Annotated in this window: 106 protein-coding genes, 1 tRNA gene, 2 pseudogenes and 1 riboswitch (1 of these 110 running past the window's edge); of the genes and pseudogenes, 47 read left to right on the top strand and 62 right to left on the bottom strand. The window is 70.4% G+C overall.

Going from position 1 to position 112,283, the window contains the following annotated elements:
* The 7 genes and pseudogenes from rho to AC07DA_RS05625 all read right to left on the bottom strand — a co-directional run.
* Positions 1 to 324, bottom strand: the 5' end (the start) of a protein-coding gene (gene rho / locus AC07DA_RS05655) for a transcription termination factor Rho (protein ID WP_479124916.1). The gene continues 1,710 nt to the left of window position 1, outside the view; 324 of the gene's 2,034 nt are visible here — the first part of the coding sequence; its start codon is at positions 322 to 324; the stop codon falls past the left edge of the window.
* Between the two features lie 402 nt (positions 325 to 726).
* A complete protein-coding gene (gene thrB, locus AC07DA_RS05650; protein ID WP_479124914.1) occupies positions 727 to 1,656 on the bottom strand; it encodes a homoserine kinase in 930 nt (309 codons plus the stop codon).
* A 359-nt stretch (positions 1,657 to 2,015) separates the two neighbouring features.
* Entirely contained in the window at positions 2,016 to 3,074 is a 1,059-nt protein-coding gene (thrC, locus tag AC07DA_RS05645; protein ID WP_479124912.1) for a threonine synthase, read from the bottom strand.
* A gap of 6 nt (positions 3,075 to 3,080) precedes the next feature.
* Complete coding sequence (locus AC07DA_RS05640; RefSeq protein WP_479124911.1) at positions 3,081 to 4,373, bottom strand: homoserine dehydrogenase; 1,293 nt, start codon at positions 4,371 to 4,373, stop codon at positions 3,081 to 3,083.
* 147 nt (positions 4,374 to 4,520) lie between these two features.
* Positions 4,521 to 5,912 carry a diaminopimelate decarboxylase gene (gene lysA / locus AC07DA_RS05635; protein ID WP_479124909.1) on the bottom strand — a complete coding sequence of 464 codons (1,392 nt, stop codon included), beginning with the start codon at positions 5,910 to 5,912 and terminating at the stop codon, positions 4,521 to 4,523.
* Positions 5,913 to 5,935: 23 nt separating this feature from the next.
* Entirely contained in the window at positions 5,936 to 7,246 is a 1,311-nt protein-coding gene (gene nrtL, locus AC07DA_RS05630; RefSeq protein ID WP_479124907.1) for an ArgS-related anticodon-binding protein NrtL, read from the bottom strand.
* A gap of 413 nt (positions 7,247 to 7,659) precedes the next feature.
* Positions 7,660 to 8,157, bottom strand: a pseudogene (locus AC07DA_RS05625) (response regulator); the annotation flags it as partial.
* A 115-nt stretch (positions 8,158 to 8,272) separates the two neighbouring features.
* Between AC07DA_RS05625 and AC07DA_RS05620 the strand changes: the two are divergent.
* Positions 8,273 to 8,344, top strand: a tRNA-Arg gene (locus AC07DA_RS05620).
* Between the two features lie 232 nt (positions 8,345 to 8,576).
* On the opposite strand, the gene AC07DA_RS05615 is transcribed toward AC07DA_RS05620, so the two are convergent.
* The 10 genes from AC07DA_RS05615 to AC07DA_RS05570 form a co-directional block, all read right to left on the bottom strand.
* Positions 8,577 to 9,983, bottom strand: coding sequence for a tyrosine-type recombinase/integrase (locus tag AC07DA_RS05615; RefSeq protein ID WP_479124905.1), 1,407 nt, complete (start codon positions 9,981 to 9,983; stop codon positions 8,577 to 8,579).
* The gene (locus tag AC07DA_RS05610) at positions 9,980 to 10,174 is read right to left on the bottom strand and encodes a helix-turn-helix transcriptional regulator (protein ID WP_479124903.1); all 195 of its coding nucleotides are present in this window, start codon (positions 10,172 to 10,174) and stop codon (positions 9,980 to 9,982) included. The genes AC07DA_RS05615 and AC07DA_RS05610 overlap by 4 nt, the downstream gene beginning before the upstream one ends.
* Positions 10,150 to 11,451: a replication initiator gene (locus AC07DA_RS05605; RefSeq protein WP_479125420.1), complete on the bottom strand. Its 1,302-nt coding sequence runs from the start codon at positions 11,449 to 11,451 to the stop codon at positions 10,150 to 10,152. The genes AC07DA_RS05610 and AC07DA_RS05605 overlap by 25 nt, the downstream gene beginning before the upstream one ends.
* 159 nt (positions 11,452 to 11,610) lie before the next feature.
* Complete coding sequence (locus AC07DA_RS05600; RefSeq protein ID WP_479124901.1) at positions 11,611 to 11,856, bottom strand: SpdD protein; 246 nt, start codon at positions 11,854 to 11,856, stop codon at positions 11,611 to 11,613.
* 25 nt (positions 11,857 to 11,881) lie between these two features.
* On the bottom strand, positions 11,882 to 12,076 hold the full coding sequence (locus AC07DA_RS05595; RefSeq protein WP_479124899.1) for a hypothetical protein: 195 nt from the start codon (positions 12,074 to 12,076) through the stop codon (positions 11,882 to 11,884).
* 14 nt (positions 12,077 to 12,090) lie between these two features.
* Positions 12,091 to 12,282, bottom strand: coding sequence for a mobile element transfer protein (locus tag AC07DA_RS05590; protein ID WP_479124897.1), 192 nt, complete (start codon positions 12,280 to 12,282; stop codon positions 12,091 to 12,093).
* 10 nt (positions 12,283 to 12,292) lie between these two features.
* Positions 12,293 to 12,961, bottom strand: coding sequence for a DUF2637 domain-containing protein (locus AC07DA_RS05585; RefSeq protein ID WP_479124895.1), 669 nt, complete (start codon positions 12,959 to 12,961; stop codon positions 12,293 to 12,295).
* 84 nt (positions 12,962 to 13,045) lie between these two features.
* The gene (locus AC07DA_RS05580) at positions 13,046 to 14,422 is read right to left on the bottom strand and encodes an FtsK/SpoIIIE domain-containing protein (protein ID WP_479124893.1); all 1,377 of its coding nucleotides are present in this window, start codon (positions 14,420 to 14,422) and stop codon (positions 13,046 to 13,048) included.
* Positions 14,422 to 14,778, bottom strand: coding sequence for an SCO3933 family regulatory protein (locus AC07DA_RS05575; protein WP_030851889.1), 357 nt, complete (start codon positions 14,776 to 14,778; stop codon positions 14,422 to 14,424). Before AC07DA_RS05575 ends, AC07DA_RS05580 begins: the two co-directional genes overlap by 1 nt.
* Before the next feature lie 166 nt (positions 14,779 to 14,944).
* Positions 14,945 to 15,733 carry a GntR family transcriptional regulator gene (locus AC07DA_RS05570; RefSeq protein WP_479124891.1) on the bottom strand — a complete coding sequence of 263 codons (789 nt, stop codon included), beginning with the start codon at positions 15,731 to 15,733 and terminating at the stop codon, positions 14,945 to 14,947.
* Positions 15,734 to 15,840: 107 nt separating this feature from the next.
* On the opposite strand from AC07DA_RS05570, the gene AC07DA_RS05565 reads away from it, so the two are divergent.
* The 3 genes from AC07DA_RS05565 to AC07DA_RS05555 are packed head-to-tail and all read left to right on the top strand — an operon-like array spanning position 15,841 to position 17,100.
* The gene (locus AC07DA_RS05565) at positions 15,841 to 16,248 is read left to right on the top strand and encodes an NUDIX hydrolase (protein WP_030851880.1); all 408 of its coding nucleotides are present in this window, start codon (positions 15,841 to 15,843) and stop codon (positions 16,246 to 16,248) included.
* Positions 16,249 to 16,294: 46 nt separating this feature from the next.
* On the top strand, positions 16,295 to 16,720 hold the full coding sequence (locus tag AC07DA_RS05560) for an ATP-binding protein (protein ID WP_479125418.1): 426 nt from the start codon (positions 16,295 to 16,297) through the stop codon (positions 16,718 to 16,720).
* The gene (locus tag AC07DA_RS05555) at positions 16,720 to 17,100 is read left to right on the top strand and encodes a hypothetical protein (RefSeq protein ID WP_479124889.1); all 381 of its coding nucleotides are present in this window, start codon (positions 16,720 to 16,722) and stop codon (positions 17,098 to 17,100) included. Before AC07DA_RS05560 ends, AC07DA_RS05555 begins: the two co-directional genes overlap by 1 nt.
* Positions 17,101 to 17,465: 365 nt before the next feature.
* Here AC07DA_RS05555 and AC07DA_RS05550 read toward each other — a convergent pair whose 3' ends face one another.
* The 3 genes from AC07DA_RS05550 to AC07DA_RS05540 are packed head-to-tail and all read right to left on the bottom strand — an operon-like array spanning position 17,466 to position 21,141.
* Complete coding sequence (locus tag AC07DA_RS05550; RefSeq protein ID WP_479124888.1) at positions 17,466 to 18,539, bottom strand: hypothetical protein; 1,074 nt, start codon at positions 18,537 to 18,539, stop codon at positions 17,466 to 17,468.
* A gap of 14 nt (positions 18,540 to 18,553) precedes the next feature.
* Entirely contained in the window at positions 18,554 to 19,153 is a 600-nt protein-coding gene (locus tag AC07DA_RS05545; RefSeq protein ID WP_479124886.1) for a hypothetical protein, read from the bottom strand.
* Entirely contained in the window at positions 19,150 to 21,141 is a 1,992-nt protein-coding gene (locus tag AC07DA_RS05540) for an AAA family ATPase (RefSeq protein WP_479124884.1), read from the bottom strand. The genes AC07DA_RS05545 and AC07DA_RS05540 overlap by 4 nt, the downstream gene beginning before the upstream one ends.
* A 244-nt stretch (positions 21,142 to 21,385) precedes the next feature.
* On the opposite strand from AC07DA_RS05540, the gene AC07DA_RS05535 reads away from it, so the two are divergent.
* A complete protein-coding gene (locus AC07DA_RS05535) occupies positions 21,386 to 22,717 on the top strand; it encodes a hypothetical protein (protein ID WP_479124882.1) in 1,332 nt (443 codons plus the stop codon).
* A 178-nt stretch (positions 22,718 to 22,895) separates the two neighbouring features.
* On the opposite strand, the gene AC07DA_RS05530 is transcribed toward AC07DA_RS05535, so the two are convergent.
* The 4 genes from AC07DA_RS05530 to AC07DA_RS05515 all read right to left on the bottom strand — a co-directional run bounded on the left by AC07DA_RS05530 (position 22,896) and on the right by AC07DA_RS05515 (position 28,632).
* Positions 22,896 to 24,890, bottom strand: a complete 1,995-nt coding sequence (locus AC07DA_RS05530; RefSeq protein WP_479124880.1) for a hypothetical protein — start codon at positions 24,888 to 24,890, stop codon at positions 22,896 to 22,898.
* A 1,019-nt stretch (positions 24,891 to 25,909) separates the two neighbouring features.
* Positions 25,910 to 27,145, bottom strand: a complete 1,236-nt coding sequence (locus AC07DA_RS05525) for a DNA methyltransferase (RefSeq protein WP_479124878.1) — start codon at positions 27,143 to 27,145, stop codon at positions 25,910 to 25,912.
* Positions 27,146 to 27,156: 11 nt separating this feature from the next.
* A complete protein-coding gene (locus tag AC07DA_RS05520; protein WP_479124876.1) occupies positions 27,157 to 28,182 on the bottom strand; it encodes a Bpu10I family restriction endonuclease in 1,026 nt (341 codons plus the stop codon).
* A gap of 96 nt (positions 28,183 to 28,278) precedes the next feature.
* The gene (locus AC07DA_RS05515) at positions 28,279 to 28,632 is read right to left on the bottom strand and encodes a DUF6083 domain-containing protein (RefSeq protein WP_479124875.1); all 354 of its coding nucleotides are present in this window, start codon (positions 28,630 to 28,632) and stop codon (positions 28,279 to 28,281) included.
* Positions 28,633 to 29,223: 591 nt separating this feature from the next.
* On the opposite strand from AC07DA_RS05515, the gene AC07DA_RS05510 reads away from it, so the two are divergent.
* Positions 29,224 to 29,706, top strand: coding sequence for an Asp23/Gls24 family envelope stress response protein (locus AC07DA_RS05510; protein ID WP_479124873.1), 483 nt, complete (start codon positions 29,224 to 29,226; stop codon positions 29,704 to 29,706).
* Positions 29,707 to 29,718: 12 nt separating this feature from the next.
* Here the strand turns inward: AC07DA_RS05510 and AC07DA_RS05505 are convergent, their stop codons facing one another.
* The gene (locus AC07DA_RS05505; protein ID WP_479124871.1) at positions 29,719 to 30,606 is read right to left on the bottom strand and encodes an MBL fold metallo-hydrolase; all 888 of its coding nucleotides are present in this window, start codon (positions 30,604 to 30,606) and stop codon (positions 29,719 to 29,721) included.
* An 88-nt stretch (positions 30,607 to 30,694) separates the two neighbouring features.
* Positions 30,695 to 31,714, bottom strand: a complete 1,020-nt coding sequence (gene ku, locus AC07DA_RS05500) for a non-homologous end joining protein Ku (RefSeq protein WP_479124869.1) — start codon at positions 31,712 to 31,714, stop codon at positions 30,695 to 30,697.
* 63 nt (positions 31,715 to 31,777) lie between these two features.
* Here ku and ligD point away from each other — a divergent pair, with 63 nt between their 5' ends.
* Positions 31,778 to 32,659 carry a non-homologous end-joining DNA ligase gene (gene ligD, locus AC07DA_RS05495; protein ID WP_479124867.1) on the top strand — a complete coding sequence of 294 codons (882 nt, stop codon included), beginning with the start codon at positions 31,778 to 31,780 and terminating at the stop codon, positions 32,657 to 32,659.
* Between the two features lie 46 nt (positions 32,660 to 32,705).
* Here ligD and AC07DA_RS05490 read toward each other — a convergent pair whose 3' ends face one another.
* Entirely contained in the window at positions 32,706 to 33,509 is an 804-nt protein-coding gene (locus tag AC07DA_RS05490; protein ID WP_479124865.1) for a nuclease-related domain-containing protein, read from the bottom strand.
* Positions 33,510 to 33,668: 159 nt separating this feature from the next.
* Between AC07DA_RS05490 and AC07DA_RS05485 the strand changes: the two genes are divergently transcribed.
* The 6 genes from AC07DA_RS05485 to AC07DA_RS05460 all read left to right on the top strand — a co-directional run bounded on the left by AC07DA_RS05485 (position 33,669) and on the right by AC07DA_RS05460 (position 40,431).
* A complete protein-coding gene (locus tag AC07DA_RS05485) occupies positions 33,669 to 34,172 on the top strand; it encodes a protein-tyrosine phosphatase family protein (protein ID WP_479124863.1) in 504 nt (167 codons plus the stop codon).
* A gap of 535 nt (positions 34,173 to 34,707) precedes the next feature.
* Positions 34,708 to 35,451: a hypothetical protein gene (locus tag AC07DA_RS05480; RefSeq protein WP_479124861.1), complete on the top strand. Its 744-nt coding sequence runs from the start codon at positions 34,708 to 34,710 to the stop codon at positions 35,449 to 35,451.
* Positions 35,448 to 37,019 carry an ATP-binding protein gene (locus AC07DA_RS05475; RefSeq protein ID WP_479124859.1) on the top strand — a complete coding sequence of 524 codons (1,572 nt, stop codon included), beginning with the start codon at positions 35,448 to 35,450 and terminating at the stop codon, positions 37,017 to 37,019. Before AC07DA_RS05480 ends, AC07DA_RS05475 begins: the two co-directional genes overlap by 4 nt.
* Positions 37,020 to 37,131: 112 nt before the next feature.
* A complete protein-coding gene (locus tag AC07DA_RS05470; RefSeq protein WP_479124857.1) occupies positions 37,132 to 37,539 on the top strand; it encodes an SH3 domain-containing protein in 408 nt (135 codons plus the stop codon).
* A 52-nt stretch (positions 37,540 to 37,591) separates the two neighbouring features.
* Entirely contained in the window at positions 37,592 to 38,956 is a 1,365-nt protein-coding gene (locus tag AC07DA_RS05465) for an FtsW/RodA/SpoVE family cell cycle protein (RefSeq protein WP_479124855.1), read from the top strand.
* Positions 38,953 to 40,431: a penicillin-binding transpeptidase domain-containing protein gene (locus AC07DA_RS05460; RefSeq protein ID WP_479124853.1), complete on the top strand. Its 1,479-nt coding sequence runs from the start codon at positions 38,953 to 38,955 to the stop codon at positions 40,429 to 40,431. Before AC07DA_RS05465 ends, AC07DA_RS05460 begins: the two co-directional genes overlap by 4 nt.
* A 13-nt stretch (positions 40,432 to 40,444) precedes the next feature.
* Here AC07DA_RS05460 and AC07DA_RS05455 read toward each other — a convergent pair whose 3' ends face one another.
* Positions 40,445 to 41,557, bottom strand: a complete 1,113-nt coding sequence (locus AC07DA_RS05455; RefSeq protein WP_479124852.1) for a ferritin-like domain-containing protein — start codon at positions 41,555 to 41,557, stop codon at positions 40,445 to 40,447.
* 123 nt (positions 41,558 to 41,680) lie between these two features.
* On the opposite strand from AC07DA_RS05455, the gene AC07DA_RS05450 reads away from it, so the two are divergent.
* Complete coding sequence (locus AC07DA_RS05450; protein ID WP_479124850.1) at positions 41,681 to 42,619, top strand: AurF N-oxygenase family protein; 939 nt, start codon at positions 41,681 to 41,683, stop codon at positions 42,617 to 42,619.
* 24 nt (positions 42,620 to 42,643) lie between these two features.
* Here AC07DA_RS05450 and AC07DA_RS05445 read toward each other — a convergent pair whose 3' ends face one another.
* On the bottom strand, positions 42,644 to 43,231 hold the full coding sequence (locus AC07DA_RS05445) for a hypothetical protein (RefSeq protein ID WP_479124848.1): 588 nt from the start codon (positions 43,229 to 43,231) through the stop codon (positions 42,644 to 42,646).
* A gap of 511 nt (positions 43,232 to 43,742) precedes the next feature.
* Here AC07DA_RS05445 and AC07DA_RS05440 point away from each other — a divergent pair.
* From AC07DA_RS05440 to AC07DA_RS05430, 3 genes are all read left to right on the top strand, one after another.
* Complete coding sequence (locus AC07DA_RS05440; protein WP_479124846.1) at positions 43,743 to 44,399, top strand: TetR/AcrR family transcriptional regulator; 657 nt, start codon at positions 43,743 to 43,745, stop codon at positions 44,397 to 44,399.
* Positions 44,400 to 44,409: 10 nt separating this feature from the next.
* Positions 44,410 to 44,724 (top strand): hypothetical protein, encoded by a 315-nt coding sequence (locus tag AC07DA_RS05435; protein WP_479124844.1) that lies wholly within the window; start codon positions 44,410 to 44,412, stop codon positions 44,722 to 44,724.
* 106 nt (positions 44,725 to 44,830) lie between these two features.
* Complete coding sequence (locus AC07DA_RS05430; RefSeq protein ID WP_479124842.1) at positions 44,831 to 45,994, top strand: C40 family peptidase; 1,164 nt, start codon at positions 44,831 to 44,833, stop codon at positions 45,992 to 45,994.
* Here AC07DA_RS05430 and AC07DA_RS05425 read toward each other — a convergent pair.
* The 5 genes from AC07DA_RS05425 to AC07DA_RS05405 are packed head-to-tail and all read right to left on the bottom strand — an operon-like array spanning position 45,991 to position 51,632.
* A complete protein-coding gene (locus AC07DA_RS05425; protein WP_479124840.1) occupies positions 45,991 to 47,253 on the bottom strand; it encodes a styrene monooxygenase/indole monooxygenase family protein in 1,263 nt (420 codons plus the stop codon). The two genes, AC07DA_RS05430 and AC07DA_RS05425, sit on opposite strands and share 4 nt — an antisense overlap.
* 12 nt (positions 47,254 to 47,265) lie before the next feature.
* Positions 47,266 to 47,913 (bottom strand): GTP-binding protein, encoded by a 648-nt coding sequence (locus AC07DA_RS05420; protein ID WP_479124838.1) that lies wholly within the window; start codon positions 47,911 to 47,913, stop codon positions 47,266 to 47,268.
* Positions 47,894 to 48,316 carry a DUF742 domain-containing protein gene (locus AC07DA_RS05415; protein WP_479124836.1) on the bottom strand — a complete coding sequence of 141 codons (423 nt, stop codon included), beginning with the start codon at positions 48,314 to 48,316 and terminating at the stop codon, positions 47,894 to 47,896. The genes AC07DA_RS05420 and AC07DA_RS05415 overlap by 20 nt, the downstream gene beginning before the upstream one ends.
* Positions 48,313 to 48,837, bottom strand: coding sequence for a roadblock/LC7 domain-containing protein (locus tag AC07DA_RS05410; RefSeq protein WP_479124834.1), 525 nt, complete (start codon positions 48,835 to 48,837; stop codon positions 48,313 to 48,315). Before AC07DA_RS05410 ends, AC07DA_RS05415 begins: the two co-directional genes overlap by 4 nt.
* A complete protein-coding gene (locus AC07DA_RS05405) occupies positions 48,834 to 51,632 on the bottom strand; it encodes a sensor histidine kinase (RefSeq protein WP_479124832.1) in 2,799 nt (932 codons plus the stop codon). The genes AC07DA_RS05410 and AC07DA_RS05405 overlap by 4 nt, the downstream gene beginning before the upstream one ends.
* A 368-nt stretch (positions 51,633 to 52,000) precedes the next feature.
* Between AC07DA_RS05405 and AC07DA_RS05400 the strand changes: the two genes are divergently transcribed.
* Positions 52,001 to 52,786: a protein phosphatase 2C domain-containing protein gene (locus tag AC07DA_RS05400; RefSeq protein WP_479124830.1), complete on the top strand. Its 786-nt coding sequence runs from the start codon at positions 52,001 to 52,003 to the stop codon at positions 52,784 to 52,786.
* Between the two features lie 8 nt (positions 52,787 to 52,794).
* On the opposite strand, the gene AC07DA_RS05395 is transcribed toward AC07DA_RS05400, so the two are convergent.
* Positions 52,795 to 53,337, bottom strand: coding sequence for a MarR family winged helix-turn-helix transcriptional regulator (locus AC07DA_RS05395; RefSeq protein WP_479124828.1), 543 nt, complete (start codon positions 53,335 to 53,337; stop codon positions 52,795 to 52,797).
* A gap of 180 nt (positions 53,338 to 53,517) precedes the next feature.
* A complete protein-coding gene (gene lon / locus AC07DA_RS05390) occupies positions 53,518 to 55,953 on the bottom strand; it encodes an endopeptidase La (protein ID WP_479124826.1) in 2,436 nt (811 codons plus the stop codon).
* Positions 55,954 to 56,138: 185 nt separating this feature from the next.
* On the opposite strand from lon, the gene AC07DA_RS05385 reads away from it, so the two are divergent.
* The 6 genes from AC07DA_RS05385 (at position 56,139) to AC07DA_RS05360 (ending at position 64,261) form a co-directional block, all read left to right on the top strand.
* Entirely contained in the window at positions 56,139 to 56,798 is a 660-nt protein-coding gene (locus AC07DA_RS05385; protein WP_479124824.1) for a GNAT family N-acetyltransferase, read from the top strand.
* A 376-nt stretch (positions 56,799 to 57,174) separates the two neighbouring features.
* Positions 57,175 to 57,852, top strand: a complete 678-nt coding sequence (locus tag AC07DA_RS05380) for a spermidine synthase family protein (RefSeq protein WP_479124822.1) — start codon at positions 57,175 to 57,177, stop codon at positions 57,850 to 57,852.
* 135 nt (positions 57,853 to 57,987) lie between these two features.
* Positions 57,988 to 58,728 (top strand): response regulator transcription factor, encoded by a 741-nt coding sequence (locus AC07DA_RS05375; protein ID WP_309097915.1) that lies wholly within the window; start codon positions 57,988 to 57,990, stop codon positions 58,726 to 58,728.
* Positions 58,725 to 59,837 (top strand): HAMP domain-containing sensor histidine kinase, encoded by a 1,113-nt coding sequence (locus AC07DA_RS05370; RefSeq protein WP_479124820.1) that lies wholly within the window; start codon positions 58,725 to 58,727, stop codon positions 59,835 to 59,837. Before AC07DA_RS05375 ends, AC07DA_RS05370 begins: the two co-directional genes overlap by 4 nt.
* 281 nt (positions 59,838 to 60,118) lie before the next feature.
* Positions 60,119 to 64,009, top strand: coding sequence for a multifunctional oxoglutarate decarboxylase/oxoglutarate dehydrogenase thiamine pyrophosphate-binding subunit/dihydrolipoyllysine-residue succinyltransferase subunit (locus AC07DA_RS05365; protein ID WP_479124818.1), 3,891 nt, complete (start codon positions 60,119 to 60,121; stop codon positions 64,007 to 64,009).
* A 72-nt stretch (positions 64,010 to 64,081) separates the two neighbouring features.
* Positions 64,082 to 64,261 carry a DUF6104 family protein gene (locus AC07DA_RS05360; protein WP_003992906.1) on the top strand — a complete coding sequence of 60 codons (180 nt, stop codon included), beginning with the start codon at positions 64,082 to 64,084 and terminating at the stop codon, positions 64,259 to 64,261.
* A gap of 270 nt (positions 64,262 to 64,531) precedes the next feature.
* On the opposite strand, the gene AC07DA_RS05355 is transcribed toward AC07DA_RS05360, so the two are convergent.
* Positions 64,532 to 65,368: a hypothetical protein gene (locus tag AC07DA_RS05355; RefSeq protein ID WP_479124816.1), complete on the bottom strand. Its 837-nt coding sequence runs from the start codon at positions 65,366 to 65,368 to the stop codon at positions 64,532 to 64,534.
* 146 nt (positions 65,369 to 65,514) lie between these two features.
* Here AC07DA_RS05355 and AC07DA_RS05350 point away from each other — a divergent pair, with 146 nt between their 5' ends.
* Together AC07DA_RS05350 and AC07DA_RS05345 are read left to right on the top strand one after the other, a co-directional pair.
* Positions 65,515 to 66,486, top strand: coding sequence for a DUF4097 family beta strand repeat-containing protein (locus AC07DA_RS05350; protein ID WP_479124814.1), 972 nt, complete (start codon positions 65,515 to 65,517; stop codon positions 66,484 to 66,486).
* Position 66,487: 1 nt separating this feature from the next.
* Positions 66,488 to 67,549 (top strand): PadR family transcriptional regulator, encoded by a 1,062-nt coding sequence (locus tag AC07DA_RS05345; protein ID WP_479124812.1) that lies wholly within the window; start codon positions 66,488 to 66,490, stop codon positions 67,547 to 67,549.
* 10 nt (positions 67,550 to 67,559) lie between these two features.
* Here the strand turns inward: AC07DA_RS05345 and AC07DA_RS05340 are convergent, their stop codons facing one another.
* The 4 genes from AC07DA_RS05340 to AC07DA_RS05325 all read right to left on the bottom strand — a co-directional run bounded on the left by AC07DA_RS05340 (position 67,560) and on the right by AC07DA_RS05325 (position 71,015).
* The gene (locus tag AC07DA_RS05340; RefSeq protein WP_479124810.1) at positions 67,560 to 68,126 is read right to left on the bottom strand and encodes a Clp protease N-terminal domain-containing protein; all 567 of its coding nucleotides are present in this window, start codon (positions 68,124 to 68,126) and stop codon (positions 67,560 to 67,562) included.
* A complete protein-coding gene (locus AC07DA_RS05335) occupies positions 68,126 to 68,335 on the bottom strand; it encodes an HTH domain-containing protein (RefSeq protein WP_003992902.1) in 210 nt (69 codons plus the stop codon). Before AC07DA_RS05335 ends, AC07DA_RS05340 begins: the two co-directional genes overlap by 1 nt.
* 105 nt (positions 68,336 to 68,440) lie before the next feature.
* Positions 68,441 to 69,406: a zinc-binding dehydrogenase gene (locus AC07DA_RS05330; RefSeq protein ID WP_479124808.1), complete on the bottom strand. Its 966-nt coding sequence runs from the start codon at positions 69,404 to 69,406 to the stop codon at positions 68,441 to 68,443.
* A gap of 376 nt (positions 69,407 to 69,782) precedes the next feature.
* A complete protein-coding gene (locus AC07DA_RS05325) occupies positions 69,783 to 71,015 on the bottom strand; it encodes an NAD(P)-dependent malic enzyme (RefSeq protein ID WP_479124806.1) in 1,233 nt (410 codons plus the stop codon).
* A gap of 626 nt (positions 71,016 to 71,641) precedes the next feature.
* Here AC07DA_RS05325 and AC07DA_RS05320 point away from each other — a divergent pair.
* From AC07DA_RS05320 to AC07DA_RS05310, 3 genes are read left to right on the top strand one after another with little or no spacing between them, the layout of a single operon-like run.
* Positions 71,642 to 72,598: an ABC transporter substrate-binding protein gene (locus tag AC07DA_RS05320; RefSeq protein ID WP_479124804.1), complete on the top strand. Its 957-nt coding sequence runs from the start codon at positions 71,642 to 71,644 to the stop codon at positions 72,596 to 72,598.
* A 32-nt stretch (positions 72,599 to 72,630) separates the two neighbouring features.
* Positions 72,631 to 73,572 carry an amino acid ABC transporter permease gene (locus AC07DA_RS05315; RefSeq protein ID WP_479124802.1) on the top strand — a complete coding sequence of 314 codons (942 nt, stop codon included), beginning with the start codon at positions 72,631 to 72,633 and terminating at the stop codon, positions 73,570 to 73,572.
* Positions 73,569 to 74,330, top strand: a complete 762-nt coding sequence (locus AC07DA_RS05310; protein ID WP_479124800.1) for an amino acid ABC transporter ATP-binding protein — start codon at positions 73,569 to 73,571, stop codon at positions 74,328 to 74,330. The genes AC07DA_RS05315 and AC07DA_RS05310 overlap by 4 nt, the downstream gene beginning before the upstream one ends.
* A 65-nt stretch (positions 74,331 to 74,395) precedes the next feature.
* Here the strand turns inward: AC07DA_RS05310 and AC07DA_RS05305 are convergent, their stop codons facing one another.
* Positions 74,396 to 75,166 carry a class I SAM-dependent methyltransferase gene (locus tag AC07DA_RS05305; RefSeq protein WP_479124798.1) on the bottom strand — a complete coding sequence of 257 codons (771 nt, stop codon included), beginning with the start codon at positions 75,164 to 75,166 and terminating at the stop codon, positions 74,396 to 74,398.
* Between the two features lie 89 nt (positions 75,167 to 75,255).
* Between AC07DA_RS05305 and AC07DA_RS05300 the strand changes: the two genes are divergently transcribed.
* Positions 75,256 to 75,912: a CGNR zinc finger domain-containing protein gene (locus AC07DA_RS05300; RefSeq protein ID WP_479124796.1), complete on the top strand. Its 657-nt coding sequence runs from the start codon at positions 75,256 to 75,258 to the stop codon at positions 75,910 to 75,912.
* Positions 75,913 to 75,977: 65 nt separating this feature from the next.
* On the opposite strand, the pseudogene AC07DA_RS05295 reads toward AC07DA_RS05300, so the two are convergent.
* Positions 75,978 to 76,151, bottom strand: a pseudogene (locus tag AC07DA_RS05295) (S24 family peptidase); the annotation flags it as partial.
* Between the two features lie 224 nt (positions 76,152 to 76,375).
* On the opposite strand from AC07DA_RS05295, the gene sodN reads away from it, so the two are divergent.
* On the top strand, positions 76,376 to 76,771 hold the full coding sequence (sodN, locus tag AC07DA_RS05290) for a superoxide dismutase, Ni (RefSeq protein ID WP_004983535.1): 396 nt from the start codon (positions 76,376 to 76,378) through the stop codon (positions 76,769 to 76,771).
* A gap of 108 nt (positions 76,772 to 76,879) precedes the next feature.
* On the opposite strand, the gene AC07DA_RS05285 is transcribed toward sodN, so the two are convergent.
* On the bottom strand, positions 76,880 to 78,034 hold the full coding sequence (locus tag AC07DA_RS05285) for an inorganic phosphate transporter (protein ID WP_479124794.1): 1,155 nt from the start codon (positions 78,032 to 78,034) through the stop codon (positions 76,880 to 76,882).
* 104 nt (positions 78,035 to 78,138) lie between these two features.
* On the opposite strand from AC07DA_RS05285, the gene AC07DA_RS05280 reads away from it, so the two are divergent.
* On the top strand, positions 78,139 to 78,873 hold the full coding sequence (locus AC07DA_RS05280) for a VOC family protein (protein WP_479124792.1): 735 nt from the start codon (positions 78,139 to 78,141) through the stop codon (positions 78,871 to 78,873).
* Here the strand turns inward: AC07DA_RS05280 and AC07DA_RS05275 are convergent.
* The 6 genes from AC07DA_RS05275 to AC07DA_RS05250 all read right to left on the bottom strand — a co-directional run bounded on the left by AC07DA_RS05275 (position 78,870) and on the right by AC07DA_RS05250 (position 84,278).
* Complete coding sequence (locus AC07DA_RS05275; protein WP_479124790.1) at positions 78,870 to 79,109, bottom strand: hypothetical protein; 240 nt, start codon at positions 79,107 to 79,109, stop codon at positions 78,870 to 78,872. The two genes, AC07DA_RS05280 and AC07DA_RS05275, sit on opposite strands and share 4 nt — an antisense overlap.
* Positions 79,110 to 79,288: 179 nt before the next feature.
* A complete protein-coding gene (locus tag AC07DA_RS05270; RefSeq protein ID WP_479124788.1) occupies positions 79,289 to 79,522 on the bottom strand; it encodes a hypothetical protein in 234 nt (77 codons plus the stop codon).
* A gap of 26 nt (positions 79,523 to 79,548) precedes the next feature.
* The gene (locus AC07DA_RS05265) at positions 79,549 to 80,133 is read right to left on the bottom strand and encodes a dihydrofolate reductase family protein (protein WP_479124786.1); all 585 of its coding nucleotides are present in this window, start codon (positions 80,131 to 80,133) and stop codon (positions 79,549 to 79,551) included.
* Positions 80,134 to 80,434: 301 nt separating this feature from the next.
* A complete protein-coding gene (locus tag AC07DA_RS05260) occupies positions 80,435 to 81,064 on the bottom strand; it encodes a GNAT family N-acetyltransferase (RefSeq protein ID WP_479124784.1) in 630 nt (209 codons plus the stop codon).
* 526 nt (positions 81,065 to 81,590) lie between these two features.
* Complete coding sequence (locus AC07DA_RS05255; RefSeq protein ID WP_479124783.1) at positions 81,591 to 82,760, bottom strand: family 2 encapsulin nanocompartment cargo protein polyprenyl transferase; 1,170 nt, start codon at positions 82,758 to 82,760, stop codon at positions 81,591 to 81,593.
* Positions 82,761 to 82,871: 111 nt separating this feature from the next.
* On the bottom strand, positions 82,872 to 84,278 hold the full coding sequence (locus AC07DA_RS05250) for a family 2B encapsulin nanocompartment shell protein (RefSeq protein ID WP_479124781.1): 1,407 nt from the start codon (positions 84,276 to 84,278) through the stop codon (positions 82,872 to 82,874).
* A gap of 290 nt (positions 84,279 to 84,568) precedes the next feature.
* On the opposite strand from AC07DA_RS05250, the gene AC07DA_RS05245 reads away from it, so the two are divergent.
* Together AC07DA_RS05245 and AC07DA_RS05240 are read left to right on the top strand one after the other, a co-directional pair.
* Positions 84,569 to 85,060: a DUF6010 family protein gene (locus AC07DA_RS05245; RefSeq protein ID WP_479124779.1), complete on the top strand. Its 492-nt coding sequence runs from the start codon at positions 84,569 to 84,571 to the stop codon at positions 85,058 to 85,060.
* A gap of 10 nt (positions 85,061 to 85,070) precedes the next feature.
* Complete coding sequence (locus tag AC07DA_RS05240; RefSeq protein ID WP_479124777.1) at positions 85,071 to 85,979, top strand: 1-aminocyclopropane-1-carboxylate deaminase/D-cysteine desulfhydrase; 909 nt, start codon at positions 85,071 to 85,073, stop codon at positions 85,977 to 85,979.
* A gap of 648 nt (positions 85,980 to 86,627) precedes the next feature.
* Here AC07DA_RS05240 and AC07DA_RS05235 read toward each other — a convergent pair.
* Complete coding sequence (locus AC07DA_RS05235) at positions 86,628 to 88,232, bottom strand: Na+/H+ antiporter (protein WP_479124775.1); 1,605 nt, start codon at positions 88,230 to 88,232, stop codon at positions 86,628 to 86,630.
* Between the two features lie 62 nt (positions 88,233 to 88,294).
* Between AC07DA_RS05235 and AC07DA_RS05230 the strand changes: the two genes are divergently transcribed.
* The 3 genes from AC07DA_RS05230 (at position 88,295) to AC07DA_RS05220 (ending at position 90,397) form a co-directional block, all read left to right on the top strand.
* Positions 88,295 to 88,555 (top strand): UBP-type zinc finger domain-containing protein, encoded by a 261-nt coding sequence (locus AC07DA_RS05230; RefSeq protein ID WP_479124773.1) that lies wholly within the window; start codon positions 88,295 to 88,297, stop codon positions 88,553 to 88,555.
* A gap of 274 nt (positions 88,556 to 88,829) precedes the next feature.
* Positions 88,830 to 89,243, top strand: coding sequence for an ATP-binding protein (locus AC07DA_RS05225; RefSeq protein WP_003992877.1), 414 nt, complete (start codon positions 88,830 to 88,832; stop codon positions 89,241 to 89,243).
* A gap of 17 nt (positions 89,244 to 89,260) precedes the next feature.
* The gene (locus AC07DA_RS05220) at positions 89,261 to 90,397 is read left to right on the top strand and encodes an RNA polymerase sigma factor SigF (RefSeq protein ID WP_479124771.1); all 1,137 of its coding nucleotides are present in this window, start codon (positions 89,261 to 89,263) and stop codon (positions 90,395 to 90,397) included.
* Between the two features lie 20 nt (positions 90,398 to 90,417).
* Here the strand turns inward: AC07DA_RS05220 and AC07DA_RS05215 are convergent, their stop codons facing one another.
* Positions 90,418 to 90,867, bottom strand: coding sequence for a hypothetical protein (locus AC07DA_RS05215; RefSeq protein ID WP_479124769.1), 450 nt, complete (start codon positions 90,865 to 90,867; stop codon positions 90,418 to 90,420).
* A 115-nt stretch (positions 90,868 to 90,982) separates the two neighbouring features.
* Here AC07DA_RS05215 and AC07DA_RS05210 point away from each other — a divergent pair, with 115 nt between their 5' ends.
* Both AC07DA_RS05210 and AC07DA_RS05205 read left to right on the top strand, forming a co-directional pair.
* Positions 90,983 to 91,951: a diacylglycerol/lipid kinase family protein gene (locus AC07DA_RS05210; RefSeq protein WP_479124767.1), complete on the top strand. Its 969-nt coding sequence runs from the start codon at positions 90,983 to 90,985 to the stop codon at positions 91,949 to 91,951.
* A gap of 319 nt (positions 91,952 to 92,270) precedes the next feature.
* Positions 92,271 to 92,528 (top strand): WhiB family transcriptional regulator, encoded by a 258-nt coding sequence (locus AC07DA_RS05205; RefSeq protein WP_003992873.1) that lies wholly within the window; start codon positions 92,271 to 92,273, stop codon positions 92,526 to 92,528.
* Between the two features lie 319 nt (positions 92,529 to 92,847).
* On the opposite strand, the gene AC07DA_RS05200 is transcribed toward AC07DA_RS05205, so the two are convergent.
* Positions 92,848 to 94,314: a sensor histidine kinase gene (locus AC07DA_RS05200; protein ID WP_479125416.1), complete on the bottom strand. Its 1,467-nt coding sequence runs from the start codon at positions 94,312 to 94,314 to the stop codon at positions 92,848 to 92,850.
* A 369-nt stretch (positions 94,315 to 94,683) separates the two neighbouring features.
* Entirely contained in the window at positions 94,684 to 95,334 is a 651-nt protein-coding gene (locus tag AC07DA_RS05195; RefSeq protein ID WP_479124766.1) for a TetR/AcrR family transcriptional regulator, read from the bottom strand.
* A 97-nt stretch (positions 95,335 to 95,431) separates the two neighbouring features.
* Here AC07DA_RS05195 and AC07DA_RS05190 point away from each other — a divergent pair, with 97 nt between their 5' ends.
* The gene (locus AC07DA_RS05190) at positions 95,432 to 96,184 is read left to right on the top strand and encodes an SDR family oxidoreductase (protein ID WP_479124764.1); all 753 of its coding nucleotides are present in this window, start codon (positions 95,432 to 95,434) and stop codon (positions 96,182 to 96,184) included.
* 160 nt (positions 96,185 to 96,344) lie between these two features.
* On the opposite strand, the gene AC07DA_RS05185 is transcribed toward AC07DA_RS05190, so the two are convergent.
* Positions 96,345 to 97,418 carry an SIS domain-containing protein gene (locus AC07DA_RS05185; RefSeq protein ID WP_479124762.1) on the bottom strand — a complete coding sequence of 358 codons (1,074 nt, stop codon included), beginning with the start codon at positions 97,416 to 97,418 and terminating at the stop codon, positions 96,345 to 96,347.
* 245 nt (positions 97,419 to 97,663) lie between these two features.
* Between AC07DA_RS05185 and nagB the strand changes: the two genes are divergently transcribed.
* Positions 97,664 to 98,449 (top strand): glucosamine-6-phosphate deaminase, encoded by a 786-nt coding sequence (gene nagB, locus AC07DA_RS05180; RefSeq protein ID WP_479124760.1) that lies wholly within the window; start codon positions 97,664 to 97,666, stop codon positions 98,447 to 98,449.
* A gap of 29 nt (positions 98,450 to 98,478) precedes the next feature.
* Here the strand turns inward: nagB and AC07DA_RS05175 are convergent, their stop codons facing one another.
* The 6 genes from AC07DA_RS05175 to AC07DA_RS05150 form a co-directional block, all read right to left on the bottom strand.
* Complete coding sequence (locus tag AC07DA_RS05175; protein WP_479124758.1) at positions 98,479 to 99,039, bottom strand: hypothetical protein; 561 nt, start codon at positions 99,037 to 99,039, stop codon at positions 98,479 to 98,481.
* On the bottom strand, positions 99,036 to 99,284 hold the full coding sequence (locus AC07DA_RS05170; RefSeq protein WP_479124757.1) for a helix-turn-helix transcriptional regulator: 249 nt from the start codon (positions 99,282 to 99,284) through the stop codon (positions 99,036 to 99,038). Before AC07DA_RS05170 ends, AC07DA_RS05175 begins: the two co-directional genes overlap by 4 nt.
* A 57-nt stretch (positions 99,285 to 99,341) precedes the next feature.
* Entirely contained in the window at positions 99,342 to 100,880 is a 1,539-nt protein-coding gene (locus tag AC07DA_RS05165; protein ID WP_479124755.1) for a glycoside hydrolase family 3 protein, read from the bottom strand.
* A 9-nt stretch (positions 100,881 to 100,889) separates the two neighbouring features.
* Positions 100,890 to 101,738, bottom strand: a complete 849-nt coding sequence (locus AC07DA_RS05160; RefSeq protein ID WP_479124753.1) for a carbohydrate ABC transporter permease — start codon at positions 101,736 to 101,738, stop codon at positions 100,890 to 100,892.
* Positions 101,735 to 102,724, bottom strand: a complete 990-nt coding sequence (locus tag AC07DA_RS05155; protein ID WP_479124751.1) for a carbohydrate ABC transporter permease — start codon at positions 102,722 to 102,724, stop codon at positions 101,735 to 101,737. Before AC07DA_RS05155 ends, AC07DA_RS05160 begins: the two co-directional genes overlap by 4 nt.
* A gap of 70 nt (positions 102,725 to 102,794) precedes the next feature.
* A complete protein-coding gene (locus AC07DA_RS05150) occupies positions 102,795 to 104,078 on the bottom strand; it encodes an extracellular solute-binding protein (RefSeq protein ID WP_479124749.1) in 1,284 nt (427 codons plus the stop codon).
* Positions 104,079 to 104,391: 313 nt separating this feature from the next.
* On the opposite strand from AC07DA_RS05150, the gene AC07DA_RS05145 reads away from it, so the two are divergent.
* The 5 genes from AC07DA_RS05145 to AC07DA_RS05125 all read left to right on the top strand — a co-directional run bounded on the left by AC07DA_RS05145 (position 104,392) and on the right by AC07DA_RS05125 (position 110,983).
* Positions 104,392 to 105,156, top strand: coding sequence for a GntR family transcriptional regulator (locus AC07DA_RS05145; protein WP_479124747.1), 765 nt, complete (start codon positions 104,392 to 104,394; stop codon positions 105,154 to 105,156).
* Positions 105,157 to 105,286: 130 nt separating this feature from the next.
* Entirely contained in the window at positions 105,287 to 105,547 is a 261-nt protein-coding gene (locus AC07DA_RS05140) for a DUF3311 domain-containing protein (protein ID WP_479124745.1), read from the top strand.
* The gene (mctP, locus tag AC07DA_RS05135; protein WP_479124743.1) at positions 105,544 to 107,172 is read left to right on the top strand and encodes a monocarboxylate uptake permease MctP; all 1,629 of its coding nucleotides are present in this window, start codon (positions 105,544 to 105,546) and stop codon (positions 107,170 to 107,172) included. The genes AC07DA_RS05140 and mctP overlap by 4 nt, the downstream gene beginning before the upstream one ends.
* Before the next feature lie 187 nt (positions 107,173 to 107,359).
* Positions 107,360 to 107,487, top strand: a riboswitch (cobalamin riboswitch).
* Positions 107,488 to 107,609: 122 nt separating this feature from the next.
* The gene (locus AC07DA_RS05130) at positions 107,610 to 109,973 is read left to right on the top strand and encodes a ribonucleoside-diphosphate reductase subunit alpha (RefSeq protein WP_479124741.1); all 2,364 of its coding nucleotides are present in this window, start codon (positions 107,610 to 107,612) and stop codon (positions 109,971 to 109,973) included.
* Positions 109,973 to 110,983: a ribonucleotide-diphosphate reductase subunit beta gene (locus tag AC07DA_RS05125; protein ID WP_479124740.1), complete on the top strand. Its 1,011-nt coding sequence runs from the start codon at positions 109,973 to 109,975 to the stop codon at positions 110,981 to 110,983. The genes AC07DA_RS05130 and AC07DA_RS05125 overlap by 1 nt, the downstream gene beginning before the upstream one ends.
* Here AC07DA_RS05125 and AC07DA_RS05120 read toward each other — a convergent pair.
* Positions 110,896 to 111,138 (bottom strand): hypothetical protein, encoded by a 243-nt coding sequence (locus AC07DA_RS05120; RefSeq protein WP_479124739.1) that lies wholly within the window; start codon positions 111,136 to 111,138, stop codon positions 110,896 to 110,898. The genes AC07DA_RS05125 and AC07DA_RS05120 overlap by 88 nt on opposite strands.
* A 93-nt stretch (positions 111,139 to 111,231) precedes the next feature.
* Between AC07DA_RS05120 and AC07DA_RS05115 the strand changes: the two genes are divergently transcribed.
* Positions 111,232 to 112,194, top strand: a complete 963-nt coding sequence (locus tag AC07DA_RS05115) for a GlxA family transcriptional regulator (protein WP_479124737.1) — start codon at positions 111,232 to 111,234, stop codon at positions 112,192 to 112,194.
* Positions 112,195 to 112,283 lie beyond the last annotated feature (89 nt).

Genomic DNA, 112,283 nt, shown 5'->3' with positions numbered 1-112,283 from the left:
GTTGTCGCCCGTTCGGGCCCGCGAGGTGGCGCGGCGCTTGGGCTTGGTCTCGGCGGGGGCGTCGGCCTTCGCGGCCGGAGCGGCGCCGCCGGACGCCTGCGCCTCCTTGATGACCTCGATCAGCTGGCTCTTGCGCATCCGCGCGGTGCCCCTGATGCCGAGGCCGGATGCGACCTGCTGCAGCTCGGCCAGCACCATGCCCTCGAGGCCGGTACCGCGGCGCCGCCGGGAGCCGGCACCGGTGGCAGGCGCGGAGGCGTCCGTGGCGGGCGCGGCAGCGGTCTCCTCGACACGTGCGCCCATCAGATCGGTGGTGTCGCTCACGAAGGGTCCTTCCCTGGAGCGGACGTCGGCCTGTCTGGCTCGGCGACCGGTTGTGCTGTCCGGCTTCGGTCCGTGTGGTGTGAACCGTGCCGGGGCGGTGGTCCGCCTAAGCGGCGGAGGAATCTGGTGATGGCGCTTCCTTGAACCGTGGCACCCAGTGTCAGTGTCACGCGGCGTGGTCGCACCGGTTCCGGAGCGTGCCCTGCGCCCCGCTCAGTGTCCTCGTACGACGTACGGTCCGGCGTACGGAACACAGTGCGGCTTGGGGGGCTCCCGGAAGAATGTCTGTCCCGGACGGGGACACGAGGCACCTCGCCATGGTGGGGTCGGGTGCAGACTTGAGGTTAACACTACCGGATCCAACAAACATTCCCCCTCTCGAAATCCGGCAATCGCGCGCTTTCAGATGTCACCGGCGGTCGCGAGCGGCAGCACGCTCGCGCCGTGCGCGTCGAGGCTCAGCCGGTTGGCGGCCCAGTCCGCGCCCGCCAGGGCCTCGACCTTGTCGGCGCTGTCCGCGTCGGCCAGCGCCATGACCGTGGGTCCGGCGCCGGAGATGACCGCGGGGATGCCGTCGCCCCGCAGCCGCTCCACCAGTGCCGCGCTCTCCGGCATGGCGGGGGCGCGGTACTCCTGGTGCAGCCGGTCCTCGGTGGCGGGCAGCAGCAGCTCGGGGCGCCGCGTCAGGGCCTCGACGAGCAGGGCGGCCCGGCCCGCGTTGGCGGCGGCGTCGACGTGCGGGACGGTACGCGGGAGCAGGCCGCGCGCCGTCTCCGTCAATACCGGCTTTCCGGGCACGAAAACCACCGGAACGATGGAATCGGCGGGGTCCATCCTGATCGCGCGGGCGGCACCGCCCTCCATCCAGGACAGCGTGAAACCGCCCAGCAGACACGCGGCGACGTTGTCCGGGTGGCCCTCGATCTCCGTGGCGAGCTCCAGCAGGGCCGTGTCGTCGAGCTTGGCCTCGGCACCTATGGTCACGGCCCGGGCGGCGACGATCCCGGCGCAGATGGCGGCCGAGGAGGAGCCCAGGCCCCGGCCGTGCGGGATGCGGTTGGCGCAGACGATCTCCAGACCGCGGGGCTGCCCGCCCAGCAGGTCGAAGGCGGTGCGCAGGGACCGCACGAGGAGGTGTTGCTCGTCGCGCGGGAGCGTCTCGCTGCCCTCACCCGCGATGTCGATGTGCAGCCCGGAGTCGGCCACCCGGACGACCACGTCGTCGTACAAGCCCAGCGCGAGGCCGAGGGCGTCGAAGCCCGGGCCGAGGTTGGCGCTGGTGGCGGGGACGCGCACCCGGACGGCGGCGGCGCGGAACGCTGGACCGGCCATCGCTCGATGACTCTCCTTGAGCTGCGTGATTGTCGAATGACGTTCGATGGACATTCGATGACGTACGAGAACCCGGGGGGCCGCCGCCGGCCGGTGGGCCGGCCGCTGCCCCGGCCGCGGAGACGGCGCGGCACCGCGCTCCTGCGGAGGCATATGCGGCGGGCGGGTTCAGTACAGCCTATCGAAGGAAGGTTCTGTGGCGACATAGGGCGCACAGGAGGCGCACGATGCGTGTCGTAAGCCCCCTGTGCACCCCCCGTAGGGAATCTCCCCGGACCGACGCCGTCTTACGCCGGAACGTGTCGGGCGTGGCACCGGCGCTCGGCGCGTCGGCGCACGTCAGGTCCGTTCGAGCGCCCTCAGACGAGACCCAGGCGCTCCGCCGCGGCCGCCGCGTCGACGGGGACGGTGACCGGCTGCGGGGCGCCGGCGACGGCCCAGTCGGGGTCCTTCAGCCCGTTGCCGGTGACGGTGCAGACGATGCGCTGCCCCGGGTCGACCTTGCCCTGCTCGGCGGCCTTCAGCAGACCCGCGACGGAGGCGGCGGACGCCGGTTCGACGAAGACGCCCTCCTGCGAGGCCAACAGCCGGTAGGCGCGCAGGATCTCACGGTCCGTCACCTCGTCGATGGCACCGCCCGACTCGTCCCGCGCGGCGAGCGCGTACTGCCACGAGGCCGGGTTGCCGATGCGGATCGCGGTGGCGATGGTCGAGGGGTCCTTGACGACCTCGCCGCGCACGAGGGGGGCGGAACCGGAGGCCTGGAATCCCCACATGCGCGGGGTCCTGGTGGCGACGCCGTCGGCGGCGTACTCCTTGTAGCCCTTCCAGTACGCCGTGATGTTGCCCGCGTTGCCCACCGGCAGGACGTGGATGTCGGGCGCGTCGCCGAGCATGTCCACGATCTCGAAGGCGGCCGTCTTCTGGCCCTCGATACGCACCGGATTGACGGAATTGACCAGTGACACGGGGTAGTTGTCGCTGAGACCGCGCGCGAGCGTGAGGCAGTCGTCGAAGTTGCCGTCGACCTGGAGGATCTTCGCGCCGTGGACGAGGGCCTGGCCCATCTTGCCCAGCGCGATCTTCCCCTGCGGCACGAGCACGGCGCAGACCATCCCGGCCCGCACGGCGTACGCGGCGGCGGAGGCCGAGGTGTTGCCGGTGGAGGCGCAGATGACGGCCTGCGCGCCCTCCTCCTTGGCCCGCGTGATGGCCATCGTCATGCCGCGGTCCTTGAAGGAACCGGTGGGGTTCGCGCCCTCCACCTTGAGGTGGACCTCGCAGCCCGTGCGCTCGGAGAGCACCTGCGCGGGCACGAGGGGCGTGCCGCCCTCGCGGAGCGTCACGACCGGCGTGGTGTCGGATACCGGCAGCCGGTCCCGGTACTCCTCGATGATTCCGCGCCACTGGTGGGTCATTGCTGGTTACTCTCCTTCAACCCGCATGATGCTGGCGACACCACGCACGGTGTCGAGCTTGCGCAACGCCTCGACGGTCCCGGTGAGGGCGGCGTCGGACGCGCGGTGCGTGACGACGACGAGGGACGCCTCGCCGTCCTTCCCCTGCTGGCGAACCGTATCGATCGAGACGCCGTGCTCGGCGAAGACGGTCGCGACCTGGGCGAGAACACCCGGTTTGTCGGCCACGTCGAGGCTGATGTGGTAGCGCGTGACGACCTCGCCCATCGGGGAGACGGGGAGGGCGGCGTACGCGGACTCCCCCGGTCCGGTCGCGCCGCCGAGGCGGTTGCGGCAGACGGCGACGAGGTCGCCGAGCACGGCGGAGGCCGTCGGGGAGCCGCCCGCTCCGGGGCCGTAGAACATGAGCTGCCCGGCGGCGTCGGACTCGACGAACACGGCGTTGTAGGCGCCGCGCACGGAGGCCAGCGGGTGGCTCAGCGGGATCATGGCGGGATGCACGCGCGCGGTCACGGAGCCGCCGTCCGCGGCCCGCTCGCAGATGGCGAGCAGCTTGATGGTGCAGCCCATCTCCTTCGCGGACGCGAAGTCGGCGGCGGTCACCTCGGTCATGCCCTCGCGGTAGACATCGTCCAGGCGCACCCGCGTATGGAAGGCGATGCCGGCGAGGATGGCGGCCTTGGCGGCGGCGTCGAAGCCCTCGACGTCGGCCGTCGGGTCGGCCTCGGCGTACCCGAGGGCGGTCGCCTCGTCGAGGGCCTCCTGGTACCCGGCGCCCGTCGTGTCCATCTTGTCGAGGATGAAGTTGGTCGTCCCATTGACGATGCCCATCACCCGGTTGATCTTGTCGCCGGCGAGGGACTCGCGCAGCGGCCGGATCAGCGGGATGGCACCGGCGACGGCGGCCTCATAGTAGAGGTCCTTGCCGTGCTCCCCGGCAGCGGCGTGCAGCGCGGCGCCGTCCTGGGCGAGCAGCGCCTTGTTGGCGGAGACGACGGACGCACCGTGCTCGAAGGCGGTGGTGATGAGGGAGCGGGCCGGCTCGATGCCGCCGATCACCTCCACCACCACGTCGATGTCACCCCGTTTGACCAGGGCGGTGGCGTCCGTGGTGATCAGCGCGGGGTCGATGCCCTCGCGCACGCGGTCGGGCCGGCGGACGGCGACACCGGCCAGCTCCACCGGGGCCCCGATCCGGGCCGTGAGGTCGTCGGCGTGCGTCGTCATGATGCGCGCCACCTCTGAGCCGACCACTCCACAGCCCAGCAGCGCCACCTTCAGCGGACGCGTACGCATCATCCGACCTCGTTTCCTCATTACCGTCTGCGGTGCAACCAGTCTCACCCACCGAACGGGACTTTCTGCCCCTGGTCCGGATCGTGAGACGTCTATTTCATTTGTACGGGGTGGAGGACAGGAGATCTTCCACCCCTTGCTGGACAGGACTCAGCCGACGTCCAGGCGCAGCAGGTCCTCCTCCGTCTCGCGGCGGACGATCACCCGGGCCTCGCCGTCGCGCACGGCGACGACCGGCGGCCGCAGCACGTGGTTGTAGTTGCTGGCCATGGACCGGCAGTAGGCGCCGGTGGCCGGGACGGCGACCAGGTCGCCCGGCGCCAGGTCGGCCGGCAGGAACGCGTCCTTGACCACGATGTCCCCGCTCTCGCAGTGCTTGCCGACGACCCGGGCGAGCATCGGCTCGGCGTCGGAGGTGCGGGAGACCAGGGCGACGCTGTACTCGGCGTCGTACAGCGCGGTGCGGATGTTGTCCGACATGCCGCCGTCCACGGAGACGTAGGTGCGCAGCCCGTCGAGCGGCTTGATCGTGCCGACCTCGTAGAGCGTGAACGCGGTCGGCCCGACGATGGCCCGCCCCGGCTCCACGGAGATGCGCGGAGTCCGCAGCTTCGCGGCCTCGCACTCCCGGGTGACGATCTCGGTGAGCGCCTTGGCGATCTCGTGCGGCTCGCGCGGGTCGTCGCCGCTCGTGTAGGCGATGCCCAGCCCGCCGCCGAGATCGATCTCGGGCAGCTCGACGCCGTGCTCGTCGCGGATGTCCTTCAGCAGCCCGACGACCCGGTGGGCGGCCACCTCGAACCCGGACATGTCGAAGATCTGCGAGCCGATGTGGCTGTGGATGCCGACCAGCTCCAGACCGTCGAGCTGCAGCGCCCGCCGTACGGCCTCGGCGGCCTGACCGCCGGCCAGCGGAATGCCGAACTTCTGGTCCTCGTGGGCCGTGGCGATGAACTCGTGGGTGTGCGCCTCGACGCCCACGGTGATCCGGATGAGCACCTTCTGCCGCTTGCCGAGCCCCTGCGCGATGTGCGCGACGCGGACGATCTCCTGGAAGGAGTCGAGCACGATGTGGCCCACGCCGGCCTCGACGGCCCGGGTGATCTCACCGACGGACTTGTTGTTGCCGTGGAAGGCGATGCGCTCGGCGGGCATGCCGGCCGACAGCGCGGTGGCCAGCTCGCCCCCGGAGCAGACGTCGACGTTCAGCCCCTCCTCGTGCAGCCAGCGCACCACGGCCCGGGACAGGAACGCCTTGCCGGCGTAGAACACGTCGGCGCCGGCCCCGAAGGCGGTGCGCCACGCCCGGGCCCGGGCCCGGAAGTCGGCCTCGTCGAGGACGTAGGCGGGGGTGCCGAACTCCTCGGCGAGCCGCGTGACGGGAATCCCGCCGACGGTGACGACACCGTCCTCGTCGCGCGTGACGGTCTCGGCCCACACCTTGGCATCGAGCGCGTTCAGGTCGGCGGGCGGGGCGGAGTAGTGGCCCTCGGGAAGGACATCGGCGTGACGGGGCCCGGCGGGGTGTGCGGAACGACTCATGGTTTCGTGTGCCTCTTCTTGGCTCAGAGGTGTTCGGGTGCGTCGATGCCGAGCAGGGACAGGCCGCCGGCCAGCACCGTCCCGGCGGCTTCGGCGAGAGCGAGCCGGGCACGGTGGGCGGCCGTGGGTTTCTCCTCCCCGAGCGGCAGCACGACGGGCAGCACGGACAGCGTGGCGTCGGCGACGGCGACGAGGTGCCGGGCCAGGCGGTCCGGGCTGTGCTGCGCCGCGGTGGCGGCCAGGACCCGGGGGTGGTCACCGAGCAGGGCGAGAAGCGCAGTGGCGTCCGCCTCACGCACGGGGCCGGGCTCGGGACGGTGGCCCGCGTCGGCGGCCTTGGGCGGGAGGGCGACGGGGCCGGACTCCGGACGGTGATCCGCGCTGGCGGCCTTGGGCGGGAGGGCGACGGGGCCGGACTCCGGACGGTGGCCCGCGCCGACGGCCTTGGGCGGGAGGGCGACGGGCCCGGGCTCCGGACGGAAGCCGAGGTCGGCGGCGTTGCGCAGGAGGGCCCGGGTGCGGGCGTGGGCGTACCGGACGCGGAAGAGGGGGTTGGTCTCCCGCTGCACCAGATGATCGCGGGTGATCCGGGGCCGGTCGTGCGCGGCCGGGTACAGCAGCGCCCAGCGGGCGGCGTCCCGGCCGAGGGGCAGGGGGTCGGTGGGGGCGGGAACGGGGCGGAGGGCCACGTCGACGTCGATGTCGCCGAGGTCTCGGGGCCTTGGCGCGTCGTGAGGGTCGTGGGTGTCGTGGGGGGTGTGGCTGGTGTGGCTGGTGTGGTGAGTGCGACGCCCGATGTCGGGGGTCTCGTCGACGGTGTGGCCGGTGTCGACGCCGAGGGCGGTCGTCCATTCCAGCGCGGGCCGCCCGTCGTACTGGACGCGGACGACGTCGCCCTGGCTGCGTCGCACGCGGGCGACGACGTCCGCGACCACGACGGCACGGACCTCGGCCGGGCAGCGGAGGCGGACGAGCGTCCCGCTGGACCCCACGCCGTGGCCGTACCGCCGCCCGCGGCTCAGGACCTCCCCGACGAGGCCGGCGGAGGCGGTGTCCTCCAGGCTGAGGTTGAGGAAGCCGGGTCCGGTGACGACGACGTCGGTGACGCCGTGCGCGCCGAGCAGGCGCGCGCGGAGGATCTCGGCGACGCGCCGCGAGGGCTGTTCCGCCGCGCGGGCGAGCTGGAGGGCGATGTTGGTGGCGTAGTCGCCGCACCCTCCGGGCCCCGGCGGGGTGACCACCGCCCGCTCCGGAACGGTCACGCTCAGCTCCCCCTCGTCGACAGCACGACGCACGGCGTGCAGCACGGTGCGGGAGAGCTCGACGGGGGTCACGGGCACCAGCGTATGGGAGGAGGGGGGTGGGTAGGCGAGCCGGTTCGCCGGACGGTCCGGGATGTGGACGTGGAGTCGGCTCGTCCGGTGCGGAGGCTGTGGGTCTGTCGGGTGCGGGGAGTGCGCCCGTTGGGTGCCGGGGGAGGCTGCCGGCCCATCTGGTGCTGCGGTCTGCGTACGACTGCGATCCCGTACGAACGGGTCTACGGTACGGCCGGCTGATCGACGGCAGGGGCCGGGGCAGTGTCGGCCCCGAGGGTGTCGTGGCCGAGAGTGTCGTGGCCGAGGCCGCCGCCTTGGCCGGGGCTGCCCTGGCCGAGCGCGTCAGGGTCGAGGACGCCGGAATCGAGGTCGTCATGGCCGTGGCTGGCGGGAGCGAGGATGTCGCTGCCGAGGTCGCCGGGGCCGATCCCCTCACCGGCGTCGGCGACGGGACCGTCGCCACCCTGCCGCGCACCCCCGCGCGCCTGCGTCCGCGCCCGCGCCCGCGCCCGCTCGATCAACTGCCGCACCATGGCGACCAGTTCTGCCGGTTCGAAAGGCTTGGCGAGGAAGGCGTCGACACCGACGTCCAGCCCGGCCTCGACCTCGTACTGGGTGCAGGCACTGACGATCGCGAGGGGTACGTCCCGGGTCCGCGGATCGGCCCGCAGCCGGGAGGCCGTCCTGAGCCCGTCCAACCGCGGCATGGCCACGTCGAGGGTCACGGCATCGGGCCGCACCTGATGCACGACATCAAGACACTCGGCACCATCGGCCGCGGTCACGACCTCCAGCCCTTCCAGCTCGAGGTTGACCCTGATCAGCTGCCGGATGACCTTGTTGTCGTCCACAACAAGCACCCGGCCCCACGCGCCTGGCACAACTCGAGAGTAGGTCGCACCCGGCCGCCGCGTCCGGGTTTTCCCCACTTCCACCCCGCACGAGGGACCCGCACCCCGCCCCCCGGCAGCGGAAACCCGTTCATGACCACCCCGAGGGAGCTGGTAGTGTTCTACCCGTCGCCGCGAGCAACGCGAGCGACACGCCCCCGTAGCTCAGGGGATAGAGCAACGGCCTCCGGAGCCGTGTGCGCAGGTTCGAATCCTGCCGGGGGCACCTTGCATGAGGTGCCCAAAGACCCCGCCATCAGCGCTTTTGCTGGGACGGGGTCTTCGCGTATGTGCAGGCGTGTGCGGCTCGGGGCGGCTGTATGTCGGGCGCCGTGGACTATGCGTGGACTGGCCGCAGGGCAGGAATCCGCAGGTCAGGCCCGGAAAACGCTGAGGCCCCCGGACCGTAGTCCAGGGGCCATCATGCCGCAGGTGCGCGTGTCGGAAGGGTGTCGGGATCAGGTCTCGTCGCCGGGCTCGTCCTCCTGACCGTCGTCCTCACCGAGCAGTTCGGCGATCCGGCGGTTGGCGACGTCCTGGCGGCCGTCCAGGCACTTCGCGTACCGGCTCAGCAGCACTTCGACGCTGTTGCCTGCACGCTCCGCAACCTCGGTGGGGTCGACGCCGGCATTGAGCCAGGAGGAGAGCGCGGCGTGCCTCAGGTCGTGCGGTCGAGCGGCCAACGGCGAGGCCACCTGTTCCGGCGTGAGCGCCAGGTGCCGAGCCTCGTCCCAGACGCGCCAGTACGTGGTGGAGGCGACCACTCCCCCACGTTCGTTGGCGAACAACCGCCCATCCTTGGCAGTGCCGAACTCCTCGATGTGGGCCAGGAGCATGCGGACGAGGCGAGGCGGGATGGGGACGATGCGGGTTTCGTTCGCGGGGCGATTCTTGAGGCCGCGGTTGTCGTGAACCTCCCCGGTCCCGGTCCAGCGCTTCCCCACGGTCGGGCGGGTCTTCTCCAGGATCAGTGAACCCCACCCGGTCTCCGGCAGCGTGCAGTCCGGACGTCGCAGCGCCACAGCTTCCGCCGGCCGAAGCCCACCGAAGTACATGCAGGCGAAGAGCGCGACCATGCGCCGCCCACGGGCTCTGCGGTAGCCGCCGACGTAAGAGACTGCGGCCAGGAGTTCGCGTGCCTGCCGAGGGTTCACTACGACCCGGCGGTCCACTTCCTTGGTCACCTTCGGCGGCTTCCACTTCACGAGCGTGACCGGGTTCTCCGGGAGCTCCCCCAGTTCGACCGCGTAGGCCAGGGCGTTGAAGAGGACCGCGCGCTTGCGCCGTACCGTCTCGGCGGCGGCTGGAGCGTCCGAAAGCCTGAGCTTGAGCGAGTCGAGGACACGGCGGATATCTGCCGGATTCTTGAGCGTCGCCAGTGGCAGCGAGGCCTTGGCCACCCAGCGAAGAGCGTTCGCGATATCGACCGGCGGATCTTCCTCGCCCGAGGCTTGGACTACGAAAGCCCAGCCCCGCAGCGCACGGCGCAATACATCGTCAGCTGGACGCCCAGGCCGATCACCCAGCAGCTGAGTCGTGACGAGCGTCATCGTCTCGTTCAGGCTGTCGCGGGAGTTCGGAGCCGCGTGCGGCCACTTCATGGCGACGTACGCCCGCGCGAAGTCGTACCAGGTGCGAGACGCCTTGGCGGGTGCCATGGAGTCCGGCAGACCGGTTTCCGTGTCGAATGCCTCGCCCTTCTGCGCAGCCCGAAGAAGCTTGGCCCGGAAGTTGTCGGCGAGTGCCTTCGTCCGGAAGGTCTCGGAGAATGGCGGGGCATCGCCGACCTTCCATCGCACGTCGTACGACGGCGTCTTGTACGGCCGCTTGCGGATGCCCCACACCCTCACGTCATGCGACTTCACGCCGCCTCCGCGAGCCCGTGGAGCCACGCGTCGAAGTCACTGCGCCAAAAGCGGAGCTCACCGTTCGGAAGCTTGATCGCTTCCGGAGCCTGCCCCAGCTCGCGCCAGCGGTAGAAGGTTCGGCGGGACACTCCGCCGAGCTCGGCGAGGATCTGCGGGACAGTCATCAGTTCGTCCCGACTGCGGTCCATGTCGGTTCTCCTTCCGTTCCGGGGGCGGGTTCGAGAGATGCGGCAAGCCAGGCTTCGGCGTCGGAGAGGCCAGTACCGGCGAAGACCCAGTGCGCGAGGACGTACGTCGTTTCAGGCCCGCTGTCGGGGGTGTCGGCAGCGGCTTGTGCTCGGCGCCATTCGGCGCGGGCGTCACGGAGGGCGCCGAGGGTCGTGGAGTAGCGGCGGGACTTGGTGGAGAAGTGGCCGCGGAATCCGAGCATGTGGGCCCAGGCGCGCAAGCGGAGGTGTTCGAGGTCCTTGCGGGCGCCGAGGAACCAGGCGGTGCGGATCAGGCGGCGTGCGTGGTCGCTGATGTCGAGCTGCGCGAGTTCGGCGGCGAACTTGAGCGGCCGGTCGAGAGCTCCTGTCGCGGTTTCGGCGCCCTTGGTGGCGTACTTGGCGATGTAGGCGGCGACGGCCCGTTCCGTGAGCTCCTGGCCGTCGTTGAAGTCGGCCGAGCGGATGGTGCGGACGTCGAGTTGGCGGCCGAAGGTGAAGGTGTGGGTGCGGCCGTCGATCGTCGGTCCGTCCACGCGGACCTTGGCGGTGGCAGCGCGGATGGCGTCCGTGAGCAGTTCAGCGGTTGCCCATGCCGGGGGCGGGGTGTCGCCGCCGCTGGGGCCGTCGATGCGGATGACGGCGTGGAAGTGGACCGCGCCGCGCTTCTGGTACTCGGCGACCTTGGCGAAGCTCACCCGGGCGTGCTCGCGAAAGCGCCGCTGGGAGAGGCCGGCGCGCTTGGCCACCTCCCGGCGCAGGTAGGTCGAGAAGCGCCGCCAGAGGGGACCGGCGTGAGCGTTCCAGAGCACGGCGGCTTCGTAGTCGTAGGTGTCCGGGTCGAGCGCGGTGCCGAGTACGTCGTCGTCCTGGTCGTGGTGGGTGCCGCAGCGGCAGGGGCGCCCGCTGGAAGGGCGGTTGTGGACCGGACCGAAGCTCGGCGCGGTGAAGGTGGCGAACACGCGCGGGTGCGTAGCGACGTGCTCGGGGGTGCCCTTACCGCCGCGCAGGCCGGAGGTGATCAGGTGGAAGGTGTCGCGACGGTAGACCTCGGCGCAGGCCGCGCAGCGGGTCGTGCGGCGGTTGTTGCAGCGGACGAGGAGCTGTCCAGCCGGGAGGCTGGACGAGTCGAGGCGGTGGAGAACGTTGCCGATCTCGCCGGTCGTGGTGTCGACGTCGTACTCGATGCGGTGGCCGTCGAGGCGGATCGGGTGAGTGCAGCCGCCGAGTCCGGAGAGTTGGCGGAGGATACCCGGCAGCGTGCCCTGCGCGGCCAGGTTCGCGAGTTCCGGGAGTGGGGCCGGAGTGGTGCGGGTGAAGATGGCGATTCCCCTTCTGACTGGCTCGGTCGGGAGGAAAGGCCCCCCGGGGCGGCGAAATGCTTGGTCGTGTGCCGCCGCCCCGGAGGCCAGCGCGGTTCAGCGGCGGTGGTGGTCGCGGAGCATGGAGCGCAGGACGACGGCGGCCACGGCAACGGAGATGGCCGTGACGGCGACGGCCGCCAAGAGCGCGGTGAGGACGACCCCGCCGACGACCAGGGCCACGACGGTCTTCTGATCGATGGAGACCGACGGGAGCGAACGCCGGACGGGTGACGCCTCGGTCGGGGTGTGGGTGTGCGCGGGCGGCGGGGTCGGGCTGTCGGGGTACTTCGGGAGGAACATGGGCCAGGTCTCCTTATCTACTCGTCTAGGCGTGTGAGCCATTTATGACGGTCACGCCGGAGCGGGTGCCGGACTCGATGGCGGGTGCGAGGAAGGTGCAGGAGAGCCAGAAGCCGAACAGGGCGATCAGGACGACGATCCAGACGCGGACGCCGAGGAACCTCACTGCTCCCCAAGCGAAGAAGCCGAGGACGACGACAAGCGGCAGGCTGACGGTCACGGGCGAGGGTCCTTTCAGCGCACAGGGCAGCGGTGGGTGCGGGCGGCGAGCTCAGCGGCCGGGCGGCCGTCGTAGTCGGTGGAGAAGCCGCAGCAAGGCGCGGTGCAGGCGGCGGTGTGCTTCTCCTGGCCCCGGCCGTCGTAGTACGTGCCGACCCGGACGGGGCCGATGCGGACGACGTTGCGGAAGCGGCGGTTGGCGGTCACGAGGTCTCCTTCAGAGGTGGGTGGCGATGGCTTCGGCCATGGGTGCGGGGACGCCGAGGCGGGCTCGGAGGGTCGGGGTGTCGATGGGTGTTCCGGTGCGGGTGTGGTGTTCGGCAGCGACCTTGCGGGCGTGGGCGACCAAGGCGGCCGGGACAGGCAAGGCGGGACGCTCGGGCGGCTCCTGCTCGTCGGCCGGGTGGGGCGGGGCTTGTTCGGCGGCCGGGTGTGCAAGCGACTCGGGACGTGGTTCTGGTGCCTCCGCGCGGTCGTGGACCGCGTTGTCCTTGTCAGGGTCGGCGGCCTGGTCGAGGGTTGTCGGCGCGGAGTGCGCGAGGAGCGTGCCGCCGAGGAAGGCGACCGCGGGCCAGCCCGCGACGAGGATGCGCAGCCAGGCCGGTACGTGGTTCATGTCGAGGAGGCCGGCGGTTGCGACGTTGGCTCCGAGGGAGGCGGTGAGCGCGATGACAAACCAGCACCACCCGGCCGCTTTGGCTTCCCCGGACCGCAGTCGGCGCCAGGCGGCGACGAGCAACAGGTCGACGCTGATCGGGTAGGCCCACGCTTTCCATCCGTCCTGCCCGGCCGCCGAGGCGATGTCGTGCAGGTGGGCGAAGGACAGCGCGGCAGCGATGACGGCTTGGATGAGCACCGCGTCAACGCGGGCCAGTTGGGCGCGCATGATGCGGCTCCTTCCGGATTCAGGCATGGGAGGGGTAGGGACTTGGCGTGAGGCGGTCACGCCGGCCGGGGTTGGTTGAGGAGGTCAGCCGGTGGCTGGGCGTGGCTCGACGACCGGGGCCGGAGATGCGACCGGCCGTACGGCCACCTCTGGCAGGAAGGGCTTGAGCGCGGGTACGTCCGGCACCATGTGTGCGGACTCTCGGCAGGCCGCCGCCGCATCGCTGAGGGACAGGTACGGCGTGCGGATGCGGGACCAGCCGCCGGAGGTGTCACCCGCGACGGCCAGGCCGGGGCATTCAGGTGCGATGGCACAGGCGGCCGTGACCGCTTCGGGTGCGATGTCGCCGAGGGCCATCTTGGCGGAGGCTTCGTCGTTCACGCGGTGGCAGACGCGGCCGGTCAACTGGGCCCGCAGCATGGTGGCGCCCTTGCCCAGCTCGGCGCCGAAGCGCTGCCCGCAGACCTCCAGGTAGATGCCGGCCGCGCGGCCGAGTTGGGCGAGCCGGATGAGTTGGGTGACCATCTCGTCTCGGCGTTCCTCGTCCTTCCTGGTGGCGACGAGGAAGAGTTCGGCCACCTCGTCCACGAACAGCACGAGGGGGACGGGGCGTTCGGACTCGGGCAGTCCCCAGATGTCGGAGGTGATCTCTTCGGCCGGGATGTCCGGGGCGATGCCTTGCCTGGCCTTGATCAGGTCGTATCGGTCCTCCATTTCCTTCACGAGCACGGGCAGCAGCTCGGCGGCCTGTTCCGGTTCGGTCGCCAGTGCGGAGAGGCGGGAGGCGAACGGCGCCAGCTCTACTCCGCGCTTGCAGTCGATGCCGACGAGGGCGACCGGCTGAGGGGCGAGTCCGGCGATCAGGTGCCGCAGGTACATGGACTTGCCTGAGAGCGTGGCGCCGAGGGTGAGTTGGTGGGGCACGGTCCGGTAGTCGCGTATGAACGGCATGGCGTCCTCCCGCAGGGCCACCGGCACCTGAAGGAACCCGGCGTCCACCTTGCGCGGCATCCGCACCTGCCGCAGCACATCGAAGCCGACCAGCCGCAGCTCAACCACGCCAGGCTTGACCGTGGTCACGTACACGGCGTGAACGCCCCAGGCGTGCCGCAGCCGTTCCGCCGAGGCGGCGACGTCGGCTGGTTCCTGCCCCGGAGCGAGGCGGAGCCGGATCCGCAGCCCGGTCGAGGTGGGGCGGATGATGCCGCGACGCGGCGGTACGGGGCGGACCTCTCGGCGGGTGGTGGCCTTGACCGCCAGCATCCGCAGCCGGGAGGGAGCCACGGTGAGGCCGCAGGCTTCCATGACCGAGCCGTAGGAGCTGAGGAGCCGGGCCGTGGATATCGGGAGGCCGACCGTGGACCAGTACACCCCGGGATGCTTGGCCCGGGCGTAGGCGGCCCCGCCGCCGAGTGCGGCGACAGGACCACCCACCTCCAGGAGTGTCGTCAGATCGGTCATCAGGCAGCGGCTCCGGTGGCCGCCGGGAACGCGGCCGGAGTCACGGCGGCGGCGCGGTAGGCGATGCCGTGGCGCTGCTGGCCGTTGAAGACGCTCTCCCACGGCCGGGCCACCAGACCCGGCAGCGAGACCGGAGCCCCGAGCGTCAGCCCCTCGGATACCCCGCTCTCCGGAACGGTGACCTTGATCAGCGACGACTCGCCGTCCTCCAGGTAGACGACGCCGATCGTCATCAGCGCCTCCCCGCTGGTGGCGTCCTTGGCGATCTCGCCCGTCTGCCGGTCGCGGACCTTGGGCTCGGGCGCCTCGGTCAGCAGGATCGTTGCGGCGGAGGTCTCTACACGGATGGTGCGCAAGACTTCTTCCCATCTACTCGTCTATACAAGATGCGGCGTTCGAACCCGATCTCTCGGGAACGGCAACCACCTTGCCACACAACTTACCCACTCGTCTATACGAGTAAGCCTGTTGCGGTGTACGAGTTCGGAGAAGCCTCCCCGCGCACCACCACCGGTCAGGCGCTCACGTCGCCGGGAGCTTGTACGACAGGACGTACGCGTCCGCAGCCATGACCGTGTCGCAGACCTCCACGGCCCGTCCCTCCTGGTCGAACGCGGTACGGATCAGGTGGATGACCGGCACGCCGGAGGCCAGCCGCAGCGTGCGCACCTCGTCGGGCGAGGGCATCCGGGCACGGATCTCTTCCTCGAAGTGGTCGAGGCGGTGCCCCAGCTCCTCAAGCCGGGCGTAGATGCCACCGGGGCCAGGGTTGGGCTCGGCGATCGGCGTTCCCCGCGCGATGTCGAGCGGCAGGTACGAGGTAGCGAACTCCACCGGCCGCCCGTCCAGCAGATACCGGCGACGCCGGGCCAGCACCCGTCGCACGGACCCGAGCCTGGTGGAGACGTCCTGGCTGGCCTTCTCCTCCTTGACCTCCAGGCTGTCCACCTGCGGGTGACTGCCGGCGGCGTCGGCCTCGACGATGAACGCGGACTTCCCCTGCTCGCGGTGGCGCCGGGCGAACCGGTCGGAGGCGAGCCGCCTGACAGGCGGGCGTGGTCGCACGAAGACGCCCTTGCCGTGCTCGGCGTGCACCAGGCCCTCGCCCTGGAGGATGGAGAAGGAGTTTCGAACCGTCATGCGGGAAACCCCGTAATGCTCGACGAGTTCGGCCTCGGAGGGCAGCTTTTCGCCCTCCTTGAATCGCCCACGGTCGATGGCCTCGCGCAGCTGGTCGGCGATCTGACGGAAGACCGCACGATCGCTCGTGGGGTCGAGATCGCCGAGGAGGCCGGAGGAAAGAGAGGGCACGTGTACTCCTTTAGGTATCTAGACGAGTGGGCGAGCTTTGTTGCTACGGTGGAGAGCCTAGCCATCCGAGAGGGCAGAGGAACGTGAGCACCGACCGTCCGCACTCCGTGAGCGTCGCCGGAGTCATCGTCGACGACCAGGACCGCGCCCTCTTGATCAAACGCCGCGACAACGGCCACTGGGAACCCCCGGGTGGAGTCCTCGAACGCGAGGAAACCATCCCCGAGGCCCTCCAGCGCGAAGTTCTCGAAGAGACCGGCATCAAGATCGCGCTTCCCGCGACCCTGACCGGGATCTACAAGAACATGAAGGGCTTGATCGTCTCCATGGTCTTCCGCTGTGAGGCCGCCGACGGCACGCCCACCACCGGGGACGAGACCCGCGCACTGCGCTGGGCCACCCGCGAAGAGGTCATCGAACTCGCCGACGAGGCATACGCGATCCGCGTCCTGGACGCACTCGACGCGGTATCTCCGCCGGCCATCCGCGCCCACGACGGCGTGAAACTCGTCTAGCCCGAACCCGCTGCACATGGCGGCCTACCAGCACGAAGGAACTTGTATGCACGAGTATACGAGCACCACCCGGGTCTGGGGACTCACTTGCCCAGGTTTTCCGGAAGAGGTCAGCCGGGCTCGCCGCTGGACGCGGGACATCCTGCGCGGATCTCCCCTTGCCGACGACGCCGAACTGATCGTGAGCGAGCTGAGCGCGAACGCGATCCTCCACACTGCGAGCGGCGAGCTCGGCAGCTTCCACCTGGCCCTCGCGGTCTCCCCCAAGGTGGTCGCCCTGTCGGTCACCGACGAGGGAGGGACCGGCACCGCCCCGAAAGTCGAGCAGCCGAGCGAGGACGCGGTACACGGCCGCGGCTTGGGCATGGTCAGCGTCATCGCACACCGGGTCGTCGTACACGGCAGCCACAGCGGCTACACCGTCACCGCCGAACTCTTCACGGACACCCAGCCGGGAGGACACCCGTGCTGATGGACAAGCCCCAGAGGGGCTTCTGGTGCGAGTGCTGGACGCAAGACCTCACCGACGAGACGGGATTGCCGGCACTCCGGGCATCCTTCGACGCATACTCGGCACCGCAGGCAGACAGGTGGGTAGCGGTCGCCCTACGCACCATCTCACCAGCACTCGACCCGGACGCCTCCGACGAGGCCTGGGAATGGCTCTACGACGGCCGCATCGACACGCGACGAGCCCTCTTACGCATGGAACCCTGCACGGTCTCTCTGACACACTCCAACACCCGCATCACATGGACAATCCGACCAGTGGTCTTCCTACCGATGGCTCACCGCCAAGGCGCCGAACTCCCATCCTGCGCATACGACTTCACGCCCCACGCCACAGACTGAGTTACAACTTTCTCTACTGGTTCAAGTCGGCTCGCTCCGCTCGCCGCGCGCGGCCCGGCCCCCGGCCGGGCCTGCGCTCCTGCCTCCGTCCCGCTCCAGCCCGGCCGGCGCCCGGGCCGCGCGCCCAGCAATCAGCCGCTTCGCGTCATATGGGGTACGTCGTGGCTAGGGCCGGTCGGCTCCACGGCTTTAGCCACCTCCCCGGTCCGGGCCCCGCGTCGAGCAAGACCAGGGGGCCACTCGCGCACATTGCGGGCAGGTCCAAAGCCTGCCCGAGTTGCCGGCCAGCGTACGGCCCCCTGATCATGCCCGACCCCAGACCAGGCAGGCCACCGGCCAAACCCGCTCCACCGACCTCGACGACGTCAGGCACGACTAGGGCTGCTTGCGCGACCAATCCTAGGTTCACAGAAGCACTGAATCGGATCCGCGATATCACTTCGCCCAGCGAGACTAGGGTCGAACTGAATGATCTTATCTCGGAATGCCCAAGCGTCTTCTTCCGCAAGAGTGATCGTGTCGTTCTTCACTCGGGCCCGACGTCCATCGAAAATGAAGAGATATCCACGACGATCATACGTGGCCGCCCGCTCCCTTGTCCTGTCAAGATACTCGGCCAACTGACGCAACCCGTCATGCGCCCGCTTTTCCGCGTGACTGCTCGTTATTCTCGGATTGTCGCCGAGAACACCGCTGTGTCCGAGCCATTTGATCTCGATCATGGCAATACGATTCGAGTTTGCCCACTTCACTTCGATGTCTACCGGATTTCGATCATCGACGTTGCTCTCTGGCCTGATGTCAGGATTACCATCTCGCAGAGTGCTAGCCAGGTACTGGACCAAGGAGTCTCGCATTTCCGACTCAGGGCCAGCCTTCCAAACGATCCTGTCTTCGTCGCGCCACAACGAGGCGAGGATGCGGCACTGGCTTGACCTAGCGAGACGCACCGCGTAGTGCTCTAGGCACTCAGCGAGTTCACGGAACTTAGATATGCCGAAGATTTTCGTGAACGCCACTGAAGCCGGCACCTCCCCCAGGCAGCCATTCACCCAGAATTCTTCGCCTTTGCCGGGCTCGTAGTGGTACAGAACCGTTTCACGCGCGAGCTCTTCAGGCTCGTACTTCTCCTTCCACACCCAGAAGACATCGTCGTCGCAAACCTCGACCGTGAGCAGGCCGTCGTTATGCATCGGAAGACGACTAACGTCTGCCACCTTGTACGCACGACTGTAATCCAGAGAGGATGAACGACGATTAGTTCTATAGAAGACCGTTAGAGCCGAGTTGATCGACTCGTAGTCGACTGCTCGATGGATTTCCTTTAGCTTGGGCAAGAACTCACGCAGGATGTCGGGCCCATTTCCACCCAAGGTTTTCGACGCTACAGCGATGTAATGCCCCCGAGCCATTTCGGCAAGGCGCTCCAGCTGAGACACAGTCCCCCCTCCACTCACTTTCCCGAGTTGGCCGTCTGCTCCAGCAGGAAACTTAGCCAGACTACGGCGGGAACCATATAGTCCGGGATATCGTTGCCCAACGAAGTCTTGAGGACAGCAAACTGCGCATAGACTTGGGCCAGATTGGCATCCTCTAGCAGTTCCTGAGGAACCTCGAGTTTCTGAGCCCGCGCGAGATGTGGTTCGAGGGCGACTCCCTCCTCCACAGAGGAGACAGGCATCGCTGCAGATGCTCCTGTTGATCCGCGAAGATACGGTACGCGGTCACTAAAGCGTCCGAGCTGCACCCACAGGTCGAGTTCACGTTTGCCTGCCTCGGTGATAACTAGTTTATCCCCATCGGAAGCAAGCAGGTGCCTGGTCTTTAGGAACTCAACAGCGTTGTAGAGCTCGACACTGAAAGGTGACGACGTCGGCGTTGAGAAAAATGTGTAACCCCAACTCGCGACCGGCTTACGATCATATAGACCCAGCAGGCAGGCAAGATAGATGAAGATCTGAACTGAGCTGAGTGAAATCTCCTTGGCTTCATCAGAGACTTCGGATACAACGAAGAGCGCATCAAATGACGCCTCGGGCGATGCCTGACTCAAAACATTCTCCCATCCAAGCTTGCCTGGATCGCAGCATACGATTCGTCGAACAACTCTTCCGAATCGGCTTGCACCTCAGATAGAACAGCCCAATTAGTCATACGCTCCACATGCATCAAATCACGCCCACAGACGTGCGCAAGCTCCAGAACAAGGCGGTTTGAGTTCAAGTTCGCAGTCATGATTAGGCGGTTACCTCGACGCACGAATTCCCCGAACATCTCGCCGGCGCGACTCTCGTAGGCGATATCGAGTGACCCCTCCGGAGTATCAATGAATAGTCCTGCCGAAGCACCTCCGAGCATGTGCTCGGTGAGTGCCATCCTGAGTGCGATATCGATGAAGTATCGCTGACTCTCAGACAACTGATTCTGCTCACGTCGAGGTTGACGGTCAATGGTCACAACCAGCTCTGGGCCCCTGGCTCGTTGATCCAGCCGACAGTGAAGGTCCATTCCCAAGAAAGCTCGAGCGAGACTTTGAAAGCGGGGTACGAACTCTAGCTCAGCTTCAGCATACTTTTCCGCAAGCTCCCGTTTGACTGGAGCTAGAAGAGCTTGATATTCATCTCGCTTCTGCCGATACCTATCCCTTCTATCTTGAGCAGCAGCAAATTCTGCTTGCAGTTGCTTTATGACGTCAGACACTCCAGAGTGGGCGGATTTGTTGCGCACCCAATCAGAGTTTTCTCGCTCAAATTCTTCAATAGCTCGTGCCGTACGGCGGAATTCCTCCTGCGCGGCCTGCCGTTGCTGCTCAGCTCGGTCAGCGTCTTCTTGCGCTGCTTTCAGTCGAGCAGCGCTCTGCTGCAACTTCGCATCCAGTTCACGCAGGAGCTCGAAATCTTCTCCTACATCTGTCGAGCCAGCATCACTGTGACACAAAGGGCATTTACTCTCAGCGATTAGCTGCTCAATTTCACTGATTGAATCCACCGAGGAGGTGCCACAAATGCCACAGGCTCGGTCATGAACAAGCTTGAGAATCAAGGGGTGCTCGATGGGTCCACTCTTGGGACTCAATCGGCTAGTGAATGCCCGGTCATATTCCGTCGTGAGGGAATGATGGTCAGCGGCTGCGATGCCTACTTGCAGACGCGCGTCCTTCTCCTGCGCCAGCCTTTGATCAACAATGGCAGCACAATTATCCCGCTGGTCTAGCAAATTCCGGTGTTTATCTTCCAGCTCCTCATTGAGCTCGAATGACCCGCCACTTCGCTCCAAGAGGTCTCGGATTTGAGCACGAGCCGAGGTAGCTTGATACTGAGCGTTCCTAGCTTGGGACTCGAGCCGGTCCGCCTTCCTTTGCCAGTCGCCCGCCGCGTCTGCCCTAGCCGAATCGAGGCCGAAAACGAGGAACAGGGCAAATCTAGCCACCTCCGGGTCCCAGAAGAGTAGGTGCCGACGTTCGTCGAAGGTGACCAGAAAATGTTGGACATAGATTAGCTGGTCAAAACTCGCCAAGCCGGAATGTTGAACGCTGATCGCTTCATATTCCTCTGTGATCTCCTTACCTAGCGTCGGATCCCCCAGCTCGCCGGATCGTTCGATATCGACCCCTGGCCCCGTCACCCGCAGGTAACGCAGCTCACCCCCGTCAAAGAAGCCGCGTGTGACCTCATAGTCGTATTCCCCGATCGAGAATTCGATGGAAACTTCGGCAATGTCCCTGTCGTCCGTCTTCACCCGACCGGTGAAGTAATCCGGTGCATACGCACGAGCACTCTTGCTGTACTCGGAGAGCGACAAGACTTTGACTTCAGGAGGAGCCACCGCACCAGTGAGGGAATAGTTCAGGATGGCCAGGAAAGTGGATTTACCAAGGCCATTAGCGCCCGATAGGCAGAAAACGTTTTTGTCGAAGTCGACGACGTTCTCACTCCGATTGCGGTACAGCGAGAAGTGGGAAATGCGCAAGCGCCGTACCTGCGGAAGGCGGATCCTGTCAGCTTGCTCCCCCATGCCTGCCCCTTCCTGATGCACCGTCATGCTCTGGACTCTAGTGGCTAGTACGTGCCTGCACCAGGTACTCTCGTGTCTGCATGCCTCGTTGGGCTCCGGGCCAGGGGACTCAACCAGAGTCATCTCTCCGACGATGCGTCGTTCTCAAGTCAGACACGATCGATCGTGGTATCGTGCGCCGGTTGCGCGGCCTGCCCTTGCATAGCGACTGTGGACCTGTCGCACGTCCTACCTGCGAACCCGGGCCGCTTAGGATTTGCGAGGAGTATCTATGGCCCAGGCCGGCGCGCAGGCGCTGACCACTCATTATCGCAGCCTGCAGAAGAGCTGGAAGGTCTCGCACAATGAGGCTTACCGGCGGCTAGTTGTGCCAAACGGCAACTCCTCGCAGCCGTTTCATCGGTGGTTCCACCTGAAGGAAGCCTACTCGTCGCAACTGCTGCCTCAACTCATCTCAGACAGCGGCCACATGCCACAGCAACGTCTGCGGGTACGCGATCCCTACAGTGGTAGTGGTACTACCTTGCTCAGCGCCCTAGAGGCGGGTTCAGAGCGCGATCTTTCAACCATCGTCCATGGCACAGAGCGGAACCCATTCATCTGGGAACTTGCCCATTCGAAGGTTGCGGGAAGGATTGCCGGCCGCGACGCAGCAAAGGACTTCGAGGTAGCCCTAGACTCTGTTGAGGCGCTTTACCGTTCTCCTAGTAGGCCGATCGGATCAGTTCCCGACCAGGCAACTCTGCGTAACGAACAGTACTTCGCACGTGACAACGTTGAAAAGTTGTGCTCTATTCGGCATGCAATTGACATGTGTGCTGAGGGGCTGTCCCGTTCTCTGCTGAGGGTAAGTCTAGCGGCTGCTGTGGAGAGTTGCGGACGCCTGCGTCGGGACGGCAGAGCACTTCGCTTCACTCCAGGTAGGCAACCGAAAGACGCATGGACCGCTTTTTGCGAACGCGCCGCCATCGTGTTGCAGGACCTTGAGGTTACCGAACCTCTAGATGCGTCGGGGACTGTTCGACTTGGCGATGGGAGGCAGTGCAGCGAAGCGTCGAGTGATTTCGATTGGATCGTCTTTTCGCCGCCGTATCCAAACAACATCGACTACACCGAAGTTTACAAAACTGAAGCTTGGGTCCTCGGCTGCTATGAAACAGCAGAAGAAATGCGCACGCAGCGGCAACTCACAGTTCGCAGTCACCCAAGCATTCGATTCGAGCGCGACTATTCCTACCTTGCAGGCGACAAATCCGATGACGTGACTCGCATCATTGAACCAGTCATCTCGGCCGTCCCCAAGGGGAAGTACTACAGCGGTCGCGTAGAAGTTATACGCGGATATGTTGATGACATGCTTCTAACTCTGCAGTCCTGCCGACGTGAGATTGCTCCGAATGGTCGTCTCGCTTTCATTGTTGGAAATTCAGCGCATGCATCTGGCGACAGCGCCTTCATCATCGCCGCAGACGTCCTCATGGGAGCTTTGGCCGAGCTAGCTGGCTGGCGCGTTACTGAGGTGAAGATCGCGCGCGAACTAATTCGCAGGAACGCGGACAGTGAGTTCCTGCGCGAAAGCGTCGTCATGCTAGAGCCGGTATAACGCTGTGCTGGGTGCTGTCACCGTGGACCGTCTATGGACGAGGGATCGGTAGTCGGCCCCCTGCCGAGCTGTGACTTGTCCTAACACCTATGAACGGAGCACTACTGTCGGGCGACTACCGTGGGGTGCCAGAGGTGTCCCCACGGGAGGATCCAGGGCAGGGTGCCTGGCCCGTGGCTCACCAGGGCGCGGCGGGAGCTCCCTCCGCAGTAAGCCCGAATCGCTGGATCGCCTCCGCCTCAGTCCGCCGGCCGGTTCGCTTCATGAGGTCGATGAGCCCACCGAGTGCATGAGGGTGACCGGCATCCACAGCGCGTCGGACCAAGCGCTCAAGACTCATCGGGTCGTCCGCCGCCCGCATCGTCAAAAGGTTGTCCAAGAGGTATGGCAGGTTGAAGCTGTGGACGGCGAGATCGTCCGCCTTCTCATGGGCACCGGTGTGTTCCAGGAGCCGTAGCATTTCTTCGGATCCCTCAGGCTCGCCCTGGCGGATGCCTTGGCGGGCAAGTTCAAGGGCATGGTCATGGGCCCCATCCGCTTCGAAGTGACGGATCTCCTCTTGCAATCGCGTCAAAGGAGGAGGCTCTGCCTTGGTGGACATGTACTCAGCCCAGGCGAATCCCGTGGTCAATAGTTCCCGGAAGATGTTAAGTTCGCGAACAACTTCGGGGTCACCGCTTCGCTGAGCAGTAGCTGTTGCTTTCTCCTTGTGACCCAGCATCTCCCGGAGGTCGACGAGGCGCTGCCAAGCCTCCCGATGGCCGGCCTCGGCGGCTTTTTCATACAGCGTGGCCGCGTGACGGTAGCGCCCGCGGAGTTCGGCCTCCCGCGCGAGGGCAACCTGGTCTGCGGGGGCGCGGGCATACGTGGTCACCGCATCCCAGAAGCCGGTGGGGGGAAGGTCACGGTCTGGCACGTATAGCGCCAGGTGTTGAAGCACGTGGGCCAGGCGGTAGATCGGTGTGGCTGCGTCGCTGAGCTGCTTCCGATAGGGAGCGACTGGACCTGGCACGCCACGGCAAGGTTCCCCGGTATAGGCGAGAGCCGACGCAAACCAGTCCTCGGGAAGCATCGCCTTCTGGTCGTCTCCGAGGTAGCTGCAGGCCGCCGCCTCTAACAAGGAACACGGAAGATCCTGCCCATGCCCATAGCGGTAGAGGTCGAACGCCGCTGCGATGACTGCTCGGGCTCCTTCAGGAGCTTGATCACAGCGCTGGATCAGGAACGGGATACCGCTGACCACCTGCATGACCCGCCCGCCTTGAGCATGCTTGTGGGCAAACCGGAGGCGGCGGTCTGTCTTAGCTGCCACCTGCACTGCCCGAAGCTGCGTTGCGGTGAACACTGGCGGCACAGCAATCTGGCTGGCCGCGTTGTCCGCAAGTAGTTCCGCCACCTGAGGATGCGGGATGAGGTCGCTGGTGGGCGCTGCACTGGTGAGCCTGTATGCGTAGGCACTCCACAACGTTCCCAGCATTAGGAAGGGACCTGGCTGGCGCAACAGACGGCGTAGCCGCGCGGCAGCGTGTTCGCTCGGTTTCCCGTCTCGCGAATCGAGGAAGAGGTGGGCATCGTTCAACCAGATCACGGTGTGCGGCTGAATCGTGTCGAGGCCATCAATGAGCTCGGTGGTGTCGATGGGGTGCCACAGCCGCCACCTCGCAGGCAGTGACTGAACAGACTCCCATAGAGCTCTCGTCTTGCCAGTGGAGACTTCGCCAACCAGTACAGCTAGGCGGTTTCTTCCACCCTCTGCTTCAGCAACGACGGCTCGCAGATCCTGGTCGTGCTCTCGGGACACGTAAGACGTCAGGTGTACTTGGCCGTCGTTGCCCGGAACGGACGAAAGCGAGACGGGTCTACGTACACCGAGTTTGAAAGGATCGACCTGGTCTATCGGTAGACCGAGGATTGCCGAACTTGATCGACCCTTCGAAGGTTGAGCATTTTCCAAGAGGTTGAGCCAGTACCGCACATCGCAATCCCGGTTGGCCCACTCACTCAGCACCTTGACCACCTCTACGACCTGGTCACTGCTGGCAGGACTAGGCGGAGTGCCCATCAACCATCTGCCGATGGCCTGGTCGTGGATTTCGGTACCGAGAGCCTTGCTGGCCCTCTGGGCGAGGTATCGGGCGGAGCTCCTCCTCCTTCGGCGCTTCTGCTCACTCACAGCATGATCGTGAAGGGCCCGGAACTGGAGGTGAAACTGGTCGCTGATCGCTGTCACGGGTTCCTCGCGTGGTGCCCGGCATGCCCTGTTGCCCGCCCCGGGCACAACGGGCAGGCCTGTGAGCAGGAGCGTAGTGAGAATCCGCCCTCCGCGCCCTGTACTTCAGACATCGCGGCCGCAGCGGGCGGAAAGTCGTCCTCGGCGCCGGCCGCGGTGGTCGGAGCCTTTGACCGAGGGGACTCGTGATGGACGACAAGATCAAGAGGGTTTGGCTCCGCAAGCTGGTGCGTCTCGTCGGTGTTGGCCTTCTGCGGGGTCTGTTCGCAGCGATTGGGGCAGCTCTTGTGCGCTGGCTTTGCAGCCTCCTCTGATGTCCTGGCGCTGGTATCACGCTGAGGGGTCAACTGACTGACTCAGTTGCTCGTGGACTATTCGTGGACGAGCAGCAGTTAGCGAAACCTGTCCGAGCCTGTGAGCTGCTAGCACACGCGAGACGCATGGGGCCTCCGGAGCCGTGTGCGCAGGTTCGAATCCTGCCGGGGGCACCCTGCATGAGGTGTCCAAAGACCCCGTCACCAGCGGAGACGCTGAGTGCGGGGTCTTCGCGTATGTGCGGGTGGGTGCCGCTGTGAGCGGCTGTATGCCGGCGTAGGTCCACGTCGTGCGGTCTCTTGCCGCCTTCGGAGCACTCGGCGTAGCGGTCCAGCAGCGCTTTCACGCTGGTACCCGCGCGCCCGGGACCTCCGTCGGGTCTGCCCTCGCCGTTGAGCCAAGTCGGCAGTGCTGAATCCCGGAGGCCGGCTGAGTACCGGAAGGCATATGGGCGAACTGGGAGCCGTGAGGCGGCGACTGCGGTCGGCGGAAGCGCGGTGCACGGGCCTCTTGCCGGACTCGGTAGTACGTCGAGGTGTCGACAGCGCTCCCGCGCTCGTTGGTGAGCACTCGCCCGTTCTCTGCCGTGCCGAAGGTGCCGAGGTGCTGCCGGTGCTCCTTGAACGCCTCCGTCGCTGCCGCCGGCATCAGAGCTTCATCAAACTCAGTTCCGGCGACGCTTCCACTTTCCTTACGCTCTCGACGGCACTGTGCAGGTCTTCCCGCACCTCATCCGTCGATTGCTCCAGCGCCTCCACCAGGACATGGCGTGCCACCTGACGAGAGAGTTCATCCAGCTTCGCTCCGCAAGGAACGGCCGATGTTTTACTCACCTCGAAGGACAGGATGTCCTCGTAGATTACAGCGCCGAACCTATTGGTGAACTTTCTTTCCTGCCACCGCGCGAACCGCAGGTTGGGAAGACCTTCGGCCAGAGCGGCTACGATTTCCGAGTTGGAGAACGCGACGCCGCGTACCTTCGACTCCCGGCCGACGACCAGGACAACACTTCCCGCTTCGAAAACCAGCCGCTCCATCTCGCAGAGCGCCTGGATCATGTCGACGCAATACTGGATGACTGTCAGAAACCGGTTCTGGCGATTCTTCCGGTTGGATCCGATTTCCGTTCTGGCGGCAGGCAGGACATTCCAGCCGATTTTTTCCACAGCAGGACGGTAGTTCTGGTGGTAATTGAATACGTTGATGTAGGGCGGGGAGGTGACCACGAGGCCCGCACACCCGTCATCGAGGGGAACCCGGCGGGCGTCACCAGCGATCACCCGGGAGGGGACCGCGGCGGAAGGGAAGTCCATGACCAGGTCCCGCACCTGGTTCCAGGACTTCTTGACCTTCCTTGCATCTGCCTCCTTCTTGTCCCCCATGCTCAGCAGGAGGGTAGTGGAGAAGACGCGCTCGATATTCTTGTCGACAGCACCTCGATGCCCGTCAAGCAGGTATTCGATGACATCTTCGATGTCTTCCGCGGTACCGAAAAGCGTGGCCTGCCCTGTATCGGCGACTCTGTCCAAGTAGGACGACGCTTCGTTCAAGATCCGTAGCCGGTGGTCACGGGGCAGGGACGCGAGTTCCAGGATTCCGGACAGTTCCAACGCCGCCGGATTGATTTCGACACCGGCCGACGGAATGCCCTTGCGAATGCATTCCAGGACCGTCGTACCACTGCCCAGGAACGGATCGACCACGATGCCGGAGCCCGGGTAGTAGACGTCGAGGAGCTTGCTCACCAGGCCAGGGGTGAACTGACCGCGCCACGGGAGCGCACTGCGCCGTTCCCGCACGAGTACGTCAAGATCGGTCTGCCCGATGAAGCTGCGGTCGAATTCACGCTTCCGAACCGCTCTGAAGATCTCCTCGACGTCCACTTTCCTACTTCCTAGAAATATCCCTTGGTGACGACATCTTCTTCGTTCGGATCTTTGGCCTCGAACAGGGATCTCAGATGGTCGACGAATCGCTGCACGACATCATACCTGATCGGATTGGTATCGATGTAATCGACATACTCCGATCTCAGTCTCTTCCTGTTTGCGGCCGACGAATACTCCTTCCTCTTATGGGAACCCAGCCTCTTCCCCCGCAGGATCAGCACTTCGTCGATGTCTGTACCAGCAGTACTGATAGGCGTCATGTCAAGGTACTCGCAGATCAAGTAGTAACGAGCTGCCGGAACTGCCACCTTGAGGTCGTGAGAGGTCGCACTCGCCTCCTGGAACATCGTTTTATCCAGATTTGTTTTACATTCGGCGGCTACATAGGCCAGCCATACGTCCATGCTGGAGGTGGCCCCGGCCGGAAAGTCCGGCTTGAACGACGCCTTCAAATAAGCACGCCTGCTCAGCGTGAAATCCTGGTCCTTCCTCCTGACCTTCATGGAGATGCCACTGTCCGGCGCGGTGAGGGAACCGGAGAAGTAGGCGGCGGCAAAGGCTCCGGCTGGTCCGGCGTACAGGTCCTGCTCAGCCAGGACAGGGATGACCCGCGGATCGATCAACCACGGCAAGAACTCCTCAATGATTGAGTTGTCGATTTTCAGTTGCCCTCGTTGCCTGAACAGAAAATCTCTTCCACTGTCCCAGATCAGATCGAGCTCTACGCTCTTCTTGTAGTCGTTGGTCAGGTCGACCAGTTGCCGCACGAGGTCATCGCCGGTGGCGTCGATACTCGCCATGTCATGAATCCAGGACTTGTACCGCTCTATCGATCCCTCGACCGCAGCCCTGTCGTCCTCGGGAAGCTTCGAGTTCCTGAGCAGCTCGACCAGCTTTGACTTGTGCGGTGCCGGGCGCACCCGCACCGGTGCCTCCGCACTCGCGTCGGCCAACGGCTCCGCCTCAACTGGCTTTGCTGGTGCCGCTTCTGACGGTTCGATGGACGCAAAGAGGGCTTCATCGCTGCTCATGCACGGAGCCTAGCGGCAGCCGCGGGAGGTCCGGAGCCGCTCGCTACGGTCGAGTAGCTGCAAAGGCCGGACCCCAAGGACACCCTCAGTCCGCCGTCAACCGGTGTCCGGCCATGGCTCTGGGCGCGGGAGCGGGTCAGGAGCTTCCCGGCGTTCCGACTGCCGGGCGTTCTCGTCGCGCAGGGCCGTCAGCCAGGGCCACAGATCCGGCAGGGGCGACGCGGGGCAGGCGAGGCGGTGTTCGATGCGGCATCGCTGGAACTGGTCCGGCGGGCACACCCCGTACAGCGCCACCCGCCCGTCGGACAGTTCGATCCAGCGGTGGTCCGCCGGCACCGTATGGGCCAGCGGGTTCATGTCCGGTTCCAGCAGCACCCAGTCGTGGTCGAGCGTGGCCACCCGGTCCTGCGGCAGCCCGCAGTGCGGGCAGCGGGGCCGATCACCGTCCAAGCGTCGCGGTCGTTCCCCGACCCAGACCTCCATACGACGAGCGTCGCCAGCCCGTCGGCTCAGGCGTAGAGCGTCAACCGGACGGAACACACGGGGCGGGTGAGTGGCAGCGGGGCGGATCGCGGTGCGACTGGTGCGCTCGGCAACGAGCGGCCGACAAGGCGTGGCTGGGAGACTGCGGCAGGCCGGGCCCGGGACACGACATGTTCTACAGGGCCCGACTTCTACAGGGCCGACGTCTTCAGGGCCCGACGCCTTCAGCGCCCTACGGGTGGCGGGGGTCGTCGTCGATGGCCGTCTGCCGGTGCCTCCGGAGGTGGCGGTGGGCCGCCGTCGCCAGGAGTGCTGCGCCCGCGGTGCCGACGACCAGGGCTCCCCACTCGGGCACGTGCGCCGCGCGGAGCAGGCCCGCTCGCGGGGTACCACTCCCCCGAGTCGGCGCGGCCGTCCTCCAGCGCCACGTGGACCGGCTGCTGCGCTGAGCCGGGCCGGTCGCTTCGCCACTTTCGCCCCCTACGCACCCTTGTTCTACGGTGGAGAGAGCGAGAGAACGACGCTGCTCACCCCCTCACCCCCATCGAGGTGACGGTCATGACGGAGACCACTCAGCGCACGCAGCAGGACGGGGCCACGGCATCGCAGGGGCAGAGAGGTGCTCCGGAGACCCGGGGCAGTACCGCGATCGCCGACACGGTCGTCGCGAAGATCGCCGGAATGGCCGCCCGGGAGGTTCCGGAGGTGCACCACCTGGGTGGCGGCATGACCCGGGCCATCGGCGCCGTGCGCCAGCGCGTGCCGGGCACCGGCTCCGGCAGTGGTGTCACGCAGGGCGTGAAGGTGGAGGTCGGCGAGCGCCAGGCCGCCGTCGATCTGGATGTGGTCGTCGAGTACGGCGCGGCCATCGCCGACACCGCCGCCGACATCCGGAGCAATGTCGTGAACGCGGTGGAGCGGATGACCGGTCTGGAGGTCGTGGAGGTGAACATCGCCGTCGACGACGTCCATCTGCCGGACGAGCAGGACGACGAGGCCGAGGACTCCGGGGCCGGGCAGGAAGGGCGGCGCGTGGCCTGAGCGGGCTGTCGCTCAGGACACCGTCGGTACCGCGCCGGGTGTGGCGGTGATGCGTGCGCGTCGGCCGTGAGCACAGTGGACGACGCGGTCGCCGAGGCCGAGTCTGCCGGCCTCGGCCAGGAACGCGGACAGTGGTGAGCGCATCACCGTGTAGTCGCCGTAGTGCACCGGCAGGACGAGGCGGGGGCGCAGGCGGCGGGCGAGTTCGGCGCCCTGCGCGCCGTCCATGGTGACGACGAAGCCGCCGGGGAGCGTGGTGCCGCCCAGGTGGAGGACGGCCAGGTCGGCGGAGGGGAAGTGCCGGGTGATCTCGTCGAGGCCGTCGTGCAGCAGGGTGTCGCCCGAGAGGTAGAGGCGCAGGCGTGGCGGGCCGCCGGTGGGGCCGAACTCCAGCATGCTGCCCATGACCGGGGGCAGCAGCCTACGCAGCGCCGCGTGGCCGGCGTGGCGGCCCGGCAGGGCGGTGACGGTGACCTGGGCTCCGTCGCGTTCAAGCGTGAGGGACGTCCAGGTGCGCAGGCCGGCCGTGCGGGGGAAGCGGTGCAGGACCCGCAGGCGGCGGGCCGCGTGCGGGGTGGTCAGGATCGGCACCGTGTGGTCCAGGTGCCGGCGGGCCCGGCGGTCCCAGTGGTCGCCGTGCAGGTGCGACAGGACGATGCCGTCGAGTCGGGGCAGTTCGTGCACGTCGAGGGCCGGTTCCGTGAGGCGGCGGCTCAGCAGGCCGTAGCCGAGGTAGGCGTACTGCCCCCGGTGCAGGAAGTTCGGGTCGGTGAGCAGGGTGAGCGGGCCGTAGGACAGCAGCACCGTCGCGTTGCCGATGAAGTGGACGTCGAGGGTGTCGCCGCCGGTGGTCCCGCCGAGGGCCGTTCCGTCGCCGGGGCGTTCGGTGGGCTGTGGCATCTCGGTCTCCCGTCTCCCCCGGGGCGGAGTACCCGTGCGGGAGCCGGCCAGTCCGGAGGAACCCCCCGCGCGCTCGGACCGCCGCCCGTCAGGCCGAGCGCTTGCGGGGCGTCGCCTTCTTCGCCGGTGTCTTCTTCGCGGTGTTCTTGGCCGCCGTCTTCTTCGCGCCCTGGGCGGACTTGGCCGTCGACTTCTTCGACGAGGCGGCCGTCTTCTTGGCGGCCGTCTTCTTCGCCGTGGACGTCGACTTCTTGCCGCCCGTCTCCTTGGGGGCCGCGCGGGACGTCTTGCGCGGCAGCGACTTGACCTCGGCCTGGTCCCCGGCGCTCTCGCCCCGGGACTCGCGGGCCGCGCGGACGCTGTTCTCCAGGGCCGCCATGAGGTCCAGCACCTTGCCGCCGGCCGCGGGCTCGGGCGCCTGCGGCGGGGCCTCACCGGCGACCTTCGCGGCGATGACCTCCTCGACGGCCTCGCGGTACTCGTCGTGCAGGTCCTCCAGGTCGACCTCGCCCAGGGTGTCCATCAGCGCGTCGGCGAGGTCCAGTTCCTTGTCGCGGACCGTGACGTTCGTGTCGGGGGCGACGCCCTCGGGGGCGCGGACCTCGTCCGGCCAGAGCAGGCCGTGCATGGCGATCGCGTCGCCGACCACCCGGAGCATGCCCAGCCGTTCCCGGCCGCGCAGGGCGAACTTGGCGATCGCCACCTTGTTGCTGCGCTTGAGCGCCTCGCGCAGCAGGGTGTACGGCTTCGCGGCCGGTGCTCCGCTCGCCTGGAGGTAGTACGCGGCGTCCATCTGGAGGGGGTCGATCCGGTCGGCCGGCACGAAGGCGACGATCTCGATCGTCTTGGCCGTCGGGATCGGCAGGCTGGACAGGTCCTCCTCGGTGATCGGAATGATCGTGCCGTCCGCGTCCTCGTAGCCCTTGCCGATCTCTCCCTGGGTGACCTCGCGGTCCTCCAGTTCGCAGAACTTGCGGTACCGGATGCGGCCGCCGTCCTCGGTGTGGATCTGGCGGAAGGAGATCGAGTGGCTCTCGGTGGCGTTCACCAGCTTGATCGGAATGCTGACCAGGCCGAACGAGATGGCGCCGTTCCATATGGATCTCACGTGCAGCACCCTTCCGGTCACGCTCGGGAGTGTTCGTCACGGTTTGCGTGGGATTCTTATCGTATGGCGCCTATCACAGTGGTGGAGGGGCGACGGCTCGCGCTCAGCAATCTGGAGAAGGTGCTGTATCCCGCCAGTGGCTTCACCAAGGGCGAGGTGCTGCACTACTACGCGACCGTCGCCGAGGTCCTGCTGCCGCACCTGCGGGACCGGGCGGTGTCCTTCCTGCGGTATCCGGACGGGCCGGACGGGCAGGTGTTCTTCACGAAGAACGTGCCGCCGGGTACGCCCGAGTGGGTCGTGACCGCCGAGGTGCCGCGGGTGGAGGGGCCCTCACGGATGGTGCTGGTGCAGGACCTGCCGAGCCTGATGTGGGCGGCCAACCTGGTCGCCGAGTTCCACACCCACCAGTGGCTGGTCGGCACACCGGAGGAGGCCGACCGGATCGTCTTCGACCTGGACCCGGGGGCGCCGGCGAGCATCGTGCAGTGCTGCGAGGTCGCCCTGTGGCTGCGGGAGCGACTGGCACGCGACGGCATCGAGACCTACGGCAAGACCTCCGGCTCGAAGGGGCTGCACCTGCTCGCCGCCGTGCGCGGGGCCTCCTCCGAGCGGGTGTCCGAGTACGCCAAACAGCTGGCCGTGGAGGCCGAGAAGGCCATGCCGCGGCTGGCGCTGCACCGGATGACCAGGAGCCTGCGCCCCGGGAAGGTGTTCGTCGACTGGAGCCAGAACGCCGCCCGCAAGACCACGGCGACGCCGTACACCCTGCGGGCCCGGGCCGAGCCGACCGTCTCCGCGCCGGTCACCTGGGAGGAGATCGAGGAGTGCCGGACGCCCGGCACGCTGGACTTCCACGCGCGCGACATCGCGCCGCGGCTGCAGGACTTCGGCGACCTGCTGGCACCGCTGCTCGACGGGGAGCGGGCCGGGGAGCTGCCGTAGCCGGTCCTGGGGCGGGCGGGGCGTGCGGGGGGGGGCGGGGAGCCCGTCAGACCCTTTCCCACGTGTTCCGGTCACGGGCCATCGCGTGCAGTGCCTCCACGTCCGCCGGTTTCAGGACGCCGCCCTGGTGGGACAGGGCGTCCAGCTGCGTGCCGGTCAGGACGCGGACCTCGCGGGGGGCCGCGGGGACGGTCACGGCCGCCGGGTCGACCAGGACGAGGACCGGGCGGACCTCGGCCGTCAGCGCGTAGGAGGCCCGGTCGGCGGCGGCGCGGACGCCGCGCAGCAGGGGGTGGGGGTCGCGGCGGCCCACGGCGACCAGGGGGTCGGCGACGGTCACGCGGTGCCTGCGGGCGTGCAGCGTGTGCAGGGCGAACAGGCCGCCGGGGCCGATCAGCAGGTGGTGGATGCGGTCGCCGCCGGGCAGGGGCACCGAGTGCAGGGCGTGCCAGCCCGCGCCGTCCAGCCGGTCCAGGGCCTCCCCGACCGTCTGCTCGGCCTCCAGGGCCCGCCGCCGCGGATCGGGCCGCAGCCTGCGGGCCGGGCCGGGGTCGCGGTCGAGGGCGACGAGGAGGGCCTCGCCGGGGCGGTTGGGGGCCAGGTCGTCGTCGGGGTGGAGGGTGAGGCGGGCCAGCTCGGCCGGGGTGGGCACGGGGGGCGGTCCGACCGTGACCGGGCCGGTGATGAAGGGGCCGAGGGCCCGCATGACGTCGTCCTCGCGGTCCGCGCCGAGCAGGTTGACCCGGGCCGCCTCACGGTCGTACCAGGCGATGTTCCTGCCGTCCGGGAGGCAGACGTAGAGCCGCTCGCGGCCGTGCCGCCAGGTCGGTACGACACGCAGTCCGTCCATGCAGCATCACCCCCGACCATGGGAACAGGCGGGGTGCTGCCGGTGCAAGAACCCGGATACCGTGGGGAGGAGTTGGGCCCTGCCGAACCGCCGCCGCGGGACACCGTGCCTGGTCGGCGCCGCGCGGGGCCCTCGGGCGGTGAGGGTGGGGAGGCAGCGTTGCGTACCCGCAGCAAACCCGATGTGCCGGCTCCGCAGAGCCCGTGGAACGAGGTCGTCCCCGGGCTGTGGATGGGTGGTCACGAGTACACGGGGTCCCTAAGCCACACGGAGTTCGCCGTCGTACGGGACGAGTTCGACCTCGTGCAGACACTGCTGCGGCTGCCCGGGCACGGGCCGGATCCGGGCGTTCCGCACCAGGTGTGGCCGATCCCCGACGGACCGCTGGACGGCACGCAGCTGGCCGGGGTGATCCGGCTCGCGGAGGCCGCGTGCGAGGCGCTGGACGAGGGCCGTACGGTCCTGGTCCGCTGCTTCCACGGCTACAACCGCTCCGGCCTGGTCGTCGCGCACGCGCTGATGCGCCGGGGCAGCTCGGCCGAGGCGGCCATCCGGCTCATCCGGGACCGCCGCTCGCCGTGGGCGCTCCACAACGACCTGTTCGTCGAGTACCTGCGGGCCGGGCTGGTCACGGCCCGGCTGCTGGAGGAGCTGACCGAGTAGCACGGCACACGGGTCCCTCGCGCGCAAATGGGACTTCCCCGCGAATAAGGTGTACGCGGCCGACGGTCGTGTCCGCGCCACGTGAGGAACCGTGAACCGTAGGAGTGCAGTGCCCCGCAGCCGCCGAAGCCGCCCCGGAAGCCGCTTCGGCCCGTGGGTGCGGGGATCCAGCGTGGCCGGAGGCGGGCTCGGTGCGCACGAGTCCGGTGGCGCCTGGCGGGAGGGCGGCGCCCGCCCGGACCGGGGCGGGACCCACCCGGGCGCGTACGGACCGGGCCGGGGCGGAGGCGACTTCCTCCCGGGCGGAGACGGGCCGGGGTGGGGCGGAGTCGACTGCGTCCCGGGCGGAGACGGGCCGGGGTGGGGCGGAGTCGACTGCGTCCCGGGCGGAGACGGGCCGGGGTGGGGCGGAGACGGACCAGGCCCGGGCGAAGACGGACCAGGCCCGGGGGCGCGCGGAGCAGGTTGGGGTCGAGGGGAGAGCGGCCCGGGTGGTGGCTGGGCCGGCACGCGTGGACGCCGGGTCGGGCGGGGCGTGCTGCGGGCCCTCGTCGGCCTGCTGGTGCTGGCCGTCGCCGTGGGCTGCGGGGACGCCGGGGAGCTGGAGGGCGCGGGGGCGACCCCGACGGCGGTCGGCCCGGTGCGGCTCTGGCCGGAGCTGACCCCGGCGTCCAGCCCGGCCTTCGAGATCGGCGAGGTGAACACGGAAGCGGTCAAGGGCGTCCACGTCCCCGCCGACGGCGACATCCGCCGGGTGGACCCGGTCGGGATCGTCCGGGCCGAGATCGAAGCGGATCCCGGCGACTACGCCGGCGACGAGTCGCCCTACCGCGACACCAACCATCGGATGGCCGACTGCGCGAACGGCCCGGGGCGCGGGAAGTGCCCTGTCCTGCGGCCGTACTACCGGGACCTGACCGGCGACGGGCGGGACGACCTGACGCTGGGCTTCCGGCTGCTGCCCGGCAAGACGACGGCCGTGCGCGTCTACACCGTCGACAAGCACCGGCTCATGCAGGTGATGGCGTGGGAGGACGCGCTCAGCGGTGTCGAGCTGGCCGGGCGTTCCCTGGTCATCCGGTCGCCGTCCGAGGTGGCGGGGTACGAGTACCGCCTGCAGTGGACCTGGGACCGGGACCAGCGGGCCATGCTCCTCACCCACGACGAGATGCTGCGCACCGGCCCGCGCGGACCCTCCCGGCACCCGTCCGCCGCACCGTCCGCCACGTCCTCCGGCCGGCCGGGCCCGTCGGTCTCACCCTCCGCGAGCGGCGGATGAGAACCCTGCTGCCCCGGTGGTCCGGGACGCTCGCCGTGAAGGCCGCCGTCTTCATCACGGTGATGTGCTGCGCGCTGGCCGCGCTGCTCGGGGTCCTGGTCCACGTGCAGGTGACGAAGCAGACCGTCGACGAGGCCCGCGGCCAGGCGCTGCAGCGGCTGGCCCAGGCGACCGAGCGGTACGAGGCCGGGGACACTCTGCGCCGGGGCGCCGGGGTGGATCCGCCGGGGCTGCCCGGGTCGCTGCGGGAGCTGGCGGTCTCCGGGGACCGCGGCACGATGGTCGCCGACCTGGAGGGGCGCCCCGTGATGTGGGCGGCGGGGCCCGTGGACGGGGGCCGGGCCCTGGCGGTGGCGGTGGACTACTCGCAGCAGGCGCGCACCATCGACGGTCTGGACCGGGCGATCCTGTGGTCGTCGGGACTGGCGATCGGAGCGACGCTGCTGGTCGGCTCGTTCGCGGTGACGCGGGTGACGCGGCGGCTGCACACCACGGCGCTGGTGGCCCGGCGGATCAGCGCGGGCGACCTGGACGCGCGGGTGAACGACCCCCGCACCCGTCCCCGCACCGGACCCCGCAACAGCCCCCTCACCAGGCTGGGAATCCCGGCCCGCCCGAAGGATCCGACTCGGTCGCGGGAGCCGCGACAACCGCAGGAGCCGACACCACCGCAGAAGCCGACCGGACCCCGACGTCCGACTGCCCCCCAGGATCCGGACCGCTCACAGGCCCCGGACCGCTCACAAGCCCTGGACCGCTCAGAGGCCCCGGACCGCTCACAAGCCCAGGACCCCTCACAGGGTCCAGCCCGCTCGCGACATCCAGCCCGCTCCAAGAAGCGGGACCGCCGCAGGGATTCCGCGCGGAGGAAGGACGCGGCTCGCTCCAAGGTGTGGGCGCGCCCGCAGGACGAGGTGGCCGCGGTCGCCGCCGCGCTGGACTCCATGGCCGCGTCGCTGCAGGGCAAGCTGCTCGCCGAGCAGCGGTTCACCGCGGACGTCGCGCACGAGTTGCGCACCCCGCTGACGGGGCTGCACGCGGCGGCCGAGCTCCTGCCTCCGGGCCGGCCGACGGAGCTGGTGCGCGACCGGGTGGCGGCGCTGCGCACGCTCACCGAGGACCTGCTGGAGATCTCGCGGCTGGACACCGGGCGGGAGCGGCTGGAGCTGGACACCGAGCAGCTGGGGCCGCTGGCCGAGCGGGTGGTGCGCGCCTCGGGGAGCGGTACGCGGGTCGTCGTCGTGCGGGACGTGGCCGTGGAGACGGACCGGCGGCGGCTGGAGCGGGTGCTGGGCAACCTGGTGGCGAACGCGCACAAGCACGGGCGGGGGCCGGTGGTGCTGACGGTGGACGGCCCGGTGATCACCGTGCGGGACCACGGGGACGGCTTCCCGGAGTACCTGGTGGCGCACGGGCCGCAGCGGTTCCGCACGGAGGGGGGCGCCCGGGGGCACGGGCTCGGGCTGACCATCGCGCTGGGGCAGGCGGAGGTGCTGGGGGCGCGGCTGGAGTTCGCGAACGCGCCGGACGGCGGGGCGGTGGCGACGCTCGAACTGCCGGCGGACTGAGCGCCCGGGCCGGTCCTCCTATGGCCCACTGTGAGGGGCGTGCCGGTCGGGTCGCTCCTAATGTGGCGAATAGTCAGCTTCGGCACTTTCGCCCCCACATGGAGGTAACCCCATGTCCCTGCGCTCCCGCCTCTGCATAGTCACCGCCGTCGGCTTCCTCGCCGCCGCGGCCGCCGTCACGCCCGCCGCCGCCGCGCACGACGACTGGGACCCGTCCGGCGGCAACGGCCACCACCAGTACGACCCGGCCGGCGGCAACGGCGACCACCACGGCCACCACGGCAAGCACCTCTACAAGGGCGTCGTCACGGCGAACAGACTGGCGCTGCGCAGCGCCCCGAACCGCGGTTCGCAGATCATCCGGTACGCCCACAAGGGCGAGGTCGTCAAGATCTTCTGCAAGACCGGCGGCCAGTCCGTCAAGGGCAATCCGCTCTGGTACCTGCTCGCGGACGGCACGTGGGCCTGGGGCGCGGCCCGCCACATCGACAACATCGGCCCCGCTCCACGCTGGTGCTGACACTCCGTCACTCAAAGGCACACAAGACGCACTGTTTGGGTAGGTTCCGGACATGAGCAAGGCCGGAATCACCGTGGCGACGGCGGACCCGCCCGCGCCCGCCGTCCGCCGCCTCCCCCGGCGCCGGGGCGTCGAACTCGCCCTCCTCGTCCTGGCCGTACTGCTGTCCGTGTACGGCTACTGCGCCGTGGGCCTCGCCCGGCAGGGGGCGCTTCCGCCCGGTGCCGCCGGCTACGGCGCCGGGCTCGGCGTGCTCGCGCTGCTGGCCCACCTGGCCGTCCGCCTGCGCGCCCCCTACGCCGATCCCCTGCTGCTGCCCATCGGCGTGCTGCTCAACGGCCTGGGCCTGGTGCTCATCTACCGGCTCGACCTGGAGACCCCGGGCGACCGGGCGGCACCGGCCCAGCTGGTGTGGTCGACGCTGGGAGTGGCCCTGTTCATCCTGGTCGTCCTGCTGCTGCGCGACCACCGGGTCCTGCAGCGCTACACCTACGTCAGCGTCGTCGCCGCGCTGGTGCTGCTGACCCTGCCGATCCTGTTCCCGGCGGTGAACGGGGCCCGGATCTGGATCCGGGTCGCCGGGTTCTCCATCCAGCCGGGTGAGTTCGCGAAGGTGCTGCTGGCGGTGTTCTTCGCCGCGTACCTGGCCGCGAACCGCAACGCCCTGGCCTGCGCCGGCCGCCGTGTCTGGCGGCTCCAGCTGCCCACCGGCCGGGTCCTCGGCCCGGTCGTGGCCGTCTGGCTGGTGAGCGTGGGCGTGCTGATCCTGGAACGCGACCTGGGCACCTCGCTGCTCTTCTTCGGCCTGTTCCTGGTCCTCCTGTACGTGGCCACCGGCCGCACCGGCTGGATCGCCGTGGGGCTGCTGCTGGCGGCGCTGGGCGCGGTCGCGGTCGGGCGGCTGGAGCCGCACGTGCACGGCAGGATCGAGACGTGGCTGCACCCGTTCGCGTCGATCGAGGCGGGCCAGGGCGCGAACCAGCTCGCGCAGTCGCTGTTCGCCTTCGCCGAGGGCGGTCTGCTGGGCACGGGTCTCGGCCTCGGCCACTCCGTCCTCATCGGCTTCGCGGTGAAGTCGGACTTCATCCTGGCCACGGCGGGCGAGGAACTGGGCCTGGCCGGTCTGTCCGCGGTCATCCTCCTCTACGGCCTGCTGGTGGAGCGCGGCTACCGGGTGGGACTCGCCCTGCGCGAGCCCTTCGGCCGACTGCTCGCGGTCGGACTGGCCTCGCTCGTGGCGCTGCAGGTGTTCGTGATCGCGGGCGGCGTGACGGGGCTGATCCCGCTGACCGGCATGGCGATGCCGTTCCTGGCCCAGGGCGGCTCGTCGGTGGTCACCAACTGGGCGATCGTGGCACTGCTGGTCCGGGTGAGCGACTCGGCCCGGCGGCAGTACGACGGGCAGGACCCGCGGTGAGCCGGCACATCCGGCACGCCGGCTTCTTCTGCGCCCTGCTGCTGGTGGCCCTGCTGGTGAACGCCGCCCGGGTGCAGGTCGTCCAGGCCCCGGAGTACGACCGCAACCCGGCCAACCGGCGTCCGGACATCAGCCGTTGGGAACGGCCCCGCGGCGACATCCTGGTCGGCGGCCGGCCCGTCACCGGCTCGAAGGACACCCGCGAGCACCTGCGCTACGAACGCACCTACGCCGACGGCCCGTTGTACGCCCCGGTCACCGGCTTCGCCTCCCAGCTCTACGGCACGACTCTGCTGGAGGACGCCGAGGACGGGGTGCTGTCCGGCTCGGACCCGATGCTCGCGCCGTTCCCGCTGTGGAACGACTTCACCCGGGCGCGCAGCTCCGGCGGTCACGTCGAGACGACCCTCGACCCGGCCGCGCAACGGGCGGCGTTCAAGGGGCTCGCGGGTCTCAAGGGCGCGGTCGCGGCCGTGGAACCGGCGACCGGCCGGATCCTGGCCCTGGTCTCCGCGCCCTCCTACGACCCCCAGCCGCTGTCCGGGAACGGCTCGGCGGCGGCCCGGGCCTGGGCACGGCTCACCGCGGACGAGGACCGCCCGATGCTCAACCGGGCGGTGCGGCAGACGTACCCGCCGGGCTCCACGTTCAAGGTCGTCACCGCGGCCGCCGCGCTGGACGCCGGTGTGGTCACGGACCTGGACGCGCGGACCGACTCCCCCGACCCGTACACCCTGCCCGGGACGCGGACCCGGCTGAGGAACGCGTCCCGGGGCTGCGCGGACGCCTCGGTGCGCACGGCGTTCAGGCTCTCCTGCAACACGGTGTTCGCCAAGCTCGGCGTGGAGGTGGGCGTGCGGGACATGACGGCCACCGCCCACGCCTTCGGCTTCGGCAACGCCGAGCTGGCGGTCCCCTTCCCGGTGGCCCGATCCACCTTCGACGCCACGCTCGACCGGGCACAGCTGGCCCTGTCGTCGATCGGGCAGTACAACACCCGCGCCACGCCCCTGCAGATGGCGATGGTCGCGGCGGCCGTGGCCAACGGCGGGCAGGTGCGCGATCCCTATCTGGTGGAGCGCACGACCCGGCCGGGCGGGAGCGTCCTCGCCACCGCCGGCTCCCGCGGGGTGCGCCAGGCGATGTACCCCTCGACCGCGGTGCGGCTGCGCGCCCTGATGCGGGAGGTCGTGGAGGAGGGCACCGGCCGCCGGGCCGCGATCCGCGGGGCGAAGGTCGGGGGCAAGACGGGCACCGCCCAGCACGGCCTCGCCAACTCGGGGATGCCGTACGCCTGGTTCATCTCCTGGGCGCAAGGGCCCCGCGACCTGACGCCGAGCGTGGCGGTCGCGGTCGTCGTGGAGGACGCGGAGGAGGAGCGCCGGGAGATCAGCGGCGGCGGCGACGCGGCGCCGATCGCGCGGGCGGTGATGGAGGCGGTGCTGAAGTCCCGCGACCGCGCGCCCGGTTCCTGACCCGGCGCGCTGCTCAGCCGTCGCCCTCCCGCCCGGCGTCGATGGCCTCCCGCACCTCCGCCACCCGTTCCCGCTCCTCCGCCGCGAACCGCTCGGCGTCCAGCTTCTCGGCGATCTCCTCGTCCTGGGACATGAGCAGTTCCAGATCGCAGTCGCCCATCTCCAGCACGCCCATGTCGACGTAGGCGCGCTGCAGGCGCGGGCCCCACAGGCCGATGTCCTTGACGCACGGCACGATGCGGCTGAACAGGAGCTTGCGGAAGAGGGCGAGGAACTCGGACTGCTCGCTGCACGCCTCCGCCTCGGCCTTCGGGACGCCGAAGTTCTCCAGCACCTCCACACCCCGCAGCCGGTCGCGCATCAGGTAGCAGCCCTCGACCACGAACTCCTCGCGCTCCCGCAGCTCGGCGTCCGTGAGCTGCCGGTAGTAGTCGCGCAGCGCCATCCGCCCGAAGGCCACGTGCCGGGCCTCGTCCTGCATGACGTAGGCGAGGATCTGCTTCGGCAGGGGCTTGTTCGTGGTGTCCCTGATCATGCCGAACGCGGCCAGCGCCAGGCCCTCGATCAGCACCTGCATCCCCAGGTAGGGCATGTCCCAGCGGGAGTCGCGCAGGGTGTCGCCCAGCAGGGACTGGAGGCTGTCGTTGATCGGGTACAGCATGCCGATCTTCTCGTGCAGGAAACGGCCGTAGACCTCGGCGTGCCGGGCCTCGTCCATGGTCTGGGTCGCCGAGTAGAACTTCGCGTCCAGGTCGGGGGCGGACTCCACGATGCGGGCGGCGCAGATCATCGCGCCCTGCTCGCCGTGCAGGAACTGGCTGAACTGCCAGGAGGCGTAGTGCCGGCGCAGTTCCCCCTTGTCCTTCTCCGTCAGCTTGGCCCAGTGGCGGGTGCCGTACAGGGACATGGCCTCGTCCGGGGTGCCCAGCGGGTCGTACGGATCGACCTCCAGCTCCCAGTCGATCCGCTTCTGCCCGTCCCACTGCTTGTCCTTGCCCTTCTGGTAGAGGGCCAGGAGGCGGTCGCGGCCGTCGTCGTACTCCCAGGTGAAGCGGGCCGCGCCGGTCGCCGGGACCTGCCAGGCGGGCCCTTCCGATTCCATGGCGTACTGGTCGAAGCTCGGCATGTCCCGCAGGCTCACACGAAGTAGACGCCGGGTCAACAAGTCGCGCACGAGGGATTGACGGCTTTGCTGACAGGCAGTCTCATAAATGGGGACGGTGACGCGTGCACAACGAGGTGGGCAGCGATGACGACCCTGACGGAAGCCGACGCGCTCGACGGCCTGCGCGACGCCCTGGGCCTGCTGAAGGACCGGGAGCAGGTGGCCCAGCGGCTGCTCGACTCCTCCGCCAAGCACTCCTTCGACCCGGACAAGGAGCTGGACTGGGACGCGCCCTTCGAGGAGGGCAAGTGGTTCTGGCCCCCGGAGCTCGTGTCGCTCTACGACACCCCGCTGTGGAAGCGGATGAGCGAGGAGCAGCGCGTCCTGCTCTCCCAGCACGAGGCGGCCGCCCTCGCCTCCCTCGGCATCTGGTTCGAGATCATCCTCATGCAGCTCCTGGTCCGCCATATCTACGACAAGGCGGCCACCAGCGCGCACGTCCGCTACGCCCTCACCGAGATCGAGGACGAGTGCCGCCACTCCAAGATGTTCGCCCGGCTGATCTCCCACGGCGGCACGCCCTGGTACCCGGTCAGCCGCGTCCACCAGCAGCTGGGCCGCCTGTTCAAGACCATCTCCACCACGCCGGGTTCCTTCACGGCCACCCTGCTGGGTGAGGAGGTCCTCGACTGGATGCAGCGCCTGACGTTCCCGGACGAGCGGGTCCAGCCGCTGATCCGCGGCGTGACCCGCATCCACGTGGTGGAGGAGGCCCGCCACGTCCGCTACGCCCGCGAGGAACTGCGCCGCCAGATGGTGACGGCCCCCAAGTGGTCCCAGGAGTTCACCCGCATCACCTCCGGCGAGTTCGCCCGGGTCTTCTCGGTGGCGTTCGTGAACCCGGAGGTCTACACGAACGTCGGCCTCGACAAACGGGAGGCCCTCGCCCAGGTCAAGACCAGCGGCCACCGCCGCGAGGTCATGCAGACCGGCTCCAAGAGGCTCACGGACTTCCTCGACGACATCGGGGTGCTGCGGGGCGTGGGCCGCCGGCTGTGGAAGTCCTCGGGCCTGCTGGCGTGAGAGCCCGGGCGGGGCGCCCGGCCGTCACCGCTGCCCGCCCTCGTCCTCCTCGGGTGCGGGACGGTCGTCGACCCGGATGACCACGGGGTCGGCGGCGCAACCGCTGCGCGGATCCTCGGCGATCCTCCGGACGATGCCGCCGATGCGCTCGTGCAGGTGGTGGGCGATGGCCTGCGTACCGAGCCCGGCCGCCGGGTCGCGCCGGACGAGGTCGAGGCTGGTGAGCACGGCGACGAGACTGGGTCCGGACAGGTGGGCGACGACCATCCCGCACGTCTCGGCGACGACGCCGGGGACGTGGAAGTGGGGATCCGCCCCCGCGTGCTTGACGAGGAACTCCCAGGTGTCGCGGTGGGCGTGCAGCGCAGCGGCGGAGATCCCGGCGGCGGCCCGCAGGGTGACGACCGCCGCCGGCTCCCCGTCGGGCGCCGTCTCCGCCCCGGCGCCCGGGCCGGTCGCCGGGGCGGAGACGGCGAGCAGCCGGTCGTCGAGCCTGGCGATGGCGTCCTTGATGGCCACGAGCTCTTGGCCGATGGCCGCAACGGAGCTGCTGACGTCGTCGTGCCGGATCCGGTCGACGGCGCGCTGCTGGTCCGTGAGCCGCTGTTTCACCGCGGCCAGATCGGCTGTGAACGACCCCAGTTGCTCGCTGATCCGACGGAGTGACTGCCTGTCATCCCGGCCGAACGGCACGTTTCCCCCCTCATGGTCATGACCGACCCTGAAAGGGTGAAGCCGGGGCAACTCGTCCGGCAAGGCCGCGATTCGGCCACCTCGTACACTCCCCCCACCACACCGGCCGTCGCCGAGAGGATCGTCGGCCACTCCTGCGCCGCGGGTCCGCCCGGTCACATCCGACGACTTCACCCCCGTGGACGCGAAGCGGGCCGCACCCGCAGCGGTTGGCCGGTCAACGGGCAGTCGGCCGGCACCCGACCCCATCGCGCCGTTCCGAGGACGGACACCCCCGGCGCGACCCCGCCCCGCCCCCACCGTCAGGCGAAACGCGCACCCCACCCGCCCGCACAGGCCGCCGCAGGCACCCGGCCCCACCACCGGGGACCACCGCACGCCCCCACCCACCGCTACGCAGCGCCCCGACCGCCCGATTACGCTGCGGAGCATGACACCAGCCGCCGCCCCCACCCCCGCCTACCGGCGACTCAGCGTCGAGGAGCGCCGCAGCCAGCTGCTCACCGCCGCGCTGGGCCTGTTCGCCCACCGCGCGCCGGAGGAGGTCTCCCTCGACGACGTCGCCGAGGCGGCCGGCGTGTCCCGGCCCCTGGTGTACCGGTACTTCCCCGGCGGCAAGCAGCAGCTCTACGAGGCCGCCCTGCGCTCGGCCGCCGACGAGCTCCAGCACTGCTTCGACGAACCCCGCGAGGGCCCCCTCCTGCCCCGCCTGTCCCGCGCCCTGGACCGCTACCTCGCCTTCGTCGACGAGCACGACGCCGGCTTCAGCGCCCTCCTCCAGGGCGGCAGCGTCGTCGAGACCTCACGCACCACCGCCATCGTGGACGGCGTCCGCCGCGTCGCGGCCGAGCACATCCTCAGCCACCTGGGCGTCACCGGCCCGGGCCCCCGCCTGCGCATGACCATCCGCATGTGGATCACCGCCGTCGAGGCGTCGTCGCTGATCTGGCTCGACGAGGACAAGGAGCCCCCCGCCGAGGAGCTCCGCGACTGGCTCGTGGAGCAGTTCGTCGCCATGCTGACGGTGACCGCGCGCCGCGACCCGCAGACGGACGCCCTGGTCCTGGCCCTCGCCGAGGATGTCTGACACTGATCCCGTGAAGAGCGAAGACACCCCCTTCGAGGGCGGCCCCATGGACGGCAGGGTCCTGCCCGTCCTGCTCGGCATCACCGGCCACCCGCCCAGGACCTACCGCATCCCCGTCCCCGACCCGCACGGCGGACCCCCCACGGTGCTGGTCTACCGGCGCGTGCCCCGCGGGCCGGGCAAGGTGGGCCTGACGAACCGCTGGAAGTACGCCTACGCCCCGGAGGGCACCCCCACCCGCCGGCTCAACTGGCCGTGGTCGAAGCCGGACGCCACGAAGCCAGACGCCACGCCGCCCGGCAAGCGGGACGACGCCGACGGGTGACGTCGTTGCGCCGAACCGCGCACACTCACCGCGCGCTCCCCGCGCACGCGCCCGATCCTCACGGTGTCCGGCGGCACAGGGCCGCCCCCGCATCGGAGGTGACGGCATGTCAGGAACCCTGCTGCGTCTGGTCTGCGTCGTGGCGACGGCGGCCGGAACGGCCCTCGCGCCCGTACCCGCCACGGCCGCCCCCGAGCCGGACGGGGAACAGCCCTCCGTCGCCCGCCTCCTGACCGACCTTCAGCGGCTGTACCGCGAGGCCGAACAGGCCACCGAGGCGTACAACGCCACCGAGGAGAAGCTGGAGAGGCAGCGCGCCGAGACCGACCGGCTGGAACGCGCGCTCGCCCGCGCCCGGCTCTCCCTGCACGACAGCCGGGGCGCGGCCGGCCGGCTGGCCCGGCAGCAGTACCAGAGCAGCACCGGCATCTCCCCCTACGTCCGCCTGCTGCTGGCCCGGGACCCGGAACGCGCGGTGGACCAGGGGCGGGTGATCGGCCGGATCGCGCGGGAGCGGGCCGGCACCGTCGGCCGGCTGACCGGCAGCGAACGCACGGCCCGGGACCTCGCCCGCAAGGCCCGCGAGGCGCTCGACGAGCAGCTCGCCCTCGCCGAGCGGCGCAAGAAGGAACGCGACACGGTCCGCGGGCGGCTGCACGACGTCGAGGAACTGCTCGCCTCCCTGGACGACGACCAGCTCACCGCCGTCGCCGCGTTGGAGGAGGACGGCGTCGCGAAGGCCCAGAAGCGGCTCGTGGCGTCCGGCGCGCTCGGCGCCGGCGGCAGCGCCGGCGCCGTCCGCAGGCCGACGGCCGAGGGCGACCGGGCCGTGCGCTACGCCCTGCGGCAGCTCGGCAAGCCGTACGAGTGGGGCGCGGAGGGCCCGGAGTCGTTCGACTGCTCGGGCCTGACCTCGCGGGCCTGGGCCGCGGCCGGCACGCCCGTCCCGCGCACCAGCCAGGAGCAGTGGAAGCGGCTGGAGCGGGTCGAGCTGGACGAGCTGCGCCCGGGCGACCTGGTCGTGTACTTCGAGGAGGCCACGCACGTGGCGCTGTATCTCGGCGGCGGCAGGGTCGTCCAGGCGCCCCGGCCGGGCGCGAGGGTGAAGGTGTCACCGATCGCCGCGAACCCCGTCCTGGGCGCCGTACGCCCCGACCCGGACGGGAAGCCCTTGCGGCGGTACGAGCCGCCGGAGCTCCCCGAGGGCGCGACGGACGGGTCCGACGAGGGCTACGACGGCCACGGCGGTGACGAGGGCGGAGCGGACTAGGCGGCGCCCGCGCCCGACGCCTCCACCAGGTACGCCTGCGCCTTCTCCGGCTCGTAGAAGAAGTTCTCGAAGTCGGCCGGGTCGTTGAAGCCGTTGGCGAAGCGGTCGGCGACCGGCTGGACCTCACCGGCGGCGCCGATCAGGTTCAGCACGTGCTCGGGCGGCGGCGCGAGCATCGCGTTGGTCCACTTGGTGACGTGCTGGGCGGTGTTCCAGTAGCGGTCGAAGGTGGCCCGCATCCACTCCTCGTCGAACGGCTTGTCGCCGTGCTCGACGATCGAGGCGAGGTAGGCGGCGGCGCACTTGGACGCGGAGTTGGAGCCCTGCCCGGTGATCGGGTCGTTGGCGACGACCACGTCGGCCACGCCGAGCACCAGGCCGCCGCCCGGCAGGCGGCCGATGGGGTTGCGGACGGTGGGGGCGTAGCGCCCGGCCAGGGTGCCGCCGGCGTCGGTCAGTTCGACCTTGGTGGCCCGCGCGTACTCCCAGGGGACGTACCGCTCCATGAGTTCCAGGGTCAGGGAGAGGTGCTCGGCGGGGTCCTTGACGCCGGCGAAGACGTCGAGCGGGCCGCCGGGTATGCCCTCCCAGAAGAGGATGTCGGCCCGGCCGGAGGTGGTCAGGCACGGCATGACGAACAGCTCGCCGACGCCCGGCACCAGGTTGCAGCGGACCGCCTCGGTGTCCGGGTGCTCGGGGCGCGGGCCGAGGCCGTGGACGTACGCCACGGCCAGTGCGCGCTGCGGCTCGCTGTACGGGGAGCGCTCCGGGTCGCGGGCGAACATCTGCACCAGCTCGCCCTTGCCGGCCGCGACCAGCACCAGGTCGTAGGTGCGGGAGAAGTAGTCGAGGTCGCCGACGGCCGCGCCGTGGATGACGAGCTGCCCGCCGCGCTGGGCGAAGGTCTCCATCCACCCGGCCATCTTCACGCGCTGGTCGATCGACTGCGCGTATCCGTCGAGGCGGCCCAGCCAGTCGATGGCCCGGGCGGCGGGGCCCTCGGCCCAGGAGCCGGGGGCGGCGACCGAGACACCGAGTCCTTCGATCTTCGGGGCCTGGGACTCCCAGAAGTTCAGCTGGAGGTCGCGCTCGTGCTGCAGGGCCGTGTGGAACATGCACTGCGTCGACATGACCCGGCCGGTGCGGATCTCGTCCGCCGTCCGGTTCGACATCAGGGTGACCTCGTACCCCTGCGACTGGAGGCCGAGGGCGATCTGGAGACCGGACTGGCCGGCTCCGACGACGAGTATCTTCCGCATGCGGGCTGTCCTCTACTCGGGGGTTTCGTCCAGCGCGTGGCCGACGAGGGCCAGGAGGGTCTCGATCACGGAGATCCGGCGACGCGCGTCCATGATCATGACAGGTATGTGTTGCGGGATGGTCAAGGCCTCCCGCACGTCCTCCGGCTCGAACAGCTCGGCGCCGTCGAAGTGGTTGACCGCGACCACGTACGGCAGCCCGGAGCTCTCGAAGTAGTCCAGGACCGGGAAGCAGTCCTTCAGCCGCCGGGTGTCCGCCAGCACGACGGCGCCGATCGCGCCGCGCACGATGTCGTCCCACATGAACCAGAAGCGCTGCTGGCCCGGCGTGCCGAACAGGTAGAGCACCAGGTCGTCGTCGAGCGTGATGCGCCCGAAGTCCATGGCGACGGTCGTGGAGGTCTTGCCCGGCGTGGCGGTGAGGTCGTCGGTGGCCTCGCTCGCCTCGGTCATCAGCGCCTCGGTCTGCAGGGGCGTGATCTCCGAGACGGAGGTGACCAGCGTGGTCTTGCCCACGCCGAAGCCGCCCGCCACCACGATCTTCGTGGCTATGGGGGCCCGGGTGCGGTCGGTCTCCCAGGCGTGCATGCTCGCGTCGGGCTGGGCGAACGGGGAGGAAGCAGCGACGCCGTGAGCGGCGTCAGAGACGACGGAGTCCACTCAGCACCCTTTCCAGCAGAGCGCGGTCCGGGCGGCCCGTGCCGTGGCCGGTCCCCGTTCCGTACACACGGATCTTTCCCTGGTCCGCGAGGTCGCTGAGGAGCACGCGGACCACGCCGAGCGGCATCTTCAGCAGCGCGGCGATCTCGGCCACCGTACGCATCCGGCGGCACAGTTCGACGATGGCCCGCAGCTCCGGCATCACGCGGCTGGAGAGGTTGCCGTTCGTCAGTTCCTTGCGCTCCTCCGGGGCCTCCAGTGCCGCCGTGCTGGCCACGAACGTCTCCACGAGGAGGACGTGGCCGAAGCGGGTCCGGCCGCCGGTGAGCGAGTAGGGGCGGACCCGGGCGGGTTTGCGGTCCCCGCCGCGGACCGGGAGGTGCTGCTTGGGCGTACTGCTCATCGGGCACTCCCCGTCGTCTGGGACTCCTCCAGGGATTTGCGGAGCTCGCTGCGGAGTTCGGGCGTCAGGACGTGGCCGGCCCGGCCGACGAACAGGGCCATGTGGTAGGCCACGACGCTCATGTCGCAGTCCGCCGAGCCGTGCACGCCGAGCAGCGAGCCGTCGCTGATCGACATGACGAACAGGCTGCCCTCCTCCATGGCGATCATGGTGTGCTTGACCCCGCCGAAGTCCATCAGCTTGGCGGCGCCGATGGTCAGGCTGCCGATGCCCGAGACGATGGTGGCGAGGTCGGCGGCGGAGCCGCGCGGGCCGGTGGGACGGGTCCCGCGGCTCTGCAGGGCCTCCCGGGCCTCCTTGTTGCGGTCTGCGTCGGAGGACAGCAGAAGCAGTCCGTCGGAGGAGACGACGGCGACCGAGAGGATGCCGGGCACCTCCTCGACGAGGTTGGTCAGCAGCCAGTGCAGGTTGCGGGCCTCACTGCTCAGTCCGATCAGTCCGAAGGTACTGGGCGCGGTCAACTGCTTGCCTCCTCGACTGTGCCCCCCGTGGCTTCTTCGGAATCAGCTGGTCCAGATGTGCCGAGGTCCGGCCGCTGGTGCGAGGCCGTCTGCTCGGCGATCTCCGCCTCCACCTCGCGGTAGCCGGCCTGCGCCCCCTGGCGGAAGCCGCCGAGGCGGCGGCGCAGGGCCTCGGCGTCGACCGAGCCGCTGCGCTGGCGCGGAGCGGTGGCCGGGGCGGTGATCCTGGGCGTGCGCTTGGGCAGGCCCTTGTCGGTGACGCGTTCGTGTTCGGCGTCGGCCTCCGCCTCGCCTTCGGCGTGTGCGCTCCCGCCCGCACCCCCCGTGCGGGTCTCGTGAGCGTGCGGGCCCGGCCCGTGCGGGGCGGGACCGCCGTCGTCGGCCGCGCTCTCGTGCTGCGTGGGCTCCGGCTCCTCCTGCGGTGCCGGGGCCAGCAGTTCCATGGTGGTCTCGGCAGGGGTCTCGGCCGCTGCCGGCCCGTCGTCCGCGGGCGGTTCCCCGGCCCCGGCCGGTTCCGGGTGCTCGGCCGCGGGCGCGTCCTGGCCGGCCTCCTCCCGCCGTACCGCCTTCTCGGCCAGGACCACCAGCGGGTCCCCGCCGCTCGTGCGGCCGTGCAGGACGTTGGAGTTGGCCTCCGCGTCGGCGCCCGGCAGGGAGAAGGAGTGGGCGGCGCCGGCCACCGGTCCGGAGGCCGGGACGGCCGCGGGCGGGGCCGCCGCCAGCAGGGTCCGGGGCAGGACGACGACCGCCGCGACCCCGCCCTGCTTCTGCTCGCGCAGCTGGACGCGCACGCCGTGGCGGTGCGCGAGCCGGGCGACGACGTACAGGCCGAGGCCGAGGCCGTCCTCGCCCTCCTGGTCGTAGGGCGCCTCCGGGTCGAAGTCGGACAGGCGGGCGTTCAGGCGCTCCAGCCGGCCCTCGGTCATCCCGATGCCCTCGTCCTGGACGGAGAGCATCACCTCGCCGTTCTCCAGCAGCCAGCCGGAGATCTCCACGGGCAGGTCGGGCGGGGAGAACGAGGTGGCGTTCTCCATGAGTTCGGCCAGCAGGTGCGAGAGGTCGTCGGCGGCGAAGCCGGCGATGTGCGCGTGCGGCGGCAGCGCGGCGATCCGGACCCGCTCGTACCGCTCGATCTCACTCACCGCGGCGCGGACGACGTCCACCAGCGGCACGGGCCCGGCGGCGTGCTGGACGTGCTCGGTGCCGGCGAGGACGAGGAGGTTCTCGCTGTGCCGGCGCATGACGGTGGCGAAGTGGTCGAGCTTGAACAGCGTGGAGAGGCGGTCGGGGTCCTGCTCGCGCTCCTCCAGGTTCTCGATGACGGCCAGTTGCCGCTCGACCAGGCCGAGGGTGCGCAGGGCGAGGTTGACGAAGGTGCCGCCGATGGCCGTGCGCAGCCGCTCCAGCTGGGCGGCGGACTCGGCGAGCTGACCGCGCAGTTCCTCGCGCGCGTCGGCCATCTTCTGGCGCTGGCCGACGAGGTGCTTGCGGTCCGACTCCAGCGTGGTGATCCGCTCGGTGAGCGCGGCCGCGTGGGCGTGCAGGGCGTTCACGGAGCGGACGACCTGGGCGAACTCGTCGTTGCGGCCGGTGAACCTCACCGGTTCCTCGGCCGCCGGGTCCTCGGCCTCGGCGAGGCGCTTCGTGCCCAGGCGCAGCACGGCGAGCGGGCGGGTGAGGCTGCGGGCCATGCCCGTGGCCACACCGACGGCCAGCAGCATCAGGGCGCCGAGGACGGCGATGCGGATCTCCAGCGCGGTGACGTCGTCGTCGCGCAGGGCCTCCAGGTCCTTGGTGCGGCGGTCGTAGAGGGCGGACTCGACGCCGCGCATCAGGTCGACCCGGGCGGACAGGGCCGTCTCCAGCCGCTTGGCGTCGGTGTTCAGCTCGCCGCCGGACAGCGAGGGCTGGTCGGTGAGGGTGGCGAGGTACTTCTCGGCGGAGTTGACCTCGGTGCCGGTGACCGTGTTGTCGAAGGAGGTGCGGGCCGCCTTGGGGGCGGTGGCGCGGAAGTCGGCCAGGGCCGCGTCGGAGCGCAGCCGGGCCTGCTGGGCGGCGGCGCTCAGGGCGTCGCGCTGCCGGGCCTCGGCGCCGGAGGACGTGGCGGTCTCGGTCGGCAGGCCGGTGACGGGGTCGATGACCGTCTCGGTGGCGCGCGGCACGCTGAGCGCGGCGAGCAGCAGCCCGCGGGCCGCGGCGGCCTGCTGCACGGCGGAGTCCAGCTCGGCCAGGGCGTGGCCGCCGGACCCCGCGCGGGGCGGCGTCTGCTCGGCCAGCTGCTCGGCGAGCCGGTGGAGTTCGGTGATGGCGGCGGAGTACGCCTGGTGCGCTTCGAGTGCGCTGCTCTTGCCGGTGAGCGCCGCTCGCCGCACGGCCGCTATGCCGTCGAGGCCCGAGCGGAGCGCGGCGGGCGTGTCGGTGTCGGCCCGCAGCTCCTCGACCTGCCGGTCGACGCGCTCGCTGTGCTGCTCGGAGGGCGCCTTGGACTTGGGGCGGCCCGCCGCGATGTACGCGGTGACCTCGTCGCGCTCGTCGGCCAGGGAGTGGGCGAGGGCGAGGGCGTGCTGCGTCTGCTCCGCGAGCGTCACCAGTTCCTGGGAGTCGTGGAGTTCGGCCGAGGCGGCCAGCACCGAGGGGGTGCCGGCACCGGCGATGGCCGCGGCGACCACGGCCACGGCCACGATGAGCCGGTTGCGGACATGTGTGGGGCGGCCCTTGCCGGTGGGGGGCGTCGGCTCAGCGCCCTGAACGGGGGCCGTCTGCTTGCCTGTGCGACGAGGCCGCGACTTCTGCACCGGTGCTCGCATTCCTGACTCGTGAACCCTTGGGCCCGGATGACGCTCCGTCAACTGGCGCGTACTCCCGGTACACTTCCCGACCCTCCCAGCGCCGGTGGGCAGCGCACGCGCATCACCTGACCCGCCACCCGAAGGAGTGAACCCCGGAGGGGAGTTGAGGGGCAAGTTCCGCGGGCTCTTGCCGCGGCCTCGCGCGGCACGCCGGTTGGACGCCGGGGGCGGGCGGTGGCAGTATTCGCCACCGCGCCTTCCCGGAACAAATCATTCCATCCCAAACCAGGCGCCTGACCTGCGCGGGTGCGCCGGTACGGCGACCATTGCCAGCCTTCTGCGGACCTTGTGAAGGGCTCGTGCAGACTGGCTGGATGCGTACTGAACTCGCTTCGGAGCCGGGAGACGCCGACCGCCCCAACGAGGACTTCGCCAGTGTCGGGCTACCGGCTTCAGGACAGGGCGGTTCACTCGTCGTCCTGGACGGGGTGACCCCGCCGAAGGCCGGGACGGGCTGTCTGCATTCCGTCCCCTGGTTCACCGCTCGCCTCGGTGGCGCACTGACCGAACTGACCGTTTCACTCCCGGATGTTCCCCTGGTCGAAGCCTTGTCCCGCGCCATCGCGCGTACCGCCGAGGCACACGCTTCAACCTGTGACCTTTCTCACCCTCGCACTCCCCAGGCCACGGTGGTCGCGGCCCGCTGGAATCCGGACACGGTGGAGTACCTCGTCCTGTCGGACTCGGCCCTCCTCCTGGAGTCCGCCGACGGCGCGGTCACACCCGTCCTCGACGACCGGCTGGCCCTGCTGCCCCGTTCGGCACTGGCCACGGACGCGGTGGTGGACGCGACGCTGCGGAACAAGGAGGGCGGTTTCTTCACCGCCGCCGCGGACCCCGCGGTGGCCGGCCGGGCGGTGACCGGGACCGTGCCCCGCCACCGGGTCCGTGCCCTGGCCGCCCTGACGGACGGCGCCGCCCGCTGGGTGGAGAGGTTCGAGGAGGGCGGCTGGGCGGACTGCTTCCACCTCGTGCGCAAGGAGGGACCGCAGGCGCTCGTGGACCGGGTGCGGACGCTGGAACGGGCGGACGCCGCCACGACGTTGACCGGCCGCGGCAAGCGGCACGACGACGCGACGGTCGTGTACGTCGAGTTCTGAGGGACCCGCTACCTCTCCATGCCGCGGTTGAGCTGGTGCAGCAACCGGGCCAGTTCCGTGACCTCGCGCGTCTCCCAGTCGGCCAGGCGGCCGGCGTAGCGGGCGCGCCGGGCCTCGCGGACCCGGCGGACGCGGTCGTGGCCCTCCTGGGTGAGGGCGACCAGCCAGGCACGGCCGTCGGCGGGGTCCGGCTCGCGGGCGACCAGGCCGAGTTCCTCCAGGGCGCGCAGCTGGCGGGACATCGTCGCCTTGCCGACGCCGATGTAGGCGGCGAGTTCGGTGGCCCGCTGCTGGCCGCACTCGTCCAGCCGGACGAGCAGCCCGTAGGCGGACGACTCCAGGTCGGGGTGGACCTCGCGGGCCATCTCGCCCTGGCTGGCCCGGGCCCGCCGCAGCAGTACGGTCAGTTCCCGCTCCAGCGCGAGGAAGGCGGGCCGGTCCACACCGCTGCCGGCCACACCGCCTGCGGCCGTACCGCTTCCGGCCACACCGGCGTCCGCGGACTCACCGGGTCCGGCCCGGTGTCCGTCGTCGTTGCCGCCCTCGTGCACGTCAGTCCCCGCCTAGGTCGTCGCTACTGAGATTGTCCGCCCGCTGCCGCCGGCGCCGCAGCCCGGCAAGTATTCCCAGGTCAGGGCGTCCGTGTCCACAGGGGCACCACACGGTGAAGGCCCGGGCCCCCCGCACGGGAACCCGGGCCTTCCCTAACCGGCCGCGTCCTCCCCCAGCCCCTAAAGCCTGGGCGGTGCCCCCACCGCCGCGACCGGAACCTCCGGCGCCGCGCCGCTCGTCGCGGGCGCGAGCGCCAGCTCCAGGACCTGGCGGACGTCGGTGACGGTGTGGACGTCGAGCTTGTCCAGCACCTCCGCCGGGACGTCGTCCAGATCGGGCTCGTTGCGCTTGGGGATGATCACGGTGGTGACGCCCGCCCGGTGCGCCGCGAGCAGCTTCTGCTTCACACCGCCGATCGGCAGGACCCGCCCGGTCAGCGAGACCTCGCCGGTCATGGCCACGTCCGTGCGGACCAGGCGCCCGGACAGCAGGGACGCGAGGGCCGTGGTCATCGTGATGCCGGCGCTCGGACCGTCCTTGGGGACCGCGCCCGCCGGGAAGTGGATGTGCACCCCCCGGTCCTTCAGGTCGCCCACCGGCAGTTCGAGCTCGGCGCCGTGGGAGCGCAGGAAGCTCAGCGCGATCTGCGCGGACTCCTTCATCACGTCGCCCAGCTGACCGGTCAGGGTCAGCCCGGCCGCGCCGGTCTCCGGGTCGGCCAGCGACGCCTCGACGAAGAGCACGTCACCGCCCGCGCCGGTCACCGCGAGCCCGGTGGCCACGCCCGGTACGGACGTCCGGCGCTCGGCCGGGTCCTGGGCGGACTCGGGCACGTGGTGCGGCCGGCCGATCAGGTCGCGCAGGTCCTCGTCGCGGACGGTGAACGGCAGCTCCCGCTCCCCCAGTTCGTGCTGGGCGGCGACCTTGCGCAGCAGCCGGGCGATCGACCGCTCCAGGGTGCGCACGCCCGCCTCGCGGGTGTACTCGCCGGCGAGCTTGCGCAGGGCGCTCTCGTCGATGGTCACCTCGTCGGCGCCCAGTCCGGCCCGCTCCAGCTGGCGCGGGAGCAGGTGGTCGCGGGCGATGACGACCTTCTCGTCCTCGGTGTAGCCGTCGAGGCGGACGATCTCCATGCGGTCGGCCAGGGCCTCGGGGATCGCCTCCAGGACGTTGGCGGTGGCGAGGAAGACCACGTCCGACAGGTCCAGTTCGACCTCCAGGTAGTGGTCCCGGAAGGTGTGGTTCTGCGCCGGGTCGAGCACTTCGAGCAGGGCGGCGGCCGGGTCGCCCCGGAAGTCCGAGCCGACCTTGTCGATCTCGTCGAGGAGCACGACCGGGTTCATCGACCCGGCCTCCTTGATGGCCCGGACGACACGGCCCGGCAGGGCGCCGACGTAGGTGCGCCGGTGGCCGCGGATCTCGGCCTCGTCGCGGACACCGCCGAGGGCGACGCGGACGAACTTGCGGCCCATCGCGTGGGCGACGGACTCGCCGAGGCTGGTCTTGCCGACGCCGGGCGGTCCGACGAGCGCGAGCACGGCACCGCCGCGCCGCCCGCCGATGACGCCCAGCCCCCGGTCGTTGCGCCGCTTGCGCACCGCCAGGTACTCGGTGATGCGCTCCTTGACGTCCTCCAGCCCGGCGTGCTCGGCGTCCAGGACCGCCTTGGCGCCCTGGATGTCGTAGGCGTCCTCGGTGCGCTCGTTCCACGGCATCTCCAGGACCGTGTCGAGCCAGGTGCGGATCCACGAGCCCTCGGGCGACTGGTCGGAGGAGCGCTCCAGCTTGTCGACCTCCTTCAGGGCGGCCTCGCGGACCTTCTCGGGCAGGTCGGCGGCCTCCACCCGGGCGCGGTAGTCGTCGGACTCCTCGCCCTCCTGCTCGCCGTTCAGCTCGCGCAGCTCCTTGCGGACGGCTTCGAGCTGACGCCGCAGCAGGAACTCGCGCTGCTGCTTGTCGACGCCCTCCTGGACGTCCTTGGCGATGGTCTCGGCCACGTCCTGCTCGGCCAGGTGGTCGCGCAGCTGCTGCGTGGCGAGCTTGAGCCGGGCCACCGGGTCGGTGGTCTCCAGCAGTTCGACCTTCTGGTCGGTGGTCAGGAACGGCGAGTAGCCGGAGTTGTCGGCCAGCGCCGAGACGTCGTCGATGGCCTGGACCCGGTCGACGACCTGCCAGGCACCGCGCTTGCGCAGCCAGGCGGTGGCGAGGGCCTTGTACTCCTTGACCAGTTCGGCGACCTGGCCGGGCAGCGGCTCCGGCACGGTCTCGTCGACGCCGGTGCCCTCGACCCACAGGGCCGCGCCGGGGCCCGTGGTCCCCGCACCGATCCTCACCCGCCCCCGGCCGCGGATCAGGGCGCCCGGGTCGCCGTCGGCCAGCCGGCCGACCTGCTCGACGGTGCCGAGGACACCGGTGTTCGCGTACGTCCCGTCGATGCGTGGCACCAGGAGTACCCGGGGCTTTCCGGGCGTTGTCCGAGCGGCGGCCTGGGCGGCCTCCACCGCGGCACGGACCTCGGAGTCGCTCAGGTCCAGCGGGACCACCATCCCGGGCAGCACGACCTCGTCGTCGAGCGGCAGCACGGGCAGGGTGAGCGGTGTGGACGTCGAAGCCATGATCTCCCCTTCGGCAGTCAAGTTGAGCTATGCCGACTCAATGCTTGAGGGCGGCCGGTTGTTCCCCGGGGGGTGTTCGCTCTGAGCGATCACCGGTGACGCCGGCGACGGAGCGGCGCGTAAGGTCGGCGCGGGTAATGGACACGATGACCTTTCACCGATTACATCTGACTACAGGAGCGGGCGTGGACAGGACCGTGCGGGCGTGGGTGGACGGGTGGGTCGTGTCGCGCGGGGCGGCTCCGCCCCTGCCCGAGCCGTGGGGCTGGACGATCGACGTGGGGCTGTACGGGCACGTCACACGACACGTGTTCGGCGCGACGGGCGACGGCCTCGACGAGACGACCGTGCGCAAGGTGGCCGGCGCGGTCACCGGGGACGGCGTGTGGCTGAAGGCCTTCCGGGACCCGGCGGTGGTCGCCGGCTGGCTGGACGACGGCTGGTGGATCGACCCCGAGCCCGGCTACCTCATGACGGTCCCGCTGGCGGCGCACGGCGCTCCGGACGTCCCCGACGGCTACCGGCTGCGCACGTGGCCGCGGGGCGCGGTGACCCACCTGATGGTGGCCGCCCCCGACGGCTCCCTGGCGGCGCGCGGCCAGATCACCACGATCGGCGGCACCGCCGTCGCCGACCGGATCGAGACGGCCCCGGAACACCGCCGCAAGGGACTGGGCGGCCTCGTCATGCGGACGCTGCAGTGCGCCGCCGCCCGGCGGGGAGCGCGGACCGGCGTCCTGGCCGGCACGCCCGCGGGGCGCGCCCTCTACGAGACGCTGGGCTGGGAGGTCACGGCCGTGCTGACCAGCGCCAGACACGACCGGCCGGCCCTCGCGGGGGCGTGAACGGCCCGCGGCCACCACGCGAGACCGGGGCGCGGACTCGAACCACCCGGCAGCCCCGCGCGCGTACGGTCCTCCGGCGGCCTCCCACGAGCACGGCGGCGCTCCGGCTGCCCGCGCGCTTCAGCCCCCGGCCGGCACCGCCCGGGTCGCGTGCCGGACCGGCGGCCGGGTCGCGATGCCGAGGGCCAGGTCTCGCGGGGCGGCGCGGTGCGTTTCACGGGGGCGTTCCTTCCGTCGGGTGCGGCCTTCGCCCGCCTCCCGCCCCGCTGTGTGACGGGCGCCACGAGTCAGCCGGCACACGGCGGCCTCGTCGCTCCCCGCGGCCTCCCCCGGTAATCCCGTGCCCACGCCGACCGGGACCTGCCAGGATGAACCGATGCCCACCTCATACGACACGCCTGACGTCCCGGACCGGCGCGAGGGCCCGCACGGCGAGGTCGTGCTGCGGCGGCACGGCGACCGGCTGGAGATCATCGCCAACGGCTGTTTCCTGATGGACACCTCCGACGGCCGCTCGGAACGGCGGCTCGTCGACGCCGCCCTGGAGGCCCTGCCGGGCCGGGAGCGCCCCGACGTGCTGATCGGCGGACTCGGCGTCGGCTTCTCCCTCGCACACGCCGCCGCGGACCCGCGCTGGGGGCGGATCGCGGTGGTGGAACGCGAGCCCGCGATCGTCGAATGGCATCGCGACGGCCCGCTCTCCGCGATCTCCGCCGGGGCCCTCGCCGACCCCCGCACGGACATCGTCGAAGCGGATCTCGTCGCATACGTCAATGAGACATCGGACACGTACGACGCCCTGTGCCTCGACATCGACAACGGCCCCGACTGGACCGTGACTGAGGACAACGCGCATCTCTACGGCGAAGCCGGACTGGCGGGCTGCGCACGGGTGTTGAGACCCGGAGGGGTCCTCGCCGTCTGGTCCGCACAGCCGTCTCCGGAATTCGAGGGAACCTTGCGGAATGCCGGGTTCCAACACGTGCGTACCGAAGAGATCCCGGTTGCCCGGGGCGTTCCCGACGTCGTGCACCTCGGCATCCGCCCTGGATAGCAAAGGCGTGCTGCCTGCCCGTACGCTGCTCCTCTGACGCCGATCATTCAAGCGTCAATCGCAACGATGCGCACGCATAGCCAGTCAGAAGGAATCACCCCACTGATTCCGGACAGCACACCCCAGGGGCGGGCGATGGAGCAGACACAGACCTCCCACAACGGTTCGGCGACGGCCACCCCGGGCGCACAGCGCCGGGTTCTCGTGGTCGAGGACGACGCCACGATCGTCGACGCCATCGCGACCCGTCTGCGAGCCGAGGGATTCCTCGTGCAAACCGCGGGCGACGGTCCGGCCGCCGTCGACACCGCCGAGGCGTGGCAGCCCGACCTGCTGATCCTCGACATCATGCTGCCGGGCTTCGACGGTCTGGAGGTCTGCCGCCGGGTGCAGGCCGCCCGCCCGGTGCCGGTGCTGATGCTCACCGCGCGCGACGACGAGACCGACATGCTGGTCGGTCTCGGCGTCGGCGCGGACGACTACATGACCAAGCCGTTCTCGATGCGGGAGCTGGCGGCGCGCGTGCACGTGCTGCTGCGCCGCGTGGAGCGGGCGGCGCTGGCCGCCGCGACGCCGCGCAGCGGCATCCTGCGCCTGGGCGAACTGGAGATCGACCACGCGCAGCGCCGCGTCCGGGTGCGCAGCGAGGACGTGCACCTCACGCCCACCGAGTTCGACCTGCTGGTGTGCCTGGCCAACACCCCGCGCGCGGTCCTCTCGCGCGAACAGCTGCTCGCCGAGGTCTGGGACTGGGCGGACGCCTCCGGCACGCGCACGGTCGACAGCCACATCAAGGCGCTGCGCCGCAAGATCGGCGCCGAGCGGATCCGCACCGTGCACGGTGTCGGCTACGCCCTGGAGACCCCGACGCCATGAGCGGCGGGCCGGCTGCACGGAGAAGCCCCGGGGAGCCGGAGCCCTGGGGGAAGGTGAGCCCGTTCTCGATCAAGACCAAGCTGGGCGCGCTGGTCGTCATCTCGGTGCTGATCACGACAGGCCTGTCGGTGATCGCGGTGCACACGAAGACGGAGCTGCGCTTCATCACGGTCTTCTCGATGATCGCCACCCTGCTCATCACGCAGTTCGTGGCCCATTCGCTCACCGCGCCGCTGGACGAGATGACGGCCGTGGCGCGCTCCATCTCGCAGGGCGACTACACCCGCCGCACGCGGGAGAACCGCCGTGACGAGCTGGGCGACCTGGCCGTGACCATCAACGCCATGGCCGACGAGCTGGAGGCCCAGGACCGCCAGCGCAAGGAGCTGGTGGCGAACGTCTCGCACGAGCTGCGCACGCCCATCGCCGGGCTGCGCGCGGTGCTGGAGAACATCGTCGACGGCGTCACCCAGGCCGACCCGGAGACGATGCGCACGGCGCTGAAGCAGACCGAGCGGCTCGGCCGGCTGGTGGAGACGCTGCTGGACCTGTCCCGCCTGGACAACGGCGTCGTCCCGCTGAGGAAGCGGCGGTTCGAGGTGTGGCCGTACCTGTCGGGCGTGCTGAAGGAGGCCAACATGGTCGCCTCCGTGCGCGCGGGCATCGCCACCGGTTCGGGCAGTCACACCCGCACGGACGTGCACCTGCACCTCGACGTGCACCCACCGGAGTTGACCGCGCACGCCGACCCGGAGCGCATCCACCAGGTGGTGGCCAATCTCATCGACAACGCGGTCAAGCACAGTCCGCCGCACGGCCGGGTGACGGTCAAGGCGCGGCGCGGCGCGCTGCCGGAGTCACTGGAGCTGGAGGTCCTGGACGAGGGCCCCGGCATTCCGAAGTCCGAGTGGCACCGCGTCTTCGAGCGGTTCAACCGCGGCAGCGCCAAGCGGCCCCAGGGGCCGGGCAGCGACGGCGGCACGGGTCTCGGCCTGGCGATCGCCCGCTGGGCGGTGGATCTGCACGGCGGACGGATCGGAGTGGCCGAATCCGAGCGGGGTTGCCGGATTCTTGTCACTCTTCCGGGACTTCCATCTGTGCCAAGTTGACGTAAAGTTCGAAGCGGAGCCACAAGATCCACCAGCGTCCGCGCTGACGGACACGTGTGATCAGGCACAGGCCCGCGCCACTGGCGTGTCAGGCCCCGCTCAACCCTTCCCTTCTTAAGCGGAACCACGCTTGTTTCCCGCCATTTCAAGCGCCGAAACACACTCCAAGATGTGACTTGCGCGACGTTGAACGGGCCCGGCCTGACCTTCCCGCCCGGGGAGGCGTAGCCTTGATTCCCGCTGTCCATCATCTTGTGAAGCGGAAGAGGGCGGTTGCCGCCGTGTCGCCACAGTCCCCCAGTAACTCGAGCATCTCGACCGACACCGACCAAGCGGGCAAGAACCCCGCCGCGTCGTTCGGTGCCAACGAGTGGCTCGTCGACGAGATCTATCAGCAGTACCTCCAGGACCCGAATTCGGTAGACCGAGCCTGGTGGGACTTCTTCGCCGACTACAAGCCGGGCGCCGCTGGCGCCCCGGCTCCGGCGGGTACCGCGGCCACGGGGGCCGCGGGGACCACCAGTGCTCAGCCCGCCGCCGCGGCCGCTCCGGCCCAGGCCTCCGCCCCGGCGGCCGAGAAGCCCGCCGCCGAGAAGCCCGCCGCCGCGCAGGCTCCGGCGCAGGCCCCGGCTCCGGCTCCGGCTCCGGCCCAGGCGAAGCCCGCCGCGCAGGCCCCGGCCCAGGCCGCCGCTCCCGCGAAGGCCGCCCCGGCCCCCGCGAAGGCCGCCCCGGCGCCCGCTCAGCCGGCCGCCGCCAAGCCGGCCACCCCGGCGAAGAAGGCCGAGCCCGCCGCCGAGGCCCCTGCCGGCCCCGAGCAGGTCGTGCTGCGCGGCCCGGCGGCCGCGGTCGCGAAGAACATGGACGCCTCCCTGGAGCTGCCCACGGCCACGTCCGTGCGCGCGGTCCCGGTGAAGCTGCTCTTCGACAACCGCATCGTCATCAACAACCACCTCAAGCGGGCGCGCGGCGGGAAGATCTCCTTCACGCACCTCATCGGTTACGCCATGGTCCAGGCGATCAAGGCCATGCCGGCGATGAACTACTCGTTCGCGAAGGTGGACGGCAAGCCGACCCTGGTCAAGCCGGAGCACGTCAACCTCGGTCTCGCCATCGACCTGGTCAAGCCCAACGGCGACCGCCAGCTCGTCGTCGCGGCGATCAAGAAGGCCGAGACGCTGAACTTCTTCGAGTTCTGGCAGGCCTACGAGGACATCGTCCGCCGCGCCCGCGACGGCAAGCTGACGATGGACGACTTCACCGGCGTCACGGTCTCCCTGACCAACCCCGGCGGCCTGGGCACGGTCCACTCGGTACCGCGTCTGATGCCCGGCCAGTCCGTGATCATGGGCGTCGGCTCCATGGACTACCCCGCGGAGTTCCAGGGCACCTCCCAGGACACCCTGAACAAGCTCGGCATCTCGAAGGTCATGACGCTCACGTCGACCTACGACCACCGGGTGATCCAGGGCGCCGCCTCCGGCGAGTTCCTCCGCCAGGTCGCCAACCTGCTGCTCGGCGAGAACGGCTTCTACGACGACATCTTCGAGGCCCTGCGCATCCCCTACGAGCCGGTCCGCTGGCTCAAGGACATCGACGCCAGCCACGACGACGACGTCACCAAGGCCGCCCGCGTCTTCGAGCTGATCCACTCCTACCGGGTCCGCGGCCACGTCATGGCCGACACCGACCCGCTGGAGTACCAGCAGCGCAAGCACCCCGACCTGGACATCACCGAGCACGGCCTCACGCTCTGGGACCTGGAGCGCGAGTTCGCCGTCGGCGGCTTCGCCGGCAAGTCGATGATGAAGCTGCGCGACATCCTCGGCGTCCTGCGCGACTCGTACTGCCGCACCACCGGCATCGAGTTCATGCACATCCAGGACCCCAAGCAGCGCAAGTGGATCCAGGACCGCGTGGAGCGCCCGCACTCCAAGCCGGAGCGCGAGGAGCAGCTGCGCATCCTGCGCCGGCTGAACGCGGCCGAGGCGTTCGAGACGTTCCTGCAGACCAAGTACGTCGGCCAGAAGCGCTTCTCCCTGGAGGGCGGCGAGTCCGTCATCCCGCTGCTGGACGCCGTGCTGGACTCGGCCGCCGAGTCCCGCCTGGACGAGGTCGTCATCGGCATGGCCCACCGCGGCCGCCTGAACGTCCTGGCGAACATCGTCGGCAAGTCGTACGCGCAGATCTTCCGCGAGTTCGAGGGCAACCTCGACCCGAAGTCGATGCACGGCTCCGGCGACGTGAAGTACCACCTGGGCGCCGAGGGCACCTTCACCGGCCTCGACGGCGAGCAGATCAAGGTCTCCCTGGTCGCGAACCCCTCGCACCTCGAAGCCGTCGACCCCGTCCTTGAGGGCGTCTCCCGCGCCAAGCAGGACATCATCGGCAAGGGCGGCACGGACTTCACGGTCCTGCCGGTGGCGATCCACGGCGACGCGGCCTTCGCGGGCCAGGGCGTGGTGGCCGAGACCCTGAACATGTCGCAGCTGCGCGGCTACCGCACCGGCGGCACGGTCCACATCGTCATCAACAACCAGGTCGGCTTCACCGCGGCCCCCGAGTCCTCGCGCTCCTCCATGTACGCGACGGACGTGGCCCGCATGATCGAGGCCCCGATCTTCCACGTGAACGGCGACGACCCGGAGGCCGTGGTCCGCGTCGCGCGGCTCGCCTTCGAGTTCCGCCAGGCGTTCAACAAGGACGTGGTGATCGACCTCATCTGCTACCGCCGCCGCGGTCACAACGAGTCGGACAACCCGGCCTTCACCCAGCCGCTGATGTACGACCTGATCGACAAGAAGCGCTCGGTGCGCAAGCTGTACACCGAGTCCCTCATCGGTCGCGGCGACATCACCCTGGAAGAGGCCGAGCAGGCGCTGCAGGACTACCAGGGCCAGCTGGAGAAGGTCTTCACGGAGGTCCGCGAGGCCACCTCGCAGCCGAACATCGTGGAGACGTCCGACCCGCAGGCCGAGTTCCCGGTCGCCGTGAACACCGCGGTGACCACGGAGGTCGTCAAGCGGATCGCCGAGTCCCAGGTCAACATCCCCGACCACGTCACCGTCCACCCGCGTCTGCTGCCGCAGCTGCAGCGCCGGGCGTCGATGGTCGAGGACGGCACCATCGACTGGGGCATGGGCGAGACCCTCGCGATCGGCTCCCTGCTGCTGGAGGGCGTCCCGGTCCGCCTGGCGGGCCAGGACTCGCAGCGCGGCACGTTCGGCCAGCGCCACGCGGTCATCATCGACCGCAGCACGGGCGAGGAGTACACGCCGCTGCAGTACCTCTCCGAGGACCAGGCGCGGCTGAACGTCTACAACTCCCTGCTGTCCGAGTACGCGGCGATGGGCTTCGAGTACGGCTACTCGCTGGCCCGCCCCGAGGCGCTCGTGATGTGGGAGGCGCAGTTCGGCGACTTCGTCAACGGCGCCCAGACGGTCGTGGACGAGTTCATCTCGTCGGCCGAGCAGAAGTGGGCGCAGACCTCCGGCGTCGTGCTGCTCCTGCCGCACGGCTACGAGGGCCAGGGCCCGGACCACTCCTCGGCCCGCCCGGAGCGCTTCCTCCAGATGTGCGCCCAGAACAACATGACGGTCGCCATGCCGACGTCGCCGGCGAACTACTTCCACCTCCTGCGGTGGCAGGTGCACAACCCGCACCACAAGCCGCTGGTGGTCTTCACGCCGAAGTCGATGCTGCGCCTGAAGGCGGCGGCGGCGAAGGCGGAGGAGTTCACGACCGGGCAGTTCCGGCCGGTCATCGGCGACACGTCGGTCGACCCGGCCGCGGTGAAGAAGGTCGTCTTCTGCGCCGGCAAGGTCTACTACGACCTGGACGCCGAGCGGCAGAAGCGCGGCGTGACGGACACGGCGATCATCCGCATCGAGCGGCTGTACCCGCTGCCGGGTGCCGAGCTCCAGGCGGAGATCAAGAAGTACCCGAACGCCGAGAAGTACCTGTGGGCCCAGGAGGAGCCGGCGAACCAGGGTGCCTGGCCGTTCATCGCGCTCAACCTGATCGACCACCTGGACCTGGCCGTCGGCGCCGACGTCCCGCACGGCGAGCGCCTGCGCCGCATCTCGCGTCCGCACAGCTCGTCCCCGGCGGTGGGTTCCGCGAAGCGGCACCAGGCCGAGCAGGAGCAGTTGGTGCGTGAGGTGTTCGAGGCGTAGTCCTCGTCCCGTCGCACGTCACCGGGCCGCATCCCCACCAGGGGGTGCGGCCCGGCCGCATATCCTTGTCCCATGTACTTCACGGACCGTGGCATCGAGGAACTGGAGAAGCGGCGCGGCGAGGAGGAGGTCACCTTCGAGTGGCTCGCCGAGCAGCTGCGCACGTTCGTGGATCTCAACCCCGACTTCGAGGTGCCGGTGGAGCGCCTGGCGACGTGGCTGGCGCGGCTGGACGACGAGGACGACGAGTAGCATCCCGCGCCCGCTCGGGCCCGGACCACAGACCGGTGACCGGTCGGTGGTCGGTCGCGTGGAGCGGTGAGGACGCGGACAGGGCCGGGGCGCCACCCCACCGCACCCAGGACCGTCCCAGGCGACACCCGCCCCCCGAAGGCCGGTCGCGCGGACCAGCGAGACCACGGGCGCGGTCGCGCGGTCGGGGCGCCTGCCGACGGCCCGCGCCCCCGCCCACCCCGCGCCCCCGCCGACCCCGCACGCGACGCCCGGCCCGCCGCACGGGCGTCAATCGCGCGGATGCGTGAGGTCGTAGGCCAGACCCAGCGCGCCGTGCGCCAGCAGCAGCGCACCGGCCGTGGCCCAGCCCCAGCCACCGCCGTGCCGCCGCAGGCCCCAGGCCAGCAGCGGTACCCCCGCCGCCACCTGCGCGAGGGCCAGGGCACGGGCTCTCGGGCCACCCGCCGGGGGCAGCCAGGGGCCGAGGCGGCTGTGTTCGACGGCGCCGCTCTCCACGACCGCCTCGCGCAGGCCCGGCCACTCGACGGTCAGGCTGTCCGGAAGCAGGGCGGCGGCTTCTCCCAGACGGTCCGCGGACGTGCCCGGGGCGAGTCCGGGCGGCATCACCACACCCAGGCGCGTGAGCACCGCCAGCAGGCCGCGGAGCCGGGCCCCGGCGTCGGCCGCCGCGTCGGGCTCCGTGAGGTGCTCCAGCGCCTGCAGATCCAGGACGGGGTCGAGCCCCACCCGTATGGCGAAGGTGCGCATCGCCTCCGCCTCCCCCGCCGGGACGCCGTTCGCCAGCCAGACGAACCCGACCGGGCGGCGGAAGCCGTGGGCGAGGGTGAAGCCCGCGTGGTCGGCGTCCCACCACAGCGCGAGGACGGGCCAGGGCGCGCCCACGGCGAGGGCCGCGGCCCAGCCGGTGACCACCCGGTCCACGGGCTCGGCGCCGTCCCGCCACGGCCGGCCCTCGGGGACCAGGACGCTCCAGTCGTCGCCCGCGCGGGTCAGCCGCATGGGCTCGCGCAGCAGCGGGGCGACGGGCGCGACGGCCCCGGGCACCGCCCGGCACAACAGCAGCGCCCCGGGCGCGGGGCCGGTGGGGGCAGCTTCCGTCGGCATGCTCACACGCTAGGGCGGATCAGCCGCATGTGAGCACTTATATCCATCCCGTCATCCGCAGAACGGGTGCCTTGACTTTCCCCGGCCACGATATATCGTGAATTCAGAGACGCGATATGGCGCGTCGCGTCCGAGGAGGTCTCACGATGCCCGAGTGGTCCGTCACGGAACCGACCAAGCTCACCTTCGACGAACCCGTGAGCGATCTCCACGTACGCCTGGTCAACGGCACGGTGAACGTGGTGGGCACGGACGAAGATTCCGCGCGGCTGGAGGTCTCCGAGATCGAGGGCCCGCCCCTGGTGGTGACCCGGAGGGGCGACACCCTGACGGTGGCCTACGAGGACCTGCCCTGGAAGGGCTTCCTGTCCTGGCTGGACCGCAAGGGCTGGCGCCGCAGCGCGGTGGTCTCCCTCGCCGTCCCGGCCGGCACGCGCGTGGAGGTGGGAGTCGTCGGCGCGGCGGCCGTCGTCTCCGGCATCCGGGGCCGGACGGTGGTCAAGGGCGTCACCGGTGACACCACCCTCGTGGGCCTGACCGGCCCGGTCCGCGCCGACACGGTCTCCGGCAGCCTGGAAGCCCAGGACGTCACCGGCGACCTGCGCTTCAACTCGGTCTCCGGCGACCTCACCGTGGTCGAGGGCTCCGGCCGCTCGGTCCGGGCCGACTCGGTCAGCGGCTCCATGATCGTCGACCTCGCCCCGGACGGCCCCACGGACGTGAGGCTGACCAGCGTCTCCGGCGAGATCGCGATCCGGCTGCCGCACCGGGCGGACGCCGAGGTCGAGGCCAACACGGCCAGCGGCGCCGTCTCCAACGCCTTCGACGACCTCCGCGTGCACGGTCAGTGGGGCGCCCACAAGATCACCGGCCGTCTCGGCACGGGTCGCGGCACCCTGCGGGCCACGACGGTCTCCGGTTCGATCGCCCTGCTGCGCCGGCCGGCGAGGGAGGACGACGACCCCGCACCACGGGACGCGCATCCCGGCACCGACAGCCCTTCGGCGCCCCCGGCGGACCGGCCCCGGGGCGACTCGGGCGACAATTCCGTCTCCGGCCCGGGCGACGGTGCCACCACCGCCCCGGCCGACGGCACGACCGACAAGAAGGTGCTCTGACATGCCCCCCGTCTTCGCTCACGGCCGCCTCCGCCTCTACCTGCTGAAGCTGCTGGACGAGGCCCCTCGCCACGGCTACGAGGTGATCCGCCTCCTGGAGGAGCGCTTCCAGGGGCTGTACGCACCGTCGGCGGGCACGGTCTACCCCCGCCTGGCCAAGCTGGAGGCCGAGGGCCTGGTCACCCACACCACCGAGGGCGGCCGCAAGGTCTACTCGATCACGGACGCGGGCCGCGCCGAACTGGCCGACCGCAGCGGCGAGCTGGCCGACCTGGAGCTGGAGATCCGGGAGTCCGTCGCCGAACTGGCCGCCGAGATCCAGGCGGACGTGCGCGGAGCCGCGGGCGACCTGCGCCGCGAGATGCGTGCCGCCGCGACCGAGGCCCGCCGGGACAACGGCAGCCGGACCGGCGGCACCGAGGGCGCCCCCTTCGGGGACTTCGCGCAGTACGGCGACAAGGACGCCTGGCGCATCGCCAAGGAGGAGATGCGGCGCGCCCGGCAGGAGTGGAAGGAGCAGGCCCGCCGCGCCAAGGACGAGAGCCGCCGCGCCCGCGAGGACGCCCAGCGCGCCCGCCGCCAGGCGAAGGAGGCCCAGGAGCAGGCCCGCGCCCAGGCGCAGGAGCAGGTGCAGCGCATCGCCCGCCGCGTCCAGGAGCAGGTGCAGGACCACTTCACCCGCGGCGACTGGCCGACGGGCCTGCGCGAGGGCCTGAGCGAACTGGTCAAGGAGGTCGGCGAGTTCGGCAAGGACTACGGCAAGGACTTCGGATTCGACTGGTCCGGCACCCCCACCGGCAAGCCGGCCGCGCCGGCGGAGGGATCACGGCCCACCGAGGACTTCCCCGCCTCCTACGAACCGGCCTGGGCCCACGAGGACACCACGGAGTCCACCGGCGACCCCGCCCGAGACCTGGACCGCCTCCTCGACCGCTTCCGGGACGACATCCGGGACGCGGCCCGCGACCACGGCGTCACCCCCGACCAACTGCGCGACGCCCGCCGCCACCTGTCGACGGCCGCGGCCCACATAGGAGCGCTCCTGCGCACGCCGAAGAAGTAGGCGGCCGCGTTCAGCCGGCCTTGGCCTCACCGCCGCCCCCGTACAGCACGCGCACCAGCGACGCGTACGTCACCCCGTGGTCGGCCAGGACCTCGGCCGGCACGCCGGGGCGCATGGTCAGGGCCAGCAGCAGGTGCTCGTCGCCGATGTGCCGGTCCCGCTGGGCGAGGGCCACCTTCAGCGACCTCTCCAGCACGTCCTTGGCCGCGCGTCCGAAGGAGGGGCGCCCGGACCACCACCGGGTGTCCTTGTGGTCCCCGGACATCGCCCCGACGCCGTGCACCTCCTCCACCCGGGCGACGATCTCCGCCACGTCGATCCCCAGCCCGGCGAGGGCGTCGCTCTCGGCCCGGGACAGCCCGGCCCGCCTCCGCGCCACGCTCAGGGCCTCGCGCACCGGCTCCCGCCCCTCGGGCCCGAGTCCCAGAGCGGCCAGTGCGAAAGACCCCCGGCTGCCCTCCCGGTCGAGCAGGGCCAGCAGCAGATGTTCGGCCTCCACACACTGCCCGCCCCCGTCGACGTGGGCGAACGCGCTCTTCACCACGTCCCGGGCGTCCTTCGTGAACCGCTCGAACATCAATGCCTCCCGTACTTCTTGTGCACGGCCTGCCTGCTCACACCGAGTTCGGTGGCGATCTCCTGCCACGACCAGCCCTGGTTGCGGGCGTTGCGCACCTGCACGGCTTCCAGCTGCTCCAGCAGCCGGCGCAGTGCGGCGACGGCCCGCAGGCCCACCCGTGGATCACGGTCACCGGCACGTTCGGCCAGATCGGTTGCTTCGGTCATGGTGTCAACATAGGTTGACACCCCGCTCCCGTCAACCCCAGTTGACAAGCGAAACGGCCGGCCCGTTTCCCGGACCGGCCGTTCGCGCGCGAGCGCGGCACGTGCTCAGGGGTTGGTCAGCACGACCTTCCCGAACTGTTCGCCGGAGGCGAGCCGTTCGAAGCCCTCCCGCGCACGGTCCATGGGCAGCACCTCGTCGATGACGGGCCGCACGCCGGTGGCCGCACAGAACGCCAGCAGGTCCTCCAGCTCGTCCTTGGTCCCCATCGTGGAGCCGACGACCTTCAGCTCCAGGAAGAAGATGCGGGTCAGCTCGGCGTGCGAGGGGCGGTCGCCACTGGTGGCACCGGAGATCACCAGGGTGCCGCCGGGCCTCAGCGACTTCACGGAATGCGACCAGGTCGCGGCCCCCACGGTCTCGATCACGGCGTCCACCCGCTGCGGCAGGCGCGCCCCGGCCTCCAGCGCCTCGACGGCCCCCAGCTCCACGGCCCGCTTGCGCTTGGCCTCGTCCCGGCTGGTGGCGAAGACCCGCAGCCCGGCCGCCTTGCCCAGCACGATGGCGGCCGTGGCGACACCGCCACCGGCGCCCTGCACCAGCACGGAGTCGCCGGGCCGGACACCCGCGTTCGTGAACAGCATCCGGTACGCGGTCAGCCACGCCGTCGGCAGACAGGCGGCCTCCTCGAAGGAGAGCTCCTTGGGCTTGGGCAGGACGTTCCAGGTCGGCACGGACACCTGCTCGGCGAAGGTGCCCTGGTAGCGCTCGGTGAGGATGGAACGGGGCTCCTCGGGGCCGACCCCGTGCCCGCTCTGTCCGATGACGGAGTGCAGGACGACCTCGTTGCCGTCCTCGTCGACGCCGGCGGCGTCACAGCCGAGGATCATCGGCAGCTTGTCCTCCGCGAGGCCTACGCCGCGCAGGGACCAGAGGTCGTGGTGGTTGAGGGAGGCGGCCTTGACCGTGACGGTGCTCCAGCCGGGACGGGCCTCGGGAGCCGGGCGCTCCCCCAACTCCAGGCCGGACAGCGGCTGGTCGCGGTCGATTCGGGCGGCGTAGACAGCGAACATGACCTTGACGATAGGTTCCGGGACCGAGGGAGTGGAACCACCGGCCCGTGTGAGACACACCCTCTTGCCAGGACCGTGCCGCCACTGCAGGGCCCCGCACCCGCCGGACGGCGCAAGGGGCCGTGCCGGGGGGTGTCCGCCCGCAGCGGTTGGCGCGTCAACGGACAGTCAGCCGGCACGCAACCCCATCGCGCCGTTCCGAGGACGGACACCCCCCGGTACGGCCCCGACCCACCCCCCACCCACCGTCAGGCGTAGAGACGCGCACCCCCACCCGCGCACCCCCACACCACCCGAACAGCCGATCCCCCGGCAAAGAAATGACCCCGCCCAGTCCGGACGGGGTCACCTCACCACTCACTCGGCGGCGTCGGCCTCAGCGACGCGCGACGCCCTCGGCCCGCGCCGCCGCCGCGACCGCCGCCGTCACCGCCGGCGCCACCCGCTCGTCGAACGGCGACGGAATGACGTAGTCGGCGGCGAGATCGTCCCCGACCACGGCGGCCAGCGCCTCCGCGGCGGCCAGCTTCATCCCCTCGGTGATCCGGGAGGCCCGCACCTGCAGCGCCCCCGCGAAGATCCCCGGGAACGCCAGCACGTTGTTGATCTGGTTCGGGAAGTCCGACCGCCCGGTGGCGACCACCGCCGCGTACTTGTGCGCGACCTCGGGATGCACCTCGGGGTTCGGGTTCGCCATGGCGAAGACGAACGCCCCGTCGGCCATCGACGCGACCGCGTCCTCCGGCACGGTCCCGCCGGACACCCCGATGAACACGTCGGCCCCGGCCAGCGCCGCCTCCAGCGAACCGGTGATCCCGGCCTTGTTCGTGAACCCGGCCAGCTCCCGCTTCACCGGCGTGAGGTCGTCCCGGCCGGCCGACACGACACCCTTGCGGTCGGCCACGGCGACATCCCCGATACCGGCCTCGACCAGCATCTTCGCGATGGCCACGCCCGCCGCGCCGGCGCCGGAGATGACGGCCCGCAGGTCGCCCACGGCCCGCCCGCTCAGCCGCGCGGCGTTGCGCAGGGCGGCCAGCGTCACGACGGCCGTGCCGTGCTGGTCGTCGTGGAAGACCGGGATGTCCAGCCGCTCCTGCAGCTTCCGCTCGATCTCGAAGCACCGCGGCGCCGAGATGTCCTCCAGGTTGACCCCGCCGAACGACGGCGCCAGCCGCACCACCGTCTCGACGATCTCGTCGACGTCGGTGCAGTTCAGCGCGATCGGGACCGCGTCCACACCGCCGAACTGCTTGAACAGGATGGCCTTGCCCTCCATGACCGGGAGGGAGGCCTCGGGCCCGATGTCACCGAGCCCCAGCACGGCCGTACCGTCCGTCACGACGGCGACGACCGACGACTTCCACGTGTAGTCGTGCACCAGCTCCGGCTGCTCCGCGATCGCGCTGCACACCTTCGCGACCCCGGGCGTGTACGCCAGGGACAGGTCGTCCTTGTCACGGACCGGCACCGTGGCCTGCACGGCCATCTTGCCGCCGCGGTGCAGCGCGAACGCCGGGTCGAAGGAGTCGAGGGGCTCCGCACCGCCCTCGTTGCCCGTATCACCGGTCTTGCTCTCGCTGCGAGGATTGACGATCTCCGCTGCCACTTCGTTTTACCCCTTAAATCTTCATTGGTTTGAGGGTTGCCACTCCTGGTGAGGGGTGGGCGGGACCGCGTACGGGCCGTGGTCGTGCTGGTACGTGATACGTACGGGCGCGTACGCGACGGGCGCGCCGCACACGCGCCCTGAGCCCCGGATGAGGGGTGTAAAGACCTTTCTTACCGGACGGAAGGCACCGAGGACGAGTCCATAACGCCAAGGTCACATGCCGGTGCCCTGACTCTTCGTCCAATATCGGGACAAGGCCTGGACAAACCATCGAGAACCGCTCAAGCGGCGGCGAAGCCCACGGCGCCCGTGTCGAAATCCCGGGATATGCCGAAGATCTTCCGGCCGGAAGGACGCATTCCCGCAGAAGGTCCGGCCGTGATGTACCGGACTGGTGCGGTTCGGGGGTCGCCCGTTATCCGATTTTGACATGGCTGGCCCCCAGAATGGCGCAGTCCGAATGGCAAGATGCCGTAATCACACGAGGTCGCGACACTCGAAGACGTGTGTTCTCGTCGACCCACGGCGCTGTCGACCCCGTCGGCAGGCCACGGGTGCTGCCGAACCCATCGGCAGTGCTCCGCCCCATCGGCAACTCCACCCATCCGCCGGAGGAACCCACCATGACCGCAAGCTCCACCCGTCGTACGACCGCCGCCCGCTCCCGGCTAGCAGCGGTCGGTGCGATCGCGGTCGCAGGCGCGCTGATGCTCACCGGATGCGGTGACCAGACCAAGGACAACGGCTCGGACAGCGAGACCGCCACGGCCTCCGCCCCGCTGGCCGACAAGCTGCCGAAGGCGATCCGCGACAAGGGCGTCATCAAGGTCGGTTCGGACATCGCCTACGCCCCGGTCGAGTTCAAGGACAGCTCGGGCAAGGTGGTCGGCATCGACCCCGACCTCGCCGCCGCCATGGGCAAGCAGCTCGGGGTCGACTTCCAGTTCGAGAACGGCACCTTCGACACGCTGATCACCGGTCTGCGCTCCAAGCGGTACGACATCGCCATGTCCGCGATGACCGACACCAAGGACCGCCAGGAGGGCATCGACTCCGACACCGGCAAGAAGGTCGGCGAGGGCGTCGACTTCGTGGACTACTTCACCGCCGGTGTGTCGATCTACACCAAGAAGGGCGACGACCAGGGCATCAAGACCTGGTCCGACCTGTGCGGCAAGAAAATCGTGCTGCAGCGCGGCACGGTCTCCGAGGACCTCGCCAAGGCCGAGTCGAAGAAGTGCCCGAAGGGCAAGAAGATCGCCATCGAGCCCTTCGACAACGACCAGCAGGCCCAGACCCGCCTGCGCGCGGGCGGCGCCGACGCCGGCTCGTCCGACTTCCCGGTCGCCGCGTACGCCGTGAAGACCTCCGGCGGCGGCAAGGACTTCCAGCTGGTCGGCGAGCAGGTCGAGGCCGCTCCGTACGGCATCGCGGTGGCCAAGGACCAGACGCAGCTGCGCGACGCCCTCAAGGCCGCTCTCGACGCCATCATCGAGAACGGCGAGTACGAGAAGATCATGAAGAAGTGGGGCGTCACGGACGGCTCCGTCGACAAGGCCACGATCAACGGCGGCAAGTGACCGCGACGCAGCGGCACTGAAAGGCAACACCCGTGACTGTTGACATCGACAAGACGGCGGCGGACACGCCCCCGGCCGGGCCGGAGGCCATCAAGGCCATCCCGGTCCGGCACTACGGGCGGTACATCTCGGCCGTCGTCGCCCTCGCCCTGCTGGGCGGCGTCGTCTACGCGTTCGCCCAGGGCAAGATCAACTGGGACGCGATCCCGGACTACTTCTTCGACGACCGCATCGTCGACGGCGTGGGCAAGACGCTCCTGCTGACCGTGCTGTCCATGGCGATCGGCATCGTCGGCGGCGTCCTGCTCGCCGTGATGCGCCTGTCGAAGAACCCGGTGACCTCGTCGATCGCCTGGTTCTACATCTGGTTCTTCCGCGGCACCCCGGTCCTGGTCCAGCTGATCGTCTGGTTCAACCTGGGCCTGGTCTTCGAGTACATCAACCTCGGGCCGTTCTACAAGGACGAGTGGTCGGACTTCATGACCCCGTTCCTGACGGCGCTGCTGGGCCTCGGCCTGAACGAGGCCGCGTACATGGCGGAGATCTGCCGTGCCGGTCTGCTCTCGGTCGACGAGGGCCAGACCGAGGCGTCGCACGCGCTCGGCATGAGCCACTCCAAGACGCTGCGCCGGATCGTGATCCCGCAGGCGATGCGCGTGATCGTGCCGCCGACGGGCAACGAGGTCATCAACATGCTGAAGACGACCTCGCTGGTCTCGGTCGTCCAGTACCCCGAGCTGCTCCGCGCCGCCCAGGACATCGGCCAGACCTCCGGCGCCCCCGCCGAGATGCTGTTCCTGGCGGCGGCCTGGTACCTGCTGCTGACCTCGGTCTTCAGCATCGGCCAGTACTACCTGGAGCGGTACTACGCGCGTGGTTCGAGCCGGTCGCTCCCGGCCACGCCGTTCCAGAAGATCAAGGCGAACGTGCTGTCCCTGTCCAGCCGCTCGAAGCCGACGGGAGGCAAGGCATGACCGCCATGGTGAAGGCCGAGGGCGTCCACAAGTCCTTCGGCCCCGTCGAGGTCCTCAAGGGCATCGACCTGGAGGTGAAGTCCGGCGAGGTGTTCTGCCTCATCGGACCGTCCGGTTCCGGCAAGTCGACGTTCCTCCGGTGCATCAACCACCTGGAGAAGATCAACGCCGGCCGCCTCTACGTCGACGGCGAGCTGGTCGGCTACCGCCAGAAGGGCGACAAGCTCTACGAGCTGAAGGACAGCGAGGTCGCCCGCAAGCGCCGGGACATCGGCATGGTCTTCCAGCGCTTCAACCTGTTCCCGCACATGACGGCCGTGGAGAACGTCATGGAGGCGCCGGTCCAGGTCAAGGGCGAGAACAAGAGCCAGGCGCGGCTGCGCGCCCTGGAGCTGCTGGACCGGGTGGGCCTGGCCGACAAGGCGGGCAACTACCCCTCGCAGCTCTCCGGCGGCCAGCAGCAGCGCGTCGCCATCGCCCGGGCGCTCGCGATGGACCCGAAGCTGATGCTGTTCGACGAGCCGACCTCGGCGCTCGACCCGGAGCTGGTCGGTGACGTCCTGGACGTCATGCGCGACCTGGCCGAGTCCGGCATGACGATGGTCGTCGTCACCCACGAGATGGGCTTCGCCCGCGAGGTGGGCGACAGCCTGGTCTTCATGGACGGCGGGGTGGTGGTCGAATCCGGTCACCCGCGCGAGGTGCTGACCAACCCGCAGCACGAGCGGACGAAGTCGTTCCTGTCCAAGGTGCTCTGACGGTACGCACATCGAGGGGGCGGTACGGGATCTCCGTGCCGCCCCCTTCGCCGTCCGTCGCGCGCCTACTTCATGGCGAGCAGCAGCGTGTCCGAGGGGGAGCACCACACCGGCCTGGCCTCGCCGAACCCCTTCTCGCGCAGCACGCGCGCGTGCCAGGCCACCGACGGCGTGTCACCCTCGGCGTGGTCGCCGTAGATCTCGTAACGCCGGGCGGTGGGTGCGGCGAGGATCGGGTCCTTCGCGGCGAGCTGCCACCACTCGGTCCAGCCGAGGACGCCGGATGCCCTGGCCTGTTCCATACGGGCGTGGCGCTGTGCGCGCTCGGCGGCGTTGATCCGGGGCGTCGTCTCGTCGATCATGTGGTCCGCGTTCATGAAGACCCCGCCGTCACGGACGAGTCCGGCGACGCGCCCGTAGAGCTCCGCGAGAGGTTCCCGGTGCAGCCAGTGCAGGGCCGTCGCGGTCAGGACGGCGTCGTACGCGCCGTGCGGCAGGCGCTCCGGCCAGTCGGGGTCCTTGAGGTCGGCGGTGACCAGGGTGACCCGGTCGTCGCCGGCGAAGGTGCCCTCGGCGATGGCGAGGAGCGCCGGGTCCAGGTCGACGCCCGTGCTGGTGGCGTCCGGGAAACGGGCGAGCAGCCGGGCGGTGATGCTGCCCGTGCCGCAGGCGAGGTCGAGGACGCGCGGAGCGGTGCCCACGACGGCCTCCACCATGTCGAGCATGATCCGGAACCGCTCCTCGCGGTCGGGCATGTACCACTCCTGCTGCCGGTCCCAGCTCGCCTGCCAGGCCTGCCAGTCGGTGGTGTCCGTGGTGGTCTCCGCGTCCGTCATCGAGCCCCTCCCTCGTAATACCCTGGATGCACCATCAGCTGTTACCAGTGCGCACTCACGACCATAAAGCCCCTCCGTAAGGACTACAAGTGGAACTGGCCTATTACTCGGACTACGCCGTGCGCCTCGTCAACACCGAGGAACCGGCCCGGGGCAAGGACAATCTGACGTCGGTCGAGGCCGTCCGTGATCTGTTCGGCGGCCAGCAGTCGGCGGCGCGGCGCGCCACGGACGCGGACGTGACCCGCTTCCGCTCGGTCCGGGCCCGGCTGCGCGCGGTCTTCGAGGCGGCGGACGGCGGCGACGAGCAGCTCGCCGTGGACCTGCTGAACTCACTGCTGCTGGAGTTCCCGGTGAGCCCGCAGATCTCCGGGCACGACTTCCGCGACGACGACGGCCGCCCCCTGTGGCACATGCACCTGGCGGACCACCCGTCCAACGCGACCGCCGGCTACGCGGCCATCGCCGCGATGGGCCTGGCCTTCCACCTCACCGAGTACGGCGTGGACCGCCTCGGCCTGTGCGAGGCCGCACCCTGCCGCAACGCCTACCTGGACACCTCGACCAACCGCTCCCGGCGCTACTGCTCCGACCGCTGCGCGACCCGCGCCAACGTGGCGGCCTACCGGGCCCGCAAACGCCTGGAGGCGGCCCGGCCGGACCTGCCGAAGACGGGCCTGGCGGCCGACAGCACCCAGCCGAGCAGCGCCCACGGGGAGCGCCGGCCGGGCCTGAGCGGCCGGTAGCGGAACCGGACCCGGCCCAGCACCAGGTCGTCGGGGACGACGCCGTAGTCGGTGCTGTCGCCGCCGGCGTAGGCGTTGTCGCCGAGCACCCACCAGCCGTTCTCGCGCCGCTGGGCGGCCCGCTTCACCACGAGCAGGTCCTGCTGGAAGGGATGCCGCAGCACGACGACGTCACCGGGCCTGATCCGGGCGCCGTAGTGCACCAGGAGCCGGTCCCCGTGGTACAGCGTGGGCACCATGGACGGCCCGGTCACCTCGGCCACCCCGAAGGGCGCGGCCGGCCTCCCCCGCTCGGACTCCTGCGACAGCTCCGGCATCACCCGGCACCTCCCCGGTTCTTTCCTCCACCAGTCTCAGTCTCACCCCGGACTTTTGTCCTAAGCCCTAGGGGGCACTCGCGAAAACCCCTCCCGCACGGAGTAATGTCCCCTGTGAGAAGACGATCACGAGGAAGGAATGCTCCATGCTTTCCCGCCTGTTTGCACCCAAGGTCAAGGTCAGCGCGCACTGCGACCTTCCCTGCGGTGTCTACGACCCCGCCCAGGCCCGCATCGAGGCGGAGTCGGTCAAGGCCGTCCAGGAGAAGATGGCCGGAAACGACGACCCGCACTTCCAGGCCCGCGCCACCGTCATCAAGGAGCAGCGTGCCGAGCTCGCCAAGCACCACGTCTCGGTGCTCTGGAGCGACTACTTCAAGCCCCCGCACTTCGAGAAGTACCCGGAGCTGCACCAGTTGGTCAACGACACCCTGAAGGCCCTCTCGGCCGCCAAGGCGTCGACCGACCCGGCCACCGGCCAGAAGGCGCTGGACTACATCGCCCAGATCGACAAGATCTTCTGGGAGACCAAGAAGGCCTGATCGCCATGCACGGCGAAGGGGCCCGGCCGCCGATCCGGCCGGGCCCCTTCGTCGTCCGTGCTCGGTGCGGCCGGGACATCGCCGGGTACGCGTCCGGCTCGCGGTCGTTCAGGCGGCCGTGCCGACCTTGGCCGGCGACTCGGCGCGGAGGCTGACCTCGTGCGTGTCGTTGACGTTCCGCGCGTGCACCGGGTTGCGGCGCGAGAGCACCACCATGCCCGCGGCGAGGGCGGCGCCGGCCAGGGCGACCGCGGCCGTGCCGAGGTCGCCGCCGTGCCGGACGGCCGCGGCGGCCAGGCCTCCGACCAGCGCGGCGGCGGGCAGGGTGATCACCCAGGCGACCGCCATCCGGCCCGCGACGCCCCAGCGGACCTCCGCGAGCCTGCGGCCCAGCCCGGCGCCGAGGATGCTGCCCGAGGCGACCTGGGTGGTGGACAGGGCGAAGCCGAGGTGGGCGGAGGTCAGGATGACGGTCGTGGAGGCGGTCTCGGCGGCGAACCCCTGCGGCGAGCGGATCTCGGTGAGGCCCTTGCCCATGGTGCGGATGATCCGCCAGCCGCCGAGGTAGGTGCCCAGGCCGATCGCGAGGCCGGCGGAGGTGACCACCCACAGGGGCGGGCCGGCGTCGTGGCCGAGCGCACCGGCCGAGATCAGGGTGAGGGTGATGACGCCCATGGTCTTCTGCGCGTCGTTGGTGCCGTGCGCGAGGGAGACGAGTGAGGCGGAGGCGATCTGGCCGATCCGGAAGCCCTTCGTCACGGTCTCCTCGCGGGCGCGGTCGGTGAGCCGGTAGGCGAGCCAGGTGGCGAGCAGCGCGGCGACCCCCGCCACGACCGGCGAGGCCACCGCCGGGATCAGCACCTTCTCGACGACCTTGCCGACGTCGACCCCGTCACTGCCCGCCCCCACCACCACGGCCCCGATCAACCCGCCGAACAGGGCGTGCGAGGAGCTGGACGGCAGTCCGAGGAGCCAGGTCAGCAGGTTCCACAGGATCGCCCCGACGAGCCCCGCGAAGATCATCCCCGGGGTGACGAGGGTGTCGTCCACGATCCCGCCCGAGATCGTCCTGGCGACCTCGGTGGACAGGAAGGCACCGACGACGTTGAGGACACCGCTGATCAGGACCGCCGTACGGGGGGTGAGCGCGCCGGTGGCGATGGACGTGGCCATCGCGTTCGCCGTGTCGTGGAAACCGTTGGTGAAGTCGAAGACGAGCGCCGTGACGATGACGACGGCCACGAGGAACGTGATGTGGTCCATCCCTGCATGCAAACAAGCCCGGGCCGGGGGGCGGGGAACGGCGGGCAGGGGCCGGTCAAGGTTCACGCAGGTGGCCGTGGCGCGCGCCCTCTACGATCAACGGCATGAGCATCCGCTGGACGTACGCCTTCGCCGACCGGCCGCGCGCCGTCTTCGGCGTCGCCTGCGAGTTCTGGACGGCGGTCACCGCCACCCGGCTCTCCGAACGGCGCGGCGAGCACCGGGAGTTCGTCACCCTGCTGCCGGAGGGCGCCGACGCGTGCGTGAAGGCCCAGGCGGTCGGGGCGGGTCCGGGCGGAGCCCACCTCGACTTCTGTGTGGACGACGTACGGGAGTTCGCCGACGCGGCGGTGCGGCTCGGGGCGCGCGTGCTGCAGGACCTCGGCTCCCTCGTGGTGCTGCGCTCGCCCGGCGGGCAGTTGTTCTGCGCGGACCCTTGGCGGGGGCAGTCGTCCCGGCCGGGTGTGGTGCGGGGCAGCCGGCTCGACCAGGTGTGCGTGGACGTGCCGCCGTCGGTGTACTCCACCGAAGTCGCCTTCTGGAGCGGGCTGCTGACCGGCTGGCGGTCACATCCGGGCGCCCTCCCGGAATTCCACGTGGTCCAGCCGCCGCCCGGACTGCCGGTCCGTCTGCTCCTGCATCGCCTCGGCGAGGAACGCCCCGTCTCCGCCCACCTCGACCTCGCCTGCGCGGACGTCGAGGTGACCCGGGCGTGGCACGAGGCGCTCGGGGCCGCGTTCGTGGCCGGATTCTCCGGCTGGACGGTGATGCGCGACCCGGCGGGCGGGACGTACTGTCTGACGACCCGTGACCCGGAGACGGGCCGGGCGCGGGTCTAGTCGCGCTCCGCGTACTCCGCGTACGCGCACGCCACCGCGACATCGCCCGCGGGCGTGGGGCAGGGCGGCAGGTCCGGCGGTTCGTCGGGGTCCGTCCGCTGCCAGACGTGCGGTCCCCGCGGCTCCGTCGCCTCCTGCGCCCAGAGGGTCAGCCCGCCGGCGACCACCACGACCAGCGCCCACACGATCACGGCCCACCGCCACACCGTGCGACGCCGCTCCCCCGTCATGCTCATGCCTGCACGCTAGTCCCGCGACGAGAGGGCCCGCGAGCGGAGAAGCCACCACTCGCGCCGCCCCCCCCCCCCCGGCACCCTCACCCGGCAGTGGCTCGGGGATTCTCCGTGAGGGCCTCTCCGGAGGTCGTCTCCGGCCGGGCCGCACCGCTCGGGTGGTCACGGGTGGGACGGAGCCCTCAACCGGGCCCGGCCGTCCCGGCGGGCCCGGTCGGCCGGGCGCCCTCGCGCGGCCGGGCGCCCTCGTCCGGGCGGCCGGCCTCCGAGGCCTCCGCCGCGCCGTGACCCCCGCACTCGGGGTTGCGGCACGGGCCCGCCACCCACTTCGGCACCCATGCGCCCAGCGTCTTGTGCCGCCGGACGACTGTTTCCACCGGCTGTCCGCAGGTCGGACAGTGTTTCTCGCCGTCCATGCCTCCAGGGTAGGCCGGTGGCGGCCTCAGCGCTTCCTGCTGTACGCGCGCACCACCACGCCGTTGCCGAACGCCCGCACCGACTCCAGCGCGAACTCCGAGATCGCGAACCCCGAGCCGAACATGGGCATGCCCGCGCCGTACACCAGCGGGTAGGACTTGATGACCAGCTCGTCGATCTCGTCGTACAGCGCCCCCGCGACCGTCGCGCCACCGCAGAGATAGATGTCGAACTCGCTCTCCTCCGCCTTGAGTTCCCGGACCTTGCCGATCAGGTCGTCCGAGACGATCTCCACGTCCGGGTCGGGCGACTCCTTCAGGGTGCTGGAGGCGACGTACTGGCGCAGGTGGGCGTAGGGGCTGGTGATGCCCTCCCGCAGGGCGAGGTCGTAGCTGCTCCGGCCCTGGATGATCGTGTCGAACCGCTTGTTCGGCGCGTCGTCGAAGCCGAGGGCCCGGCGGCCGTGGGTGGCCACGGTCTCCGGATACTCACTTCCCAGGTAGGCGAGGAACTCCTCGTCGAGGAACCGCATCATCGCCGTCGCGTCACCGTCCGGGTCCCCGATGAAGCCGTCGAGGGAGCAGGCGATGAAGTACGTGAGCTTTCTCAAGTCGGACTCTTTCCGTAGGCTGCGCCGTGACAACTCCAGTTGTAGTACTTCCCTTGTAGTGGTTGCAAGGGATCGGCCACTTGCGGTTGAAAGTGGTAGAGGGGACTCCGGTTGCCCGGCGGCCCGGACGCCGGTCCGCGGGCTACAAGGCCGACGACGACCTCATGCACGGTCCCTGTGCCGCAATCCGCGGCGGGTGAGACCGGCTCGGGGCGGGCCGCACGGAGTGAACGGGCCCGACGGACCGGTGGACCGGTGGAGCGGCTCCTGGCTGCGGTGCCGCCGGAGAGGGCGCTGCGTTCTAGGCGGTCCTCGCCGTACGGGGCTCGCGCCACATCGGCCACATCGCCGGGCCGTCGGGGAGGTCGAGGACCGGGCCCGAGAGCTCGAAGCCGAGACGTTCGTACAGCTTCCGGCTGCGGGCGTTGCTCGCCTCCAGATAGGCGGGCAGCCCCTCGCGGTCGCAGCGGTCGAGGACCGACCCGATGAGCGCGGTACCGAGCCCCTCACCCTGACGGCCGGGGGCCACGCCGATCATCCACAGGTACTCGTGGGCCCGTCCGGAGGGATGGATCGCGGCCGTGAGCCGGGCGATCTGCTCGACGCGCGCGTTGTCCGGGTCGACGGCCAGCCGCACCTGGGCCGGCCCGTCGTCCTCACCGGCGTCGGCGGGGCCGTATGCGCCGTGGCCGTCCTCGGCCGGCACGGAGAGCCACAGCGCGCAGGCGGAACCGTCCTCGGTGACGTCGATACGGCCGGACGCGAGCACGATGTCGGTGAAGGCGGCCATGAGCCCGGGGTGCTTGGCCCGGCGCTCCGCGGTTCCGGGAAAGACCCAGCCACTCACCGGGTCGTCCTGGAAGGCCTCGTCCAGGAGCCGGACGATCAGCTCCCGGTCCCCCTCGCCCGCCGTCCGGATGGCCACGCCCATGTCCCCGCCCCTTCGCTCGTGCCGGTCACCGTGCCGACGGGCGTCGATCGTAGGGCGGCCGGGGTCCGACGCCGAGAGCGGAACCGGACGTTGGCGGAAACTCGTCGAACACACGCTCAAACAGGAGTGCGTGACACGAGTGAGGGGCGGGCCCCGCACACCGTGGGGCAGTGCGGGACCCGCCGACCGGGATCCGGCGACCGTGCGGTGTCAGGTCCGCACGGCCCCGGCGGCCCGGGGTACTGCCCTTCGGCCGTCCGAAGCGGTCCCGGTCTCGCTTCGGTCGTCCGAGGGGGTCTCGGTAATACCTTCGGTCGTCCGAGAGGGTCTCGGTGTTGCCTTCGGTCGTCCCGAAGGGTTCTCGGTATTGCCTTCGGTCGTCCGAGAGGGTCTCGGTGTTGCCTTCGGTCGTCCCGAAGGGTTCTCGGTATTGCCTTCGGTCGTCCCGAAGGGTTCTCGGTGGCGGCCCTCGGTCACCCGAGGGGCCGTCAGGTGCTGTGCCTCCGCCCTCCGCTGCCGTCGGCCGTCAACTGCTGCGCCGGGTCACGAACTCGGCGAGGGCCAGCAGACCGCCCGCCGCCTCCGGATCCGGTACGGCGCGCGCCAGTTGCTGCATCGCCCGGGCCATCCGGTCGGCCGCCTGGTCCTGTGCCCAGTCACGGCCGCCCGCGCGCTCCACGGTCAGGGCGATGTGCTCCAGGTCCTCCTTGTCGCCGGGTCGTCCGTACAGGTCGGCGAGTTCGGCCGCCTCGGGGGTGCCGGAGACGAGGGCCGCGACCACCGGCAGGGACTTCTTGCGGGCGGCCAGGTCCGCTCCGACGGGTTTGCCGGTGCGACTCGTGTCACCCCATATGCCGATCACGTCATCGATCAGCTGGAAGGCCAGCCCGGCCTCCCGGCCGAACGCGTCCAGCGCGGCCACGTCCGACTCCCCGGCACCCGCGTACAGCGCGCCGATCGCACAGGCGCTGCCCAGCAGGGCACCCGTCTTGGCCTCCGCCATGGCGAGCACTTCGTCCAGCGTGACCTGGGACGGCAGCCGCCGCTCCAGGGCCGTGTCCGCGTGCTGCCCGGCGCACAGTTCGACCACGCAGTCCGCGAGCCGGGCGGCGGCCGCCCGGGACGCCGGGTGCGGGTCCTCGGCGAGCAGCCGCAGGGCCAGCGCCTGCAACGCGTCCCCGGCGAGGATCGCGTCGGCGTCACCGAACACGCTCCACGCGGTGGGCCGGTGGCGGCGGGTGGCGTCCCGGTCCATCACGTCGTCGTGCAGCAGCGTGAAGTTGTGGATCAGCTCCACCGCCGCGGCCGCCCGGAGCGCCCGCGCCCTCGCCTCGGATCCCCCCAGCGCGGCTGCGGAGGCGAGGACGAGCGCGGGACGGATCGCCTTGCCCGAGCCGCCCTCGGCGGGTGTGCCGTCCGCCCGCTCCCAGCCGAAGTGGTAGCACGCGATCCGGCGCATCGGCCCGGGCAGTGAGTCGAGCGCGGCCCGCAGTACCGGGTCGACCTCCCCCCTGGCCCGCTCCAGGAGCGTGACCGCCTCGTGCCCCTCGGCCGGTCCCGGCCGGCCGTCCTGCTGCGTCCCGATGTGCCCCCGCCTTTCCGGCGCCCCGGCTGCCGGCCGCGGCTCGGGACCGCGCTGCCCACCGGGAGCGGGCAGCGTCGGCTCCGTCCTGAACTCCGTGAGGGATTCACCCATGGGACCGCCTCGGAGAGGGATCGGACGGTGGCGCCTGGGCTGCCGCCGGGCGCGTACCCCCGGGATTTACCCACCCAGCCCGGGCCGGACACGGCCGACGTACCGGAAGCGTCACTGCCAGCGGCCGATCTCGACGTTCTCCAGGACACCGAGCGCGTCCGGTACCAGGACCGCTGCCGAGTAATAGGTCGTGACCAGGTACTTGATGATGGCCTGTTCGTTGATGCCCATGAAGCGCACCGACAGGCTCGGCTCGATCTCGTCCGGGATGCCGGAGGCCCGCAGGCCGATGACGCCCTGGTCGCTCTCGCCGGTACGCATGGCGATGATCGACGTCGTCCGCGCTTCTGTCACCGGGATCTTGTTGCACGGGAAGATCGGCACACCGCGCCAGGTGGGGATGCGGTTCCCGGCCATGTCGATGGTCTCCGGAACCAGTCCCCGCTTGTTGAGCTCGCGGCCGAACGCGGCGATCGCGCGCGGGTGGGCGAGCAGGAGCTTGGTGCCGCGGCGCCGGCTGAGCAGCTCGTCCATGTCGTCCGGGCTGGGCACGCCGTCGTGCGGCTGGATCCGCTGGTCGTACTCGCAGTTGTGCAGGAGCCCGAAGTCGCGGTTGTTGATGAGCTCGTGCTCCTGGCGCTCCTTCAGCGCCTCGACCGTCAGCCGGATCTGCTGCTCGGTCTGGTTCATGGGCTGGTTGTACAGGTCGGCCACGCGCGTGTGGATGCGCAGCACGGTCTGGGCGACGCTCAGTTCGTACTCACGGGGGCTGGCCTCGTAGTCGACGAACGTGTGCGGGATGTCCGGCTCGCCGGAGTGGCCGGCGGCGAGGTCGATCTCCTTCTCGCCGTACTTGTTGGAGCGCTGCGAGGGGATCGAGCGGCGCTGCCGGAGGTGCTCGCGCAGCGAGTCGGAGCGCTCGGCGATCTGCGCGAACTCCTGGCGGGGCAGCACCAGGACGGTGCACGGGGTGAGCGCACGGGCCGTGTACTCCCAGATGGCGTCCTCGTTGAGCAGCGCGTCGTCGCCGAAGTAGGAGCCGTCGGCGAGGATCCCGAGGGACTCGTCGTCGCCGTACGGGCCCGTGCCGACCTTCTCGACGCGGCCGTGCGCCAGCAGGTACACCTCGTCGGACGGGCTGCCGAAGGGGACGATGACCTCGCCCGCCGGGATCTCGCGCTGCTCGCAGCGGCGGGAGATCTCGAGGAGCACCTCCTCGTCGTCGTAGTGGCGGAGGGCCGGCAGTTCGCCCAGCTCCGCGGGGATGATCTCGACGCGGTCGCCGGTCTTGACGAACGTCAGCCGACCGTCGCCCACGGCGAACGTCAGCCGCCGGTTCACCCGGTACGTACCGCCCTGGATGTCGACCCAGGGCAGCATCCGCAGCAGCCAGCGGGAGCTGATCTCCTGCATCTGCGGCACGGACTTGGTCGTGGTGGCCAGGTTCCGCGCGGCCGCCGTGCCGAGACTCTGCTGCGGCTTGGTCTGCTCGGTGCGGACCTCTTCGCCTACCGACATAGAGAACTGCCCTCCCGGTTGTGACCGACGCCCATATGCCTCGGGCATCGATGTGCACGACCCAGCCTTCCGCACGCAGGGCGACGATGGTATTACCCGAAAGAGGGGGAATGGATCTTCGTACTGCTGGGCAGGGGGCGCCCGTTCCGGCGTTCGAAAGGAGCCGGCCGGAGCTCCGGACCGGCTGGCGACAACCCGTGGGTACTTGGCGGCCGTGCCTCTGGGGGGCCGGCGGTGTCGCTCCTAGCGTGAGGAGCGGTTCCCTGTCCCTCTCCAGAAACGGCCCCGCCATGCAGTACGCCGCGCCGATCGGCATCGGCATCCTCTACGCCCTGGTCATGTCCCTGGTCCGCGAGCCGCACCGGCGCCGCCTGAACGCGGTCATGGTCGCCGGGGCCGGAGCCGCCTATCTCAGCGGGGGCGGCCTGGGCGGCTGGGAGTTCGCCTTCACCGCGCTCCTGACGTACGTGGCCTTCCGCGGTCTGGAGTCGTGGACGTGGATCGGCGTGGGCTGGCTGCTGCACACGGTGTGGGACGTCGTCCACCACATCAAGGGCAACCCGATCGTCCCGTTCGCCCACACCTCGTCGTTGGGCTGCGCGATCTGCGACCCGGTGATCGCGCTGTGGTGCCTGCGGGGCGGGCCGTCGCTCCTCGGGTGGGTGCGCGACCGGCGCGGAGCCGGGCGGCCACGGGCCGGCGCGACGGCCGGTGAGGACGGCGGCCGGGACGGCACCGGCCGCAGCGGGGCGGCCGGTGCCGCCTCCCCCACCCCCGGGTGACAATGGCCCGGTGACCAGCCCCGACACCCCCGGCCTCGCCGGTCTGCGACCCCGGTTGCCCTCACCGGTGCAGGAGGTCGCCGACGGCCGGTTCGGGCGCCGGGGCGTGCGGCTGCTGCTCAAGCGGGACGACCTGATCCACCCGGAGCTGATCGGCAACAAGTGGCGCAAGCTGGCGCCGAACCTTGCGGCGGCGACCGGCCGTACCGTCCTCACCTTCGGCGGCGCCTGGTCCAACCATCTGCGCGCCACGGCCGCGGCGGGCCGCCTGCTCGGCATCCCCACGGTCGGTGTCGTACGCGGCGACGAGCTGGCCGACCGGCCCCTCAACCCCTCGCTGGCCCGGTGCGCGGCCGACGGCATGCGACTGCACTTCGCCGACCGGGCGGCCTACCGCCGCAAGTCCGAGCCGCGGGTCCTGGCGGGGCTGCTGCGGGCGGCGGACGCCGAGGACGCTTACGTCGTCCCCGAGGGCGGCAGCAACGCCGAGGCGGTCGGGGGCTGCCGGGAGCTCGGTGCCGAGCTGCGCGGCCGGGCCGACGTCGTCGCCGTGGCCTGCGGCACCGGCGGCACGCTGGCGGGGCTGGCCGCCGGTCTGGCGCCCGGGCAGCGTGCGCTGGGCGTGCCGGTTCTCAGGGGCGGCTTCCTGGCCGCTGACACGGAGGCCTTGCAGCGGGAGGCCTTCGGGGGCCGGCGCGGCACCTGGGACATGGACGACCGCTTCCATTTCGGCGGCTACGCGCGCGTGCCCACGGAACTCGACGCCTTCGCCGCGGACTTCGAGCAGCGCCACGGGCTGCCCGTCGAACGCCTGTATGTCGCCAAGCTGCTGTACGGGCTCGTCACCCTGGCCGGGGAGGGTGCCTTCCCGCGCGGGACGACAGTGGCGGCGGTGATCACCGGCCGCCCCTTTCCCTGAGCGCCCCGGTCCGCCTTCTTCGCCTCCTTCCTCGGTGACCGGCCCGGTCCGCCTTCTTCCTCGGTGACTGGCCCGGTCGCCCTTTTCCTCGGTGACCGGCCCGGTCAGTCCTTTTCCTCGGTGACCGGCCCGGTCGCCCTTTTCCTCGGTGGCCGCCCCGGTCAGTCCTCTTCCTCGGTGACCGGCCCGGTCGCCCTTTTCCTCGGTGACCGGCCCGGTCAGTCCTCTTCCTCGGTGACCGGCCCGGTCGCCCATTTCCTCGGTGACCGGCCCGGTCCGCCTTCTTCCCCGATGGCCGACTGGGCCGCCCCTTCCCTGAGCGGCGGGTGAGCGGTCTGCGCTACACCGGTGGTTGCCTTGCCCGCCCGGCCGCCCCGGCCGCCCCGGCCGCCCCTGCCTCCTCGGCCGTTTGGACCGCCCTACTCCCTTACCGGCCCGGCCGCCTCTTCCCCGGTGACCGACCGGGCCACCCCCTCCGCTGAGCAGCGGATCACGACCCTGCGCCACGCCGGCCGTCGCCGTCGCCCGCCCGGCCACCCCCTTCCTCGCCGACCACTCGGCGCCGCCCTTTCCCCGGACCGGCCCGGCGGCCCCTCCCCCGGCGCTCGACCGGACCGCCCGTGCGTCGAGGGCCCTCGCTCTCGGGTCCTACCGCTGCGTCGCCTCCCGGAAAGCCGCCGCCTCCTCCAGGTCCAGTCGGCGCAGCAGCGTGCGCAGCATCTCGTCGTCGATGTACCGGCCGTCCCGGAGCCTGACGAACACCTCGCGCTCGGCGCTGATCATCTCCCGTGACAGCCGCCGGTAGGTGTCGTCGACGGACTCCCCGGTGACCGGGTTGGCCTGCCCCAGCCGCTCCCAGACCGCGTTGCGGCGGCGCTCCAGCACGGTGCGCAGCCGGTCGGCGAGCGGGGCGGGCAGGGCGTTGCGCTCGTCGGAGAGGAGTTCGTCCAGGCGCCGCTCGGCGGCCCGGGACGCCTGTGCCTGGGCGTTGGCCTCGGCGAGCGTCTCGGCCTGCGCGTCCCGCCCGGGGAACTTCAGCAGACGGATCAGCGGGGGCAGGGTCAGGCCCTGCACGACCAGGGTCGCGATGACGGTCGTGAAGGTCAGGAAGAGGATGAGGTTGCGCTGCGGGAACGGTTCCCCGCCGTCGTGCAGGGTGAGCGGGATGGAGAAGGCGATCGCCAGCGAGACCACGCCCCGCATGCCGGCCCACGCGATGACGAACGGCCCCTTCCACGTCAGCTGCCCCTCCCGCTCCCGGATGCGCGCCGATATCAGCCGCGGCAGGAAGGTCGCCGGGTAGACCCAGACGAACCTGGCCGCGACGACCACCAGGAAGACGGCGACCGCGTACCAGGCGGCCTCGACGCCCTCGTACTCGCCGAGCCCGCGGAGCACCACCGGAAGCTGCAGCCCGATCAGCGCGAACACCGCGGACTCCAGGACGAAGGCGACCATCTTCCACACCGCCTCCTCCTGCAGGCGCGTGGCGAAGTCGACCTCCCACGCGCGGTGTCCCAGGTAGAGCGCGACCACGACGACCGCGAGGACGCCGGAGGCGTGCACCTGCTCGGCGACGGCGTACGCGACGAACGGGATCAGCAGGGACAGCGTGTTCTGCGGCAGCGCTTCCTTCACGTGCGTGCGCAGCCAGTGGATCGGCGCCATCAGCACCAGTCCGACCACGACGCCGCCGATCGCCGCGAGCAGGAACTCGCCGACGCCCCCGGCCCAGGTGGCGCCCTCCCCGACGGCTGCGGCCAGGGCCACCCGGTAGGCGGTGATCGCGGTGGCGTCGTTCAGCAGGGACTCGCCCTGCAGGATCGTGGTGACCCGCGACGGGAGCCCGACCCGGCGGGCCACCGCGGTCGCCGCGACCGCGTCCGGCGGTGCCACGACCGCGCCGAAGACCAGGGCCGCGGTCAACGGCATGTCCGGCACGATCAGGTACAGCGCCCAGCCGACCACGAACGTCGCGAACAGCACGTACCCGACGGACAGCATGGCGACCGGCCGCAGCTGCGCCCGCAGGTCGAGGTAGGAGCTGTCGGTGGCGGCCGTGTGCAGCAGCGGGGGCAGGATGAGCGGCAGGACGATGTGCGGGTCGAGGGTGTAGTCGGGCACGCCGGGGACGTAACTGACCGCCAGCCCGACCGCGACCAGCAGCAGCGGCGCCGGCACCGGCGTGCGCCGCGCGGCCGCGGCGATCGCCGCACTGCCCGCCACCAGCAGCAGCAGTGGCATCACGTCCATCGTTCTCGCCCGCCCTCTGTTTTCGACGCGGTATTCCGCTCGACCGTCGTAACCTGGCAATCATGAAACAGTGCACGCACGCCGACGCGCTGCCGCACCCCGAACCCGATCCGCTGAGCGAGACGTGTCCGGAGTGCTTGGCGGACGGCACGGACCCGGTGCAACTACGGCTGTGCCTCAGCTGCGGTCACGTCGGCTGCTGCGACTCCTCGCCGGGACGGCACGCGGCGGAGCACCACAAGCAGTCCGGTCATCCCGTCATGCGGACGCACGAACCCGGGGAGACCTGGCGTTGGTGCTTCGTCGACCATGTTCTCGTGTGAGGCGCCGGCACCTCGGCGCAGGACGGTCCGACGAGGACGGTTCGAGCGTCTGACGTCTGGGTACGTCAATCCGGCGCGCGCTCTTCCCATTTGGGCCCGCCCAACCCCTAGACACGGAGCGTGTCCACAGGTTTACTGTGAGTGACGGTAAGGGGTTGGGGTCCCGGGGACAGGATCGTCGAGAGCGCGATAGCGTCACCGCTGAACCACGTATCGCGTTACCCCGGGGGGCGACCCTCGGCCCTGAAACGCTTGTACCACCATGGAGGTGAGGGTGTCCCAGATCGCAGGCGAGCCCGCGACCCAGGACTTCGTGGAAGTCCGGCTGCCGGCCGCGGGTGCCTACCTGTCGGTGCTGCGTACGGCCACGGCCGGTCTCGCGGCCCGTTTGGACTTCACCCTCGACGAGATCGAGGACCTGCGCATCGCGGTGGACGAGGCCTGCGCGATTCTGCTCCAGCAGGCCGTGCCCGGCTCGGTGCTCAGTTGTGTCTTCCGCCTCGTCGACGACTCGCTCGAGGTCACCGTCTCGGCACCGACCACGGATGGTCATGCCCCCTCGCGGGACACCTTCGCCTGGACCGTCCTGTCCGCCCTCGCGGGCAAGGTCTCCTCTGCCGTGGACAAGGACAAAACCGTTTCGATCAGCCTCTACAAACAACGCGGCGCGGGACCCGGGCCGGCGTGAGGAACGAGGACGGGCCGGTGCGGGACGAAGAGCGCGGCACACGAGAGCTGCCGGCCGAGGGCACGGGCGTGAGCGGTCCGGCCGGATCCCGGCGCATGGCGGAGGGCATCGACGGCATCCCCGAGCAGGCCCGCCCGCATCCCGAGGACGACTCCGCGGGGGCCGTCCTCCCGGGCGACGGGCGACACGGCCGGGGCGGTGCCGTGCGGAGCGCGCCTCCGGGCGGGGGGACCACCACTTCCCCGGCCCAGGGGGTTCCCCCCACTCGCGCGAAGTCGAGTGGGGCGGAGGAGGCGAGGGCTCGGGGAAGGGCGACGGGCGGGACGATGAGCGAGCACGAGCGACACTCCGAGGACGAGGCGCCGAGCGCACAGCACGCGCAAGGCGCGCAGCACGGCGCCCCGGACCGCAGCGGCGCCCGCGAGATGTTCCTCAAACTGCGCACGCTGAGCAGCGGCAGCCCGGAGTACGCGGAGCTGCGCAACCAGCTGGTCCGCATGCACCTGCCGCTCGTCGAGCATCTCGCGCGCCGCTTCCGCAACCGCGGCGAGCCGCTGGACGACCTGACCCAGGTCGCCACCATCGGCCTGATCAAGTCCGTCGACCGCTTCGACCCGGACCGCGGCGTGGAGTTCTCCACGTACGCGACCCCCACGGTCGTCGGCGAGATCAAGCGGCACTTCCGCGACAAGGGCTGGGCGGTGCGGGTGCCGCGCCGGCTGCAGGAGCTGCGGCTGTCGCTGACCACGGCGACCGCCGAGCTGTCGCAGCTGCACGGCCGCTCCCCCACGGTCCATGAGCTCGCCGAGAAGCTGGCGATCTCCGAGGAGGAGGTCCTGGAGGGCCTGGAGTCGGCCAACGCGTACTCCACGCTGTCCCTGGACGTCCCCGACACGGACGACGAGTCCCCGGCGGTCGCGGACACCCTCGGCGCGGAGGACGAGGCGCTGGAGGGCGTGGAGTACCGGGAGTCGCTCAAGCCCCTGCTGGAGGACCTCCCGCCGCGCGAGAAGCGGATCCTGCTGTTGCGCTTCTTCGGGAACATGACCCAGTCGCAGATCGCGCAGGAGGTCGGCATCTCACAGATGCACGTCTCCCGGCTGCTGGCGCGCACACTGGCGCAGCTGCGGGAGAAGCTCCTCGTCGAGGAGTGACGGCCGCTTCCGCGCACCGCCTACTTCTGGGCGCCGCCGGCGTTGCCGGGCCCGCGGATCCCGAGGGCCCGGGTCGTCTCCGGGTTCACCAGCAGGACGAGCGAGGTGACGGCGACCACGGCGAGGGCGATCCCGCCGGGAATGGCGATGCTGTCGGCCTGGAGCAGGTTGTAGGCCACCGGCAGCGCCATGAGCTGGGTGATGACGGCGGGGCCGCGGCTCCAGCTGCGCAGGGCGAGCAGCCCGCGCGCGGCGAGCAGCGGCAGCAGCGCGAGCACGACCAGCGTGATCCCGCCCGTGACGGCCTGCTGCCGGTCGTCGGGGTGCCCCGTGAAGCCGAGGACGAAGATCCAGATCCCGCCGACGACCAGCGCGAGCCCTTCCAGCGCGGCCAGCAGCGCGGCGTACGTCAGGCGCCGGGGACGGGGGCCGGTGGTCTCGGGGATGGTGGGGGTCCGCTCACTGCTCACCCCTGAAGGGTAGCCCTCGCGGCGTGCGCTCCTATGGCGAGGTTCACCCCGGCTCTCTTACCCGATCCCTACCTCGGTCTGGGCCCGGTACCACCCAGTAGGTACGCTGCCAGTCATGCGTGCACTTCTCGTGGTCAATCCGGCGGCTACCACTACGAGTGCGCGCACACGCGACGTACTGATCCACGCGCTCGCCAGCGAGATGAAGCTGGAAGCGATCACCACCGAGTACCGCGGCCACGCGCGCGACCTGGGCCGGCAGGCCGCGGACAGCGACGACATCGACCTGGTGGTCGCCCTCGGCGGCGACGGCACGGTCAACGAGGTGGTCAACGGCCTGCTGCACGCCGGCCCCGCCCCGGAGCACCTCCCCGGTCTCGCCGTCGTCCCGGGCGGCTCCACCAACGTCTTCGCCCGCGCCCTGGGCCTGCCGAACGACGCCGTGGAGGCCACCGGCGCCCTGCTGGACGCCCTGCGCGACGGCAGCGAACGCACCGTCGGCCTGGGTCTGACCTCGGGTACGCCGGGCACGGAGGACGAGTCGGTGCCGGCCCGCTGGTTCACCTTCAACGCGGGTCTCGGCTTCGACGCGGGTGTGGTGGGACGCGTGGAGCAACACCGCGAACGCGGCCGGAAATCCACACACGCCCTTTACGTACGCCAGGTGGTGCGTCAGCTCTTCGGTGAGCCCCATCGCCGCAACGGGACGATCACACTGGAACGCGCCGGAGCGGACCCGGTCACCGATCTGGTGCTGTCCATAGTCTCGAACACTTCGCCCTGGACGTTTCTGGGGAATCGCCCGATCTACGCGGCACCTAAGGCCTCGTTCGATACCGGCCTCGACATCTTCGCGCTCAGCCGCCTGTCGACCGCCGCTGTTGCCCGGTATGGCACCCAGTTGCTCACTTCGTCCCCCGAGCGGGGACCCCACGGCAAGCACGCCACCTCTCTGCACGACTTGACCGAGTTCACCTTGCATTCGAAGGTCCCGCTCCCCCTCCAGATGGACGGTGACCACCTGGGCCTGCGAACCAGCGTGACGTTCACAGGCGTACGCCGTGCACTGCGTGTGATTGTGTGAGCAGAACTGGCTAAAGTCCTTTCACTCGAACGTTTAGGCCAGGATCCACCCCATGGAAGTACGGCTGTGACCTAGTCGACACCGAAGAATCAAAAAAAACTTTCCAGAAGGGGTTGTATCCGCCGCTGAGGTTTGCGAGTCTCTACGTGGCGATCGGGACGGCCCGCAACACCGGCCTCCACTGGTCACCAGAACCCCTCTTCAACTCACAGGACCCACGCCAGGGAACCTGGCGGTCGGCCCTTCACTTGTTGAGGGATTCGTGAAAGCGTTCACATTCACAAGCACCTGCACGTAATACCAAGGAGAGGTAGCAGCCATGGACTGGCGTCACAACGCCGTTTGCCGCGAGGAAGACCCCGAGCTCTTCTTCCCCATCGGCAACACCGGTCCTGCGCTGCTGCAGATCGAGGAAGCCAAGGCCGTCTGCCGTCGCTGCCCGGTGATCGAGCAGTGTCTGCAGTGGGCGCTCGAGTCCGGCCAGGACTCCGGCGTCTGGGGTGGTCTCAGCGAGGACGAGCGCCGCGCCATGAAGCGCCGCGCCGCCCGCAACCGGGCTCGTCAGGCCTCCGCCTGACAACCACCCCTGCTGACAGCCTGAGCTTGGCGGCGCGTGCGGCGAGCACGCATCTCCCGCCCCCGAGCCGCAGCGCGCAGTTCCCCCGATGCGCTTAGTTAAGCAGCAACGAGCTTTAGCCCCGGGCCACTTGGTGGCCCGGGGCTCATTGCTTTCACGGGCTTGTCGCGAGGGCTGCACGGACTCTTCGCCGGACTCTTCGCACAGGCTCTTCACCACGGGCTTTGCACCACGGGCTCTCGCGGTGCTTCTCCAGGGCGCGCCACGCGCGCGGCCGCTGCCGGGACCGCACGCTCCCGCGCCGGGGCTGGGAGATCCGTTACTTCTGCGCGCGCACCGGGATGTCCAGGATCACGCGGGTGCCGCGCTCCGGGGCCGGGACCATGTCGAAGGTGCCGCCCAGCTCCCCCTCCACCAGGGTCCGGACGATCTGCAGGCCGAGGTTGCCGGCGGTGTGCGGATCGAAGCCCTCCGGCAGTCCGACGCCGTCGTCCTGGACGGTGACCAGCAGACGGGCCTCCTTCGTCGTACCGCCGCGGACGGCCGAGACCTCCACGCTGCCGGTGTCACCTTCCCGGAAGCCGTGTTCCAGCGCGTTCTGCAGGACCTCGGTCAGCACCATCGACAGCGGGGTCGCGACCTCGGCGTCGAGGATGCCGAAGCGTCCGGTGCGCCGGCCCGTGACCTTGCCCGGGGAGATCTCCGCGACCATCGCGAGGACCCGGTCGGCGATGTCGTCGAACTCCACGCGCTCGTCCAGGTTCTGCGACAGGGTCTCGTGCACGATCGCAATCGACCCGACCCGCCGCACCGCCTCCTCCAGGGCCTCGCGCCCGCGGTCGGACTCGATGCGCCGGGCCTGGAGGCGCAGCAGGGCCGCCACGGTCTGGAGGTTGTTCTTGACCCGGTGGTGGATCTCCCGGATCGTCGCGTCCTTCGTGATCAACTCGCGCTCACGGCGGCGCAGTTCGGTGACGTCCCGGAGCAGCACCAGCGAGCCGATGCGGGTGCCCTTGGGCTTGAGGGGGATCGCGCGGAACTGGATGACCCCGTCGTTGGCCTCGATCTCGAACTCGCGCGGCGCCCAGCCACTGGCGACCTTGGCCAGGGCTTCGTCCACCGGGCCCCGGGTCGGGGCGAGTTCCGCCGTGGTCCTGCCGAGGTGCTGCCCGACGAGGTCGGAGGCGAGACCCAGCCGGTGGTAGGCGGACAGGGCGTTCGGTGAGGCGTACTGGACGAGGCCGTCGGCGTCGAGCCGGATGAGGCCGTCGCCGACACGGGGCGAGGCGTCCATGTCGAGCTGCTGGTTCGCGAACGGGAAGGAACCGGCCGCGATCATCTGCGCCAGGTCGGAGGCGCTCTGCAGATAGGTGAGCTCCAGCCGGCTAGGGGTGCGCACCGTGAGGAGGTTGGTGTTGCGCGCGATGACGCCGAGGACCCGGCCCTCCCGCCGTACGGGGATCGACTCGACCCGGACGGGCACCTCCTCGCGCCACTCGGGGTCGCCCTCGCGCACGATGCGGCCTTCGTCGAGGGCGGCGTCCAGCATCGGGCGGCGGCCCCGCGGGACGAGGTGGCCCACCATGTCGTCCTGGTACGAGGTCGGGCCGGTGTTGGGGCGCATCTGCGCGACCGAGACGTACCGGGTGCCGTCGCTGGTGGGGACCCACAGGACCAGATCGGCGAAGGAGAGGTCGGAGAGCAGCTGCCACTCCGAGACCAGCAGGTGCAGCCACTCGAGGTCGGTGTCGTCGAGGGCGGTGTGCTGGCGTACGAGTTCGTTCATGGAGGGCACGTGGCGAGCGTACCCGGGCGTTTGTGCGGCTCCGAAACACGCGGGGTCCGGGAAACACCCGCGGGCCGCGGCGCCTGAGAGGGACCCTCAACCCTCCCGGCACCGCAGCCCGGAGCAATATCGGCCGTGGGGTGTGCGGTCCCGGGCGGCCGAAGGTCGAGGAGCCGGGGCAGTCAGGGCAGAGAGCCTCGGTTCCTCGGTCCGTCTTCCTGTGCGGGGAAGACGGAGGTCTGGTGCGCGTGGTGCACGCGCGCTCATCACGCATTGTGGACTAGACCACTTCGGGTGTCCATGCGTGGGAGGCTGTTCGTTGTTGTTCGTTCCGCGACTCGCCGGACGCGCGGGCGTCCACCACGCAGCCTAACCCGTGGGGGTTCCTGTGCGGGGCCAGATCGACATGGCAATTTCCGCGACCGCCTCCAGTTCCTCCCGGCTCGCCCCGTCCCGCGCCTGTTGCGACATGCCCTGGATCATCGCGCCGGTGTGCCGGGCCAGCGCGGCGGCGTCGGTCTCCGCGGGCAGTGCGCCGGCGGCGATGTCGGCCCTGATCCGCTCCTCGAAGGCGGCGATGTTGGCGTTGCGCCGGTCGCGCAGGGACTGCTCGACCTCGGGGGTGGAGCAGTTCGCGGCGGCGTGCACGACCAGACAGCCGTGCGGGTGACCCGGCTCCGTGTACGCGGTGGCGGCCTCGCGCAGAACGCGGGCGACGGCCGCCCGGGCGGTGGGCTCCTCGGCGAGGGCGCGGTCGGTGAACGAGCCGTAACGCGCGCCGTACACCCGGACGACCTCGTCGAAGAGGGAGCGCTTGTCCCCGAAGGCCGCGTAGAGGCTGGGCGCGCCGATGTCCATGACGCGGGTGAGGTCGGAGACGGACGTGGCCTCGTAGCCGTGCTCCCAGAACGCCAGGATCGCCTTCTCCAGGGCCGTCTCGCGGTCGAAGGAGCGAGGGCGCCCGCGGGGCCTGGACGCGGCCTTGCCCCGGGTCTTTGCGGTTCCGTCGTCGTTCACCATGGGGTGCATTTTATAGCGGGCACTAGAGAAATGTCGGCGGACTGCGGTACGGTCATTTCTGTAGCGACCACTAGGTAAAAGTGGAGGGGGCGGCGACATGGGCGTGCTCACGGGCAGGACGGCACTGGTCACCGGGGCTAGCAGGGGTATCGGGCGGGGGATCGCCGAGCGGCTGGGGCGTGACGGCGCGCGGGTCGCGGTGCACTACGGGAGGAACGAGGCCGCCGCGAAGGAGACGGTCGCCGCGATCGAGGCGGCGGGCGGCTCGGCCTTCGCGGTCGGTGTCGAGCTGGGCGTGGCCGGCGACGCCGAGGCGTTGTGGGAGGAGTTCGACCGGCACGCGGACGGTCTCGACATCCTGGTGAACAACGCGGCCATCGGCAGCACGCGCCCCATCGCGGAGCTGGAGGAGCGGGAGTTCGACGAGGTCTTCGCGGTGAACGTGAAGGCGCCGTTCTTCATCCTCAAGCACGGCATGACGCGCCTGCGCGACGGCGGCCGGGTCGTCAACATCTCGTCCGGGCTGGCCCGCACGGCCGTGATGCCGGACAACATGGCGTACGCGATGACGAAGGGCGCGCTGGACGTCCTGTCCCGCGACCTGTCCAAGGTGCTGGGAGCCCGGGGCATCACGGTGAACTCGGTGGCGCCGGGCATCATCGACACGGACAACACGGCCGCGTTGCTGCACGGCAGCGAGGACGGCTGGGCGAAGGCCGCGGCGATATCGGCGCTCGGCGGGGTGGGCGAGCCCGCCGAGGTCGCCGACGTGGTGGCGTTCCTGGTCTCCCACGGGGGCCGGTGGGTGACGGGGAGCTGGGTGGACGTGACGGGAGGTTCCCTGACCTAGCCCGGCCGGACCCGCCTGGCGGTACGCGGTCCGTCCAGGGTGCGCGGGGTGTCACCTCCCAGGACCGGGGCCGCCCCGAGCGCGGCGCATCGCCTCCGGTGGGCCCACCTCACCGCGTCCCGTCACCTTCACCCGGGCGCGCCGCCGCCCGGGCCCGCGCTCACCGCGTTTCCGTCACCTTCGCCAGCGCGCGCGGCGCGTCCGGGTCCTGGCCCCGGGCGACCGTGACCTCGTACGCCAGGAGCTGCAGGGGGATGATCTCCAGGACGGGCTGGACCTCCTCGGCGACACCCCGGGTGGGCAGGACGAAGCCGGCCGAGGCCTGCTCCACCTGGTGCTCCGGGCCGATGACGACGAGGTCGGCACCGCGGCCCCGCAGCCGGTCCAGTACGGGCTGGAGCGCTTCGCCGCCCTTGCCGTCGGTGACCACGGCGATGACCGGGGAGACGTTGTCCACCATGGCGAGCGGTCCGTGCAGCAGGTCGGCGCCGGAGTAGGAGAGGGCGGGGATGTAGCTGGTCTCCATCAGCTTGAGGGCGGCCTCCTTGGCCGTGGGATAGCCGTAGCCGCGTGAGGTGATCACCATGCGCTCGGCGAAGCGGTACCGGGCGGCGAGCGCGCGCACCTCGTGCTGCCGGGCGAGCAGTTCCGCGGCGAGGCCGGGCAGGACGTGTGCGGCCGCTCCGTCGTCGCCGCGCAGGCCCTCGGCGAAGAGGTACAGGGTGAGATGGGAGGCGGTGTAGGTCTTGGTCGCGGGGAGGGCCTTCTCCGGTCCGGCCATGATGTCGATGTGGTACTCGGACACGCCCGCGAGCGGTGAGCCGGGGTTGTTGGTGACGGCCAGCGTGATCGCGCCCGCCTCGCGCGCGGCCCGGGTCGAGGCGACCAGGTCCGGGGAGCCGCCCGACTGGCTGACGGTGACGACCAGGACGTCGGTGAGGTCGGGGCGGGCGCCGTAGGCCGTGGTGGTGGACATCGAGGTGAGTCCGCAGGGCAGGCCGAGCCGGATCTCCAGGAGGTACTTGGCGTACAGCGCGGCGTTGTCGGAGGTGCCGCGGGCGGTGAGCAGGACGAAGCGGGGCGCGCGGCCGGCGATCCGCCGGGCCACGTCCTGGATCGCCGGGGCGCCCTCGGTGAGGATCCGGTGCAGGACGGCGGGCTGCTCCGCCATCTCCCGGGCCATGGCCCGGCCCGGGAGCTCGCTGGAGGGGTCCGATGTGGCGGCGGCGGTCATGGCGGCTCCTTCCCAGGGCGTCGGCGGATGCAGCTCCCATTCCACTCCCCCGGGCACCGGGACGCCCACGCGGGGCCGTGTTGTCACCTGCCGGAAACCCGTCCGGCACGGCGCCTCCGCCCGCGCGGGAGCGGCGCCCCGCACCCTGGGAGGGACGCCCCCGCTCTGTTAGATTGGTCTAAACCACACGACCCCTCCCGGGTCCAGTCCCAGGTGAGCATCCTCCTCAGATCGGCAGGCCCAACGTGGAAGTTGTCATCGTTCCGGACTCCAAGGCGGGTGGCGAGCTCATCGCCGAGGCCATGGCGCAGCTGCTCCGGCGCAAGCCCGACGCCCTGCTCGGCGTGGCCACGGGCTCGACGCCGCTGCCGGTGTACGAGGCGCTGGCGAGCAAGGTGCGTTCCGGTGCCGTGGACGTGGCGCGGGCGCGGATCGCCCAGCTCGACGAGTACGTGGGTCTGCCCGCCGACCATCCGGAGTCGTACCGGTCGGTGCTGCGGCGGGAGGTGCTGGAGCCGCTCGGGATCGGGATGGACCAGTTCACGGGGCCGGACGGTACGGCGGAGGACGTGCAGGGGGCGTGCGCGGCGTACGACCAGGCCCTCGCCGACGCCGGCGGGGTGGACCTGCAGCTTCTCGGGATCGGGACCGACGGGCACATAGGGTTCAACGAGCCGTGTTCGTCACTGGCCTCGCGGACCCGGATCAAGACGCTGACCGAGCAGACCCGGATCGACAACGCCCGGTTCTTCGGCGGTGACATCGACCAGGTGCCGCACCACGTGATCACCCAGGGCATCGGCACCATCCTGGAGGCCCGGCACCTGGTGCTGCTCGCCACCGGCGAGGGCAAGGCGGACGCGGTGGCGGCGACGGTGGAGGGGCCGGTCGCGGCGGTGTGCCCGGCGTCCGCGCTCCAGCTCCACCCGCATGCGACCGTCGTGGTCGACGAGGCCGCCGCGTCGAAGCTGAAGCTGGCGGACTACTTCCGGCACACCTACGCCAACAAGCCCGACTGGCAGGGCATCTAGCGTCTGACGCCGCCCCGTCCCGCGCGGCCTCATCCGGACGGCAGGTCCTGGCGGCCGAGGGCCCCGGTCGTCAGGGCGTCGTCGTCCGGCTCGTCCTCGGCCAGCCAGCCGGCCACCCACAGGGGCATCACCCAGTGGGTGACGAGGACGGCGATGAGCAGGGGCGCGGCGTAGGCCCTCGGGGCGTCGCCGGCGACGCCGCCCGTGATCAGCAGGGTGACCGCCGCCGCGGCCAGCAGCAGGGTCGTCACGCGGTGGGCCCGGGCCAGGACACGGCTGCGTTCGGTCGTCTGCCGCTCGTCCAGGACGTGTGCGCGCAGCTCCAGCAGGCCCTGGGTGGCGCCGTTGATCACGCCGGTCGCGACCATCCAGGGGAGCAGCAGCAGCGCCATCGCGACGACGGTCCACAGCGGTTCGCCCTCGGCGAGGTACAGGTGGGTCATCAGGCCGCCGATGGCCAGCGTGAGCGTGACGTGGGCGGCCACCGTCAGCCGGCGACGGGCTGCCGTGGCGTACCAGGCCGCGCCGCGGCGGTCGTTCATCAGCAGCAGCATGGTCCGGTCGTAGCGCGTCAGGCGTGTCGTCGTCATGGCTGGTTCCTCCCGTAGACCTCGTCCGTGAGCGGCCGGAACGGTTCGAGGGAGAACAGGGCCTCGACCGGCAGCCCGAAGAACTTGGCGATCTTCAGTGCCAGGTCGAGGCTCGGGTTGTACTGCCCCCGCTCGATGTAGCCGATGGTCTGGTAGTGCACTCCCACCGCCTCGGCCAGGCTCTGGCGCGACACCTTCCGTTCGGCACGCACCACGGACAGCCTGTTGTGGACCTGCTCGCTCATGTATAAGGAGTACTACATCTGATCGCAGATCCACAACCAATGTCGGGGGCGGAGGCTTCAGTGGTCCGCGACCCCCGCGATGACCTCGGCCGCCGCGCGGCCGCAGACGCGGGCCGCGCCGTGGGTGGCGATGTGCAGGGCGCCGCGCGGGGCGGCCTGCGGCACGCCCATCTCGACGACGATCGTGTCGGGGCGGGCGGCCAGCAGGATGTCGAGGGCGGAGGTCATCCAGCGGTGGCGGTGTTCGTCCCGGACGACGGCGACGATGCGACGCGGGCCGGCCGCCTCCAGGGCCGCCCGGCCGGCGCTCTGCCCGGCCTCGCTCTCCGGGCCCTCCCCGGCGGAGAAGCTGCCGGTCACGGTGCCGGGCAGGAGGTGGATGAGTTCGGCGGCGACGCCCCAGGGGGTCTCGTCGCCGACGGCGATGTTGGCGACGGGCGTGAGGGCGGCGACGTAGGGCGGTTCGGTCAGGGGCTCGAAGGCCTCCGGGCTGCCGAGACCGGGGGCGGGGGTCACCGTCAGGGCGCGGCGGGCGGCGCGCAGGCCGACCTCGCCGCCGTGGGAGTCCTCCGCCGGGCGCCCGGCCGTACCCGTCCAGCGGGCCAGGGACCGGACGCGGTCGGCCGCGTCGGCGAGGCGTTCCTCGGCGAGTTCGCCGGTGCGGACGGCCCCGACCAGGGCGTCCCGCAGGCGGAGCACCGTCGCGTCGTCGGCCAGGCCGCCGCCCACGCAGATCGCGTCGGCTCCGGCGGCGACGGCGAGGACGCTGCCGCGTTCGATGCCGTAGGTGCCGGCGATGGCGCGCATCTCCATGCCGTCGGTGACGATCAGGCCGTCGTAGCCGAGTTCGCCGCGCAGCAGGCCGGTCAGGATGCGGCGGGAGAGGGTGGCCGGGTGGTCGGGGTCGAGGGCCGGGACGAGGATGTGGGCGCTCATGACGGCCCGGGTGCCGGCGGCGATGGCGGCCCGGAAGGGCGCCAGTTCGCGCTCGGCCAGCACCTCGGCGGAGACGTCGATGCGCGGCAGGGCGTGGTGGGAGTCGACGGCCGTGTCGCCGTGGCCCGGGAAGTGCTTGGTGCAGGCGGCGACCCCGGCGGACTGCAGGCCGGTGACGTAGGCGGCGGTGTGCCGGGCGGCCAGAGCGGTGTCGGCGCCGAAGGAGCGCACGCCGATGACCGGGTTGCGCGGGTCGGAGTTGACGTCGGCGGAGGGGGCCCAGTTGAGGTTGACGCCGCAGGCGGCGAGGCGGCGGCCCAGTTCGCGGGCGACCTGGTGGGTCAGCTCCACGTCGTCGACGGCGCCGAGGGCGTGGTTGCCCGGGAAGGAGGAGCCGCTGCGCACCTCCAGGCGGGTGACGTCACCGCCCTCCTCGTCGATGGCGACGAGGACGTCGTCGCGCTCGGCCCGCAGCTGGGCGGTGAGGGCGGCGAGCTGGTCCGGTGAGGCGATGTTGCGGCCGAAGAGCCCGACGGAGGCCAGGCCCTCACCGAGCCGGCGCAGCAGCCAGTCGGGCGCGGTGGTGCCGGTGAAGCCGGGCTGCAGGACGGTCAGGGCGTCGCGGGTGAGCGTGTCGGTGCCGCTGGCGAGTGTCGTCATCGGGTGAGGTCATCCCTTCACGGCGCCCGCGGTCAGGCCCGCGGCCATCTTGCGCTGGACGAGGAGGAAGAGGGCGACGATCGGCACGGCCATCATCGTGGCTCCGGCCATCATCGGCGCGTATTCGGTGCCGTGCTTGGTGGTGAAGTTGCCGAGCCAGACGGTCGCGGTCTGGTTCTTCTGGCTGAGGAGCATCAGGGCGTAGAGGTACTCGTTCCAGGCCTGGATGAAGGCGTAGACCGAGGTGGCGACCATGCCGGGGGCCAGCAGGGGGAAGACGACCCGCAGGAAGGCGCTGGTGCGGGAGCAGCCGTCGACCATGGCGGCTTCCTCCAGCTCCTTGGGGATGTTGACGATGAAGCCCCGCAGGGTCCAGACCGTGAAGGGCAGGACGAAGGTCAGGTAGGTGATGATCAGGCCGGTGAGCCGGTCGTACTGGCCGAGGTCGTTCAGGAGCAGGAACACCGGGATGATCATGGCGACCAGCGGCACCATCTGGACGGCGAGGATGCCCACGATCACGATCTTGCGGCCGCGGAAGGCGAACCGGGAGATGGCGAGCGCGGCGAGCAGCCCGACGACCATGCCGATGACGACGACCGCGAGCGACACCACCAGGCTGCGCCCGACCGGGCCCCAGAAGTCGGAGATGTCCAGCGCCCGGCCGAAGTTGTCGAGGGTCAGGCCGGTCGGCAGCAGGCTCGGGTCGGGGTCGATGGCGTCCTTGGCGGGCTTGAACGCCGTGTTGAGCATCCAGTAGAGCGGGAAGCCCGCGATGAGGAAGACCAGGAGGCCGAGGAGGTTCCAGCCGAGCCGCGGGTTCCTCCTGCGGCGGCGGGTTCCGGCGAGCGTGCTCATTCGACCTCTCCGATCTTCAGCATCTGCCGCATGTAGACGGCGACGACGCCGAGCAGCAGCAGGACGGTGATCAGGGCGATGGCCGAGCCCTGGGCGTAGTCGTTGACCACGAAGGCGCGGTCGTAGGAGTAGGTGTTGAGGACCTGGAACTCCGGCTCGGGGTGGCCGTTGCGCATGACGAACACCTGCGGGAAGACACCCATGTCCCAGATGACCGACAGGGTCGTGAGCATCACGATGATCGGCTTGAGGACGGGCAGGGTGACGTAGCGGAAGACGCCCCAGGAGCCGGCGCCGTCCAGGCGGGCGGCCTCCTCCAGTTCCTTCGGGACCTGGGTGAGACCGGCGCTGAGCGTGATGACCACGAACGGCACGGCTCCCCAGACGACCAGGAGCATGATCACGGCCAGGCCCTGGGGGCCGCTGGCGAACCAGTTGTGGCCGATCATGTCGATGCCGGGCAGCTTGCTCAGCAGGGCGTTGAAGACGCCGTAGTCGGAGTCGAAGAGCCACTTGAAGACCGTGGTGGCCACGATCACGGGCATGCCCCAGCTGGCCACCAGCACGATGTTGATGAGGACCTTCAGCCAGCCCGAGACGCGCTGCAGCAGCAGGGCGAGCGCCATGCCGATCACCATGGTGAGCACGACGGCCCCGCCCGCGAAGATCACCGTGCGCAGTACGACGGCCCAGAACTCGCCGTCACCGAGCACCTTGGCGAAGTTGTCGAAGCCGACGCTCTCGGCGGGCTGGAAGCCCCACAGCTGGGACTGGCCGAACTTCTGGAAGGACAGGGTGACCAGGCGGGCCAGCGGATAGGCCATGACCAGGGCCAGGACCAGCAGGCAGGGGGCGAGCAGCAGCCACGGGACGGCGGCACCTCCCGAGGTGCGCTGCGCGCGGGGCCGCCGGCCGGCGGGGGGCGGCACAGGTACCGGCCGCGGTGGCGGCACCTTGGCGGGGGTGGTGGTGTCTGCGGCACTCATCGCGCGCTCCTTGGCGGTCCCTCTGGTCCTGACGACGGCGGGGCTCCGCGTGGGGAGCCCCGCCCGTAGGTCACTTGGTGTTGATGACCTTGTCGATCGCGGCGTCCGCCTCCTTGGCGGCGGCCTCGACGGACTTCTTGCCGGTGCCGATGTTCTGCAGCATGGTCTGCAGGATCTGCGCCTTCTCGACCTGGCCCCAGCCGGGTGCCATGGGGACGAACCAGTTGGACTCGGCCGCGGTGGCCGGGACCGCCGTCTTGGGGTCGTTCTTGAGCGTGGCGAGGTCCGTCTTGTTGTTGGGCAGGTTGCCCTTGGCCATCAGGCCCTTCTGCCCGGAGGAGCCGGTGAACGCGTTGATCCACTCGGCGGCCAGGTCCTGCGCGTCGGACTTCACCGGCACGGCGAGGTCGGAACCGCCCAGGAAGACCGGCATGTTCTTGCCGGACGGGCCGGGCATCACGAAGTTCTCGAGGTTGCCCTTGAGCTTGCCGCTCTTGTCGTTCTTCGGGTCCTCGGCGGTGGCGCCCTCCCAGGCGGCCGCGAAGATCATGGCGGACTTGCCCTGGCCGTAGACGATGTAGCGGTCGGACTCGTCCTTGGTCTTGTCGCCGTGCATGTACTTGTCGACGACGTTCTTGAACTCCTTGAGGCCCTTGAGGGACTCCGGCGAGGAGAGCGTGGCCTTCCACTGGCCGCCCGACTCGGTGGCGATGGCGCCGCCCGCGTCGTAGACGAAGGACATGGCCGCGTACCAGTCGCGGGTGGGCTGGTACCAGGCGTTGAACTTGTCGCCCTGCTTCTTCTGGATCTTGTCCAGGGCGTCGGTCAGTTCCTGGTACGTCTTCGGGGGCGTCTTCACGCCGACCGAGGCGGCGATGTCCTTGCGCCAGTTGGCGACGCGGCCGCCGGCGTAGTAGGGGACGCCGTAGGTCTTGCCCTCGTAGGTCACCGAGGCCTTGAGGCCGTCCAGCCAGGCGTCGGAGTTGTCGAACGTGCCCTGGTCGAGGGGGGCGAAGGCGCCCTTGACCATGTAGCCGAGCATCTCGGTGTTGCCCATCTCGACCACGTCGGGGGCCTTGTCGGTGGCCAGGACGGCGTCGAGCTTGGCGTTCTTGTCGGGCCAGCCGTAGTACTCATGGCTGATCTTCAGACCCGGGTGCTTCTTCTTCACCGCGTCGTCGGCGGCCTTCACCAGCTCCGGCCAGTTGTTCTGGGCGTCGACGGTGAGCCAGACGGTCAGCTCCTTGGCGTCCGCGCCGCCCTTGTCCGAGCCCCCGTCGCCCTCGCCGCCGCACGCCGCGATGGAGACCATCATGCCCGCGATACCGATCGCGGCTGTCAGCTTGCGCTTCACGCCACCCTCCTCAAGGGATCCCACAACCCCCCTGGCTCCCCGCGGTGAACGGCGGGCCGGGCCTGGACCATTGGTGTAGACCAGTACCGGGAGCTTGGCCCAGGCCAATCAGCCTGTCAAGGGTCGCGAGAAGGCTCTGACCAGCCGTTATGCGACCTACATATGCAGGAACCTTTAAGTAAGAAGCCAGCGAAAACCCGCTTGCACAGGCCATACTTCAGGTAGACCACTCGCAGTGGTGGACTAGACCAAACAAGACGCCGACGGTATACAAGTGAGATCGTGTCGGCGGACCGAGCCGGGAAGGCGGAGCATGAGCACCGACGTCAGCAGTGCGGAGAACGAGAACGGGGTGCCCGTCCGTACCGCACGCGTGCCCAAGTACTACCGCCTGAAGAAGCACCTGCTCGACATGACGGAGACCCAGGCGCCCGGCACGCCCGTCCCGCCCGAGCGCACCCTCGCGGCGGAGTTCGACACCTCCCGCACGACCGTGCGCCAGGCACTCCAGGAACTGGTCGTCGAGGGCCGGCTGGAACGCATCCAGGGCAAGGGCACCTTCGTCGCCAAGCCGAAGGTCTCGCAGGCCCTGCAACTGACCTCGTACACCGAGGACATGCGCGCCCAGGGCCTGGAGCCGACCTCGCAGCTGCTGGACATCGGCTACATCACGGCCGACGACCGGCTCGCCGGGCTGCTCGACATCACGCCGGGCGGACGCGTGCTGCGCATCGAGCGCCTGCGCATGGCCAACGGCGAGCCCATGGCCATCGAGACCACCCACCTCAGCGCCAAGCGCTTCCCCGCCCTGCGCCGCTCCCTGGCGAAGTACACGTCCCTCTACACCGCGCTCGCCGAGGTCTACGACGTCCATCTCGCCGAGGCCGAGGAGACCATCGAGACGTCCCTGGCCACCCCGCGCGAGGCCGGCCTGCTCGGCACGGACGTCGGGCTGCCGATGCTGATGCTCTCCCGGCACTCGCTGGACCGGGACGGCCGGCCGGTGGAGTGGGTGCGGTCGGTCTACCGGGGCGACCGGTACAAGTTCGTGGCCCGTCTCAAGCGTCCCCAGGAGTAGCCGACCGCAGGCGGATCCGCCGTTTCTTTTGGGTACCGCATTGCGGACGAGGGGTTCCGCTGTCGCCGCACCCTGACCTAGATTGCCTGCGCATTGCACAGGTGATCACTTGAGGGGACGGAGCCGCCTGATGTCGCAAGCCCCGGAAGTCAGCAGAGGGCCGGTGGTGACGCCGACGCGCGTCGTCATCGCCGTCTGTCTCATAGCGCCCTTCGTTGCCATGCTGTGGGTCGGCTCGTACGCGAAGACCGACCCGGCCTTCATCGGGATCCCGTTCTTCTACTGGTACCAGATGGCGTGGGTGCTGATCTCCACGGCGCTGACGATGATCGCCTTCAAGCTGTGGCAGCGTGACCAGCGCGCCCGCCGGAAGGGCGGTGCGTCGGAGTGAAGGACGGCGTCAACGGCGTCGCACTCGCCGTCTTCATCTTCTTCTTCCTGGCCGTCACGGTCATGGGCTTCCTCGCCGCGCGCTGGCGCAAGGCCGAGAACGAGCACAGCCTGGACGAATGGGGCCTGGGCGGCCGCTCGTTCGGCACGTGGATCACCTGGTTCCTGCTCGGCGGCGACCTGTACACGGCGTACACCTTCGTGGCGGTGCCGGCGGCGATCTACGCGGCGGGAGCGGCCGGCTTCTTCGCGGTGCCCTACACGATCCTGGTCTACCCGCTGATCTTCACGTTCCTGCCGCGCCTGTGGTCGGTCTCGCACAAGCACGGCTACGTGACGACCTCCGACTTCGTGCGCGGCCGCTTCGGCTCCAAGGGGCTGTCCCTGGCCGTGGCGCTGACCGGCATCCTGGCGACGATGCCCTACATCGCGCTCCAGCTGGTCGGCATCCAGGCCGTGCTGGACGTGATGGGTATCGGCGGCGGCGAGAACACCAACTGGTTCATCAAGGACCTGCCGCTGCTGATCGCCTTCGGCGTGCTGGCTGCCTACACGTACTCGTCGGGTCTGCGGGCGCCCGCGCTGATCGCGTTCGTGAAGGACACGCTGATCTACATCGTCATCGCGGTGGCGATCATCTACATCCCGATCAAGCTCGGCGGCTTCGACGACATCTTCGCCAAGGCGGGTGAGGCGTTCAGCGAGACCAACCCGGCCACGGGCGCGCCGCGCGGTGCGCTGACGCCGCCGGAGGCGGGTCAGTGGACCTACGCCACGCTGGCGTTGGGCTCGGCGCTGGCGCTGTTCATGTACCCGCACTCCATCACGGCGACCCTGTCCTCCAAGAGCCGTGAGGTGATCCGCCGCAACACCACGATCCTGCCGCTGTACTCGCTGATGCTGGGCCTGCTGGCGCTGCTCGGCTTCATGGCGATCGCGGCCGGGATCAAGGTGCAGAACGGGCAGCTGGCGATCCCGCAGCTGTTCGAGACGATGTTCCCGGACTGGTTCGCCGGTGTGGCCTTCGCCGCCATCGGCATCGGCGCGCTCGTGCCCGCGGCCATCATGTCCATCGCGGCCGCGAACCTGTTCACGCGCAACATCTACAAGGACTTCATCAAGCCGGACGCCACGCCCGCGCAGGAGACGAAGGTCTCCAAGCTGGTGTCCCTGCTGGTGAAGGTGGGCGCGCTGGCCTTCGTGCTGACGATGGACAAGACGGTCGCCATCAACTTCCAGCTGCTCGGCGGCATCTGGATCCTGCAGACCTTCCCGGCCCTGGTCGGCGGCCTGTTCACCCGCTGGTTCCACCGCTGGGCGCTGCTCGCGGGCTGGGCGGTCGGCATGGTCTACGGCACGGTCGCCGCGTACGGGGTCGCCTCGCCGACGCAGAAGCACTTCGGCGGCTCCTCCAAGGAGATCCCCGGCATCGGCGAGATCGGCTACATCGGCCTCACGGCGTTCGTCCTGAACGTGGTGGTGACGGTGGTCCTGACCTTCGTGCTCAGGGCGCTGAAGGCCCCCGACGGCGTCGACGAGACCAAGCCGGAGGACTACACGGCGGACGCGGGCGACCCCGGGGTACAGGTGGAGCTCCCGCCTGCCACGGCCGGTTCGTCGCACTGACCTCCCGGCGCGGAGCACCGCGCGACACACACCGGACGACCCCCGGCGGGCCGCCGTGAGAACACCTCACGGCGGCCCGCCGTCGTCCCGCGGCCGGCGAAGATCACTCTGCACACCTGCCGGCTGACCCTCTGAAACCAGCGCGACACAACATCTGGGGGTGGCATCCGAACCCGGCACAAGATGTATGCTCATGCTCGCTGTCGCCGCAGGGGAATCCGGTGCGAATCCGGAACTGTCCCGCAACGGTGTACCCATGCCCTTTCACACGGTATGGGCGTCAGTCCGAGGACCTGCCGACAGTGCGCCCGGCCATCCGGCCGGTGTGCCTGACGTCCGGGCCTCGTGGAATGGGCCGGTGGACGCGACGCCGTGTGCGCTCGTGTGCTGCCCCCTGCCCTCGACGAGGCCCCGTGCCGAGCGAGGGAGAGCCCCACGTGACCATCGCGCCAGCCGATCCGGTCTCAGCCGCCGGAGAAGACGCGGAAGAAGCGCACGACGCTCCCGGTGCCGCCCTGTTGCGGACCCTGACCGAGCTGACCGCCGACCTCCCCGACGCCGATCCGGGCCGGGTCGCCGCCGCCGCCCTGCGCGGCCGGTCCGCGCGGGCGGACGAGACGGAGTTGCGCGAGCTGGCGACGGAGGCGGCCGCCGGTCTCATCTCCGAGGACCCCGCCTACTCCCGGCTGGCCGCCCGGCTGCTGACCATCGGCATCCGTGCCGAGGCCGCCTCCCAGGGCGTCACCTCCTTCACGCAGTCGGTCGCCGTGGGCCACCGCGAGGGTCTGATCGCCGACCGCACCGCCGCGTTCGTCCGGCTGCACGCGGCCCGGCTCGACGCGCTGATCGACACCGCCGCCGACGACCGCTTCGGCTACTTCGGCCTGCGCACCCTGCACAGCCGCTACCTGCTCCGGCACCCGATCACCCGCAAGGTGATCGAGACGCCCCAGCACTTCATGCTGCGCGTGGCGAGCGGCCTCGCCGAGGACGACACCGCACGGGCCGTGGACGAAGTCGCGGCGCTCTACCGGCTGATGAGCCGCCTCGACTACCTCCCCTCCTCCCCCACGCTGTTCAACTCCGGCACCCGGCACCCCCAGATGTCGTCCTGCTACCTCCTCGACTCCCCCAAGGACGAGCTGGACTCCCTCTACGACCGCTACCACCAGGTCGCCCGCCTGTCGAAGCACGCCGGCGGCATCGGCATCGCCTACTCCCGCGTCCGGGCCCGGGGTTCGCTGATCCGCGGCACGAACGGGCACTCCAACGGCATCGTCCCGTTCCTGAAGACCCTCGACGCCTCGGTCGCCGCCGTGAACCAGGGCGGCCGCCGCAAGGGCGCCGCCGCCGTCTACCTGGAGACCTGGCACGCGGACATCGAGGAGTTCCTGGAGCTGCGCGACAACACCGGTGAGGACGCCCGGCGCACGCACAACCTGAACCTCGCGCACTGGGTCCCGGACGAGTTCATGCGGCGGGTGAACGCCGACGCGCAGTGGTCGCTGTTCTCCCCCGCGGACGTGCCCGAGCTGGTCGACCTGTGGGGCGAGGAGTTCGACACCGCCTACCGGGCCGCCGAGGCGAAGGGCCTGGCGCGCAAGACGCTGCCCGCGCGCGAGCTGTACGGCCGGATGATGCGCACCCTCGCGCAGACCGGCAACGGCTGGATGACCTTCAAGGACGCCGCCAACCGCACCGCCAACCAGACCGCCGAGCCGGGCCACGTGGTGCACTCCTCCAACCTCTGCACGGAGATCCTGGAGGTCACCAGCGACGGCGAGACGGCGGTCTGCAACCTGGGGTCCGTCAACCTCGGCGCCTTCGTCGGCGACGGGGACATCGACTGGGAACGGCTGGACGACACCGTCCGCACGGCCGTGACGTTCCTCGACCGGGTCGTCGACATCAACTTCTACCCGACCGAGCAGGCGGGCCGCTCCAACGCCCGCTGGCGACCGGTCGGCCTCGGCGCGATGGGCCTGCAGGACGTCTTCTTCCAGCTGCGTCTGCCCTTCGACTCGCCCGAGGCGAAGGCCCTGTCCACCCGCATCGCCGAACGCGTCATGCTCGCCGCCTACGAGGCCTCCGCCGACCTGGCCGAGCGCAACGGCCCCCTGCCCGCCTGGGAGAAGACCCGTACGGCCCGGGGCGTGCTGCACCCCGACCACTACGACGTGGACCTGACCTGGCCCGAGCGCTGGGCGGCCCTGCGCGAGCGGATCGCCACGACCGGCCTGCGCAACTCCCTGCTCCTCGCCATCGCGCCCACCGCCACCATCGCCTCCATCGCGGGCGTCTACGAGTGCATCGAGCCGCAGGTGTCCAACCTGTTCAAGCGCGAGACGCTGTCCGGCGAGTTCCTCCAGGTCAACTCCTACCTGGTGGACGAGCTCAAGCGGCTCGGCGTGTGGGACGCCCGCACCCGGGAGGCGCTGCGCGAGGCCAACGGCTCGGTGCAGGGCTTCGCCTGGATCCCCGAGGACGTCCGCGCGCTCTACCGCACGGCCTGGGAGATCCCCCAGCGCGGCCTGATCGACATGGCGGCGGCCAGGACCCCGTTCCTGGACCAGTCCCAGTCCCTGAACCTCTTCCTGGAGACGCCGACCATCGGCAAGCTCTCCTCGATGTACGCCTACGCCTGGAAGTCCGGGCTGAAGACGACGTACTACCTGCGCTCGCGCCCGGCGACCCGCATCGCCCGCGCCGCCCGGGCCGCTGTCCCCGTGCAGGCCACCCCCGACCCCGAAGCGGTCGCCTGCTCCCTGGAAAACCCCGAGTCCTGCGAGGCCTGCCAGTAATGCCCAGCAACCAGAACCTTCTCGACCCCGGCTTCGAGCTGACCCTGCGCCCCATGCGCTACCCGGACTTCTACGAGCGCTACCGGGACGCCATCAAGAACACCTGGACCGTGGAGGAGGTCGACCTCCACTCGGACGTCGCCGACCTCGCCAAGCTCTCCCCCGCCGAACAGCACCTGATCGGCCGGCTGGTGGCGTTCTTCGCGACCGGCGACTCGATCGTCGCGAACAACCTGGTGCTGACGCTGTACAAGCACATCAACTCCCCCGAGGCGCGGCTGTACCTGAGCCGTCAGCTGTTCGAGGAGGCCGTGCACGTCCAGTTCTACCTGACGCTGCTCGACACCTACCTGCCCGACCCGGAGGACCGCGCGGCGGCCTTCGCGGCGGTGGAGAACATCCCGTCCATCCGCGAGAAGGCGGAGTTCTGCTTCAGGTGGATGGACTCGGTCGAGAAGCTGGACCGGCTGGAGTCACAGGCGGACCGGCGCCGCTTCCTGCTCAACCTGATCTGCTTCGCGGCCTGCATCGAGGGCCTGTTCTTCTACGGTGCCTTCGCCTACGTCTACTGGTTCCGCAGCCGGGGCCTGCTGCACGGCCTGGCCACCGGCACCAACTGGGTGTTCCGCGACGAGACCATGCACATGTCGTTCGCGTTCGACGTGGTCGACACCGTCCGCAAGGAGGAGCCGGAGCTGTTCGACGACCGGCTCCAGCAGGAGGTGACGGACATGCTCCGGGAGGCCGTCGAGGCCGAGCTGCAGTTCGCGCGCGACCTGTGCGGGGACGGCCTGCCGGGCATGAACACCGAGTCGATGCGGCAGTACCTGGAGTGCGTCGCCGACCAGCGGCTGACCCGCCTGGGCTTCGCTCCGGTGTACGGCTCGGAGAACCCCTTCTCCTTCATGGAGCTCCAGGGGGTTCAGGAGCTGACCAACTTCTTCGAGCGGCGGCCCTCCGCGTACCAGGTGGCGGTGGAGGGCACCGTCGACCTGGACGAGGACTTCTGAGCCGGAGCGTCCTCGCGGGCCTCCTGGGCCTCCCGGATCTGCCGGTCGATGCGCCGGTCGCGCATCAGGCCGAGCACGGACGGGAGGACCAGGAGGACCAGCGTCCCGAGTACGAAGATCATGGCGATGAGTGTCTGCGTCTGGTTCGTGTCCATGGACACCACTGTGACGCCGGATGGTCCTTACCGTCAGTGGCAGTACTGCCGTAGACCCTCGAATTACTGCCAGCGGCGAGGCACACTGGGAGCATGCTGCAGAACGTGGCCGTCGCTCTGCTCGACGGCGTGACCCCCTTCGAACTCGGCGTGGTGTGCGAGGTCTTCGGCACCGACCGCAGCGACGACGGCCTGCCGGTGTACGACTTCGCCGTGGCCTCGGCCGAGGGCCCCTCCGTGCGCATGGCCTCGGGCTTGTCGCTGCGCGTCGAGCACGGCCTGGAGCGGCTGGAGACGGCCGACCTCATCGCCGTCCCGGCCGGGGACGGCTACTCCACCCGCACCTTCCCGCCTCCGCTGCTCGACGCCCTGCGCCGCGGTGTGGAGCGCGGCGCCCGGGTGCTCAGCGTCTGCTCCGGCGTCTTCGTCCTGGCCGCGGCCGGGCTGCTGGACGACCGGCGCTGCGCGGTGCACTGGAAGCACGCGCGGGACCTCGCCCTGCGCTACCCCCGGGTGGTGGTCGAGCCGGACGTGCTCTACGTCGACGAGGATCCGGTGATCACCTCCGCGGGCACCGCCGCCGGCATCGACGCCTGCCTCCACCTGGTCCGCAAGGAGCAGGGCCCGGAGGTCGCCAACAAGATCGCCCGCCGGATGGTGGTGCCGCCGCACCGCGACGGCGGCCAGGCCCAGTACATCGAGCGCCCGCTGCCGCACTCCGAGGCCGACACCATCGGCGAGGTGCTGGCGTGGATGGAGCGCCACCTCGACGAGGAGGTCACCGTCGAGCAGCTCGCCGCCCGCGCGCACATGTCCCCGCGCACGTTCGCCCGCCGCTTCCAGCAGGAGACGGGTACGACTCCCTACCGCTGGGTGCTGCGCCAGCGCGTACTGCTGGCCCAGCGGCTGCTGGAGGCGACGGACGAGACGATGGACGCGATCGCCGGCCGCACGGGGTTCGGCAACGCGGCCGCGCTGCGCCACCACTTCGTGCGGACGGTCGGGACCACGCCGAACGCCTACCGGCGCACCTTCAGGGGCCCCGAGGCGGCCTAGGTGTGCTGTCCCGGGACGTTGGTGACACGCGTGCTGGGTGCTTGAACGGGTGAGGGCCTTCTGGGTTCGGTGTGGATTGCGACATCTAC

The organism is Streptomyces sp. NPDC044921 (assembly GCF_056432865.1).
Note: the sequence above shows the minus strand (reverse complement) of the source record. Positions and strands in the feature narration are given on the sequence as shown.

Bases quoted from the DNA above. Each gene is read 5' to 3' on its own strand.
- thrB (WP_479124914.1), bottom strand. From the start codon at position 1,656: ATGGCCGGTCCAGCGTTCCGCGCCGCCGCCGTCCGGGTGCGCGTCCCC.
- thrC (WP_479124912.1), bottom strand. From the start codon at position 3,074: ATGACCCACCAGTGGCGCGGAATCATCGAGGAGTACCGGGACCGGCTG.
- AC07DA_RS05640 (WP_479124911.1), bottom strand. From the start codon at position 4,373: ATGATGCGTACGCGTCCGCTGAAGGTGGCGCTGCTGGGCTGTGGAGTG.
- lysA (WP_479124909.1), bottom strand. From the start codon at position 5,912: ATGAGTCGTTCCGCACACCCCGCCGGGCCCCGTCACGCCGATGTCCTT.
- AC07DA_RS05610 (WP_479124903.1), bottom strand. From the start codon at position 10,174: ATGGACCGCAGTCGGGACGAACTGATGACTGTCCCGCAGATCCTCGCC.
- AC07DA_RS05600 (WP_479124901.1), bottom strand. From the start codon at position 11,856: ATGTTCCTCCCGAAGTACCCCGACAGCCCGACCCCGCCGCCCGCGCAC.
- AC07DA_RS05585 (WP_479124895.1), bottom strand. From the start codon at position 12,961: ATGCGCGCCCAACTGGCCCGCGTTGACGCGGTGCTCATCCAAGCCGTC.
- AC07DA_RS05580 (WP_479124893.1), bottom strand. From the start codon at position 14,422: ATGACCGATCTGACGACACTCCTGGAGGTGGGTGGTCCTGTCGCCGCA.
- AC07DA_RS05560 (WP_479125418.1), top strand. From the start codon at position 16,295: ATGCACGAGTATACGAGCACCACCCGGGTCTGGGGACTCACTTGCCCA.
- AC07DA_RS05555 (WP_479124889.1), top strand. From the start codon at position 16,720: ATGGACAAGCCCCAGAGGGGCTTCTGGTGCGAGTGCTGGACGCAAGAC.
- AC07DA_RS05540 (WP_479124884.1), bottom strand. From the start codon at position 21,141: ATGACGGTGCATCAGGAAGGGGCAGGCATGGGGGAGCAAGCTGACAGG.
- AC07DA_RS05535 (WP_479124882.1), top strand. From the start codon at position 21,386: ATGGCCCAGGCCGGCGCGCAGGCGCTGACCACTCATTATCGCAGCCTG.
- AC07DA_RS05520 (WP_479124876.1), bottom strand. From the start codon at position 28,182: ATGAGCAGCGATGAAGCCCTCTTTGCGTCCATCGAACCGTCAGAAGCG.
- AC07DA_RS05510 (WP_479124873.1), top strand. From the start codon at position 29,224: ATGACGGAGACCACTCAGCGCACGCAGCAGGACGGGGCCACGGCATCG.
- AC07DA_RS05505 (WP_479124871.1), bottom strand. From the start codon at position 30,606: ATGCCACAGCCCACCGAACGCCCCGGCGACGGAACGGCCCTCGGCGGG.
- ligD (WP_479124867.1), top strand. From the start codon at position 31,778: ATGGCGCCTATCACAGTGGTGGAGGGGCGACGGCTCGCGCTCAGCAAT.
- AC07DA_RS05490 (WP_479124865.1), bottom strand. From the start codon at position 33,509: ATGGACGGACTGCGTGTCGTACCGACCTGGCGGCACGGCCGCGAGCGG.
- AC07DA_RS05475 (WP_479124859.1), top strand. From the start codon at position 35,448: ATGAGAACCCTGCTGCCCCGGTGGTCCGGGACGCTCGCCGTGAAGGCC.
- AC07DA_RS05470 (WP_479124857.1), top strand. From the start codon at position 37,132: ATGTCCCTGCGCTCCCGCCTCTGCATAGTCACCGCCGTCGGCTTCCTC.
- AC07DA_RS05465 (WP_479124855.1), top strand. From the start codon at position 37,592: ATGAGCAAGGCCGGAATCACCGTGGCGACGGCGGACCCGCCCGCGCCC.
- AC07DA_RS05455 (WP_479124852.1), bottom strand. From the start codon at position 41,557: ATGCCGAGCTTCGACCAGTACGCCATGGAATCGGAAGGGCCCGCCTGG.
- AC07DA_RS05450 (WP_479124850.1), top strand. From the start codon at position 41,681: ATGACGACCCTGACGGAAGCCGACGCGCTCGACGGCCTGCGCGACGCC.
- AC07DA_RS05440 (WP_479124846.1), top strand. From the start codon at position 43,743: ATGACACCAGCCGCCGCCCCCACCCCCGCCTACCGGCGACTCAGCGTC.
- AC07DA_RS05430 (WP_479124842.1), top strand. From the start codon at position 44,831: ATGTCAGGAACCCTGCTGCGTCTGGTCTGCGTCGTGGCGACGGCGGCC.
- AC07DA_RS05425 (WP_479124840.1), bottom strand. From the start codon at position 47,253: ATGCGGAAGATACTCGTCGTCGGAGCCGGCCAGTCCGGTCTCCAGATC.
- AC07DA_RS05415 (WP_479124836.1), bottom strand. From the start codon at position 48,316: ATGAGCAGTACGCCCAAGCAGCACCTCCCGGTCCGCGGCGGGGACCGC.
- AC07DA_RS05400 (WP_479124830.1), top strand. From the start codon at position 52,001: ATGCGTACTGAACTCGCTTCGGAGCCGGGAGACGCCGACCGCCCCAAC.
- lon (WP_479124826.1), bottom strand. From the start codon at position 55,953: ATGGCTTCGACGTCCACACCGCTCACCCTGCCCGTGCTGCCGCTCGAC.
- AC07DA_RS05380 (WP_479124822.1), top strand. From the start codon at position 57,175: ATGCCCACCTCATACGACACGCCTGACGTCCCGGACCGGCGCGAGGGC.
- AC07DA_RS05375 (WP_309097915.1), top strand. From the start codon at position 57,988: ATGGAGCAGACACAGACCTCCCACAACGGTTCGGCGACGGCCACCCCG.
- AC07DA_RS05370 (WP_479124820.1), top strand. From the start codon at position 58,725: ATGAGCGGCGGGCCGGCTGCACGGAGAAGCCCCGGGGAGCCGGAGCCC.
- AC07DA_RS05360 (WP_003992906.1), top strand. From the start codon at position 64,082: ATGTACTTCACGGACCGTGGCATCGAGGAACTGGAGAAGCGGCGCGGC.
- AC07DA_RS05355 (WP_479124816.1), bottom strand. From the start codon at position 65,368: ATGCCGACGGAAGCTGCCCCCACCGGCCCCGCGCCCGGGGCGCTGCTG.
- AC07DA_RS05350 (WP_479124814.1), top strand. From the start codon at position 65,515: ATGCCCGAGTGGTCCGTCACGGAACCGACCAAGCTCACCTTCGACGAA.
- AC07DA_RS05345 (WP_479124812.1), top strand. From the start codon at position 66,488: ATGCCCCCCGTCTTCGCTCACGGCCGCCTCCGCCTCTACCTGCTGAAG.
- AC07DA_RS05340 (WP_479124810.1), bottom strand. From the start codon at position 68,126: ATGTTCGAGCGGTTCACGAAGGACGCCCGGGACGTGGTGAAGAGCGCG.
- AC07DA_RS05335 (WP_003992902.1), bottom strand. From the start codon at position 68,335: ATGACCGAAGCAACCGATCTGGCCGAACGTGCCGGTGACCGTGATCCA.
- AC07DA_RS05330 (WP_479124808.1), bottom strand. From the start codon at position 69,406: ATGTTCGCTGTCTACGCCGCCCGAATCGACCGCGACCAGCCGCTGTCC.
- AC07DA_RS05320 (WP_479124804.1), top strand. From the start codon at position 71,642: ATGACCGCAAGCTCCACCCGTCGTACGACCGCCGCCCGCTCCCGGCTA.
- AC07DA_RS05310 (WP_479124800.1), top strand. From the start codon at position 73,569: ATGACCGCCATGGTGAAGGCCGAGGGCGTCCACAAGTCCTTCGGCCCC.
- AC07DA_RS05305 (WP_479124798.1), bottom strand. From the start codon at position 75,166: ATGACGGACGCGGAGACCACCACGGACACCACCGACTGGCAGGCCTGG.
- sodN (WP_004983535.1), top strand. From the start codon at position 76,376: ATGCTTTCCCGCCTGTTTGCACCCAAGGTCAAGGTCAGCGCGCACTGC.
- AC07DA_RS05285 (WP_479124794.1), bottom strand. From the start codon at position 78,034: ATGGACCACATCACGTTCCTCGTGGCCGTCGTCATCGTCACGGCGCTC.
- AC07DA_RS05280 (WP_479124792.1), top strand. From the start codon at position 78,139: ATGAGCATCCGCTGGACGTACGCCTTCGCCGACCGGCCGCGCGCCGTC.
- AC07DA_RS05275 (WP_479124790.1), bottom strand. From the start codon at position 79,109: ATGAGCATGACGGGGGAGCGGCGTCGCACGGTGTGGCGGTGGGCCGTG.
- AC07DA_RS05270 (WP_479124788.1), bottom strand. From the start codon at position 79,522: ATGGACGGCGAGAAACACTGTCCGACCTGCGGACAGCCGGTGGAAACA.
- AC07DA_RS05260 (WP_479124784.1), bottom strand. From the start codon at position 81,064: ATGGGCGTGGCCATCCGGACGGCGGGCGAGGGGGACCGGGAGCTGATC.
- AC07DA_RS05255 (WP_479124783.1), bottom strand. From the start codon at position 82,760: ATGGGTGAATCCCTCACGGAGTTCAGGACGGAGCCGACGCTGCCCGCT.
- AC07DA_RS05250 (WP_479124781.1), bottom strand. From the start codon at position 84,278: ATGTCGGTAGGCGAAGAGGTCCGCACCGAGCAGACCAAGCCGCAGCAG.
- AC07DA_RS05245 (WP_479124779.1), top strand. From the start codon at position 84,569: ATGCAGTACGCCGCGCCGATCGGCATCGGCATCCTCTACGCCCTGGTC.
- AC07DA_RS05235 (WP_479124775.1), bottom strand. From the start codon at position 88,232: ATGGACGTGATGCCACTGCTGCTGCTGGTGGCGGGCAGTGCGGCGATC.
- AC07DA_RS05230 (WP_479124773.1), top strand. From the start codon at position 88,295: ATGAAACAGTGCACGCACGCCGACGCGCTGCCGCACCCCGAACCCGAT.
- AC07DA_RS05210 (WP_479124767.1), top strand. From the start codon at position 90,983: ATGCGTGCACTTCTCGTGGTCAATCCGGCGGCTACCACTACGAGTGCG.
- AC07DA_RS05205 (WP_003992873.1), top strand. From the start codon at position 92,271: ATGGACTGGCGTCACAACGCCGTTTGCCGCGAGGAAGACCCCGAGCTC.
- AC07DA_RS05200 (WP_479125416.1), bottom strand. From the start codon at position 94,314: ATGAACGAACTCGTACGCCAGCACACCGCCCTCGACGACACCGACCTC.
- AC07DA_RS05195 (WP_479124766.1), bottom strand. From the start codon at position 95,334: ATGGTGAACGACGACGGAACCGCAAAGACCCGGGGCAAGGCCGCGTCC.
- AC07DA_RS05190 (WP_479124764.1), top strand. From the start codon at position 95,432: ATGGGCGTGCTCACGGGCAGGACGGCACTGGTCACCGGGGCTAGCAGG.
- AC07DA_RS05185 (WP_479124762.1), bottom strand. From the start codon at position 97,418: ATGACCGCCGCCGCCACATCGGACCCCTCCAGCGAGCTCCCGGGCCGG.
- AC07DA_RS05175 (WP_479124758.1), bottom strand. From the start codon at position 99,039: ATGACGACGACACGCCTGACGCGCTACGACCGGACCATGCTGCTGCTG.
- AC07DA_RS05170 (WP_479124757.1), bottom strand. From the start codon at position 99,284: ATGAGCGAGCAGGTCCACAACAGGCTGTCCGTGGTGCGTGCCGAACGG.
- AC07DA_RS05165 (WP_479124755.1), bottom strand. From the start codon at position 100,880: ATGACGACACTCGCCAGCGGCACCGACACGCTCACCCGCGACGCCCTG.
- AC07DA_RS05160 (WP_479124753.1), bottom strand. From the start codon at position 101,738: ATGAGCACGCTCGCCGGAACCCGCCGCCGCAGGAGGAACCCGCGGCTC.
- AC07DA_RS05155 (WP_479124751.1), bottom strand. From the start codon at position 102,724: ATGAGTGCCGCAGACACCACCACCCCCGCCAAGGTGCCGCCACCGCGG.
- AC07DA_RS05145 (WP_479124747.1), top strand. From the start codon at position 104,392: ATGAGCACCGACGTCAGCAGTGCGGAGAACGAGAACGGGGTGCCCGTC.
- AC07DA_RS05140 (WP_479124745.1), top strand. From the start codon at position 105,287: ATGTCGCAAGCCCCGGAAGTCAGCAGAGGGCCGGTGGTGACGCCGACG.
- AC07DA_RS05125 (WP_479124740.1), top strand. From the start codon at position 109,973: ATGCCCAGCAACCAGAACCTTCTCGACCCCGGCTTCGAGCTGACCCTG.
- AC07DA_RS05120 (WP_479124739.1), bottom strand. From the start codon at position 111,138: ATGGACACGAACCAGACGCAGACACTCATCGCCATGATCTTCGTACTC.
- AC07DA_RS05115 (WP_479124737.1), top strand. From the start codon at position 111,232: ATGCTGCAGAACGTGGCCGTCGCTCTGCTCGACGGCGTGACCCCCTTC.